The following is a 115343-nucleotide window of genomic DNA, read 5'->3' as shown; positions in this document are numbered from 1 at the left end:
AATGCTAAATTTACTGCCGCTACCATATTGGATGTATCTAAGTATAACTTTTTCTGCTTTCGAGTTATTCTCCTTTTCACAACTCGAAATTTGGATGGCAGTTATTGGTTCGGGAATAGGAACTTATTCTAGTCTTGCCTTATACGTTCAGTTTTTTAGACCTAAGGAACATTCTAAAAAGTTGAGTTTGAATATGAATTATGTAATCGGATTGGTAACTGCAGCCATTTCTATAATTACTTTATTTAAAATTTTAAGAGAAATCTAGAATGTCTGATACAGGCTTTTTTGAAAAAGTTTATCAAGTTACGGCACTTATCCCATACGGACGGGTAACTTCATACGGAGCTATTGCAAATTACTTAGGAGCATCAAGAAGCGCGCGGATGGTAGGATGGGCATTAAACAATAGCAACAAAGCTGAAGTGCCCGCACATAGAGTTGTAAACAGAAAAGGATTGTTAACAGGGAAACACCACTTTAAAGGCACTAACTTAATGCAACAACTTCTAGAAAGTGAAGGCGTTGTAGTGGTTGATAATCAAATTCAAGATTTTGATAAAATTTTCTGGGATCCAGGGAAGGAGTTGTAGTCTCTTCTTGTATAGATTAACAAGGATTTTTGCATAAACACAACAATTGTTCTTGATCCGTTCTTGATCCTTTTTTTTGTTAAAAACGCATCAAAATTGTGCTAAAACAAAAAAAGCCTCTCCACTTCGGCTCTGCTCAGTGCAGGCTTCTGGAAAAGCTTCTCATCGGTCTATTTCTAAACCACATTCCGAAGTAATTTCGGAACAACACAACTTCTTTTACTACTTCGCGGTTACTGAGCGAAGTCGAAGTAGCGGTCTGGACGAGACTCGAACTCGCGACCCCCTGCGTGACAGGCAGGTATTCTAACCAACTGAACTACCAGACCAATTTTTTCAATCTTCCTTTCGGGAGACCCTAACAACAGTTAGGCATTGTGAAAAATTGTTACCAATACATTTTGGAACTTGTTCCTTGCTGTATTAAGCGGTGGCAAATATACTACTCCAATTCGTTTTCACAAACTATTTTTTGAAAAAAATTAAAAAAATATTTCTTTTAATTGCAATTCGCTAGTTTTCAATTAGTATCAAAAGGTTTAAATTTCACAAAAAACCCAGTACTACCGATAGTAGACGATACTTTATCACCCAAACTTCTGCCGTTCTACCAAATAAGTGGTCAAAATCTTATTAAAGCTCTCGTTGGTATCTGCTAAAACGTACTTTATACGGTATTGTGCACAACGCAATTCTAGTTCTTTAAAATAATTTTGAACAGCTTCTTCGTATTGCTCTTTTATGTTTTCGGCGTAAAGGTTTACATATTCGCCAGTCTCAACATCTACAAAACGTTTAGGGCGATTGGAAAAATCGAAATTTACTTCCCGCTTCTTATCGAAAGTATGGAATAAAATTACTTCGTGTTTGTTGTATTTTAAATGTTGAAGTGCTTCAAATAGTTTTTCTTCTTCGGTGCCATTTTGAAACATATCGGTAAATAGAAAGACTAAAGAACGTCTCTTGAGCTTTTCAGCAATTAAATGCAGGTGCTCATAGGTTTTGGTCTGTGCTTTCTCTTTAGGTGAAAGCAAGGCTTCATTTAGCTTTTGAAGCAACATTTGATGATGGCGCTCGCTTCCTTTTTCCGATGCGTAAAATTCGTATTCATCACTATAAATACTTAACCCAACGGCATCACGTTGGCGTTTCATTAAATTCATAATTGCTGCTGAAGCTAAAACAGAAAATGCAATTTTGTTTAATGAGTTGATGTTAAACTGCTTGAGTTTTGGGTAGTGCATCGAGCTGCTATTGTCTACAATTAAGTGACATCGCAAATTTGTTTCCTCCTCGTAGCGTTTGGTATAAAGTTTATCCGTTTTGGCAAATAACTTCCAATCTATATGCTTAGTACTTTCGCCATTATTGTAAATTTTATGCTCTGCGAATTCTGCAGAAAATCCGTGAAACGGACTCTTATGAAGTCCAGAAATAAAGCCTTCTACCACTTGTTTTGCAAGTAGCTCGAGGTTTTTAAAACCTACAATCTCATTTATTTCTTTTTCTATATCCATATTGTCAATCAGAGCAAAGTTGAATAGGTGTTTAATTTACTGAATCTGCACGTAAAAGCAGTTTTATAATATTTGGAAATTTTAAAATTACTTAGCAATGGTTATTAATTAATAATCTTTATGACACAAGGTTTGCTCGTATCATAAAGATTATAAAAAAGGACTTATTTTAAAGCTTGTATTTTATTTTTTCTTCAAAATATAAAAATCAGCTAATTCACCTTCTGTCATCTCTCCGTTAGCGTTGAGCATTGTAATTTGGTTTTCGCCTACTTTATATTGTGAAGTTTCTTCACCATTTTTTAGAATTACTTTTAATCCTGCTTCATCCCAAGAGAAAGTACCGTTATTTTTAAATTCTTCGGTGTTTTCTGGGCCTTTAAGATAGGTTTGAGAGATTGTGTAGGTATTGTCTTCTTTTAGTTCAATAACTGTTTTAATACCCTCGCAGTCTGCACATGGAAGCGTTCCTTCGTAAACACCAGACCAGTCTAGTGAGTTTTGAGAATTGTGCTCGTCTACCACATCCGAAACTACTTCATCCATAGTTTCTGCATTTATTACTTGTTTTTTCTCTTCATTTTTACAACCAACTAATGTTATCATGGCTATACCAAAAACGAATAATGTCTTTTTCATGTTTGTTTTTTTATGTGATTTATATTTCCAATCTATTTTCAAGTTTTATACCGAAAATGTATTTAAAGAATTATTTTAAAATTCCATCTACTATCCCGTACGTTACTGATTCTTCAGCGTCCATCCAATGATCACGGTTGAAGTCTTTCATTACTTTTTCAAAATCTTGTCCGCAATTATCTGCTAGAATTCTAGCGCTTATTTCTTTTGTTTTTAAAATTTCTTGAGCAGTAATTTCAATATCGCTTGCAACTCCACGAGCTCCACCGCTGGGCTGGTGAATCATAACTCTAGCGTGTGGCTGAATAAATCGCTTGCCTTTTTCACCTGCAGATAGTAAAATACTACCCATTGAAGCTGCTAATCCTGTACAAATTGTTGAAACGGGGCTTTTAATTTCCTTCAGCATATCATAGATAGAAAAACCTGAAGTTACATAGCCTCCTGGGCTATTGATATAAAACTTAATTTCGTCGTGGTTTAAGGCGTCTAAGTACAATAACCTATCTACAACGTGTTTGGCACTTTTGTCGTCCACCATTCCCCAAAGGAATACTTTGCGTTCCTCCAATAGTTTGTTTTCAATTTTATCCTGTACTTTATCTGTTTTTTTCATATATATTGCTCTGTCCCCTCGAGCGCAGTCGAGAGGTTTTTGATAGTTGTTATTCTTTAATGAGGTCTCGACTGCGCTCGACCAGACATTCTACTAATATAAAAAAAGGCTTAGCGATATGCCAAGCCTTTTAGTGATTTATTTTTTTGCTTAATGATTACAAAAGTGAATCAATCGCTTCTGCATAAACATTTTTAGGAGCAACGCCTACTTGACGTCCTACTACTTCACCATTTTGGAATACCAAAACGGTTGGAATGTTTCTTACACCGTATTTTGCAGCAAACTCTTGGTTTGCATCTACGTCAACTTTTCCTACAACAGCTTTCCCGTCATATTCTTTGCTTATTTCCTCAATGATTGGTCCTACCATTCGGCAAGGTCCACACCAGGCTGCCCAAAAGTCAACCAATACAGGCTTATCGCTTTTTAAAACTGTTTCTTCGAATGTTGCGTCTGTTATTTCTAATGCCATAATCTTAATTTTTAATGAATTTCAAAAATAGTTATTTTTTTCGCTATAAAACACTTCTTAATATATGTTTAGGAAATGCAAGTATTGTTTATTTCTATTGTTGTTTTGTACTCAGACGTCAGCCTACGAAAAACCTAACAGATTCCTCTTCTAATTGAGCTTATAATGAACTTGCTCTCTGTCAAGTTCGTCTAACAACTCTTTAGAGATGTTGATTTTATGTGTTCTACTTGGCATTTCAAGAAGAATCTTCTCGTCTTTTTCAAAAACCACAAAATACAACTGCTTCTCGCCCTTATGGGTTTTTACTAAATCTTTAAGTTTATCAATGCGGCCATCTTTAACATCGGTTAATGGAAGGGTAAGGGTTAGTTTTTTACCTTGTGTTTCCATTATATCGTGTAACAGTTGAAAACTATTGTACTGAAGACGAGGCTCTCCTTTTTTGCCTGTTTCGCGGTTGGTCCAACCTTCTTTTACAAAAACGCGTCCATAAATAAAGCTATTGGGAACCAAAAAGTGACGCCACTTTAAGTAATCTTCTCCAAAAATCTTGAATTCGTAACTGTCGTCATAATCTTCAACAGTAAAAATAGCCCATCCTTTCCCGGCCTTTGATTCTCTGTGTTGCACATCGCTAACCACACCGCCAAAAGTCATTTCTTTATTTAAGAAATTGTCGAGATTATTGAAATCCGATACTTTGCAATTGGTAAAACTGTTCATTTCTATTTTGAAATCGTCTAATGGATGACCAGAAATATATACACCAACTACTTCGCGTTCTTGTTTTAATTTTTTCATAGTACCCCATTCTTCACAAGGTGGTACTTCGGGCTCTGGAATTTGAACTTCACTTGCATCTCCAAACAAGCTTACTTGCGATGAGTTCTGTGTTTCCTGGTATTTAGCGGCATATCGCAATACTTTCTCAATAAACATTGTTCCGTCACCCGAATCGTGTAAATATTGAGCTCGATGTGTATCAAAACTGTCAAAACCACCCGCTAGGGCTAAGTTTTCAAAAGCTTTTTTATTTGCAGCGCGAAGATCTATGCGCTTCGCCAAGTCGAAAACAGATTTGTATTTACCGTCTTTCCTGTTTTCTACAATTGTAGCTACTGCACTTCCCCCAACACCTTTAATGGCACCCATCCCAAAACGGATAGCGCCTTGATCGTTTACCGTAAATTTGTGAAAAGATTCGTTTACATCTGGCCCCAATACTTTCATACCCATTCGCTTGCATTCGTCCATAAAGAAGGTGACTTGCTTTATGTCGTTCATGTTGTTTGAAAGCACGGCTGCCATATATTCAGCAGGGTAGTGGGCTTTTAAGTATGCCGTTTGGTAAGCAATCCAAGCATAGCAAGTAGAGTGCGATTTGTTAAACGCATAACTCGCAAAGGCCTCCCAGTCTTTCCAGATTTTTTCAAGTTTCTCTGCATCGTGACCTTTTTCAGAAGCTTGTGCAATAAACTGCGGCTTCATTTTGTCTAGTACTGCTTTCTGCTTTTTACCCATCGCTTTACGTAAAACGTCGGCTTCACCTTTTGTAAAGCCAGCAAGTTTTTGGGACAGCAACATCACCTGCTCTTGGTAAACAGTAATTCCGTAAGTTTCCTTTAAATACTCCTCCATTGCAGGTAGATCGTATTCAATTTCCTCTTCCCCGTGTTTTCTTTTAATGAAGCTAGGAATGTAGTCCATAGGTCCTGGACGATACAAAGCGTTCATTGCAATTAAATCTGCAAAAACTGTAGGCTTTAATTCCTTCATATATTTCTGCATCCCTGCAGATTCATACTGGAATATCCCTACGGTTTCACCTCTTTGGAAAAGTTCGTAGGTTTTTTCGTCGTCGAGAGGAAAACTATCAGGGTCTAAATCTATATTGTGCCTATGCTTGACAATCTTTACGGTGTCTTTTATAAGGGTAAGTGTTTTTAATCCTAAGAAGTCCATCTTAAGCAATCCAGCGCTTTCTACTACGGAGTTGTCAAATTGGGTAACGTATAAATCACTGTCTTTTGCCGTGGAAACGGGGACGAAGTTTGTAATATCACTTGGAGTAATAATTACGCCACAAGCGTGAATCCCGGTGTTTCTAACAGATCCTTCAAGAATTTTTGCTTGATTTATTGTTTGAGCTTCCAAATCACTTCCTTCGGAAAGGTTTAAAAGTTCATTCACCTTTGGAAGATCGTCACTTCTAAAGCGAGCTTTTAACTCTACAGGACTTAAGCCGAAAATTTTGTTCAGCTTAGTCATATTAGGGATAAGTTTTGAAATCCTATCAGCATCATTTAATGGTAAATCAAGCACTCGCGCGGTATCGCGGATGGATGATTTTGCCGCCATTGTACCATAGGTGATAATTTGAGCTACTTGGTTACTTCCGTATTTATTAATTACGTAATCCATAACCTTGCTTCGGCCTTCATCATCAAAGTCAATATCGATATCGGGCATACTTACACGATCTGGATTCAAGAAACGCTCAAAAAGTAAATCGTATTCTATTGGGCAGATATTTGTAATTCCTAAGCAATAGGCAACTGCACTACCTGCAGCCGAACCACGGCCTGGACCAACCGAAACCCCCATTTTTCGGGCCTCAGCAATAAAGTCTTGAACAATCAAGAAGTAACCCGGATAGCCTGTATTGGCGATAACTTCAAGTTCGAAATCTAGACGTTGTCTAATTTCTTTTATTCGGTCTGAGGCATCCTCAGGAAGTTCCTTGTCTGTCAGTTCCTCTAGCGTTACCTCAGATAATTCTGGATAACGTCTTTTTGCGCCTAAATAGGTTAAGTGGCGGAGGTATGCATTTTCCCCTCTTTTACCACCATCAGCATCTTCAGGAGATAAAAATTCATCAGGAATTCCGAAATTAGGAAGAAGTACATCTCGGTGTAATGAGAAAGGTTCAATTTTTGAAACTACTTCCTCGATATTTAAAATTGCTTCAGGAAGATCCTTGAAAAGCGCTTTCATTTCTTCAGAATCTTTGAAGTAATATTCTTGATTCGGTAAACCGTAACGATAACCACGACCTCTACCAATTGGAGTAGCTTGTTTTTCACCATCTTTTACACACAATAAAATATCGTGTGCGTTGGCGTCTTCTTTTTTAATATAATAGGTGTTGTTGCAGGCTACAATTTTCACATTGTTTCGTCTTGCCATAGCAATCAAAACATCGTTTACGCGTCTTTCATCTTCTTGGTCGTGACGCATAATTTCAACGTAAAGATCTTCGCCAAACTGTTCTTTCCACCAAAGCAGTGCTTCTTCAGATTGAGCTTCTCCAATATTTAAAATCTTACCAGGGACTTCCCCGTAAAGACTTCCCGTTAAAACAATAATGTCTTCTTTGTATTTTTCAACAATTTTCTTGTCGATTCTCGGTACGTAGTAAAATCCCTCAGTATAGGCTATGGAGGCCATTTTTGCTAAATTGTGATAGCCTGTTTTGTTTTTTGCAAGCATTACAATTTGATAGCCATTGTCTTTATGCGATTTGTTTAAGTGATCTTCACAAACAAAGAATTCGCAGCCCACAATTCCTTTTAATGCCTTGTGTTTATTTTCTTCTGTTAGGTTTTTGTTGTAATTGTTAACCGATTGCACAAAATGAAACGCTCCCATCATATTCCCCGTGTCTGTAAGGGCTACTGCAGGCATGTTATTTTCTACTGCGGCATTCACTAAATCTTGTGTGCTAGAAGTAGATTGAAGAATTGAAAATTGTGAATGGTTATGAAGATGCACAAATGGTACATCTTCTAAAGTGGCAATGTTTTCTTTTATTTCTTCTGAAGAAATTTCTTCAGTTTCTGATAAAGCTTGTATTTGCTCCCGAATTTTTTGTGAAGCTTTTTGAAGATTAATATGTTTTAATCCTATAAGCTCGATTGTTTGAGGGTTTTCTTTTGAAAATTTCTCAAAATAATCTGGTTGAACATCAAGTTCTTCAGCTGTAAAAACTTGTCGACGCACCAATTCGAAAAAGCAACGTGTTGTTGCCTCCACATCGGCAGTTGCGTTGTGCGCTTCAGAAAAAGGTGTGTTAAATAAAAACTCGTGAAGCTCTGTTAATGTAGGTAGTTTAAACTTTCCACCACGTCCACCAGGAATCTGACAAAGTTGAGCTGTAGTTTCGGTACAAGTATCTAAAACTGGGAGGGTGGTCAATGCGGTGTCAATCCCCAAGCGGTAAAATTCCGCTCCCATAATATTTACATCAAACCCAACATTCTGACCAACGACAAATTTTGTTTTTGAAAGTGCAATGTTGAATTTCTCAGCTACTTCCTCTAAAGCTACACCTTCGGCTTCCGCTAATTCGGTAGAAATTCCGTGAATTTTTTCTGCGTCGAATGGAATGTTGAAACCCTCAGGTTTCACCAAAAAATCTTGGTGCTCAATTACATTTCCCATGGCATCGTGCAGCTGCCATGCAATCTGTATACAACGTGGCCAATTATCGGTGTCGCTTATTGGAGCATTAAAGCGTTTAGGTAAGCCAGTGGTTTCTGTATCGAATATTAAATACATTGAAATTGAGTGTTTTAGATTGACGAAATTAAATTTTGAATGTATTGCCTTATGCGAAGTCGAAGGATGGAATTCAAAAAAGTAAAAATAGAAAAATCAACCGCTATAGTGAAATAAAAGTCTAACGAATTGTTCACAAAAGAAAACCGTTCGAGGAAATTTCCTCGAACGGTTTCAATCTTTCTTTTTCAAAAATATTATTAAGCAATAATAGATTCAAAATTCTTAGCATTTTGCCATGCAGTATCGATGGTGTCACGCTGGTTGGTCAAAATTTTCTGCGTTGTAGGTGGTAACGTAGTGTCTTTAATTACTTCGTTGTACTCTTCAATGGCAGCTTTTTCACCTTTTTGAACTTCGCCTAAAATTGTTTTCTCGTTATTTGAAGAAAAGGCAGTTTCAATATCCATCCAGGTTCTGTGTAATGCTCCGGTTGTACTTCCACTTTTTTCAGGAGTTTCACCGTAGTTTTTAATTTCGCTCTTTAATTCGTGACCAAAATTATAACGTTTTTGAGCTTGTTCGTTAAAGAATTGCTTCAGTTTTGTGTTGTCCACTTTTTCTGCAGCTTTTTTATAACCCTTTTCGGCATCATAGTTCTTCTCTAACAATTCATTTAATTTATTCGACATCTTTTCAGTAAACTTCATCATCATTCATTTTAAATTATACAGTCGTTTTATTTCTGAATTCCTAATAAAGACAACTGCTCAACTTCATTGGGATATACCCCAATATACTATGAATAAAGGTGATAAAAGAATTTTTAACCTAAGCTTAGTATCATTTAAGAAGGTTTAACGAAATAAGAGTCTTTCAGGGGTTTATTTGTATGTAATGTTAAATTTTCCCTCTGTAATAAGTGTGTTGTCTGTATTAAAACTAAACGTGCCCTTCATGGTTTTTTCTGAAGTATTATGTTCGCTTAAGCTTACTACCCCTTCTCTGGTAGTCTTAGAGCCATCGGCATTTGTATAAATTGCTTGTACGGTGGCATTAGGTAAGGCGTAATTTCCAGTTGATACGTCTGGTTTAAAGTTTAAAGTGATTTTTGAATTCACGTTGTTTGCTGAAATTGATATTCTATGAGTAGTTTTTCTAGCCGAAACTATAAATGGAAGGAATTCATTATCATTAATCTTAGCGGAAAAGGTTCCTGCGTTAACGGGATCAAGTTCGGTGCTGTTGTTGTAAGGTATATCGAACAATGTGCCGTTAGAAACGTAAATTGTATCTATGCCTGGGAGAATAGCGTTAAAGTGAAATGTACCCGAAATAGTTTTGTTTACTTCATTTACCTCAGATATAGTTACCATTCCCTCACCATCTGGCAAGGTAGTGTAAACACTTCCACCTGGACCTTCATACATAGCAAAGTTGGAAGAACCTTCACCAATTGTATAGCTGTTTTCTGCTAAACTTGATAGTTTAATCGTCATACCTTCATTTTGAGAAGACCCCAAAATGGTTAATGTGCCATCGTCGTTTACTGAAGCGCGAGCATCTGCAGCCATGTAAAAATTATTATCAATATTGGCTTGCAAAGCAGAATCTGTTACCTTAGTATCTTCACAAGAAATTATAAAGAAAGCTGAAAGTAAGACAAGTAGGATTTTTTTCATTGGTGATGTTATTATGAAGTGAATTAGACAAATGTAAAAGAAAAACTTTAATTGATTGAATTTCAAAAAGAAAATATATTATCTTTGCCGTCCTTAATTATAACCGGGGTCGTGAACCCCAAAAAATAATTTTTTAAAATGTCAGTAAAAATAAGACTACAAAGACGCGGAAAGAAAGGGAAACCTTATTTCTGGATTATTGCGGCAGACAGCCGTAGCAAAAGAGATGGTAAATACCTAGAAAAAATAGGTTCTTACAATCCAACAACCAACCCAGCACAGATTGACCTTAATGTGGACCTAGCTGTAAAATGGCTTCAAAACGGAGCTCAACCTACAGATACGGCTCGTGCTATTCTTTCTTACAAAGGGGCTTTAATGAAAAATCACCTTGCTGGTGGTGTTCGTAAAGGTGCTTTAACTGAAGAGCAAGCTGAAGCTAAATTCAACGAGTGGTTGGAATCTAAAAGAGAGTCTATCGACAAGAAAAAAGCAACTCTTACTGAAGCTCAAGAAAAAGCGAAAGCTGAAAAACTTGCTGCTGAAAAGGCTGTTAGTGATAAGCGTGCTGCTGAAGCTGCCGCTGCTGCTGCTCCTGAAGAAGAGGCTACTGAAGAGGCTGAAGCAACTGCTGAAACTGAAACAGAAGACAACAAAGAAGCTTAATTTTTATAACGATGCAAAAGGAGGATTGCTTCTACTTGGGCAAAATCGTTAAGAAATACAGCTTTAAGGGTGAGTTACTCGTAAAATTAGATACGGACGAACCTGAACTCTTTACCGAAATGGAATCGGTTTTTGTGGAACAACGCAAAAACCTGATTCCATTTTTTATTGAAGAAAGTTCACTGCACAAAAGCGAATTATTGCGTGTGCGTTTTGAAGATGTTACTAACGAAGAGGAAGCCAACGCTTTAATTGGTGCTCATCTATACCTGCCTTTGGAATTTTTACCAGAGTTAACAGGAAATAAATTCTACTACCACGAGATTATAGGTTTCACCGCAGAAGATGAGTCTTTTGGGAAAATCGGTGAAATTACTGGAGTAAACGATACAACTTCGCAGGCATTATTTGAAATAGACCGCGAAGGAACAGAGATATTAATTCCTATGATCGATCATTTTATAAAAAATGTAGATCGAGAAAATAAAACTATCCTGCTAGATGTTCCTGAAGGACTAATTGAAATGTATTTATAATTCTGAATTCAGAATTAAAAATTCAGAATTAAATGAACAAGCCTTTTCAATTCAAACAATTTACGATAGAGCAAGATCGATGTGCCATGCAAATAGGTACAGACGGAGTTTTGCTTGGAGCTTGGGTTTCAATTGAAAACAATCCATTTTCAATTTTAGATATTGGTGCAGGTACAGGAGTTATAGCTTTGCAGCTTGCCCAGCGTTCTGATGCCGAAATGATTGATGCTCTAGAAGTAGATGACAACGCCTACGAACAATGCGTTGATAATTTTGAAAATTCACCTTGGGGCGATAGACTATTTTGCTACCACGCTTCCTTAGGAGAGTTTATAGAGGAAATAGAAGATAAATACGATCTTATTGTTTCCAACCCGCCATTTTATTCTGAAGACTATAAAACATCCGACGAATCGCGTGACCTTGCACGATTCAACGATTCACTTCCATTTGATGAACTAATTTTTAGTGCTTCACAATTACTTTCAGAAGAAGGAATTTTTGCTGTTGTTATTCCTCGAAAAGAGGAAGAAGGTTTTTTAAAGCTAGCAGAACAAGAGAATCTTTTCGCAAAGCGAATTTGTCGAGTAAAGGGAAATGAAACTTCTCAAGAAAAAAGGAGTTTGATAGCGTTTTCTTTTGAAAAATCGACACCGAAAATTGAAAATCTTACCATAGAAACTTCACGACACAAGTATACTGAAGAATACATTAGCTTAGTTAATGAATTTTACCTGAAAATGTAGGTCTATATGGTTCTGATTTCTAAATTTGTATTCCTTTAAATTTATAAATACATGAAACCAGATTTATTCGAAGCTCCAGATTATTACAATCTAGACGAATTACTTTCAGATGAACATAAACTAGTGCGTCAAGCTGCTCGCGAGTGGGTTAAGCGTGATGTATCTCCAATTATAGAGGAATACGCTCAAAAAGCAGAGTTTCCTAAACAAATTATCGGTGGACTTGCCGAAATTGGGGCTTTTGGGCCTTATATACCTGAAGAGTACGGTGGTGCCGGCCTAGACCAAATTTCTTATGGATTAATAATGCAAGAAATTGAACGCGGCGATAGTGGTGTTCGTAGTACAGCATCTGTACAATCTTCATTAGTTATGTATCCAATATACAAATATGGTACTGAAGAACAACGTAAAAAATACTTGCCAAAACTTGCATCAGGTGAGTGGATGGGATGTTTTGGTTTAACTGAACCAGATCACGGAAGTAATCCAGGTGGAATGACTACCAACTTTAAAGATATGGGGGACCACTATCTTTTAAATGGTGCAAAAATGTGGATTAGTAACGCTCCATTTGCTCAGGTTGCAGTTGTTTGGGCTAAAAACGAAGAAGGTCGTATTCACGGTTTAATCGTTGAGCGTGGAATGGAAGGTTTTTCAACTCCAGAAACACATAATAAATGGTCGCTTCGTGCTTCAGCAACAGGTGAGCTTATTTTTGATAATGTAAAAGTTCCAAAAGAAAATTTACTTCCAAATAAATCAGGTTTAGGTGCGCCACTTGGCTGTCTTGATTCTGCGCGTTACGGTATTGCTTGGGGTGCAATTGGAGCTGCAATGGATTGCTATGACACTGCCTTACGTTATTCAAAAGAAAGAATGCAATTTGGGAAGCCAATTGGGCAATTCCAACTTCAGCAGAAAAAACTTGCCGAAATGATTACCGAAATTACAAAAGCTCAATTATTAGCTTGGAGAGTAGGGGTAATGCGTGATGCTGGAACAGCAACAAGTGCACAAATTTCTATGGCAAAGCGTAATAATGTGGATATGGCTATCAATATCGCTCGCGAAGCTAGACAGATGCTTGGGGGAATGGGTATTACTGGTGAATACAGTATAATGCGTCACTCAATGAACCTTGAAAGTGTAATTACTTACGAAGGAACCCACGATATTCATTTATTGATTACAGGTCTAGATATTACAGGCTTAAATGCTTTTAAATAGATGAGAAATATTGCCTTTGGAATTTTAATTTTTTTTGGAATTCAAGCATTTGCTCAAAAGAAACCCTTTGAAAATGTAAGTTTAGATGCTTTTTTAACTGAAACTCAATACTTCAGTGATAACCCTAAAATGTTGGAGTTTGTTTGGTGGCTTCCTAGAGAGTTTTGGGGTGTTTCATATGCTCAAGATTCAACGGTTAGTGAAGAAGACTATAAGGAGTTGCTTAAAATGTTTCAAAATTTTGAACTATTCGCCGTTACACAGGGTGAAATAGGACATTTTGGTGGAGTTACATACTATTCTAGGGAAGATGTTATTGATAATCTGACTATTCATTATAGAGGTGAGAATTTAATGGTTGCTTCAGAAGAAGAAATCTCGTCAGATTTTTCAAATTTTATAATGATTATGCAACCAATGATTGCCAACATGTTGGGGCAAATGGGAAGTAATATTCATTTTATACTATTTAAAAGTATACGAGGAAACGAAGTTCTACCTATAAATCCTTTAGATAGTAAAAATTTGGAAATTACACTTTCTGAGTTTAACAAAACAATTGAGTTACCATTAAGTAGCTTATTGTTAGAGAAAAGATGTCCAAATGACGATAAACTCTATTCAGGTAAATGGAATTATTGTCCGATACATGGGGAAAATTTAATTTTAAACTAATGGTAAATTTATTAAAAAGCTTTCCAATTTTTGGGAAGCTTTTTTATTTTTCACACCTTTCACATACTAATTGTATCTTTAAAAAAACATTTACAGTATGTCGTCAAAATCTCGAATGTACCGTGCCTATAACACCGCCCGACGGGTTACATTCAATGATGATTCAAAATTTATAATTTTTAGTGATTGCCATCGCGGCGATAATAGTTTTGCCGATGAGTTTGCAAACAACCGAAATATCTACTTTCACGCACTTCAAAATTATTACAAAAACGGATTTACTTATTGCGAGTTAGGTGATGGGGATGAACTTTGGGAGAATATTTCTTTTAAAGATATTTTCGAAGCACATCAAAACGTGTATGAATTAATGAAGCTTTTCTATAATGAAGGGAGGCTTTATAGGCTGTATGGAAACCACGATATGGTTTATAAAAATGAAAGTTATGTAGAGAAAAACCTCTTTACCTATTTTGATAAAATTACGGGAAAAGACGCTCCATTATTCCCTGGTATTAAATTTACAGAAGGCTTAATTCTAGAACACGAAACTACCAAACAAGAGATTTTTATGGTTCACGGGCATCAAACCGATTGGATGAACTATGTGGGTTGGAAAATCAATAGGTTTATGGTTAGAGTGCTATGGCGGCAACTTCAAGTTTTTGGAATAGGCGATCCTACTAGTCCCGCCAAAAACTATAAAGAATTAATTAAAGTAGAAAGACGCACCAAACGATGGATCGTAGAGAATAAAAACATCTTTACAATTATGGGTCATACCCATAGGCCGCGCTTTCCAGAGCCTGGAGATATAGCACTGTTTAACGATGGAAGTTGTGTTCATCCTCGAAGTATAACAGGCTTAGAGATAGAAAATGGCGAAATTTCACTTATCAAATGGCAAATTTCAACCACAGCCGATGGAACCTTAAAAGTTAAGAAGTTACTGCTAGAAGGACCTCAAAAACTTATTGACTATAAAACAGAATAGCTGGTTAAACTTCAGGAGCTAATTCTATTTCTAAACCGTCGAGCTCTTCATTGATAAATATTTGACATCCAAGACGGCTATTATCTTTCACGTTAAAGGCCTCTGCAAGCATAAGGTCTTCATCATAACTCATTTCTGGTAGTTCGTGATCGCTCATTACGTAGCACTGGCAAGACGCACACATTGCCATTCCTCCACAAACACCAATTGTCCCTTCAGGAGCTAGCTCGTACGAACGAACTACTTCCATAACATTCATATTCATATCGGTAGGAGCATCAACTACGTGAGTTGTTCCTTCGCGGTCTGTTATTTTAATTTTAATGTCTTTCATAAAGATAAATCAGACTTATCTGCTTAGAATAATAGAACTGCACAGATAAAAATTTTGAAGATTAGTCGAATGCTTTAATTACGGCTTTTGGAGCTTCTTTCTTACTGCCATCAAAACCTTGTACTCCACCAACTGTAGTGTACTTCATTACATAGCGCTTATCTGGAAAAATTCTTTGGTAAGCACTTTGACACATTAGTGTTGCTTCGTGAAAACCACAAAGTATTAATTTCAGTTTTCCAGGGTAAGTATTGATGTCGCCAATAGCGTAAACGCCAGGGATATTGGTTTGATAGTCTAAAGAATTATCAACTTTAATTGCGTTCTTTTCAATTTCGAGTCCCCAATCTGAAAGCGGTCCTAATTTAGGTGCTAATCCGAAAAGAGGAATAAAATGGTCGCATTCTCTGTTGAAAACCTCATCACCACGTTTAATTACAACTTCTTCAAGTTTGTCATTTCCAACTAAGCCTACTACTTCAGCTGGGGTGATTAATTCTATTTTTCCGATGTTTTTTAGTTCTTGAACTTTCTCAACACTGTCTAAAGCTCCTCTAAATTCATTTCTTCTATGAATTAAGGTTACGCTTTTTGCAACATTTGTTAGAAAAATACTCCAGTCCAAAGCAGAGTCACCTCCTCCTGAAATAACCACATTTTTATCGCGGTATAATTCAGGGTTACGAATGATGTACTCTACACCTTTATCTTCGAAATCTGCAAGATTAGAAATAGCCGGTTTTCGTGGCTCAAAACTTCCTAACCCTCCTGCAATTGCAACTATAGGAGCGTGGTGTTTTGTGCCTTTATTAGTAGTAACTATAAAAGTGCCATCGTCTAACTTTTCAAGTTTATCAGCTCTTTCTCCAAGAGTAAAGCCGGGTTGAAAAGGTTCAATTTGTTTCATTAGATTATCCACTAAATCTCCTGCTAAGACTTCTGGAAATCCAGGAATGTCGTAGATAGGTTTTTTAGGATATATCTCAGCACACTGCCCACCTGGTTGTGGAAGTGCATCTATAAGGTGACATTTCAGTTTAAGTAATCCTGCTTCAAATACGGTAAAAAGGCCAGTAGGTCCTGCGCCAATTATAAGAATATCAGTTTTTATCATGAAAGAGGTGCTCTTAAATTTTGTTTCAAAATTAGTTCGGAAAAAATGTTTAATAAATGACTATTGTCAATCTTAAGATATGTTTATGACTTTCTCAATTTGAGGCGCATATTTTTTGATTGTCATTTCTACGCCACTTTTTAAGGTCATTTGGTTAACCGAACACCCTACGCAAGCACCCAGTAATTGGACTTTTACCACCTTATCATCTTCAATCGAAATCAGTGATATATCACCACCGTCGTTTTGCAAAAATGGTCGAATCTCGTCCAATGCCTCTTGTACTTTTGTAGTTAATTCTTGCGTTGTCATATTATTTTTTTACGGCGCTGCAACCTGCCATTGTTGTAATCTTTATAGCTACAGTAGGAGGAAGGTTTTCGTTTCTGCGAACTGTTTCTTCTACTACATTACGAGTTATTGCTTCAAATGCTTCTTCTATTGGTGTAGCCGATTGTAGTGCTGCTGGTCTTCCAACATCTCCTGCTTCACGAATACTTTGAACCAATGGAACTTCACCTAAGAAAGGAACATTTAAATCTTCAGCAAGATGTTTAGCACCTTCTTTTCCAAATATATAGTATTTATTGTTTGGAAGTTCGGCAGGTGTAAAATATGCCATGTTTTCAACAATACCCAATACTGGTACGTCGATATTTTCTTGTCTAAACATAGCAACACCTTTACGAGCATCTGCTAATGCTACGTTTTGAGGTGTGCTTACCACAACAGCACCTGTGATAGGTAGCGATTGCATAATACTTAAATGAATATCACCAGTTCCTGGAGGTAGGTCTAATAACATAAAGTCTAATTCACCCCAATCGGCATCAAAAATAAGCTGATTTAATGCTTTTGCAGCCATTGGTCCACGCCAAATTACTGCTTGATCTGGTTGCGTGAAAAAGCCAATAGAAAGAATTTTTATTCCGTAATTTTCAACGGGCTTCATTTTACTTTTACCCTCAACATTTACAGATAGTGGTTTTTCCATTGCCACGTCAAACATAATTGGAATAGAAGGCCCGTAAATATCAGCATCTAGAATACCTACTTTGAATCCCATTTTTGAAAGAGTAACAGCTAGATTTGCAGTTACAGTAGATTTACCTACTCCTCCTTTTCCGGAGGCTACAGCAACAATATTTTGGATTCCCTTAATAGGTTTCCCCTTAATAAGATTAGGGTTTTGAGGTTTCTGAGGTGCTTCAACCTTTATGTTAACTTGTACTTTTGCATTAGCATCCACTTTTTCGTGAATGGTTTTAATTACATCTGCTTCTGCACGTTTCTTTATATGTAAAGCCGGCGTAGTTAGTTTTAAATCTACTACAACTTCGTCGGCAAACGTTAGTACATTCTGAACAGCTCCGCTATCCACCATATTTTTTCCTTCGCCAGAAACTGTTATTGTCTCTAAAGCTTTAAGGATGTTTTGTTTTGAAATGCTCATAATTATTTGGAGATATTTAGATTCATTCTAAAGTGCAAATATACTCTTTATGATTTGTATTTTAAAGAGATACTCTTTCATTTTCGGTTTATTGGCTTTCTACGGTTTCAAGTGAAAAATTTATTTTGAATTATAGAGATATTTGAAGTCAATAGTTTTTTTATTACCCCTTTATATAACTTGTCAAATTAAAGCCGAATATGTAAATTGTAGTTCCCCAAGATTATAGAAATTCACTTACACACATTAACAAAACAAATATTCTAATGTATCGATTGTTACTTGTTTTTCTTTTGGCTTTACTGGTTTCCTGTTCAACTGATACTGATTATAAAAATAGATCGCGTGCCACAGGTTGGAAAATGATAGGTGGTAAAGGAGTCTTTTCAAAGAATTATAAGGGAAAAGTAAATGTGCAAGAAACAGGTCCAGGCCTAGTTTTTATTGAAGGAGGTACTTTTACAATGGGGCGAGTACAAGACGATCCAATGGGCGATTGGAATAATACACCCACTCAACATCACGTGATGTCTTTCTACATGGACGAAACCGAAGTTACCAACTTAATGTATTTAGAATATTTGGATTGGACAAAGCGTGTTTTCCCTCCGAGTATCGAACTTTATAAAAATATCTACCCTAGCGCTGTTCCCGATACTATGGTATGGCGAAATCCACTTGGTTTTATTGAAGATATGGTTTACAACTATTTGCGTCATCCAGCTTATTCTGAATATCCAGTAGTGGGGGTGAATTGGTTGCAAGCAGTTAATTTCTGTAAATGGCGAACCAATAGAGTTAATGAACTATTACTCGAAGAAGCTGGAATGATACCTAAAGATGCGCGTTTGCATATAAAGGGAGATGAAACTTTTGATACGGAAACTTATTTTGCAGCGCCTACCTTAACCTACGGTGGAAATGATTCTATTCTTCACGGAGGTAAAAAATCTAAAGCATTATTAGAGCTTCGTAATGATAGTACCTTAGTGGGTGCAGAGCGTACTCAGTTATTTGTACAACGCAAAGATGGTTTATTGCTTCCAACGTACAGACTTCCTACAGAAGCAGAATGGGAATACGCAGCTTTAGGTTTAGTTGGCATTCGAGAATACAATTCATTTAAAGGTAGAAAAAAATATCCTTGGAATGGTAGTTATACCCGTTCAGGGAAACGAAAGAATAAAGCAGATCAACTGGCAAATTTTAAACAAGGACAAGGTGATTATGGCGGAATTGCAGGTTGGAGTGATGATAATGCAGATATTACTGCTCCCGTAAAAAGTTACCCAGCCAATGATTTTGGACTATACGATATGGCTGGAAATGTTTCGGAGTGGGTTGCTGATGTTTATAGGCCAATTATTGAAAAAGATTACAATGATTTTAATTACTACAGAGGGAATGTTTTTACAAAACCATCTAGAAATGCAGATGGAACTTACAATGTTATTCCATTAGACTCTATTGTATATGATACGCTTCCTAATGGGGTTTTGGTTCCAAAGCATTTTCCAGGGGAATTGGTTGAAGTTCCTGTTGGAATTGAGGAAACTCATCTTCGCCTTAATTTTTCACAGAGTGATTACCGAGATTTTAAAGATGGTGACTCTTTGTCTAGAATTAAGAGAATTCAGGATGAATCCTCACAACGTCCAATGTATAATTCCCCAAGACACTATATTCTAATTGATAGTACTGGAACTGTGTATACAGAATATGATAAAGACAACAACAGGAGAACTTTGATAGATAATCAAACTCGTGTTTACAAGGGTGGTTCATGGAGAGATCGAGAATATTGGTTAGACCCAGCACAACGTAGATACTTACCAGAATATATGTCTAGAGATGATATTGGGTTTAGATGTGCAATGTCTAAAGTAGGATCCAAAATGCAGGGTAAGAAAAAGCGCAAAAATTAGAAACTGAATTTATTAAATTCTAAATTTTTTTATCAACTTGGCATTAGTTATCTTCCTTCACAAAAAATAATAAATGATATCAGAAATAATTAAAAATCGGCGTGCAGTTTTTCCTGCACAGTACAATTCCCAACCTATAACAAAAGAGGAAATTCTTTCAATTTTGGAAGCTGCCAATTGGGCCCCTACGCATAGACGAACTGAACCATGGCGATTTAAAGTTTTTCACGGAGAATCTCAAGCTACTCTCGGTAAATTTATGGCAGAATATTACAAGGAAACCGCAGCCAAATATTCAGAATTCACTTATAATAAGTTTTTAAACAACCCAGTGAAAGCAGGTTGCGTTATCGCTATTTGCATGCAGCGTGACGAAAAAGAGAGTATTCCTGAATGGGAAGAAATTGCTGCAACTGCTATGGCAGTTCAAAATATGTGGCTTACTGCTCATAGCATGAAAATAGGAGCGTATTGGTCTTCTCCAGGTGTGATAAATAGTATGGATCAACATATAGCTATGGAAGAGGGAGAACGTTGCCTAGGCTTGTTCTATTTAGGAAAATTCGACGATGAACTGCCAGAAGGAACTAGGAAAACTACTATCGAAGAAAAAACTACTTGGTTGTAATAACCTAATTAGCAAACCTGACACGTCTCGAAAACCTGTCAGGTTTTTTTATTTTTAAATTTTAACAACTAAAAACTTAGTTTAAACTAATCTTTTAGTTATATTTGATTGATAATAAAAACCTCATATTCTTTACTAATGAAACAGTTAACAAAAGCAGAAGAAGATATAATGCAAATTTTGTGGGATTTAAAAGAGGCAAATGTTGCATCAATTATCGATGAACTTCCAGAACCTAAACCTGCATATAATACTGTTTCTACCATTGTTAGAATATTGGAGAGTAAGGATTTTGTCGATTACCGAAAGGAAGGGCGAGGACATATTTACTTTCCAAAAGTTAAAAAATCGGAATACAGCAATCAGTCTTTGAAAAAGTTGATGGACGGTTATTTTCAAGGCTCTTTTAAAAGCATGGTCTCTTTTTTTATGAAGAAAAATGATTTCAGTATTCAGGAAATGGAAGCTATTATGAAGGAAATAAATTCAAAAAAACCCGAAAAATGATACATACAATTCTACAAATACTCGTTTTTCAACTGCTGTTCCTCGCAGTTTATGATCTCTTTCTAAAAAAGGAAACTTTTTTTAATTTGAATAGAGCGTATCTATTACTCACCCCAACCTTGAGTATTATTTTACCCTTTGTAAGTTTGGATTTTCTTCAGGAGAATATTCCGCAGGAGTACGTTGTTCAATTAACTGCCGTAATTCTTGGAAACACTGCTTCGGAAGCGGGGAGTGACGCAACATTTTGGATGTCAACATTAAGTAGTCTTTATTTTATAGGCGTTTTATTCACCTCCTTTATTTTCAGCGTTAAGCTTTTAAAAATAGCTAAGCTGCGCGTTTCAGGAAAAAAGAAGAACTTTAAAGGAACGAGATTGATACTTCTTCCCAAAACCGATCTTACTTTTTCATTTTTCAGCACAATTTATCTAGGAGAAACTGTTTCCGAAGAAAACAAAGCCAGCATCATTGCACATGAAAAAGTTCACATTCAGCAAAAACATTCTTATGATTTGCTGTATTTTGAACTACTTCGCATCGTTTTTTGGTTTAATCCACTGGTTTATATGTTCCAAAATAGAATCTCTACGCTTCACGAGTACATAGCCGATTCTGAAATAACGCGTAATAAAGACAAAAAACAATACTATCAAAACCTTCTTTCCGAAGTATTTCAAACCGAGCAAATTTCATTTGTCAATACATTTTTCAAGCAGTCATTAATCAAAAAACGAATCATTATGTTGCAAAAATCAAAATCACAAAAAGGAGCGCAGGTAAAGTATTTACTGCTGTTGCCGATAATCTTTAGCATGTTGTTTTACACATCATGTAGCAATGAACCTAAGCCAGAAGAGATACAATCTACTTCTCAATCTGATTCTGAAGTTATGACCAAAATTAATGAACTTGCCGAGGCCATTATGAAAAAAGGTGATATGACTGCCGAAGAAGAAAAAGCTCTAAAACTCCTAACAACGGAAGCGCAGCCAGGTGATAAGGTTTATACTTCGGTGAGAGAATATTTAGACGATACGAAGGGCGAGAATGGTACAGATGTCCCTTATTCCGTTATCGACCAAGTGCCGGCCTATCCGGGTTGTTCTGGTGATAATGAAACCATGAGGAAATGTATGTCCACCAAAATAGCAGAATCGATAAATTCGAATTTCAATACGAGTATTGCCAATGATTTGAATATTTCAGGAAGACAACGGATTGCTGTTCAATTTAAAATTGATAAAACTGGAAATGTAACTGATGTTCGCGCTCGAGCAAAACATCCAGAATTAGAGGCGGAAGCTATGCGTGTAGTAAATTTACTGCCACAAATGAAGCCTGGCGAGCAGAAAGGTGAAAAAGTTGGCGTTTTGTATTCCTTGCCTATTGTTTTTGATGTTGTGGAATAAATTTACAACTTTCACAAACCTAATATATTTTGGAGACCGCTTAAGTTTCACCAAACTTTTTAGCCAATGAAAATTGCACTATTTATTTTACTAGTATCGTTTTCTTTTCTAGCCAAGGCGCAATCTGTTTCGACTTTAACAGTTTCAAAAAAAGGAGACAGTCTTTTTACAATTGGAGAATACAATAAGGCAATTCCATACTTTCTCAAAGCAAATCGATTTTCGGAAGTCGCTAATTGCTATGAAAAGATAGGAAGCTATAGCAGTGCAGAACGCTATTTTAAAAAGGCAATTACGAAAAACAACTCCAACCTCATAACCGAATTTGAATATGCTAAAATGTTAGTAAAGATTTCAAATTTTAAACTAGCCGATAGTATCCTTCAAAACTTAAATTCTCGTTTTCCAAACAACCCAAATTTTATATATGAAAGAGGTCTCGTGAAAGAGTTTCAAAAGGATTCGACAGCAATTGATTTATTTCTTCAAGTTTATTCAATGGATAAAGGGAATATCAATGCTAGCTATAAAATTGCGAGGAATTATGTAGAAAATAGAAAATTTGCAGAGGCAGTTCCTTTTATTGAGAATGGATTGTTAGTAGATCAAAACAGTTCTAGGTTTCTTACGTTACGAGCCTTAAAAGAGTTTCATACCAAAGAGTACCACAAAGCAATTGACACCTATTCAATTTTGACTTCGAATGGAGGTAGTTATATTTCTTTACATGAAAATCTAGCCGAGGCTTATACTAAAACAATGCAGTTTGAAAAGGCTTTAGAACAATATGGTGTTTTATTTGAGAAATATGACGACCAAAACCCAAAGTGGCATCACGAAGTTGCATTTCTTTACAGAGCAATGAAAGAATATGAAAAGGCGAAACGACATTTGAATATTGCTATCGGATTGTTGGAAACTCCTTTATCTAATGAATATTTGGAGTTGGCAACCATTTATAAACGTAAAGGGGATTATAAAAACGAGATGGCGGCACTTAAAAAAGCGTTGGCAAATAATCCGAATAACGAAATGGCTTTATATAATTTAGCTGTAGCTGCAGATAATTATTTTAAGGACAAAAAGACGGTTTTAAAGTATTATGAAAATTACCTAAATCAATTTGGCGAGAAAGGTATAATGCGTAATCTAGGAAAACAGAGAGTAAGTGACTTGAAAAAGAAAATTCATTTTAAAACAGACTGAACTTCTCAACACTAGATGCAAGTAGGCTAGCATAAGGCAACAATCCTTCTTACTATAGTTATTGAAGTTTAGAATAAATTTTACAATCATAATAAACCTGACAGGTCTCGATGACCTGTCAGGTTTTTTTACCAATTTTATACCTATTGATAGGAGCGCGAAGTTAATTTATAGACATTCCATAACTACTTTAAAAATTAATCCTTTATGTTTCAGTAAATTTGTACTTTTCAAGTTGAATTTTCTATGAAATGGAACATCCATTATCTATTTATAAAATATAGCAATATGTCTATTTGGATGTTCTATTTGTCCTTTTAAAAAGAAATAGTAAAGACAAATGAAACACAGCTTTCTTTTAATTTTTCTTCTTCTAACGGTTGCCTCATGCCAGTTTTTTGAGACTGAAAAGGTTTCTTCAGAATCTATATTTAAAGAAGAAATTAAAACAATAGATTGGAAAGATGTCGATCGTTATCCTTCTTTCTCTAACTGTGAAAATGAGTTGGAGAAGCCGGAGCAAAAAGACTGTTTTATAAACACTATAAGCTCGCAGCTTTATAAATCTATAAACCACGAAGGAATTATTGCTTCTCGGGATATTTATGATACGGTGCGTGTTAATTTCCAAGTGAGTAGTGCTGGAGAACTTACCATTGTAAATATTAAAATGGACTCTTTACTTCAACGCGAATTTCCAAAATTAGAAGCTTGGATATTAGAAAGTGTCGATTCATTACGTCCTGTTGCTCCAGCCTTTAAAAGAGGTATTCCCGTACGAACCCAGTTTACGTTACCTGTAATTATTAAGACAAATTAATTACAAACTAAACTTATACCCAACAGTAAAGTCTATTGGAAAGTTTCCGTTATTTTCTACGTTTAGTCCTACTATATCGTTGTAGTTAAATGTAATATAGTTCTTCCCAACTTTGTAGTCTGCACCAATGCCAAAGGTAATAGGAGCGTTAAAATCGCTTCCAGAATTTGTTTCGTTTATAATCATTGGTGGATTAGTTTCTATTACATAAGTTATTTCTTTGGTAGAATAAGTAAATGAAGCTAGTTTACAATTCACAAAGGCGTCAAACTTTGAAGTTTTTACAAATTTAAATCGGTAATTTAATGAAAGTTGAGAAGCTGAGTATTTGTGATCGCTACTTTCAAAAGTTTGCTTGAATCGGAAGACTAATGCGTGTCTTTTTAATTTCACTTCTTCAAATATTTCAAAATCAACACCTACCACAGGATGAAGGGCGTCGTTTATGTTATTTGTAAAAACACTGTTTAAAACTCCGGCAAAACCTCCAAGTCTTAACTGTATATTGGTATTCGTCTTTTCATCTGTAAAATTTGGATCAATTTTTTGATTGTATTCCACAAAATAGTTGTGGAGGCTTGACAAGTTAAACTTTAAACTTTCGGTATCTATTCCACTTCCTTTAGTTTTTTCTGCTAAAACAACTTTGTATTCTTCTTGATAATTACCATCTACTTTAGTGTTTTTCAGTTCAACCACTTCTACATTTTGCTTTAAAAAATACCTGTAATTTCCATCGAAAGTGTTCCAAAGTAAAGTCAAGGGGCCTTCAACCTCAGTTTTTAAAGTGTAGGTTTGGCCGTCAACATTATAATTTTGTTGGGCGATTAGTGATGGGGTAGAAATGAGAAAAAATAAAATGAAAATTGTAGCACACGATTTCATACCTGAAAGTTTTAATAATGCTAAGGTATAGAATATATTGATAATTTAAATTTTGTCTTAAAATTTTCGATAATTAGAGGTTTTAGGTGAACCGCTGTTGTTTTTTCAATACTTCCTGCTTAATTATCCAAATCAAAGACCTTCTTCTGTGTCCTAATCGAGCGCAGTCTAGAGTAATTTATATACTAGTAAACTAATTTTAAAACGCTCGTCCCTTCCAAGAGTAACTTCCTTTTAAACTTTTAATAACTACAATAGTCGTAACTAATGCATAAATAAATACTTGCGGAATTAACTTCCAAAACGAATTCTTAACAGTGAAAAACCGCGCTGCTTGGTGAATGACAAGAAAATCTGTAGCAATTTTTAAGAAAATTAATATCAGATAAACATCAATTTCTTCAGTGTTATAAACCATTAAAAACGGAATGGCTAAAATCAAAGTATTTACACTAACAACCAACAACCCCAAAAATGTTGAGGTCAAGTTTCCTTGTTTAGAAGTCTTTGAAGCCCAGCGCACACGCTGATTTATTATACCTTCCCAAGTTTGTTGAGGTTTTGTAGTTACGATACTAGCTTTCGATTTCAAAAAGAGAATTTGTTCTGGAAATGCTGTTTTCATCTTTTCTAATAAAAATACATCATCTCCACTAGCAACATGGTCGTTTCCTGAAAATCCACTTACTTGGGCAAAAGCAATTTTAGAATACGCAAGGTTAGCTCCGTTGCTCAACAATGGATTTTTAAGTCCGAAACTTCCAATAGTAACAGCTTGTAAACTCAATCCATCTAATTGCTGATAAACTTGGATAAGTTGCCCATCCGATTTGTATTTTACAGGTGCGCATACCATTACTGGCTTGGTTTCTTGTATAAAAGTATCAAGAGACTTTAACCAGTTTTTCGGTAACTCACAATCTGCATCGGTAGTAACAATCCATTCAAATTTAGAAGACGCTATAGCATGCGTAATCGCGTCTTTTTTAGGGGAATTTGAAACGCGTTTATTTTGAATAAGTTTAATATCAATTACACTTTCCTGTATAACTTTTTGAATAATCGCTTCGGAAGAATCTTCTGAAGCATCGTTTACAAATATGATTTCAAAAAGTGCTGAAGGGTAATTGAGCTTTTCTATAGAATTTAGCATGTCAACAAGGCTTTTCGCTTCATTTCTAAATGGAATAATAACACTAAAACCAATTTTTGGAATGCCTTTCTTTGTAGAAAAAGTTTCATTTTTATTAAAACCAATTCTCAAGGCTATCATGCAAATGAAATAGCAAACAAATAAAATTATTAGCCCCCAAATCATCGGGTTGCAGGTTGATAAGTAACTATATAAAAGCTTCCTAATAGTGAAGGCAGCACAAAATTAAAAAACCACATCGCCAGTACTGTTGGAAGAACTACCAATTCTGAAATTCCAGCAAATGAAAACAACCATACTGCTACACCGCCGCGAATAACAACATCGAAAATAAAAAGTGTCGGTAGGATAGAAACTAGTAAATACATAGAAAATATTAGCAATATTGCTTCTATAAACGCAATGTCAGCACCAAAAAAAAGCAGTAAACAATAAAACATCCCACTAAAAATAACATATCGAAAAATTGAAAAAACTATAGTTTTCAGTTTGATACGAAACGGGATTTTTTTGAAAAACCGGATTGCCTTAGAATTAGTTAAGTCCTTATTTTTCTGTTTCTTTTTATTAAAATAATAGGCAATGGATAAAAATGTAATAAGTCCTATTCCAAAATACAGAAATGAGACAATAGAATAGTCGATCTTAAAATTCCGAATGAAATAAAATAAACCAATCACCCCAAAAATCACCGTTGCCAACATTTGTGCGGTTCCTGACAAGAAGTTTAAAAAGAGTATTTTTTTTCTTTTTGACCTTTCAAAAAACAAAGCTTTAGCACCGTATTCCCCAACTCTATTAGGTGTTGCCAATGAAACTGTTAGTGAAGCTAGACTTTGTTTCATTGCTGTTTTAAAATTCATCTCTTCTAGTGTTGAAACTAAAGTTTGCCATTTTAAAATTTCAAAAAACCAGTTTGCAGCTGTCAAACTTAGAAATAAGCTTAAAAAATATATCGAGCTGCTTCCTTTCTGCTGAATTAAAGAAATAAAATCAACGAGATCTACTGTAGGGTTGTTCTTTAGTTTGTAAAAAATATATCCAAAGGTAATAACCAAGATCAAAGCTTTTGCTGAAGCAAGCAGATATTGTTTAGCTTTGTAGGATGCAGTAGTCATTAGGCTAAAATACAAAATGAATTTATTTGTCTCTTTTAAGAAGCGTGTTTATTCAATTTTAAATATAGGTAAATATAGAAGGTCATCCTTATAAAGGTTAGGATTAAGATTTTTGGAATCTAACAAATGCAAACAGAAAAAATAATTTTAGGAATTGATCCAGGAACTACCATTATGGGGTTTGGACTTATAAAGGTTGTGGGTAAAAAAATGGAATTTATTCAACTTAATGAACTCCAATTAAAGAAATACGACGACCACTATGTAAAATTAAGATTGATTTTTGAACGCACTATCGAACTTATAGAAACGCATCACCCAGACGAGATTGCTATTGAAGCACCTTTCTTTGGAAAGAACGTACAGTCTATGTTGAAATTAGGTAGAGCTCAAGGTGTAGCAATGGCTGCAGGACTTTCAAGACAAATTCCCATTACCGAGTATTCCCCTAAAAAGATAAAAATGGCAATTACCGGAAACGGAAATGCTAGTAAAGAGCAAGTAGCTAAAATGCTTCAAAGTCTTTTAGGTTTAAAGGAACTTCCAAAAAATCTAGATAGTACCGACGGACTCGCAGCTGCAGTTTGTCATTTTTACAACTCTGGGAGAGTTGAAGTAGGAAAAAGTTACTCAGATTGGGCTGCTTTTGTGAAACAGAATGAAGACAGAGTAAAGTAGCAGTGAAGTAACTTTTACTATGCTTTTATTAGTGCCTAAGTATTTCAGCTCAATTTAAAACTCCCGTTTTCCTATAAGACTCGAAGGTTACTCTTCAGTAATATCAATTTCTGGAAATCCAATCCTGAACAATATTTTCAATTTCTTTATTCTCTTGAAGTTTGATGATTTCGAGATCTACTTTTCTTTTTAAATCGCTTTCAATAGGGAATATAAAACCATAATATTGAGGTTCGATTTTCTTCATACTTAAGATGTACTCATCCTTATCTTTCAGTTGAAAGATATATTCTAGAGGAATTTGGTCATAAATTAACGCATCAACCTTTTTGTTTAGCAACATTTCATATCCTTCAGAAACGGAATGCACGGCTATAGGAGTACCATCTACATTACTCACTCTGTCCATTATTTTTTTATAATTCGGTACGGCTACCTTTTTGCCTTCTAAATGCTGTATGCTAGTTATGGTTTTATCTTGCTGAACAGTTGTAAGGGATAAGGTAGTTGCAATTCCCGCAACAAATGAAGTAGCTAAAATCAATGAAATAATCATCCAAGCTCCCATTACAAATCGTCCTGCAGGAGTACGAGGTGCATAATCGCCATACCCAACAGTTGTCATAGTTACAATCGCTAACCATACCCCAGAACCAATACCTTTATAAAACTTATCCCCGTAGTCTTCCTTGTACTTTCTGCCTTCTACTATCCAAAATAAAAATCCAACTACGCTAAGCACCAATAATAAACCCAGAACACCGTAAAGAAAAGTTTTGGAAAAAATAGGCCTTACCTTATCCCAAAATGTTTGTTCAATAATGGGTGCTAGAATTGCCATTTCGGTATTGTAATACGGTTGAGAAAATGATACTTCTTCAGCTCGTTCTTTATTAATGGTTGTTGGCCCAATTAGAATATCAACTTCATTGTTTTTAGTCGCTGCAATACCCTCTTCGGTTGAGGGAAACTCCTTAAATGTGTATTTCAGCTGAAGATCATAGGCTATTTCTTTCCAAATATCAAATACAATTCCCTCTTCTTTTTGGTCGTGCATTACAAAAGGAGTGGAACCAGTATAGCCTACTCGAATAATTTTTTCATCTGTTTGTCCAAAAGAAACTATAGAACATAAAAGAAAAATGAATAAAATAATTCGAGACATATTTTAGGTTTTTTAATGAGTTGAGGTTCTGAAATTAAAGTTATGAATGCTTATTGCGGTAAAAATAATAACTAATTTTGAGGACTTATGAAGTTTTGAGCTTTTTAATGTCGCAATCCACTTTAAAATATGGAGAATATTTCAGAAAATGATGTAATAAGTAATAACGGTTTTGGCATATATATACATATTCCATTTTGTAAACAAGCCTGCCATTACTGCGACTTTCACTTTTCAACTTCTTTGAAGAAAAAAGGAGAGCTAATTGCTGCGCTCTGTCAAGAATTAATACTTCGAAAAGATGAAGTGCAGGGGATAGTAGAAACTATTTATTTTGGTGGTGGAACTCCAAGTTTACTTTCTTCGGAAGAATTGCAGCAGATTTTTGAAACGATCTCTAAAAACTACAAAGTTTCTGAAAGCCCAGAAATTACCTTAGAAGCAAACCCTGATGATATGCTGTCTGTTCATGCGCAGTCGAGAACTATTTTTGAGAATTATAAAACTCTCGGGATTAACCGTCTCAGCATAGGTATTCAATCCTTTTTTGAAGAGGACCTTAAACTAATGAACCGCGCCCATAACGCTACCGAAGCGTTAGATTGCATTAAGGAAGCTCAAAAGTATTTTGAGAATATCAGTATCGATTTAATTTATGGAATTCCAGGAATGTCTAATGAGCGTTGGATTGAAAATTTAAATATTGCTCTAAACCTCAATGTGCCACATTTGTCGTGTTATGCTCTTACGGTAGAACCGCGAACTGCCCTAAAAAAGTTTATCGATAAGGGAATAATCCCAGCTGTAGATGAAGAAGTGGCAAAGCAGCATTACGAAATTTTAGTAGATGAAACAGAAAAGGCAGGATTTGATAATTACGAGTTTTCAAATTTTGGAAGAGAAGGATTTCACTCTAAAAACAATACTGCCTACTGGGAAGGAAAGCCCTATTTAGGAATTGGTCCTTCAGCACATAGCTATAACGGAAAATCTCGTAGCTGGAATGTGGCCAACAATACGAAATACATAAAAAGCATAGCCGAAGAAATTCTCCCTTCTGAAATGGAAAATCTTTCAAAAGAAGATAGGTATAATGAATATATAATGACCGGCTTGCGTACCAAAAAAGGAGTTTATTTACCTAAGGTTGAAAGTGAATATGGAAAAGAATTTGCTGAATATCTTTTAAAACAAGCCGAAGATCATTTACACAACCAACTACTTGTTTTAGAGAACCAAAGCTTAAAAGTTTCAAGAAAAGGGAAGTTTTTGAGCGATGGAATTGCAAGTGATTTGTTTTGGATATAAACTCTTAATCCAAACAGATTGTCAATACCAATTAGGTTTTAAAAATTGTATCTTTAGTTGATTAAATTCTGTGAGATTTCTTTTTTTGGCTTTGTGTAATTTCAAAGCTTAAGAAAACCTTGACCGAATTGAGTTTTGCAAACTTGAAATTTAAATAATGAAAACTACTATTGAAATAAATAATCAAACTATAAATGTTGATCTCTCCAAGCCATTGGATATTTCACTGCCTATACAAGCCAATGAAGAAAATCCACTAGCTTGGTACTTAACCGAACCTACTATAGAACCTGTGCAAATGGAAGACTGGGTAGGAAAAGTTTCTGAAGGAGCTTCGGTGAATTTTAATAATATTTATTTCAATCCCCATGGTCATGGAACACATACTGAAAGTTTTGGCCATATTTCAGAAGAATTCTATTCTGTAAACGATGCCTTAAAAACATTCTTTTTTATAGCTGAAGTGATTTCTGTAAATACAACAGAAGTTGGGGAAGATGAAGTTATTTTTGAAGAAACAATTCGGCAGGCCTTAAATAGGAAAACACCTGAGGCTATAGTAATAAGAACCTTACCAAACACTTCAGAAAAAAAAATGAAGCATTGGTCTAATACCAATTGGCCGTTTCTTCACGAGAAGGCAGCGCATTATCTTAGAGAAATCGGGGTAAAGCACCTGTTAATAGATCTTCCTTCTGTAGATCAGGAAATGGACGACGGGAAACTTTTGGCGCATAAAGCATTTTGGAATTATCCAGAAAACCCACGTAAAGATTGTACGATTACAGAATTAATATATGTTCCAAATTCAATTGTAGACGGTGAGTATTTGCTCAATTTACAGATGGCTTCATTTCACAACGATGCCTCCCCAAGCAAGCCCGTTTTGTACAAAATCTATTAATTGAAAAAGTCATGCTATGACGCTAAGCGATTTAAATAATGGGTTATAATTATTGCTAATAATCGCTATTAACTTTAATAACTGTAATTTTGTTTTTAAACTATGTACTAGTTAAAACTTTAGATAAGTAAATAATCTTATGGAATATCTTTTTATAGGTTTGGCGGCTGGTGCCATTTTAGCTTACTTCCTTTTTGCGCGTTTTAGTGGTGTACGAAAACAAGAAAAAGTAAACACACAATCAATAATCTTAATGGAGAAAATTCGAAGTGTTTGTAAATTCATCACAATTGAAGGCGATTTCTCTGAAATATTCTACTATGAGAATGTAAAAGACAAGTGGGTGAACCTTTTATTGGGTAAAAAGAAAGCTTTGGTCCTAATAGAAGCAAAAGCACATATTGGATTCGATCTTACTAAAGTGAAAATGAGAGCCGATACGGATAAAAAGACCATTATCTTAACAAATTTCCCACAGCCTGAACTACTTACTATTGAAACCGATTTTAAATATTACGATAAACGCGAAGGGTGGGCAAATCCTTTTACAGCTAGCGATTTAACCGAAATTAATCAAGAAGCTAAAAAGCATATAGTAGATAAAATCCCTGAAACCGATTTGTTTAACGAAGCTTCTAAACAGGCTTTAGAAACTATTCAACTTATGGAAACACTAGTTGAAACAATTAACTGGAAATTGGATTACTCTGCGCTTTATGCTTTGGAAGATAAGCCTAAGCTTGAAAAATAAATATTTAAAACTCCACACCTGCTAGGTTTAAAATTCCCCCTATGAATATAGAAGAGTTTAGAGAATACTGTCTCTCTAAAAAAGGAGTAACCGAATCTTTTCCTTTCGACGATAAAGCCCTTGTTTTTAAAGTTATGGGGAAGATGTTTGCACTTACAGGTATCGATTCAATTCCCACTACAGCAAATTTAAAATGCGACCCAGAACTTGCTCTTGAATTACGGGAGGAATACGACGGATTAATTGTTCCTGGGTATCATATGAGCAAAAAACATTGGAATACTGTGGAAATAGAAGGAAATTTGCCGCAGGAATTAATTATCGAGTTAATTGATCATTCATATAATTTAGTAGTAAAAGGACTTACCAAAAAACTTCAAGCAGAATTACAAAACCTTAATGGTCATTCAGACTTGTAAGTTTTAAAATACCTATAATGAACAAACCATCAGAATTTTATAAGCAACAGATTAAGATCTACACCGAGGAGTTGCAAAACTTAAAACGCAAACTCGCTATTTCCAGCAGTATTCGATTGCTGGTTTTTTTATTAGCGTGTTTTGGAGTTTATTTTTTCTTCGGAAATGTAAAAGTGATAATTGCTATAATATTTATTGCTATTATCACTTTCATCTATTTAGTTACTAAGCATAGCGCGCTGCAATATGAAAGAGACTTAAGAAAAGCATTGATAGCTCAAAATGAAACGGAATTAGAAGTTTTAAATAGAGCTTTTCATCATTTGCCTTCAGGAGAAAGGTATTTAAATCCTAACCATTTTTACAGTCAGGATATCGATCTTTTTGGACGTGGCTCTTTCTTCCAATATTTAAACAGAACAGCCCTTGAAAGCGGCTCAGACTATCTAGCTGAAATTTTCACCGAAAACAAGGTTGATGCTATTCCTGAAAAGCAAAAAGCTATTCAAGAAATAGCTGAGAAAGCTGAGTGGCGTCAACGTTTCTCAAGTATTGCTTCCCTAGTAAAAACTGAAGCCTCAGTAACCGATGTTACAAGTTGGTTGAAAGATTATAAAGCATTTGCGCCAAAGTGGATTAAACCAGTTTCATTTGTTTTCACTATTGTATCTGTTGGGTTTTTTGTTTTAAATTACCTCGATTTACTTTCAGGTTATGTTACTGCTGGATGGTTTTTATTAGGTTTTGTCCTTACTGGTATTTATGGGAAAAAAATAAATGAACTATCATCTCGTACCTCCAAGCTACAAAGCATTTTCGACCAATTTCATAAACTGATTTTAGAGATAGAAGATGAAGAATTTACTTCAGAAATACTCTCTAAAAAACGTAATTCTGTAATTGAGACCGACACAAAAGCTTCAACCACCTTGAAAAAATTCTCTAGGTATTTGGATGTTTTAGAACAAGGGAATATCATGCTCTTTGGTCCGATAATCAATGGATTTACACTTCGCAACCTTCACCAATGTTATCATATTGAAGAGTGGATTAATGCACATAAAGCGAGTGTTCCACATTGGTTTGAGGTTATAACCTTCTTCGATGCTTATAACAGTTTAGGGAACTTCGCGTTTAATCATCCTCATTATGTTTTCCCTGAAATTAACGATAGGGTTCCCGTTTTAAAAGTAAATGGTGCTGGACATCCATTACTTGATGAATCGGTTATGGTTCGAAATGACATTTTAATAAATTCAGAAGAATTTTTTATTGTGACAGGAGCAAATATGGCAGGGAAAAGTACGTTTCTAAGAACGGTTTCGCTACAAATAGTAATGGGAAATATGGGATTGCCTGTTTCTGCTGAAAAAGCTGAATACAATCCAATAAAACTCATCACAAGTATGCGAACTACTGATAGTTTAACAGATGATGAATCGTATTTCTTTAGTGAGTTAAAGCGTTTAAAATTTATAGTCGACGAAATTAAAACCGACCGTTATTTTATCATTTTAGACGAGATTTTAAAAGGGACAAACAGTACTGATAAAGCTATTGGCTCTCGAAAGTTTGTTGAAAAACTTGTAGCGAGTAATTCTACAGGAATTATAGCAACCCACGATTTAAGTTTGTGTGCTGCAGCAGATGAATTGTCGGAAGTAAAAAATTACTTCTTCGATGCTCGCATAGAAAACGACGAACTCTTTTTCGATTATACTTTTAAACCTGGAATTTGTCAAAATATGAATGCTTCATTTTTGTTGAAGAAAATGGAGATAGTAGATTAGTTTTTTTATAATGGATTCAGTTACACAGATAGTTTTAGGAGCCGCAGTAGGTGAAGCAGTTTTAGGAAAAAAGATTGGAAACAAAGCTATGGCTTTGGGTGCAATTGCAGGTACAATCCCCGATTTAGACGTGCTTTCAAGTCATTTTACCGATACAGTTAATGCTTTAGAAATCCACCGAGGGTTTACACACTCAATTATTTTTTCCATTGCTTTTGGATTGTTTTTCGCCTGGATGTGTACAAAATGGGACAAACGAGCCAGATTAAAAGAATGGTTTTTATTCTGGTTTATGTGTTTTGTTACTCATCCCTTGTTAGATGCACATACTACTTGGGGAACCCAACTTTTTTGGCCATTTGATATCCGATTGGCATTTAAAAACATATTTGTAATAGACCCACTCTATACCTTGCCATTTCTAATATTTTTGATTTTGGCAATGCTTCAGAAAAGAGGAAGTATTAAAAGACAAAAGTTTAATAATCTAGGATTAATTGTGAGTAGTAGTTATATGGTAATTACCATAATCCTAAAAGGAATTACATACCTGAAGTTTGAAAACGCATTACAAGATCAAAACATTGATTACGTAGAATTGCAAACGAAGCCTAGCCCATTTAATACAATTCTATGGACCGCAAATGTGGAAACTGAAGATGCTTTTCTAATTGGCGATTACTCTTTTTTTGATACCAAACCAATTCAATTTTTTTCGCATCCTAAAAACCACGAGGCCCTTGGCGATTTAGCCAATGAAGACAAGGTAAAACAACTTATCAAAATCACCCAGGGTTGGTATACTGTTTCTGAAAAAGAAGGCGGAATTTACCTTAACGATCTTCGTTTTGGGATGATGAGTGTAGATCAGAGTGTTGGAAAATTCGCCTTTAGTTTTCGTTTAGATAAGGTAGGTGATAAGGTTGTTGTTACTGAAGAGCCAAAGGATAGGAGTGAGGCCAAAAGACTTCTTTCAGATCTTTGGGAGCGAATAAAGGGAAGTTAACAACTCATATCGGCTACAATTCTCCACTCGCCATCAATCTTTTTGAAGATAATTAAGAAAACACCATTTGCATTGCCCATTTTTCGAACCAAATGGTATTGCCCCATCACGTGATAGGAGTTTTCTTCAATTTTGGTGATTGCATCGATTGTGAAATTTAAGGTTCCTGTATGTTCTTTCGTAGGATAGGACTTTTTGTAGTTGCTTAATGTTTTTTGCCACCCGTTTGTAAGGCCGCTACTCCCGTAAAACTTCAAAGAATCACTCTTCCAGTAGCCTTGCATATATCCTTCTAAGTCGAATTGATTCCAAGCTTTTTCTTGTGATTTTAATACCGAAAGAATTGCTTCTTTATCAGAAACTTCTGTTTGGGAAACAGCAGTTAGCGTTGTAAATAAGCAGAAAAGTAGAAGTGTTTTTTTCATAATCGAGGGTTTTGACAAAGAGTTCCTTTATTAAAATTTCAATGGTTTCTAAGCGTAGCCGAAGGACATATAATCTTCACCAAAAACAGTATTCAGTCTAAGAATAAGCTCTTCTACATTCTGTTTACTAAAAACGATTGGCGGTTTTATTTTTAAAACATTGTGGTCTGGGCCATCAATACTCATTAAAATCCCAAATTGTTTCATTCTATTTGCCAAATAAGAAGCATGGTCAGGCAATGGGTTTTTATGTGAATCATTTAATTCGAAGCCTAAAAACAGTCCTTCCCCGCGCACATCGCCAATTATTGGAAATTGTTTCTGTAAACTTTTTAATTCAGTTTTTAAAAACCCACCAACTTCCAAAGCATTTTGTTGAAGGTTTTCTTCATCGATAATTTCTAAAACAGTGCGACCAATGGCGCAAGAAACAGGATTACCACCAAAGGTGTTGAAGTATTCCATACCTGTATTAAATTTTTCTGCAACTTCTTTTGTACAAGCCACAACTGCTAATGGATGCCCATTTCCTGCAGGTTTTCCCATGGTAACGATATCTGGTTTAACATCGTAAAGCTCAAATGCCCAAAAGGTTTTTCCCATTCGTCCGAAACCTGTTTGTACTTCATCGGCTATGCAAATACCACCAGCTTCGTGAACGTGTTTGTAAACTTTTTTGAAATAATCTTTAGGTGGAACAATTTGTCCGCCACAACTTATAAGTGTTTCCCCAATAAACCCTGCAATTTCTTTCCCTTCTGCTTTTAAAGTTTCAATAATTTCCTTGGCGTGTTGGGCATAATCTACACCGCAGTTATCTCCAGAATATTTCCCGCGGTATGAATCGGGCAGTGGTAAAATATGCGTCGTCTCAGGTTTTGGGAAACCACCTTTACCTTCAAACTTATAAGAACTCACATCCATCACGGCATTAGTATTTCCGTGGTATCCAACTTCAATAGCTAAAATATCATTATTGCCAGTTACCGTTTTCGCCATTCGCAGAGCAAGTTCATTAGCTTCGCTACCAGAATTTACAATGTGAATCACCGATAGATGTTCTGGAAGCTTTTTCAGCAGTGCTTCAGCATAAGCTATAATTTCTTTGTGTAGATAGCGGGTGTTTGTGTTTAAAACGGCCATTTGTCTTTGCCCTGCCGAAACTACTTTTGGATGCTGATGTCCAACATGGTTTACATTGTTTACGGTGTCTAGATATTTTCTTCCTTTAATATCTATCAAATAAACGCCTTCACCGCGTACAATATGCAAAGGTTTTTCATACGAAAGACTCAAACTTTTCCCAAGGTGATCTTTTCTGAATTCAATCATACTTTCTTCTGAAAGCTCTTGCTCTAAATTCTCAAGTTCTTCTTTAAATATCAGATTCGGATTAGGGCAAATGCTTTTCCAAACATCAACTTTTGCCGGTATCGCAACGCCGTTGAAGTTTTCGTTATTCCCTAAAAGATCCAAAATAATTTGAAAATGTAAGTGTGGCGCCCAGTTTCCATTTTCACTTGGAGATCCGATATAGGCTATAAGATCACCTTGTTTTACAGCTTGTCCAGGTTTTAAAATATCAAGAGAACTCAGCGTTAAATGTCCATAAAGTGTGTAAAATGAATCCCCTTCAAAACTGTGTTCTAAGATTATCATAGGGCCATAATCCTTATCGTAATTATTGTGGTGGATTACTTTTACAATAGCGTCAAAAGGTGCGTGAACTGGTGTTTCTGCCGGCACCCAGAAATCAGTTCCCAAATGTACGGTGCGATACTCAGGGCCGTTATTACCTTCACTTTTAAAAGCGTCGGTTGTGTAGAAAGGTCGAGTTTCTAAATAGCCATTTAAGAGTATGGTTTTTGGGTAGTGTTTCTGAAATTGTTTTAGTTTAAATTCTGAAACTTCAGGATCGTTGTATTCTGAAATATTTCCTAATAAAGTGCTGCCAACACTCATATCTAAGTTCACGATTTTTTCTGAAGTGACAGTGGGAAATATAGTTTTCAAGGAAATTTGATTGCTTTTCGCCCAAATTTCAAACTTTTCTTCCAATGGATGTGCTGAGTATCCACAAGCATTTCGGAAAGAATAATTTGCAAAACTCTCATTTACTTTAAACCATTTCAGCAGTAAATTCTGAGCAGGTTTTTCGCTTATAACATAGTATTCATCGTCAGGAAATTCTTCTTTTTTAATGGAGGCATTGGTAAGTGTTGTAGCCAAACGCATTCCAACCAAAGTGTAAAGACATTTTAATTCGTCTTCAGAAAAGCTATAGTTTTTGTTATAAGCTTTCACTATGTCTAAAGCTGCAGAAAGCGGGTCGGGAATTTCTGTAATCGCATAGGCTAAAGTTATGGCGAGATCATTTACGGTTTGAGTAAAAACTGAATCTCCAAAATCTATTAACCCTGAAATTTTTGGTTCTACTAAATCAGAAGTTACCAAGATGTTGTAATCGTTTATATCATTGTGTATAATGCTCTTCGGGAGATTTTTATAAATAGGCTGAATCTCTAAAAACCTAGTTTGAAAGTGTTGAATCGCAACTTTTTCTTCTCCATTGAAACGATTAATATGGTTGTTTGTCCAATCTGAATTCGCTAAATCCCATTCTAATCTTCTATTAGCTGAAGTGTTTTTGAAGTCCTGTAAAGCGTTGGTTAAACTTCCTGCTGCTTCACCTAAATTAGTTCTTAAGCGTTCAGTTTTAGGATTTACATCCGCCCAAATACGGCCAGGAACCCAAGAGAGTAATCGTGCGGTTTTGCCATTGGAAAGTGTTACAAGGGAATTGCCATTTTCAGATTTAAGAACTCTTGAAGTTTGAAAAGGCAGGTTTTTGGTTGAAAGATGGCTTAATATTTTATTCTGAAAATTCAGTAACGCATTGTTTTTTTCAGAAGAAATTTTTAGAAGATATTTCTCTTCTGTATTTGTTTCTAAAAGAAAATTTTCATCCTCATAACCGTCCAGCTCGATAGCTTCGGCGGTTATTTTAAAATGTTTTTGAGCGATTTTGGAAGCTTCTTGAGCAGTGATTTTAGACATAGCTTTATTGGAGTGTTACAGTAACAAATTTACTTAAAAATGTAGTCTCTTAAAGCTCAACGATTAGGTATAATTTTAGAATTATTTGTAAATCGAATTAATTTATGGTATAATGTCAGCTTTAAATTTTATAAAAGCTTTCTAAGGAAATTGTTTATAGACAGCTTTTCAGAAGTACTTAAAAGATTTAAGTGAAACGAATCTTCATAAATTTAAATCTCTAATTATTTAATAAACCATTTATATATGTCGATTAAAGTTACTCGTAAGGACAGCACTTCAACATTTCTTGGTCTAGTAGTTAATAAAACAGTATTTTTTTCTGCCATTGCGGTTGTGATTTTTAGTGTTGGGTTTACTCTTATTTTTGAAGATGAAGCCGAACACTATTTTGGAATTGCCCAAACTGCAGTATCTGCACATGGTGGGTGGATTTACACTTTAGCGGTAAACTTATTTATAGTTTTTTGCTTGTACATGGCTTTTAGTAAATTCGGGAAAATCCGAATTGGAGGTAAGAAGGCGAAGCCAGAATTTAGTTTATGGGCTTGGTTCGCGATGTTGTTTAGTGCAGGAATAGGAAATGGATTAGTGCTTTTTAGTATTGCCGACCCTGTTCGAGATTATCTTTCTCCGCCGCGTTTAGCGGGAGAAGAGCCATCTCTTATTGCACAAGAGGCGATCAACTTTTCATTTTTACATCACGGAATTCACGGGTGGGCAATTTATTCGGTTGTAGGACTTTCCTTAAATCAATTCGGAAAAGGCTATTGATAAAACTAAGAATCACCTAAAGGATAAAGTGAAGCAATTCAGAAAAAGATATAAACTCTCAGAAAATATTCCTTTTAAATATATTGATAGAGAAGGGTATTCGGTTGTTGAAGCTATTGAACTTCACGCAGAAAAAACGGATGCAGATATCGTTGTGGTTTCTGCAAGAGGTGGAAGTAATATCACGTCATTATTTGTTGGAAGTGTCACAAATGACCTGTTAATTAGAAATAGGAAAATGCCTTTATTGGTTATAAGATAATAGTGTTAACTTCAGCAGAAGTTGTTAAAGAAAAGCCTCTCTAAGGAATTCCTTGAGAGGCTTTTTTTGTTTGTGTTATTTTATGTTTCCTGTCTATTCAGTTATTTGTTTTCCTTTCTTTCTATGAAGACGAATCTTCAGTTGAAGTAGAATAACCATGGCTATAAAAGAAACGGCCATAATGATGAACAACATACCTAATTCTGGTTTTATTGAAGCTAAATCTCCGTCATAAAATGCAATTTTTCTAAAGCCGCTTAAAAACTGTGTCAGCGGAATGAATTGTGCAATATTGGTAATTGCGTCTGGAATAGCCATAGTTGGCCAAGTAAAACCACTTAAAATAAATGCAGGTGTAGAAATAACCATTAAAAGTTCGGTGGCTTTTAACTGACTAGGTATTGCAATTGAAAATAACATTCCAATAAAGATGGATGCAAATGTTAATAGTACAACTAATACAAACATCGGAAAGTTAAATATGTTGATGTCCACATTAAAATATGGGAAAAACAAAGCAACAACCAACCAGATTAAAGGAAGCATTATTAAAAATGGAGTGGTTTTTAGGGCTATAAGGTATAGAGAAGATTTACTTTCTTTTACCAAAGTTCCAAAGTAACCATCTTCAAAATCTCTTGAGAAAACCAAAGCCATTGCTAAGAAAATAATCTGCTGCATAATACCACCCAATAAACCAGGCAACATAAAGGTTACATAGTTACCAGTTGAGTTATACAGTTTGTTAACGTTAATCTTGAAGCTCTCATAAGAGGCTTTGGCTTGTGCAGGGTGCATCCCTTGTTTTTTCAGACCTTCTATTTCCATTCCGGCATTTAGCGTAAGTAAAACTGCTTGAATGTGATTACTAGCAGTGTTGGCGTTTAAAATATTCGCCATATTTAAATCTACGCGTATTTCTGGATGTTTTTTCTGAAATACATCTGCTTCAAAATTACTTGGAAGCGTAATGACCGCTGCATATTGCTGGGTCGGCATTTCATCGATTAGATTTCCTGCGGTATAACGAACATCGCTCACCAATAAACCTTCATTATCGCCAAACGCATCAATAATCTTGTCTGAAGTAGGGCTGCGATCTTGATCTATGATCACTATTGGTAAATCTACAACTTTGGCTTGTTGATATACGTAGCCAAATAAAATACCGTATAGAACAGGGGCTCCAAAAAAGATAGCAAGCAGTACATCATTTGCGAAAATACGCTTGAATTCAATTCGAAGATGTCTTATAAATTTATTCATAATTAAGTTTTTCATTAGACAATGACGATAGGACTTAAAGCTTGCAATTAGTTCGTATTTATCAATCTTCTATTTGATTTACTACCTACCTTTTGGCTCTAAGTCACTCCTTGAAAAGCTTGTTATTTAATAAGCATTGTTGCATTTAAATAAAACGTCTTGTCTTGAATGTTTCCAGTTGGAACTATTTTCAATTCGTAAATAGACTCGTCTAACCCATATAAAGGTGCTGTACTAGTAATGTTTGCATATTGAGCAAGTTGATTGATGGCAGTAATTTCAGCTTGAATAACTTCTTCGGTGTAAGGGTTCTCTATAGTTAGCTTTTGGCCTAGTCTATAATCGTATATTTTAGATTCTGGAATAGTAAATCTGAAATAAACACTGTTTTTTTTATAGCCATTAAACAAAGAATATCCTGGTGTTAACAATTCACCTTCTTCCAGACTAATAGTTTCAACAGACATGTCTACAGGAGCTATTAGATATTTTTCATTGACAGCCGAAGCTACTTCTTCTTTAGCACCTAAAGCTCTATCTAGTTGTCCTTGGGCTTGTTCTATTTGTTCGGCGCGAGCTCCTTTTCGCACCTCAGTACGTTTAGCTTCTAATGCTTCTACTTGTGCCTGTGCCATTGAAAGCTTCATTTTTACTTCATCAAACTGCTGTTGGCTCACTAGTGAATCTTTATACATGTTTTCTAAACGGTTGTACGATTCTTGCGCGAATTTCAATTGTGCTTTCCCAGAGTTTAATTGTTGCTCTATCTGGCTTAATTGTTCTGTGGTAGCTCCGTTATAGGCCATGTTTAATTGTCCTTGAGCTGCTGTAATTGCACCTTCAGCTTGCATCATTTTAGCACCTACTTCTGGAATATCGATAAATGCTAGAGTATCACCTTTTTTTACTTCTTGACCTTCGCTAACATATATTTTTGAAATTCTTCCACCAAGTTTACTGCTTAGGGAGATAGTTTCAAATTTAACTTTTCCTCTTTCTGTGGTTATTTTATCATCGCCACAAGAGCTTAAAGCTAATAAGGAAACAAGTGCGACTAATATGGTTTTAGTTGATTTCATCTTTATAATTTCTTTTAATCTATAATTTTAATGTAGGTTAGTTTTGTCGTCTTAAATCCATCGATTTAATTCTAAAGAAATCCTTTTCTCGACAGCTTTAATAGTTTAAAACTCCCTTGGCGTGAAGCAATTCTGTAACTGCTCGTCGCTGATCAAAAAGTGATTCTTGCAATTTAAAGTTTGCCTTTTCCAAATCGGTTAAGGCATCCAAAACATCATTTATAGAAGCTAAATCGTTTTTGTATTGTTTGTTTACCATTTCATAAGTGTCGGTAGCTAATTCAATTTCTTTTTTTACAATTTTTGAATTCTGTAACGTTGATTGATAAGCTTGGTTCGCTTTTATAATACTCACGTTGATTAACTCTTCAGCTTCTTCAATTCGTTCTCTATAAATTTCACTTTCTATTTTTGATTTCTTAGCCTTTATACTTGATTGAGTTCCGTCAAAAACATTCCATTGTATTCCAACCCCTACATACCATTTAGGGTCTAAAAGCGACAGGTATTCTTCAATAAATTCGTAATGACCTTTTAAAGCAACTTTCGGAATAAAATGGCTTTTTTCCATTTTGGATTTATAAAGCGTTGCTTGCTCAGCTTCTTCTAAGGCTTTAATTTCATTTCGCTTTTCAGTATTAGAAGTTGCATTCAAGCTAAAAGACTCCAGCTTTGGTCTTATTAATTTTAAATTATCTCTGCTTTCGCCTGTAAGTTGGTGTAGGGCTTCAATTAAAAGAGTTTTGTTGTGTTTGAATTCTAGTTTTTTACCTTCTAACTGCTGTTGTGCTAATTCAATTTTCTTTCTACCGATTGGGGTGGCAAGGCCATTTTCAATGGCTTTTCGCACATAATGCTCTTGTTCGTTTAGGTAGTTTTCGGAAGTGTTTAAAACTTTCTCCGAAGCATAAACCAAAGCAAGCTTATCATAGGTTTCAATAATTTTAAGCGCTAGCTTGTCTTTTTCTGCCATTCCCAAATAGTTTAGCGAAGACTCTTTATGTTTACTCGCTTTAATTGCGTTGCTTGCTTCAAACCCACTAAATAGAACCCAATCAACGTCAACAGATGTCTTTAAGATATTCTTATCCTGAAGATTTGGGGTTTCTTTTAAAGGAATTCCATCAGGAAATGGTGCGTTAAAAGGCACTCCCGCTCCTTCTTTTATAAGAAGTTTTTGCGTAGCAACTAAGAGGTTTTGAGTATCCTCGTCGAAAGTGATATCATCATTCAAACGAGTGTAGCTACCATTCAAAGTAACTTTTGGGATGAATACTGATTTCGCTAGCTGCTGATCTAATTTAGCTTGCTGTGCCTCAAGGGATTTAATATTCACCGTCTGGCTTTTATCTAAACCTTTTTTAATGAGGTCTTGCAAAACTGGATCTAATTCCTGTGAAAAACTTAAATTTGAAAACAATCCAAAAATACTGATACATAGGAAATTGAATAAGCCTATTTTGATTCGCATTTATTAAAGTTTTATAATTTTATTACAAATTTACAGTAACTAATGGAGGTTTCCTTTGACCTAAATCAAAAAAGTATATCTAAAATAATTTAAAAATCAGGTGCTTAGGGCAAAATGTTACTCTGAATTCAACGAATTACAAGCTAGAATAAAATATTTAGACTGTTAGGATGTGTTGTCTAGTGGTTAAAAAAAGTAAGATTTTTTATCCTCTACGAATGCGGCTTAGCGTTTCTGAAGTCATTCCAAGATATGAGGCTATATACCCTAAAGGTACGCGGTGGGAAATATCAGGAAATTCTGCCAACATATATTCATAGCGTTCGCGAGCGGATTGGAACTGAATAGCGTTAAGCTTGTTGACTACCTTTGTAAGCATTTCAATTGAAGCTAATCTTCCCAGCTGTTCCATTTTGTGGTATTTTGAAAACAATAGATCCATTTTTTCTTTGGAAATTGAATAAACAACAGAGTCTTCTAGAGTTTCTAAATAATACAAACTTGGGCGTTGTTGGAAAAAACTATCTACGCTACTCATAAACTTACCTACATTAAAAAACCATTGGGTTATTTCCTTGCCATCTTCTTTTAGATAATAACTTCTTACCATCCCTTTTTTTATATAATAAAGTTTTTTACAAACTTGGCCTTGCTCAATCAAACGCATGTTTTTAGGAATAAATTCTTCTTCAAAATGCGATGTAATATCTTTGAGCTCGTCTGTATCGAAAGGAGTAAGTGAAAGTAGAAAGTCTGATAATTCCATTTAGGGAGATAAAAGTTGTTTCCAAATATATCGAAAATTGATGGAGAAATGCAGGGTGAATTATGGAGTTAATAGGGTGTGTAAAAATACCTTGATTATGTTATAAAAATCTAAGTGTTGTGATTTCTGTCTTTACGATTTTTATAGAAAAAGATGAGGATTGCGAATGTTAATAAAATGCCAGTCACCCACCACCAAGTATGATCTGTATTTTCTTGTAATACAATTGGAGTTGTATCTCCAATTAAAACCAATCCAGCCCAATATTGCGGTGCTGCACCTCGGCCTTCTACGCTAGAGAGGTACTGTATTTTTGCCTTTTTTAGTGCTTCATCCTTTGGAAGTCCTTGAACGAGATAGTCATAAAAATATGCTACAATTTGGGTGCTAGATACCTCATCAATATTCCATAAGCTTGTTAAGATACTTTCACTTCCGGCGTAATTAAATGCGTGTGCAAGCGAAATTGCACCTTCACCAGATTGATAGATAGATTTTCCTGTTTCACAAGCTGTTAATATGGCAAGATTCGATGAAAGATTAGTGTTGTAAATCTCATAAGCATAAAGTGAATTCTCATCTAAGGCTAAATTTTTTCCTTTTCGCTTTGCAAACACTAACCGACTGAGTTCAGGGGTGATATTGTCGGATTCAGCGTGTGTTCCAATGTGTATAATTTTATGTTCTTTAGCATTATTGATAAACAAAGCTTTGCTAGCGTTTTCATTCATGAAATAATTTCCTTTAAAAACTTTGGCGTATTGCTTTACTAAGTTTTCACTAAATGGTTGAGGTAGGAGTGTTAAGTATGATTTATCCAGTTTCATCGAATCTTGTAAACCCAGTAGGTATTCTTGTTTCATATCCTTATTGAATCCTGGCGCAAAGCCGACATAATTTTCGTTATAATCCATAACTTTTCTGTTATCCTTATAGAGTAAAAGACTAAAATTGTACGAAATATCATACTTTGCTAACAGACTGTTTGTGGAGAACTCTTTAAAGCTTTTTATAGATTCTGGCGTCAACATTTCGAAGCTAATATTAAACAATTCCCTATCGGGAATCACAACCACTTTTTTAGTTTTAATGCTTTTTTCTAAAGGCTTCCAAAGCATTTTGTATAGATCGTGAAGCAACGCACTTTTTCTCTCCACTGAAAAATCTTCAATTGTCAATTCTTCTACTTTCGTCTCAAGAGTTGAATTGTTTAAAAGGAAAATATGTTTCTTAGATCGTGAAACCACAAATGCATTTAGTTTGTCTTCAATAAAAAGGTAGCGGATTACGGTAGTATTTTCGGAAATCTTTTCTTGTAAATCTTTTATTGGTTCTTCCAGTGTTTCATACCTCATTTTATAATATGTAGGATAATCCTTTTGTAGTTTTTTCATAAAAAGTTCCCACTTTTCAGACGCCGAAATATAGGTCTTTACGTCTGCATTGTTTTTTTCTAATGTCTTTGAAATATCATTTTTAAGAAGTTTTTCCTTTTCAATAATTTCGATCGGGACATTTTGAAAGGCAATGTTGTCGCGAATGTTTAATCGTGAACGAATGCGATTGTAAATTGCGGATTCATGAAGTGAAATAGCTTGATCTAGATAGAAATCATCCTTAGTGTTTTGATAAAGCTCTAGTAAAATCTTCTTTGCGAAGTTGAAGAGTTCGTTATTTTCTTTATTCAGAATAGTTAAATCGTCATAGTTATTAACTACTTTTTTACGTTGCTCTAAAATTGAAATTGCTTTGTTAAGTTCAGTTTTATACTGCTTCAGATCTGCTGTTGTTCTATTTTTTGACAGATGGTATTTAGAGGCTACGTTGGTAAGAATAGCAGTAGGTTTTCGATACTGTATAACAATAGAGTCGGCCGTGCCTATTTCTTCTGCCTTATTGAGAAGGTTAAACGCTATGGCTTTTTCGCTATACTCTAATGATTTTTTATAGTTTTTTAATTTGAAATGTACTATAGCCAAGTTTTGAAGCTGGAAAAACTCTTGCAATGTATTTTTTAAACTATTATTCCGAGAATACTTGTAAGCTTCTTCTGCTGCCGAAATGGCCTTCTCTTTTTCTCCTATTTTCACATAAAACTTAGACAAGTGAATAATTCGATCCAAATTATCCACAGAGTAGCGTCCTTGTGATATTTTCCTATAAATTCTATCCCCTTCTTCGTAATAAAACTTAGCTTTTTCTAAATCTCCCATTTCTTCATATAGCGTGCCGCCAACAGAATAAGCTGAAGCTTTCCAAAAAGAATCAACAACCTCGTTGTTTTTGTAATAATCAACAGCTTTTTTTAAGTGTAGTTCAGCGTCTTTAAAATTTTGATTGGTTGTTTTAGCTTGAGTTAAAATGATATGTGATATAATTAAATTCATATCGTTTTCCTCATATTCTTTTTGTTTAAGCGCATAGGAATACTCTAAGATCTCTTCGGTTCGTTTAAACTCACCTAAGGTGTTGTAATACGAACCTAGGTTGTCTAGTGTGCTAAAAACAAAACCCTTTGCTTGTTTTACAGCATGTTCGTCCTTAGAGGTTTTAATGAACTTTTGAAAGTCTTCAATTGCCTCATAAGAAATAGAAATAGCCTCTCGATTTTTACCCATCGCATTGAATAAAACAGACATATTCATTTTTAGTAAGCTCGGTCTAAACAATGAGTTTTTTAAATCGGTGGAGTCGGTTTTATTTAAAGCATTTAAAGCTTGCTCGAAGTAATATTTCGAACTGTCTAATTTAGATTCCTGCCATAAAATCCCCCCAAGAGCTGTATAAACCTTATTAAAAGATGTGTAGTTTTTTGTGGTGCTCTTATTGTAAAGTGCCAAAGATTTTAAATAATAGTTTTTGGCTAGTACATAATCTCCAATTCTCATTTTGTAGTACCCCAACATATATTGAACTGAAGCTGCATCGGTGTTTTCAGGATCAGTAATACGTGAAGTTGGTGCTTCAGCTTGTTTGAGAATGTTGTATGCTTTTTCTGTTTGCCCTGAATTGTGATAAACAGTTGAAAGTTCGTGCAGCGCTATTTTAATATAATGAGGGTTATTTGATAAGGTTATATAATCTGAAAGTTGTTTCGCTTTATATAATGCTTGTTGTGTTTCCCCATTATTAAGCTTTAAACTACCTTCAAGCTTTATGTATTTAGAAAGACTGTCGTATTGCTTATTGTTTTTATAAAATTGAATGTTATGTTTTACAATGGTTTTAGCTTTTTCTAATGAATCTTGATTGATGAGGTTTTGAATTTCGCTAACCGTCCGAATATTTTTTTGGGAATAAGTTGAAACAGTGCCGAGTAAGCAGAGTAGGGTAAATACACCTATTATTTTGACAATTTGTTTCATTCTTTCTCAAGTTGTCTGAGGAGTTTAGTGTTTTGAATGGATGGGATGTTTTTTAGCAACGTTTTGGCTTCTTCAATTTCACCTTCCTTTATCTTAGCCAGAGCCGCATAATATGCAGCTTCTTCTTTAAACATGCCTTCTTGAAAACGCTCTTGATTTGTCAAGTATTTTAATGATTCGCTAGCATCTCCTAAAGCTAAATTTGCTACACCTAAGAAATAGTTTAAAGTGTCATTTTCTGGGTTGTCTATTAGTAAAACCTCCCATTTCGAAATTGCTTTTTTATAATTTTCTTGCTTGTAGTCTAACATCCCTTCATAAAATTCGTAGCTATCTGCCCTTCCCATTTTTAAGGGTAATCCGATATCAGGTTTAAAGTTTTCTGCAAAAATCTTTTCAGCATTGTTGTTGCTGTTTAACATCCAAAATATACCAAACAACAATATCAATATAGCGGCAGCTGAATACCACATTGTATAAGATTTAGTGTTGGGTTTTGATAGGCTTTTTAATTTCGAATCTTCAGTTTCGTTTAGGTGTTTGTGAAAATCATTCAATTTAGAACGTCTAATGCTTTCCTCTATCTCTTCACGTACTTTTTTTATGTGTTCTATTTTTTGTTCAAAATCGGGTATTTGTTTTAATTCTTCAGAAATAGAATGTTTGTTTAAATCGTTTTGTCGATCTAAATAGGTTTCAATCATATCCCACTCTACTTGGGTGATTTCCATTTGGGTTTTCATTGTGGGGGATTATTTATAATTTAATGCTATTTCTTTTAACTTTTGAATGCATCTGTATTTCTTATTCTTGGCAGAAGCTTCTTCTATACCAAGATTTTCTGCTATAGTTCTTAAGGGAGCCTTGTAAAAATAAAACTGTGTTAAAATGTCTTTACAGGATTGCCCTAAGTTGTTGAATGCATTCAATGTTATAGACATTTGTAATTCGGCTTTTTCCATATCATTAGTTTGTGTATTGTCTTCAATTGAAAATTGATACAGCTTGTCGTTTATAGATGTTGTTTTCTTTTTTGTTGCACTTCTTGTGTAATCTATCCACTTGTTCTTCGCGATGGTAAACAAGTAGGCTTCTATTTGTTGTTTGTTAATAGGTTTAAAATCTCCAGAGCATATTTTTTTCCAACAGATTAAAAAAGCCTCTTGGAATATATCTTTTGCATTATCTATGGCTCCTCCATTTTTTAATATATAATACTTGGTTTTAGGGTATTCGGCTATGTAAAATTTTTGCATAGGCATTTCTTTATTGGTCAAAAAAGCATCCAATAACACGAATTTTTCCTTATTTAGTGTATTATTCATAGAAATCACTATGAAATATACAACATTTTTAAATTAGATTGTGAAAATATCTTGCATTCTATATTGTGCTTTTAGGTTTCTTAATTGTTACTAATGAATTGTTTATAGTTATAATGGGAAAATCTAAAAAGGTCATCACTAAAAAGCATTTATTTTGAAAAAAAAGTTTATTCTCCTGGAAAAGATGTAATTTATATACGAAGGAATAATGGCCTCAAGAAACAAAGGATTTTAAATTGTTGTCGTATTCATCAAAAAGTATTTTACTTTTGTTTTCTTAATTTTTAATTATGGCAATAGATCGTTTTGTTGGTTCAACTTATTCTCAAAAACTTTCCTCAGGAAGTGTCTCGTGGCAATCGCCTAGTAATATCGCATTGGTGAAATATTGGGGAAAGTACGGAGAGCAATTACCAATGAATTCTTCTATTAGCTTTTCACTTAAAAATAGTCATACAAATACTACAATGTTCTTCGAGCCAAAGAGTTCTGGCGAATTCGAATTTAAGGTGTTTCTTGACGGAAAGAGGGAAGCTTCTTTTGAACCGAAGATTTTAAAGTTTTTTAAAAGAATAGAAAAGTACATCTCTTTCTTAAGAGATTATAAATTTCGAATTGAAACCTCAAATAGCTTTCCACACAGTAGTGGCATTGCTTCTTCAGCTAGTGGAATGAGCGCTTTGGCCCTTTGTTTGGTGGATATGGAGCATCGACTGCACTCAGATCCCGGTGGTCAACCGTCATTGAGCGAAGCAGAAATGCAAAAAGCTTCATTCTTAGCTCGTTTAGGGTCGGGTAGTGCTTGCCGTAGTTTACAAGGACCAATTATTGTTTGGGGAGAACATCCCGAAATAGAAGGAAGTAGTAATCTTTACGGAACGCAATACAAGTTTCAGGTACACGAGATTTTTCATAATTATCAAGATACCATTTTATTAGTTGATAAAGGCGAAAAGCAAGTTAGCAGTTCTATAGGTCACGAGCTTATGCACAATCATCCTTTTGCAAAACAACGTTTTGAACAAGCTGGATTCAATTTATCGAAACTCATTCCCGTTCTAAAAAATGGCGATGTTACTGAATTTATAAAAATAATAGAGAGTGAGGCGCTATCATTACATGCGATGATGATGACTTCTATGCCTTATTTTATTTTAATGAAACCAAACACACTCGAAATTTTAAATCGTATTTGGGCATTTAGAGAGGAAACAGGTAGTAAAGTGTGTTTTACCCTCGATGCTGGTGCAAATGTACACGTTCTTTATCCCGAAGCTGAAAAGGGAAGTGTGCTAAATTTTATAAGTACCGAGCTTTCGCAATTCTGTAAAAACAATGAGTTTATTGTGGATGAGGTTGGTTTTGGAGCGGTAAAAAAATGATTTCTAAGTCATATTTTGTTTTAAGACAGATAATTGGACTGATTAGACTTTAGTTTTAGAATAAAAAAATTTACGCTTGTAATTCTTAAAAACTGTATCTTTGCAGCTCATATAGGTCAATTATTACTAAAAATAGTATTTTTAGACCTCACTAAGAATTTATCATATGCACGGCCCCTTATTTTATTCTAAGATTTTACTTTTCGGAGAATACGGAATTATAAAAGATTCTAAAGGACTTTCTATACCATATAATTTTTATAACGGGGCGTTAAAGATTGATAAGCATCATACCATTTCCACGCACAAATCGAATGCTAGTTTAAAGCGATTTGCTGATTATTTAGACAACCTTCAAAGTGAAAGTCCTGAATTGGTTTCTTTCGATATGGAAGCGTTAAAAAATGATATAGACGCTGGATTGTATTTTGATAGTAGTATTCCACAGGGATATGGAGTAGGGAGCAGTGGTGCATTGGTAGCTGCCATATATGATAAATATGCTACCAATAAAATTACTGTACTTGAAAACTTAACACGTGAAAAACTATTAACCCTTAAAAATGTTTTTGCCGAAATGGAATCTTTTTTCCACGGAAAATCATCGGGTCTTGATCCCTTAAACAGTTATTTAAGCCTGCCTATCTTAATCAATTCTAACGATAATATTGAACCTGCAGGCATTCCATCTCAAACCGAAAATGGAAAGGGTGCGGTTTTCTTGTTAGACAGTGGAAGCACAGGTGAAACAGCGCCAATGGTTCAGATTTTCATGGAAAATATGAAGCAGGAAGGTTTTAGAAATATGTTGAAAGACCAATTTGTGAAGCATACAGATGCTTGCGTTGAAGACTTTCTTCAAGGCGATGTAAAATCACTTTTTGGGAATATAAAACAACTTTCTAAAGTTGTTTTGGAAAACTTTAAACCTATGATTCCTGCACAGTTCCACAAACTTTGGAAAAAAGGAATTGACAGTAACGCCTACTACTTAAAATTATGTGGCTCTGGCGGAGGTGGATATATGTTAGGTTTTACCGAGGATATCGATAAAGCTAAAGAAGCACTCAAAGATTACAAGCTAGAAGTTGTTTATAATTTCTAATCTAAGGATTACAACTTATTTACAATCGTGAATCTGTCTGGTCGAGCACATTCGGATCCTCACCATATAAGTATATGTTATTATCGACTTCGTTTAAGTAGTATTGATAACTTTTTAAGCATCCTATTTTCAATCTTATAGTTTATGCTCAATCGAAAACAAAAGCTCCTTTTTCTTAAGTTTTTTAGCCTGTTTTCAGTGGTTCGTGGATACAATATTTTAATAATTGTAATTGCCCAATACCTTAGTAGTATTTACATTTTAGCACCCGAACTCCCCGTTCGAGAGGTTTTATTCGACGTTAATTTATTAATGCTAGTGCTGGCTTCATCTACTGCAATTGCTGGGGGGTACATCATCAATAGTTTTTACGATAGCGAGAAAGACTTTATCAACAGACCTAGAAAGACAATGTTGGATAGACTGGTAAGTCAGCATACAAAGCTATCTACTTATTTTATTTTAAACTTTCTTTCGGTAGTATTTGCTAGCTATGTTTCATTTAAATCGGTTGTCTTTTTCTCGATTTATATATTTATGCTGTGGTTTTATTCACACAAACTCAAAAAATTTCCTTTTATAGGAAATATGGTAGCAGCAATACTTGCAGTAGTTCCCTTCTTTGCAATTTTTGTACACTATGCGAATTTCGATATAGTGATTTTTGTTCACGCAACTTTTCTGTTCCTTCTTATTTCTATGCGTGAATTGGTTAAAGATTTAGAAAACCTAAAAGGAGATATCACACACGGATATAATACAATTCCTGTGGTTTATGGTGAAAGGACTTCTAAACTTATGCTTACGGCTTTAAGCTTGTTAACGCTTGTGCCAATAGTATTGCTAATAACAAAGTTTAAAGATGAAATAGGGTATATGGATTTCTATTTCTACGCAAGTATTGCTGGGTTAGTATTATTTTTAACAGTTCTGTGGAAATCGAAAAATAAGATTCATTATCTTATTTTACACAATATATTAAAATTTGCCATTTTAATTGGGGTGTTTAGTATTGTATTGATTAACCCAGGCTTCTTAGCAAATAAATTGTTTTAAAAGAAAAATCTCACCATTCTCCATTTATCACTAACCTTTACTTCATCTTAACAAATAAATCCCAAACCACTACGCCAGCGCTTACTGAGATATTAAGTGAATGTTTTGTACCAAACTGTGGGATTTCAATAACTGCATCGCTTGCAGAAACAACTTTTTGCTGCACGCCTTTAACTTCATTTCCAAAAATAATAGCGTAAGTTTTGTCTTTTGCTATAGTAAATTCATTGAGGTTTATGGAGTCTTCAGCTTGTTCAATAGATGCTATATATACGCCTTCTTTTTTCAATTTAGCAATAACATCAAGTGTGTTTTCGGCGTATTCCCAATCTACACTGTCTGTTGCACCAAGTGCGGTTTTATGGATGTCTTTGTGCGGAGGTCGTGCGGTGATACCACAGAGATAAATTTTTTTAACTAAAAAAGCATCGGAGGTGCGAAAAACAGAACCGATATTATTCAAGCTTCTTATATTGTCGAGAATAATAATTAATGGAGTTTTTTCTGAAGCTTTGTATTCTTCAGGGTTGATGCGGTCTAATTCGCTGTTTTTTAGTTTGCGGTTTTTCATAGGCCGACAAAGTTAATCCTTATAAATTAAAAGTGGAAGGCTAGTTTCTGCTACTTCACAAAAAGATAGGGTTAAGGGAAAGGTAAATTAAAAAACCAATCGACGTGAATTTTCCATAATTTCACTTTATTGTTGATAAAACAAAATAATTCATATTCACTTCATTTTAAAGAAAACTGCAATTTCGTTACTTTTATCGGTTAAAGAATAATTAGCGTTATGGCGAAGAAGGTTACTCCATTAATGAAGCAGTACAACAATATTAAGGCTAAGTATCCAGATGCTTTGCTGTTGTTTCGTGTAGGGGATTTCTATGAAACCTTTGGTGAAGATGCTATCCGTGCTGCCAAAATATTAAACATTACGCTTACGGCTCGAAATAATGGTGGCGATAAGATGGAGCTTGCAGGATTTCCTCATCATTCATTAAATACGTATTTGCCAAAGTTGGTTATGGCCGGTTGTCGTGTGGCAATTTGTGATCAATTGGAAGATCCAAAAATGACCAAGACAATTGTAAAACGCGGGGTTACCGAATTGGTTACTCCAGGTGTTGCCTTTAACGATGATATTCTTCAATCAAAATCAAATAACTTTTTGGCTGCGGTGCATTTCGGTCCTTCAAAAGGGTCGGCTAAATCACAAAATATTGGAGTTTCCTTTTTAGATGTTTCTACAGGTGAATTTTTAGTTTCCGAAGGCCCGGCAGAATATGTAGATAAATTACTTCAGAACTTTAGCCCTTCTGAAGTGCTCTTTTCAAAACAGAAACGCAAGCATTTTGCTGAAACTTTTGGAAATGAATATCACGTGTTTCATCTTGAGGACTGGATTTTTCAAGGAGACTATTCTTTTGAAACCCTAACAAAGCATTTCAATACCAAAAACTTAAAAGGCTTTGGAGTTGATCATTTAGAAGAAGGGATTGTTGCTGCAGGAGCTGCGCTTCATTATTTAAGTGAAACTAGACACACCAAGCTTCAGCATATTTCAAGGTTGTCTAGGATAGCCGAAGACGAATATGTTTGGATGGATCGATTTACAATTCGCAATTTAGAGTTATATCACTCCACACAACAAAATGCTGTGACCCTTTTGGATGTTATAGACAAAACTATTTCACCAATGGGTGGAAGGCTTTTAAAACGTTGGATGGCGCTGCCACTGAAAAACGTTGAAAAAATAAATAGACGCCACGAAGTTGTTAGTTTTCTACTTGACAATCCTGCAGTTTTAGAGAAAATTCAACAATACACAAAGCGGATTAACGATTTGGAGCGACTGATTTCTAAAGTTGCCACTGCTAAGGTAAATCCGCGAGAGGTTATTCAGTTAAAAAACTCTTTGGAAGCCATTGTGCCTATTAAAGCACTATCCTTAAATTCAAAGAACGAATCGTTAAAAATTATTGGCGAGCAATTACACGATTGTGAACTGCTTCGAAATAAAATTAAAGAAACACTTTTTGAGGAAGCACCTGTTAATGTTGCTAAAGGAAATGTTATTGCAGAAGGATTTTCAGAAACACTTGACGACCTTCGTAATATATCGGTAAATAGTAGGGGATATTTAGATGAAATGCTAGAGCGTGAAACCAATCGCACAGGTATTTCTTCTCTTAAAATAGGTTCAAATAATGTTTTTGGATATTATATTGAAGTTAGAAATACGCATAAAGACAAAGTTCCAGCAGAGTGGATACGCAAGCAAACTCTTGTAAATGCTGAACGTTATATAACCGAAGAACTTAAAGAATACGAGGCTAAAATTCTTGGTGCTGAAGAAAAAATCTTAGCTCTAGAACAAGAGTTTTTTGCAAAGTTAGTAGAGTGGATGCTAGAATATATAGCTTCAGTACAGCAAAACGCCGCCTTGATAGCGCAATTAGACTGTCTGTGCTCTTTCGCAACTCAGGCTAAAGAAGCGAACTATAGTCGTCCGCTGCTTGATAATTCCTTCGATTTAGAAATAAAAGACGGACGTCACCCAGTTATTGAAAGGCAACTACCACCCGATTCCCCTTATATCGCAAACGATGTTTTCTTAGACCGGGAATCTCAACAAATTATTATGATTACCGGTCCTAATATGAGTGGTAAATCTGCAATACTTAGGCAAACAGCTTTAATAGTGTTATTGGCGCAGATGGGGAGTTTTGTTCCTGCATCGGCTGTTAGGATGGGTTGTGTAGATAAAATTTTTACCAGAGTAGGGGCTAGCGATAATATTTCGATGGGCGAATCTACTTTTATGGTTGAAATGAATGAAACGGCAAGTATTTTAAATAACTTATCGGAGCGCAGTTTAATTCTATTAGATGAAATTGGACGTGGTACTAGTACTTATGATGGAATATCGATTGCATGGGCTATTAGTGAATACTTACACGAGCATCCTTCTCGCGGGAAAACACTTTTTGCTACGCATTATCACGAGTTGAATGAAATGACCGAAACTTTTGAGCGAATCAAAAATTTCAATGTCTCGGTGAAGGAATTAAAAGACAATGTGCTTTTTCTGCGAAAATTGATTCCTGGTGGTAGTCATCACAGTTTTGGGATACACGTTGCGAAAATGGCTGGAATGCCACAAACCGTCCTTCAGCGCGCAAATAAAATCTTAAAAAGGCTTGAAAAAAATCACGGATCGGAAGAATTGACTGAAGAAATGAAGTCTATTTCGCAAGATGAAATGCAATTGAGCTTTTTTAAATTAGACGATCCGCTGCTTGAAGAATTGCGTGAAGAAATATTAGATATTGATATTGATACACTTACGCCCGTGGAGGCTTTAATGAAGCTAAATGAAATTAAGCGAATGTTAGAGCGGAATGCGACGTTAAAAATAAAAAAGTAAATTTTAAAAATAATTTCTCAAAAAACACTTTGTGATTGAAGTAAAATTTATAAATTTGCCTCCGCTTTGAATAAGAAGTGAAGTTCATTAAAAATCTTGCGAAAATAACCTTCTCAAGTAAAATTGAGATAGTAGAGTGTCATTCAATTTTATTGGAGGTGCTTGTTTCGGTTTTTAAGAATACGCGAAAATAGCTCAGTTGGTAGAGCGCCACCTTGCCAAGGTGGAGGTCGCGGGTTCGAATCCCGTTTTTCGCTCAACTGAAATACCGTTTTTCGGTGTTTTTGTTAAGTCCAGGTTGTATTAGACAACCTTTTTAAGCTCGAGTGGTGGAATTGGTAGACACGCCGGACTTAAAATCCTGTGACCATTTGGTCGTGCGGGTTCAAGTCCCGCCTCGAGTACAAAATCCCCTTTGTTGTAAAACATTGGGGATTTTTTTTTATCTATTATTTATTAACCTTTTATTTCTCCTCAATTCTCCTCAATTCTCTTCAATTCCGTAAATTTGCCATTCATCAAAATGCTAAAAACTAATGGCTAATTTGATATTGAATATTCTTTCTCTTGGTACAAAACCATTCATCGAAAAACAGCGAAAGTTTCATAACTTAATCGTTGAATTTAGACATAGGTTTTCAAATCCACAGCGAGCTTCCATGGCTTTAGATGATATTAAGGAATTTTATGAAAAGTTAGACAACTTCGATTTCAACAATGTTTTCTTTAAAGATTACTATCAGGACTATATAGAAAACCTAAACAGATTTAGACCGACAGACAACAATCCCGATCTAACTTTTATACGAATAGCACTTACAGAGAATAAATGGAAACCAACCGAGCCATTGCCGGTATTTGTTCACCATTTAAAATATAAGAATAGACTAACTTCTGGGTTGTTTATTTCTCGTGAGAAAAAACTAAATCTCAAAAAAATTAAAGATACCAAGATTGTTACTGAAGAGAGCAGTAAGTCTGAATTGGATAAAAAATGGACTAGGATTCCAATTAGAGAAGAAAGAGAAAAGATGTTAAGATGATCTTTGATTAACCTATAATGCAAAAAAAAGCCTTTTCAATTAAGAAAAGGCTTAAATTTTATAGTAAATTTATTGCTTACTGACCGTCAGTTGCGTCTTCTACAGCATCTTTAGTGTCTTCAGCAGCATCTTCGATAGCATCTCCTGCATCTTCCATTGCATCTCCTGTTGCATCAACAGCGTCATCAATAGCGTCACCAGTGTTATCTAATGCGTTTTCAGTTTCAGTTTCAATAGACTCAGCAGTTTCGTCAACTTTTACTTCGGTAGTTTCTCTACAAGAGTAAACAGAAGCAACTAAAGCAAGAGCTGCAAGTGATAAAAATATTTTTTTCATTTTGGTAATGTATTAGTGATTAATAATGAGCAAAAGTAAGTAAAAAAATGATTCAAAATTTTTTTTCTGTTAAAAATTTCCAATACCGCTTAGGAATATGCTTAATATGTAGCTTTATATTCTTTCTTGAAACTATATTACTACTATTAAAGTAATTGAACCATAGCTTTTGAAACTCTATTTCTTCATAAGTAAAATATATAGAAGCTTTATCTCCTCTATTAATATCTTTAGCTAGCTCTAAGGTAATGGTCTGAACCTCTAATAAGTCGTAAAATATTCCATAATTTCTTTTTAAATCGTAAATCAACCACCTTTGATCTGCATATCTAGTTTTGAAGTGGCGTGCATTTAGAGGTAAAACATCAAAATCTGGTTCTACTGTAGCGAAGTATATTCCGTCCTTAGTAAGTTGAAATCGTACAAATGCATCCATCCTGTGTTTTTCTCGGTCTACCTTTTTTACGGTTTTTTCTATATGTAGAATTTCCGAATCGGTAAAATCATTTTCTATACTTACACTTGCGGATAACGCTTTTCTTATATAATAAAGAATAGTATTTTCAATTTTTAAGGTTTCACTTAAAAATGCTTTGTAAAGCTTAGTCTTCGCTTTAGGTGATAATTTCTTAGACAAGCCTTGCCAGACTCGCTTGGCTTTTTTTGGTTCAGAAAGTATTGCTATGCTATGGTCGAAAAAGTTAGGTTCGTAATGCTTATCTTTTATAATTGAAACCTCTTTTAATTTGTGTTCATAAACATAAAACACAACTGATAATAGACCTTCAAAAGAACCGTCGTATTTTAAAATAGTTTTCACGCAGATAGTGTATTGTGATTGTCGAAAAGGCTTAATTGATTGCTTAAAGTTGCCGAAAACTTAGAATTTGAGTTTGATAGAATTATGCTTTTGAGTTGGGCGGAGGTTCTATCCTTTGTTTCAAAAGTAGTAGAATCGCAAATAATAAAATATTTAGCTCGGTTTAAGGAAGCTCCAATAGATTTTAAGTTTTCCCAATTTAATTTTCGATATCTGCGTGCCTTGATAATTTTATTTACAGATTTTAGCCCTAAGCCTGGCACGCGTAATAACATTCTCTTATCAGCTTTATTGACATCAATAGGAAATTGATCTAGATTTCTTAATGCCCAACTTAGTTTTGGATCTATATCCGACTCTAGATTTGGATGTTCTTTGTTTAACAGTTCACGAACGTCAAATCCATAAAATCGAAGAAGCCAATCGGTTTGATAGAGTCTGTTTTCGCGTAAGATTGGAACAGCAGATCCGATTGTGGGAAGGCGATTGTCATTACTAATTGGAACGTAGCCGGAATAATAAACTCGCTTTAGGTTAAACGATTTGTAAAAATATGCTGAAGTGTACATTATTTCAGCATCGGTTTCGCCACTAGCCCCAACTATCATTTGAGTGCTTTGGCCAGCAGGTGCGTAAATGGGAACTCTTTTTAGAAGTTTCTTTTCATTTTTATACTGAATGATTTCATTTTTCACCTTTTCCATAGGTTTTATGAAATCCTTTCTATCCTTTTCAGGTGCAAGTAGTTTTAAGCCTTTTTCCGTTGGAATCTCAATATTTACCGACAGCCTATCTGCATAAAGTCCGGCTTCCCGCATCAATTCATCACTAGCCCCGGGTATAGATTTTAAATGAATATAACCGTTGAAATTTTCTTCTTGCCTGAGCTTTTTTGCCACTGCAATTAATCGCTCCATGGTGTAATCGGCATTCTTGAAAATTCCACTGCTTAGAAATAGGCCTTCTATATAATTACGTCTGTAAAAATTAATGGTTAGATCAACAACTTCTTGAACCTTAAAAGCAGCTCGTTTTATATCGTTACTTTTTCGAGTTACACAGTAAGCGCAATCAAAAATGCAGTGATTGGTTAAGAGTATTTTTAATAAGGAAACACATCTACCGTCTTCGGTATAGCTATGGCATATTCCCATGCCGTTGCTATTGCCTAAACCTTTATTTGAGTTCTTTCTATTACTACCGCTAGAGGAGCAGGAAACGTCATATTTTGCTGCGTCTGCTAGTATTTCTAACTTTTCGTTTATTCTTTTAAAATCCATACAATATTGGAATATTGCCAAAATTAAGGAAATAATCCTAGAATATAGGGTAAAATCCAAATTTAATTTGGATATATTCCAAAATGAAGTATATTTGTGTATGGAATCTAAACTAACAATTGAGGCACAGCGCTTTAAGAAAATTCGCGAAGAACAAAGACACACGCAGCAATCGTTTGCTGAACTTTTAGATATTGGGTCTACCACCGCTGATATTGAGCGTGGTAAAACAAAAATTACTGGTAAAGTAGTAATGGAGTTAATGGCACAATTTAATATTAATCCGTTGTGGCTTTACGGCAAGAGTTATGAGAAGCACATCGATTCTTCTCGAGGAGATGTTAGTCCAAAGGTTATCACTTTGGATACAGATGGCAATGACAGTATAATTTTGGTAAATCAAAAAGCTGCAGCTGGATATCCTAACAATATTCAGGATACAGGCTGGTATCAAACTTTACCCGCATTTAATATTCCTTTGCCAGAATATAGAAATGCCTCATATAGAGGTTTTCAGGTAGAAGGAGATAGTATGTTGCCAAATATAAAACCTAATGAATGGGTTTTGGGTAGGGCAGTAGCAAGCATTAATGAAGCTACCGATTCAAAAATTTATATTGTTGTTTTAAGAGATTCTGTACTAGTAAAAAAATTACAGAAGATACCAGGAAACCCTCAGTCTATTAGGCTAATTTCACTAAACGAAAGTTATTTACCTATAGAAGTAAAAGTAAGAGATATTCAAGAGCTTTGGATGGTGAATAGTAAGTTGAGCTTCGGTGTAGATGAGCCTTCAGAAAGTAGTTTACTGAGACAATTGCAGCAGTCTATGGACGAATTAAAAGGACAAATAAGTGGGTTGAAATAATAAAGGATGCCCATTTCTAGGCATCCTTAAAATTGTTTAGGTTAGATAAAAATTAGTTTCTATCCTTTACCTTAATTTTGGTATCACCGTCTTCGTCGGTTTTAATTTTCACCTTTTCGTCTTCGGTTTTCATCTTAATCTTGTCTCCGTCGTCTTTTACTTTAATATCTGCATCCTTATCTTGCATGTCCTCAATTAAAGATTCTTCTAAAGTTTCTTCTTTAGTTTCTTGATCTCTACAAGATGTAAGAGAAACTGTTAAGAATCCTGCAAATAAGGCAATCATTGTTAATTTTTTCATCGTTTGATTTAGTTTTAGTTAGTGATTAGTATGTTAAGGTTACAAAGTGATTAGTCGTTTCCGATTTCATCAATTGTTTTGTCTATTTCTTCATTTACTTCTTTATCTACTTTTTTAGCGGCTCTTTCTAAAATCCCCTCGTTGTCTGTTTTTTCAGGAGTTCCAACTTCTACTTCGCGAATTACTTCTTTGGTTTCAGTTTTAGTTTCACGACAAGAACCAAGTGCCACAGCAGATATAGCAAATAATGTAAATAATTTTTTCATATATAGGTTTAATTAGATTGTTGGGACAAATCTAAGGGAATTAGAAATACGCCTATGGTAATTAAATACTAAAAATTGTGAAAGAATTGCTAATTAAATAAGAAGATTCATGTAAAAGTGCAATGAAATTTGTGAAAAAAATGAAGGTTTAGCTTTAATGTTTATTAATATAATCCATTACTTTATTAGTGGCTCCAGTGTTTGCGTTAACAAAGTGCCCACTGATCATTCCTGTTTTTTTTCTATAGTTTGCGTCAGAGACCAACTTGGTTAAAACATCACTAAGTTCTCGGGGATTTGAAATTGAAAACAGGCCAGCTAAATTACGGAGACGTATGGCTTCTGGGAACTCATTGTAATTCTTTCCAATTATAATAGGCAGACCAAAAGTTGCTGGTTCTAAAATGTTATGTAATCCAGTTGTACCCATAGCACCGCCTACATAGGCGATATCTGCATAGCTGTATAATTTTGTAAGAAGGCCAATGCAATCAATTATTAACACGGAGTAGTCAACAAGATTAACATCGTCTTTCTGCGAATGAAGAATAACCTTGTGTTTGTATAGTTTTTCAGTAAACGCTTCAATTTTACTTTGTTCAATTTTATGTGGCGCAATAATAAATTTCACATTTCTTGGTGCGAAATTTATATAATCTACAAGAACAGCTTCATCTTCTGGCCAAGTACTCCCGCAAACAACGCAAAGTGAGTCGCCTTTAAATTCCTTAGCAAACTCTAGCGTATTGTTCATTTCAATTTGATGAGAAACTCGATCAAATCGTGTGTCACCACTTAAGGTTGTGTTTTTAAAACCTATACTTTTTAATAGTTTAACCGAATTTTCTTCTTGTAAGAAAAAGTGGTTGAAACTATTTAGTGCTTTCCGCATGAATCCGCCATAAGGTTTAAAAAAGATTTGATTTTCTCTGAATACTCCAGAAACAAGTAGGGTTGGGATGTTTTTCTTTTTTAATTGAAGAAGATAGTTTGGCCAGAACTCATATTTCACAAAAATTGAAAGCGATGGGTGTATAGCATTTATAAATCGCTTGGCATTTAAGGGTGTGTCCATCGGTAAATAAACAACTACATCTGCTAAAGGTGTGTTTTTCTTAATCTCATAACCTGAAGGTGAAAAGAAACTAATTATAATTTTGTAACCGGGTTTTGCCTTTTTCACCTCCTCCATAATCGGCACTCCCTGTTCAAATTCACCTAAGGATGCGCAGTGAAACCAAATAGTTTTATCGGAAGACGAGATGTTTTTATCAAGAATATCCAAAACATCTTTTCTGCCATCAACAAACAATTTCATTTTTTTGCTGAATAGCGCTACAATCCTCAACGCAAAGGAGGCTAGATAAATAATTAGGTTATATATAGTGTGCATCGCGTGTAAAAATACCAAAATTCGACTTCCAAATTCTAAAATATCCTCTCAATAATGGAAATAGGCAATAACTCGTTAAGTTGAAGTTTACAAACTTCATTTTTCGTAATTTTACAAATTCAATACTATTACAAAACATGAGAAAAATTCAAATGGTAGACCTTAAGGGTCAGTATAAAAATATTAAGGAGCGTGTAGACAGTTCTATTATGAATGTAATTGAAACTACAGCTTTCGTAAATGGTCCAGAAGTTCACCAATTTCAAAAGGAGTTTGAAGATTACCTTGGGGTAAAACACGTTATTCCTTGTGCAAATGGTACCGATGCTCTTCAAATTGCAATGATGGGTCTTGGCTTAATGCCTGGTGATGAGGTTATCACTGCCGATTTCACTTTTGCCGCAACTGTAGAGGTTATTGCACTTTTACAGTTAACTCCGGTTTTAGTTGATGTGGATCCGGTTAACTTCAATATTGACATTGAAGCAATAAAAAAAGCCATAACTCCTAAAACAAAAGCTATTGTTCCTGTACATCTTTTTGGTTTAGCGGCCAATATGGATGAAATTATGGAAGTTGCAAAAGAACACAATCTTTATGTAATCGAAGATAACGCCCAAGGAATTGGCGCAGATTATACTTCAAAAGATGGCACTAAGCAAAAAACTGGTACCATTGGGCATGTTGCTTCTACTTCATTTTTCCCTTCTAAGAACTTAGGATGTTACGGTGATGGGGGTGCAATCTTTACAAATGACGATGATTTGGCGCACATAATTCGCGGCATTGTAAATCATGGGATGTACGAACGTTATCACCATGATGTGGTAGGCGTTAATAGTAGATTAGATTCTATTCAAGCTGCTGTGCTTCGTGCAAAATTACCTCATTTAGATGACTATAATAAAGCTCGAAAAATTGCAGCTCAAAAATATTCTGAAGCTTTTAAAAATCATAAAAATATCATTACACCTACTGGCTGTGGAAATTGTTCGAATGAAGAAATAGACGGATGCAACTGTCATGTCTACCACCAATATACATTGAAAATTGTAGATGCAGATCGCGATGCTTTAGTAAAACATTTGAATGAAAAAGAAATTCCTTGCGGTGTTTATTACCCAATTCCATTACATCTTCAAAAGGCTTACCAAGATGAGCGTTATAAAGAGGAAGATTTTAAGGTTACCAATCAGTTAGTCAAAGAGGTTATTTCTTTACCAATGCATACCGAGCTTGATGATGAGCAGATAGATTATATCACAAAAACTGTGATCGAATTTATGGAAAATAATTAATAATGAAATAGCCTGAGTTACAGGAGTATAATTATGAAAAAAATATTAGTTACAGGAGGATTAGGATACATAGGTAGTCACACAGTAGTGGAGTTACAAAAAACAGGATATCAAGTAGTAATTATAGATAACTTATCCAATTCGTCATTGGACGTTTTGGAAGGTATTACAGATATCACTAAAACTCCACCCACTTTTGAACGTTTGGACCTTCGTGAGAAAGCAGCAGTATCCGATTTCTTTAAGCGCAATAATGATATTGAGGGTATTATTCACTTTGCAGCAAGTAAAGCTGTAGGGGAAAGTGTAGACAGACCGTTATTGTATTACGAAAATAATCTAAACACTCTTATTTATTTGCTTCAAGAGTGTAATACTCATCATATTAATAATTTTATTTTCAGTTCATCTTGCACTGTTTATGGTGAGCCAGATTCGTTACCAATTACTGAAGATGCTCCCGTAAAACCTGCAACTTCACCTTATGGTAATACCAAGCAAATTGCTGAGGAGATATTAAAAGACACTTGTTCTGTATCTTCTTTAAAAACTATTGCCCTTCGTTATTTCAACCCAATTGGAGCACACGAAACTGCGTTAATTGGAGAGCTACCTGCAGGAGTGCCACAAAATTTAGTCCCGTTTATCACTCAGACTGCGGCTGGAGTTCGCGAACAACTTTCAGTATTTGGTGACGATTATCCAACTGAAGATGGGAGCTGTATTCGCGATTATATTCATGTTGTAGATTTAGCAAAAGCACACGTTATTGCTTTAGAACGCCTTCTTTCAGAAAAAAACAAATCGAATTATGAAGTTTTCAATTTGGGTACAGGAAGAGGAAGCTCTGTGCTGGAGGTAGTGAATTCGTTTGAGAAAACTACAGGTGAAAAATTAAATTACAAAATTGTAGATCGTCGTCCAGGTGATGTTATTTCTGTTTATGCTGATACTAAAAAAGCGAATGAAGAATTAGGCTGGAAGGCACAAAAAACAATGGAAGAAGCCTTAGCGTCGGCCTGGAAGTGGGAGTGGAAAGTACGTGAAAATTCATAAAAACTTAAGGGTTTATAATAACGCTTATTTAAACTTAAGATAGGTTTAACGCTCATTTTTTGGAATTAGGAGCTGATTTTTGTTTCTTTGCACCCGAATAGTACTCTTGACTTCTGCTTCAAAATGAATACTTTGCGAGCTGAAGGGGGTCAAAAAATATATGATGAAGTTAGTTTCAGTGAAACGACAAACAAAAACAGAAAAACGATTTACACAAAAAATGGGAATGTTCACAACAAGTGTGATTTACATTAAAAAAACATTTTTAAGCATCCCTTTTAAAACATTACACAAATATCGAGAAACCTATTACGGTGAAATTAAAGATTGCGAAGATTGTGTTATAAGTGCTTAGAAGAATTTTAGATTCAAAAAGAACGCCGAATGATTTTAAATCATTCGGCATTTTTTATTCTAATTCATTTAAAATATGCACTTCAAACCTCCCAAAACCGGTCTGTCCACTCTTTATCCGAAAACTTTAATTGAGATTGCTTTTCCTCGATTTCCTTCCACGCCTCTTGGCTGGTAATATTTTGTATTTCTTGATATAATATCCGCTCTTCAAAGCCTATATAGGTAATTAGTTCCTCTTCAATTTTATGAAAAATTGTATTGAGACTGGAGGTCTCATCAAACAATCGATTTAGTCGTCTGTGATTGGCAATTGCCCTTTTCACACGAACATTATTATTCCCTAGAATTGGAAAAATAAGTTCTTGTTCAATTTCGAAATGTGGATCTAGATAAGTTTCTTTAAACCAATCGATATAACTCTTAATCCGCTTACTATTAATTTTTCTTTGAAGCCCTTCTCTTATTCGTTCACAAAAAAGAATCACCTCATCGTGTTCTTTAATAAGTGGTGTAAGTGATAAATATTTATTTTCGATTCCGTACTGCATACTTTTTTCTAATCATTCTTAAACATTAAGCAAATTTCATAAAACTGATTTTTGATAGTTATGAGGTTAATCATAAGTGGAAAACTTGTTGTTTTAATTTAGGACAATAAGGTAATTTTATTTAATTTTGAATGATTCTAAATAACAAAATTAAAAAATGTATTAATTATGAAACTAGCATCACTTATAGACAATCTAGAATACAATGAAAACAGACCAGCGATTCAGGTTTTAATAGATACCGATTCAGGGAAGGAAATCAGGATTACTTTTAAGGAAGGTCAGGTAATGAAAGAGCACAAAACGCCATACCCAATTGTGGTGGAAATTTTTGAAGGTGCCATAGATTTTGGGGTAAATGGGACAATCCATAATTTAAAGAAAGGTGATTTAGTTGCCCTTGAAGGAGGGGTGCCACACGATTTAAAAGCTCTTAAAACAAGTACTGTTAGGTTGAGCTTAAACAAAGCTGATTCAGCTACTCGAGTAGAAGGTGTAGCCGAAAATTCATAATTGCTATTCTATTTAGATATTAAATTATCACCGGTTTTCTTATAAAAACTAGGAAAAATGTATTCATCAAATAAAATAGATTCATTTGTAGAAAAGTCGCCAATTCTCAAGGAAGTAATCGACTTAAAACCTGTGGTTTGGCTTAACGACAAAAAGAAACGCTGTTCTGAAATGCCTGAATTTCTTATTAAAATGAAGGATATTCAGGCTGCGGAAAGATTGTGGAAACGATTTGCTCCCTTTTTTGTTAAAGCTTTTCCAGAAACTGAAGCTACAAACGGCATCCTTGAATCTCCTTTAAAGGAAATTCATAAGATGAAAGAGCTTTTAAACTATGGGTCTCCAAAAATTGAAGGTCGTCTATTTATGAAATGTGATAATGCCTTACCTATTGCTGGTTCTATTAAGGCTAGAGGAGGTTTTTTTGAAGTTTTACACCATGCAGAAGAATTAGCATTAAAAGCTGGCATCTTAAATAGGGAAGATGGCTATGAGGTTTTCCTTTCTAATAAGTTCAGGCAGTTTTTTAGCAAATATAAAATAGGAGTTGGCTCTACAGGCAACCTCGGGTTGAGTATTGGAATAATTAGTGCGAAGCTAGGGTTTCAAGTAACGGTTTATGTTTCTGCGGATGCTAAACTTTGGAAAAAAGATTTGTTGCGCTCCAAAGGAGTTAAAGTAGTAGCGTTTGCAGGAGATTTTAGTGAAGCAATTTTAGCCGGAAGAGAAAAAACAAAAGCCGATCCATTGGCTTATTTTGTTGATGATGAAAATTCTAAAAAACTGTTTTTAGGCTATACAGTTGGGGCGCTTCGATTGGCGGAACAATTAAAAAAAGCTAATATTAAGGTGAACGATTCACATCCGTTATTTGTATATTCTCCTTGTGGTGTTGGTGGATCTCCCGGAGGAACTGCCTTTGGGTTAAAACAAATTTTCGGCGATAATGTACATTGTTTCTTTGTAGAACCTACGCATTCACCTGCGGTGTTAACAGGCTTGGTTACTGGTGAAATGAGTAATATTCGTGTGCAGGATATTGGGATAGACAATAAAACTGAGGCCGATGGCTTAGCTGTAGGGCGTCCTTCAAAATTTGCAACTTCGGTTAGTGAATATTTAATTAGTGGTATTTATACTCTTGAAGATAATTGTCTCTTTATACTATTAAGTCAATTGATGGACACTGAAAAAATATTTCTAGAGCCTTCCGCTACTGCTGGTTTAAATGGTCCGCAGACGATTGCAAAAACCGGATATGCCGAAAAGAATAATATCAATATGAATAATGTCACCCATATTGTTTGGGCTACAGGTGGTGACTTAGTACCAGATTTTGAAAGAAAAGAGTTTTATAAAAGAGGTAAGAGTATTGCAAAGTAAATCTTAATGTATTTACAAAAAAAAGCGAGAGAAACTTTGTTTCTGCTCGCTTTTTATGTGAAGGCCCCCTCAACCTTCAAATCTGTACTATGGCTAATTCTATAAAGGGTTTATTAATCTATAAGTTCTATTCCAAAGACATAATCGTTGAATACCTGAGTGTTTGAAATTGAATTTGCTACTAAATCAATTTCAAAATAATTGGTTTGTACAGTATTTCCGTTAGCCAAAGAAGTGAGGTAGTAAGTCTTGTTGCATTCACTATAAACTGTAGAATAAAATTCAGTATTTATATTTGTCGGTATTGAAAGTAAATCTGTATACGTTCCATTAGTAGGATCTATTTTTACAATTTTTCTCGAGTTAATATCGGGCATATCCATTAATGCTAACAGTCCTAAGCTTTCAGAATATTCTAATCCGATAAATCTCACAAAATCTGTATTTGAAAATGACGGATATAAATCAACATGAGAGCTAGTATTATTAGATGTATTCACGGTTATCAAGTTCGTTCCTGAAACAAAATACAGTTCGTTAACACCATTTGAAGCTGCACTCATAGATTCTACGTGGAAGAAACTGTTATTGTTAAAAGTGGTGTTCGACGCTGGAATTGTAAGTGCTGCACTCGTAGTTCCATTGTTCATATTAAATGGCTTTATGGAAAAGTGATTGTCGATTCCAGAATTTGCGTAACCAGCGTTTGAAACTTCAATTACATAACTTTCTCCACCAACAATTATAGGTGCAGCTATATTTGATGGGGTAGTAAATTCCTGTCCTGTCCCAGTGTTTGTATTGAAAGTGAAATATTTTCCAGCTCTTGTTACAAGCATACCGTGTAGCTCACTATCATCATTATATAAGGAAGTACTTGTAGGTAATTGGAATGTGAGATTGGTATTGGTGGTTAAGCTTCCCTCATAAATAGGAGTCGTGGTGTTTAGATTGTTTATTAGAAAAGAATTGTAATCTATAACAGCATTTACGTTGTTGTCGAATACTGTATTTAAAACCAGTAATTTTTTATTGTAATTGAAACATGGTGAATTGTTTGAGTCATCGTTTATAGTACAGTCATCATCAGAAGAGCAATTAGTAAATATTAAACAAGTTAGAACTGCAAGGCTGAAAATTGATAAAAAAGTTTTCATAGTATTGATATTTTGATGTTACAGTATTATATCAACACGAGTTATAAATTGTTACCCTTAAAAAATTAAATAAATAGAAAATTAATGGAATTCGATATCGCGTTAAAAATTATAGCCTTTAATATCTAGGCTTAGATTAATAACATTTGATAAGAAAAGGAATAAAAAAACGTCGAAGGAGACAGACCTTCGACGTTTGGGATTATTTTAAATATAAAGTTTTGCTTTACATTTCTGCTTTTTCAGTTTCTGCCGTACGGTCAATTTTCTTCACTAGCCCTTGTAATACATTTCCTGGTCCAACTTCTATAAATTTTGTTGCGCCATCTTTAATCATATTCTGAATGCTTTGAGTCCATTTCACTGGGGCTGTAAGTTGAAATATAAGATTTTTCTTTATTATAGAAGGGTCTGTAACTGCGAATGTTGACACGTTTTGATAGATAGGACAAGCTGGAGCTGTAAATTGAGTAGCTTCAATGGCAGCAGCAAGTTCTTCTCTTGCCGGCTCCATTAATGGGCTGTGGAACGCACCACCTACTGGTAGGATTAATGCTCTACGTGCTCCTGCTTCTTTTAAACTTTCACAAGCTGTACCTACAGCATCAATTTCACCAGATATAACTAATTGTCCTGGACAATTGTAATTTGCAGCAACAACAATTCCTGGAGTATTTGCACAAATTTCTTCAACTAAATGATCTTCTAAGCCTAAAACAGCAGCCATAGTTGAAGGTGTTTGCTCGCAGGCTTTTTGCATGGCTAAAGCACGCTTGTAGACCAATTGCAACCCATCACTAAATGCTATGGTTCTATTTGCCACTAAAGCTGAAATTTCCCCTAATGAATGTCCGGCAACCATATCAGGTTGAAATCTATCGCCCATTACTTCTGCTAATATTGTAGAGTGTAAAAATATAGCTGGTTGTGTAACTTTTGTTTCCTTCAATTCGTCGGCAGAACCCTCAAACATGATTTTGGTAATGTGAAAGCCTAAGATTTCATTGGCTTGATTAAATAATTCTTTTGCTTTTGCAGAATTATCGTAAAGGTCTTTACCCATTCCAGTGAATTGAGCACCTTGTCCAGGGAAGATATATGCTTTCATGTAATTCGTTTTTTATTTGAGTTGCAAAAATAGGAATTAATTCTGCGATTTTACTTGCTATCCAAAAAGGATTGGTTGTGCGATAGGCGACACAGTTATTAAATCAAGAATATTTATTTAAAACTGAGTTCACTTTCGGTAAATAACTCCTTCCAAAAAGATTAAGATGCACGAGTAAGTAGTACAACTGCCAAAGAGAAACCCTATCTTCCCAACCTTTTTCTAAGGGAAAAATAGAATTGTAGTTGATGATTAATTCTTCTGAAAATCCTCCAAACAACTTCATCATTGCAATATCCATTTCACGAGGCGCAAATGCAACCGCGGGGTCTATTAAAACAGCTTGATTTTCTTTGCTAACCATATAATTGCCACTCCACAAATCGCCGTGAATTAAAGATGGTGCTTCATTTGGGATTATTTTGGAAATGTTTTTATAAAAGCTAGCCACCTTTTTAAACTGAAATCCATTTTCTGACGCCATATTAAATTGAGGCTCTAACCGATTACTTATATAAAATTCTGAAGCAGATTTGCTAAAGTTGTTTCTTTGAGGCAGACTACCTATATAGTTATCGTGGTCTAATCCAAAATTTGTTTGTGTTACCTGGTGAAGCTTTACTAAATTATCGGCAAAAGATTCCCAAAAACCAGCATTTGGTTCTCCACTTGAAATATATTCGATTAATAAATATGAGGTGTTTTCAATTTCTCCATTTGCTAAAACCTTAGGGATTTTAAAACTATTTGAACTGCTCAAATAATTTAAACCTTTTGCTTCAGCAGTAAACATTTTAGGGAATTTTGTAGAGTCATTCAATTTAACTACAAAATTCCCTTCTTTACATTTCAGTTGAAATACTTCGTTAATATCTCCACCAAAAAGTTGCTTAACCTCAATTAGAGTTAAGTTGTTTTGGGCCGTAATATTTTGAAATCTACTGATAAAAATAGCCAAGCTATTTAGGTGTCTTGATAATTACAAGAATTAATTTAGAATAAACTTTTTACTCAAGGTTCTACCGTTAGTAAAGTTGAATTTCACAATGTAAAAACCATTGTCTAAGGCTGTAAGGTTAACACTTCCAGATTGAGAACTTGCCTTTTCAGTGAAAACACTTTGTCCGCCTATGTTGTAGATAGAGATATCGCTAACGTTTGTAGTTAGATTGTTTAATCGGTAATTAAGTATGTTTTCATTTACAAATACAGCAATAGCGTTTTCGGAAAAATCATTTACAGACATTGTTTGTGGCTTGGCCGCTTCAATTAAGAATTGCAAGCCTAGTTTTGTAAATTTTGCTGAATGTTCAGGGGTGTCAAAAAAAGAATAAATATCTTCGTCTGTATGTATTTTTGGATTAGACTCGCTGAATTTAGCTTCAAAAGGAAATGCTGCTTCGTAACCATTGTTTGCCCAACTTGCATGATCTGAACAACCGTATCCACATTCGGTAAAGTTATAGGTAAAAGCGTGGTTACCGGTTCCGTTATAATGATCCATTAAATCAACCAAAAAGTTGTTTAAAGCGCTACTGTTGTACCAATCTGTAGAAATCCAAACATCTTCGTTAGAGCCATTATAGCCTGTCATGTCAAACTGAACGTAAGCCCCAACATTTATTCCATTACTTGCGTATTCTGAAGCAATTTCTTCCGATCCTACAAGTCCAATTTCTTCAGCAGCATAAGCCATAACTTCAATAGTGCGATTTGGAACAAACTCCTTTGCGATAAGCACACGAATCATTTCGTTTAAAGAAGAGATTCCTGAAGCATTATCATCGGCACCAGGAGCATCATTAATATCCCAAAATGAAGTTGAGTCTAAATGTCCACCAATAATAACATATTCATCTGGAGTATTGGCTCCATCAATAGTTAGAATTACAGAGGGCATTGGTGTGTTTTGATGATTGTAAATACGAGTGTGAATGTCGGTTCTGCCAGATTGTGCAATCATTGCATCCCATTTAGCTTTTAAGTCGTAAACAGATTGTTCGCCTTGAGATGTTTCATGATGACGTGTTCCGTAAGCTTGCAATTCTAGAATATCATCTTCTATGTTTTGGTTATTAACCAGATCTAGGCATTCATTTACTAAATCGGTTTCAGTAATGGTGTATTCTAAAAATGAATTTCTGTTTTGAACTCTGTTTAAAGCCTGAAGCGCTTTTTCTTTAGAAGGTCTAAAAATATATCCCGGACCGTGAATTTGAACGCTTTCGTGTATTTTGTGAGAAACTTCCTCTGTAAGATAAACAGCAGATTCGTTGCTTTTTGTTGCCAATATTTGAATGTCGTTTGGGTATAGCTGCTTAAATTTTAAAGCAGTCTCTCCACTCATTGTTGCGTAAAATGAATCGTTGTTTTGTGCAATTACGGCAGTTGCTAAAAAAAAGAATAAGATAAAGGTTGTTGTAAAGTTTTTCATTGGGAAGTTTGTACGTTAATTTACGTAAAATTAAAACTTTTAATGAATTTAATCTCCTAATAATGAAGTTTAAATTTTTTGACGTATCTTATGGTGTTAAATAAGAACTTAACTTTAGTCTAAATTAATATCCTCCTCTATTTTGAAAAAGATAAAACTTATATATAGTGGAAGTATTAAATCCGAGTAAGTGGGTAGATAACTACGCCGATTATCTTTACAATTATACAATTGTAAGGGTGAATGATGCTGTGATTGCGCAAGATTTAATTTCAGAAACTTTCCTAGCAGGATTAAGGTCCAAACACAATTTTAAAGGTGAGGCTAGTGAACGCACATGGCTCATTTCGATTTTAAAGCGGAAAATAATTGACTATTACCGGAAAAAAAACTCGAATAAAGGAAGGGCTGAGGTTCTTGTTTCATATAAGAGCGGTGATATAGAAGGTAACTGGCTTGAAGAAAATGCTGCGGATTTATTTGACAGGACTGCCGAAGATAGAATGGAGAATAACGAACTGGGTCTCGCCATTATAAAGTGCTTGAATAAACTACCAGTAAAACAAGGTGAAATCTTTAAAAAGAAAACAATCGAAAATCAAGATACGGACGTTCTTTGTAAAGAATACAATATTACTCCGTCTAATCTGTGGGTTATTATCCACAGAGCACGTAAGAATTTGATGGAGTGTTTGGAAAAAAACTGGTACAATTAATATTCTATGAAGTTATTTTTAAAATGTCGCGAAGCAGCATGTTTGTGTGACAAATATCAATATAAGGAGATTAGTATATCCGATAAGTTAAAGCTTAAACTACACCTTTTACTTTGTAAACTTTGTAACAAATATGCGAAGAAGAATCAAAAACTTACAAATACTTTAAAAGCTGTAGAAATTAAAACTCTTAATCCCGATAGTAAATTACAGTTAAAAGAGAAGCTTCAAAAAGAGCTAGCCGATAAGCTTAACACTTAGATTGTTTTAAAAGTGACATACATTACAAACCAAAGTATCGGTAAACCCTCTACCAAAAATGAAGAGAAATATCGCTTCTGGTCTTTTTTTGAAATAAATACAGCCAAACCTAGAATTATTGAGAATAATAGCAAACTTGTGATATAAGCAACTTCTGATGTTTTCTTAAAAAACTCAATAAATAAACTAAATGCTAACGCAGCTAAACCTGCATTTTTAGTGTTTTTAATGCCAATTTGTTGTGGGATAGTTTTTAAGGCTAACGCATCATATGGAATATCGCGAATTTCAAATGGTAAAATAAGCACAACTACAATTAAAAAACGTTGTATAAAAGTAAGAATCACATCAGTTGTGATTGCTAATTCTGAAGCTATAAATGGAATAATAACAGTTATTCCTGCCCAAACAAATGCAACTACAAATATTTTTAGTCCTGAAAACATTCGAAGACTTCTATGCTGAATAATAGGAACTGCATATAGCACCGTAGTGACGCCAAATAATGCGACAAAGAGTAATGTTGTAAATGAAAGGTGAAAGGCTAGAAAAATCCACAGCAGAAAGCAAATTGCAGAAAAAACTTGAATCGCCCGTAAAGAATTGGTAAGACTTCTATGATGTAATCCTGCTATTGAAGCGTATTTTACAAAATTGTAAGCCGATATTGTTCCAAGAAAAATAAAGGCTGAGGTGGTAATTGGTGGTTTAAAGTTATACTCTAAAGCGGTTATGAAAAAGAAGGCTAAAACAGCTAAAGCAACGTGTATGCTGCTGCTTATATAAAACCTGAAAACATCCCTCAGAAAATTCATGGTTTCAAATTTAGGCAAACTGTTAGTAACCTATTGATTTAGTTGAAAAATTAAATTTTTCAAATCACTAAAAAGGAATTGATTCTCGTTAAAAATCGTAATTTTGCGCCGCATTGCAAACTATTGAGTTTTAATAGTCTGCTTATATTAAAAATCTAAATGTTATTATTATATAAATCCTAAGTTTTTTTGATCGTTTTATTTAACAATCAATAAGACTAAGGATTAAAATTCGGCAATTTTTATGAACACAGATTCTTTTGCATTAAGACATATTGGCCCAAGGGAAAGTGACCTTCCTGAGATGCTTGAAACAGTTGGTGTAAGTTCTATGGACCAACTAATTTATGAAACCGTTCCAGACGATATTCTATTAAAAAATCCCCTCAATCTAGAAACGGCTATGAGTGAGCAGGAGTATTTAGAGCATATCACAGAATTGTCGTCTAAGAATAAATTATTTAAAACATACATTGGGTTAGGATATCACCAATCTATTCTTCCTCCTGTAATTCAACGTAATATATTGGAGAATCCAGGATGGTATACTGCTTACACACCTTATCAAGCAGAGATAGCACAAGGTAGGCTAGAGGCATTATTAAACTTTCAAACAGTAATTAGTGATCTTACAGGAATGAAGCTTGCAAACGCTTCTCTTCTTGACGAGTCGACTGCAGCAGCAGAAGCTATGTCGCTACTTTATAACGTGCGTGAAAGAGGCAAGAAAAAAAATAACGCTTCTAAATTCTTTGTTTCAGAAGATATTCTTCCGCAAACACTTTCGTTATTACGAACTCGTTCAAATCCTTTAGATATTGAATTGGTAGTAGGAAGTCACGAAGATTTTGATTTCGCTGATGAGTTCTTTGGAGCTATCCTTCAGTACCCAAGTAGAACAGGAAAAGTTCATAACTATAAAAACTTTATCGAAAAAGCTAACGCAAACAATATTAAAGTTGCGGTTGCTGCGGATATTTTAAGTCTTGTGATGCTTGAGTCTCCTGGACATTATGGAGTTGATGTAGTTGTTGGTACTACTCAACGCTTTGGAATTCCATTGGGGTATGGTGGTCCACACGCTGCTTATTTTGCTACAAAAGAAGAATACAAACGCAGTATTCCAGGACGTATTATTGGAATTACTAAAGATGCAGACGGAAACCGTGCATTGCGTATGGCGCTTCAAACTAGAGAGCAACATATTAAGCGGGACAAAGCAACTTCAAACATATGTACTGCACAAGTATTATTAGCTGTAATGGCTGGTATGTATGCTGTTTACCATGGACCTGAAGGTTTGAAGTATATTGCAAGAAAAGTACACAACAGTGCAGTAACGCTTGCAAATGCTTTAGAAGAATTAGGTTTTGAGCAAGTAAACGATACTTTTTTTGATACTATAGCTATTAAAACAGATGCTACAAAAATCAAATTCTTAGCTGAAGCAAAAGAAGTGAACTTCTATTATCCAGATAGTGAAACAGTTTCTATTTCAATAAATGAAACTACCACGGTAAAAGACTTAAATAAAATACTTGCTATCTTCGCTGAAGCTGTTAAAAAAGACTTCAAAAAGTTAACTGAACTTGAAACTGGAAATAAAATCCCACAAGAAGTAGCTCGTAAAACTGAATTCCTTCAACAAGAAGTTTTCAATAAATATCACAGTGAAACAGATATGATGCGTTACATCAAAAAATTGGAACGTAAAGATCTTTCATTAAATCATTCAATGATTTCACTGGGTTCTTGTACTATGAAACTTAATGCTGCAGCTGAAATGTTGCCATTAAGTGATCCAATGTGGGGGAATGTGCACCCATTTGTACCAGTAGAACAAGCTGAAGGGTACCAAACAGTTTTAAAGAAACTAGAAAAACAACTTACTGAAATCACAGGATTTGCAGGAACTTCACTACAACCCAATAGTGGTGCGCAAGGTGAATTTGCCGGATTAATGGTAATTCGTGCTTATCACGAATCACGCGGAGAAGGACATAGAAATATTTGCTTGATTCCTTCTTCTGCACACGGAACAAACCCTGCAAGTGCGGTTATGGCAGGAATGAAAGTAGTAGTTACAAAAGCTACAGATGAAGGAAATATAGATGTTAACGACCTTCGTGAAAAAGCATTAAAACACAAAGACAACCTTGCATGTTTAATGGTTACATATCCGTCAACACACGGAGTTTACGAATCTGCAATTCGCGAAATCACTAGTATTATTCACGAAAATGGTGGGCAAGTATATATGGATGGTGCAAATATGAACGCTCAAGTAGGGTTAACCAATCCTGGTGCTATTGGAGCAGATGTTTGTCACTTAAACCTTCATAAAACTTTCGCTATTCCTCACGGAGGTGGAGGTCCTGGAGTTGGTCCTATTTGTGTAGCAGAACAATTAGTTCCGTTCTTACCTACCAACCCAGTAATTCCAACTGGAGGTGATCAGGCAATTTCATCAATTTCATCGGCTCCTTACGGTAGCTCGTTGGTTTGCTTAATTAGCTATGCATACATCTGTATGTTGGGAGTAAATGGTTTGAAAAAAGCTACAGAACACGCAATATTGAATGCCAATTACATCAAAGAAAGATTAAGCGGACATTACGAAGTGCTTTATGCAGGTGAAAGAGGTCGTGCAGCTCACGAAATGATTGTGGACTGTCGACCGTTTAAAGCAAAAGGAATTGAAGTTGTAGATATCGCTAAACGTTTAATGGATTATGGATTTCACGCGCCAACAGTTTCTTTCCCTATTGCTGGTACACTTATGATTGAGCCAACTGAAAGTGAAAGTAAGATGGCGTTAGATCAATTCTGTGAAGCTATGATTTCTATCAGGCAAGAAATTGAAAGTGCTGATAAAGATGAGCCAAACAATGTGTTGAAAAATGCACCTCATACTTTACAGATGCTTACCTCAAATGAATGGGACTTCCCATATACAAGACAGGAAGCAGCTTTCCCATTAGAGTATATTTCAGACAACAAATTCTGGCCTTCAATTAGAAGAGTAGATGATGCTTATGGTGATCGTAACTTAATTTGTACTTGCGACCCAATTGAAGCGTATATGGAAGCTTGATTAATTAAAAAGTAACGGTATTCAGTAAATAAATTTAGGATAAATTCTATACTGAATACCGTTTCACTATTGGGCTATCGGGATTAACTATTTTTTTCCGTATTTTTAAAAAAAACTTTTCAAAATATGAATGTCAAAATAACAGGTATAGGCAGTTATATTCCAAGCGAAATTGCAAAGAATGAACAGTTTGGGAATCATCATTTTTACAATGAAGATGGTACCCGATTTGGTCAAAAAAATGATACAATTATTGAGAAGTTTAAGGCTATTACAGGAATAGACGAACGTCGTTACATTCCTAAGAACTTAAATACTTCTGATATAGCAACTTTTGCTGCCGAAAAGGCTATTAAAGATTCGGGAATTGATAAAGAGGATTTAGATTACATTATTGTAGCGCATAATTATGGTGATGTTAAACACGGCTCTGCCCAAAGTGATACTGTTCCAAGTATTGCCACTCGCGTAAAGCACAATCTTAAAATTCAAAAACCAACTTGTGTAGCATACGATATGCTTTTTGGTTGCCCTGGGTGGATAGAAAGTATGATTCAAGCCAATGCCTTTTTAAAATCTGGTATTGCAAAAAAATGCTTGGTGATTGGTGCTGAAGCGTTATCTAGAGTTGTTGATCCTCACGATCGCGATTCAATGATTTACAGCGATGGCGCAGGTGCTGCGGTTGTTGAAGCTACAGATGAAGAAGGCGGCATATTAAGTCATTTTAGCGCCACCTATGCGTTTGATGAGGCTCATTTTATCTATTTTGGTGAAAGCAATAATTTAGAAATTAAAGATAAGCGCCGATATATAAAAATGTACGGTCGTAAGATTTATGAATTCGCCTTAAATCGAGTGCCAGACGCTATGAAAACTTGTCTAGATAATTCTGGAATTAGAATTGATGAGGTTAAAAAAATTCTTATCCATCAAGCCAATGAAAAGATGGATGAGGCTATTATTAACCGTTTCTATAAACTCTACGATGAGCCTACTCCAGATAAAATTATGCCGATGAGTATAGGTAAGTTAGGAAATAGCAGTGTAGCTACAGTTCCTACGCTTTACGATTTAGTTTTAAATGGTGAACTTGAGGGACATTCTTTAAGCCAAGGAGATGTGGTTATTTTAGCAAGCGTGGGTGCAGGAATGAATATTAATGCGATAGTTTATAGGGTGTAATTAATTCAGAATTCCGAATTCTGAACCCTGAATTAAAAAATATGTACGAAGGTAAATTTCCTACTAAAAGATATAACTACACATTGCGTTTTTTAAATGATGTAATTTCTAAAGAAGAGAAAATTCTTGATTTAGGGGTTGCAAACCCTTTTTCTGAAATTCTTATTAAGGAAGGTTATAATGTAACAAATACTAAGGGGCAGGATTTAGACCTGGAGACCGATGTTGTAAAAACTAATTCCTACGATGTTGTTACAGCATTCGAGATTTTTGAACACTTGGTGTCTCCTTTTAATGTTATAAAAGATATTGAAGCTAAGAAATTAGTAGCATCAATCCCATTAAGGCTATGGTTTGCTTCAGCCTATAGAAGTAAAGTCGATAAATGGGATAGACATTATCACGAATTTGAAGATTGGCAATTTGATTGGCTTCTTGAAAAAGCAGGGTGGCGAATTATTAAGCGCGAAAAGTTTACAAACCCAGTAAAGAAAATAGGAATACGTCCAATACTACGTAGTTTTACACCGAGATATTATTTAGTTTACGCTGTTAGAGATTAATGGATTTCTACATCATCATACCCGCTCATAACGAAGAGGCTTATATAGGTAAGATGCTGCAATCCATCGTTGAACAATCCATTCTTCCAAAAAAAGTTGTTGTTGTAAATGATGCTTCAACTGACGACACTCAAAAGATTGTCGATCAATTTATAAAACAGTATCCTTTTATCCATAGTGTTTTTCACAATTCAAAAGCCCTTCACGAGCCTGGAAGTAAAGTAGTAAATGCATTTTACAAGGGATTTAAAACCTTAGATAGTCACTTTGATATTATTTGCAAGTTTGATGCCGATTTAATATTTCCTAAAGATTATCTTGAAAAAATTGCCTGCATTTTTCAAAAAGACAAATCAATAGGAATGGCTGGCGGGTTTTGTTATATCGAAAAACACGGGAAATGGGTCTTAGAAAATTTAACCAATAAAGATCACATCCGAGGTGCTTTAAAGGCGTATCGGAAGGAGTGTTTTAATCAAATAGGTGGGCTTCGACATACGATGGGATGGGATACTGTAGATGAACTTCTCACACAATACCACGGCTGGAGAATAGAGACAGACCCTTTGCTACATGTAAAACACTTAAAACCAACTGGAAAAGTTTATACCCGTGCCGCCAAGCTTAAACAAGGTGAAGCTTTTTATAAAATGCGTTATGGGTTTTGGTTAACATTTATCGCTTCAGCAAAACTAGCTTCCAAAAAGAATAGCTTCTCATTTTTCATAAATACGATAAAAGGATTTTTCCAAGCGAAAAGAGAAAATCAAGAATATATGGTTTCAGAAAAAGAAGGAAAGTTTATCCGAGATTTGCGTTGGAAGAATATTCTTAAGAAAATAGGAGTGCGTTAAATCTATGTGAGAAAGATAAGATAAGTGTAAAATACCTTATTTAACAACAAACTCTTAACACCTCATAAGCTTATTAATTCCTATTTTTACCGGAAAAATTAAATAACATGAAAATTAAGTTTTCTCTCCTTACAATTTTATTGTCGGTTTCAATTGTTGCAACTTCTTGTGTTTCTGTAAATGTGAAAGATAACACCGTTTCACATGCGCCTCAAGACTCGAAAAAACCTAAAAATATTATCCTGTTAATAGGTGATGGTATGGGCTTGAGTCAGGTGTCAGCGGCTATTTATTATAAAGATGCGAAGCCAAACTTTGAGCGCTTTAACACTATAGGTTTAAGTAAAACTTCTTCTTCAAACGAGTTGATTACCGATTCTGCTGCTGGCGCAACAGTTTTTTCTACGGGGGTTAAAACCTACAACGGAGCTATTGGCGTAGATAAAGACACGATTCCAGTTCCAACTATTGTAGAGCATTTAGTAAAAAGAGGATACGGCACCGGACTAGTTGCAACTTCATCTATACAACACGCGACCCCTGCTTCTTTTTACGCACACGTAAAAAGTAGAAGTATGTATGAGGAAATTACTGAATTTGCTCCAAAAAGTGGAGTTAACTTTTTTGCAGGTGGTGGTCTAAAGTTTTTCAACAAAAGAAAAGATGGAAAAGATTTGTTGGCTTCCATGAGAGCCAATGGATATGAGGTGATAACAGATAAATTACCAAAATCTCCAAGTGAAAAAAATGAACTGATTTTACTTGCTGAAAATGGAATGCCAAAAATGAGTGAAGGTAGGGGAGATTTCCTTCCAAATGCAACAAAATTAGCGATGGAGAAATTGTCTAAAAACGAAAATGGATTTTTCCTAATGGTTGAAGGTAGCCAGATTGATTGGGGCGGACATAATAATGAAGGTGACTACTTAATTGAAGAGCTTTTAGACTTTGATAAAGCTATAGGTGTTGCATTAGATTTTGCTGCTAAGAACGGTGAGACTTTGGTAATCGTTACTGCAGATCATGAAACCGGAGGCTTTACTTTAGCTTCTAAGGATGGAGATTATAATAAAATAAACCCAGTGTTTTCAACTACGGGACACTCTGGGACCATGGTGCCTGTTTTTGCTAAAGGACCGGGAGCAGAATTGTTCAATGGGATTTATGAAAACAATGAGATTTACTTTAAAATGATGGAACTTTTAAAGTAATTAATTTTTATTTTAAAGACTGTTATTCAAGGTCTGGAAGATTAGATACTGTGTTTTAGATTTAATTTAAATTGTAAAAAGCACCTTACCAATGAATTCTTAACGCACTTTTATAAATTACACTAATGTAAATTTAGTACTTTAGCCATAACTATAGATTTTATGAAGTATTTACATGATATTGGTTCTTATTTTTTGATGCTTAAAAAAGTGTTCGCTAGCTTCACTAAAACATCAGTATTGAAACATATGATCTTTAAGGATATAGATGACCTTATTATAAGTTCTTTGGGTATCGTTGCTTTTATATCTTTTTTCGTGGGAGGTGTTGTGTCTATTCAAACAGCATTAAACATGGACAACCCAATTGTTCCAGATACCTTAATTGGATTTGCAACTCGACAATCTGTTATCTTGGAGTTTGCTCCAACTTTTATCTCTATTATCATGGCGGGTAAAGTTGGATCCTTTATTACTTCCAGTATTGGCTCTATGCGAGTTACAGAGCAGATTGATGCTTTGGAAGTTATGGGGATAAACTCCCTTAACTACTTGGTGTTTCCTAAAATTGTCGCTCTAATGTTTTACCCTTTTGTGATAGTTCTTTCAATGTTTTTGGGAGTTTTTGGAGGTTGGGTAGCAGCGGTATATGGTGGTTTTAGTAGTTCTGCCGATTTTATCGCTGGAGTTCAAGAAGATTTTATACCCTATCAACTATTTTACGCTTTTTTTAAAACATTCATATTTGCCTTTATATTAGCTACTGTACCATCTTGGCAAGGTTACTATATGAAAGGTGGCTCACTTGAAGTAGGTAAAGCAAGTACAAATTCCTTTGTGTGGACTAGTGTACTTATAATTGCCGCAAACTATATAATAACCCAACTCCTTTTAAGCGCATGATAAAAATTGAAGATGTACATAAGAGATTTGGTGAAGAAGAAATTCTAAAAGGGATTTCTACTGTTTTCGAAAAAGGGAAAACCAACCTTATTATCGGGCAAAGTGGTAGTGGTAAATCTGTTATGCTTAAATGTCTTATTGGATTATTTAAGCCAGAACAAGGTAAAATATATTACGGAGACGAGGCTATTCAAGATATGGACGACGAAAGGCAACGCATGCTTCGCGAAGAAATGGGGATGCTTTTTCAGGGTGGAGCATTATTTGATTCGATGAATATTGAAGAAAATGTAATGTTTCCGTTGCGAATGTTTACAAAAATGAAGAAGCCAGAAATGCTGGCTCGAGTAAATGAAGTTTTAAAACGAGTAAACCTCGAAGGGGTTAATAAAAAATATACTGCCGAAATTTCTGGTGGAATGCAAAAACGTGTTTCTATTGCTCGTGCCATTGTAAACAAGCCGAAGTATTTATTCTGTGATGAACCTAACTCTGGACTAGACCCAAAAACAGCTACCTTAATCGATACGTTAATTCAGGAGATAACACATGAATACGATATTACAACCATCGTGGTAACTCACGATATGAATTCAGTTATGGAGATTGGTGAGAAGGTAATGTTGCTTAAAAATGGTAAATTAGTTTGGCAGGGTACAAACCAAGAAATATTTAAAACTGATAATAAAGATGTTACCAGTTTTGTTTATTCATCAGATTTATTTAAGAAAATACGCGATGTTCAGTTAAAGGAAAATAAAGCTTAATTAGCCTATTACCCTATCTGTATTCTGATACATCAAGCGTATCTAATTTCATTTTAAACTTAATCCAGGCTTCAATTTTCTTTAATTCTTCTTGGCGTTGTTTAGCGGGAACATTTTTCTTCCAACGGATGTTTATAACAGGGAGTGTATCTGTTTTTTTGAAATTGGTTGTAATTTTGTTTGAATAGCTAAATGTTTCAACGTTTTCGTAGTTTATCTTAAGCTCCTTACTTACTTCTTCAAAAGGAATACTTTTAACTCTTAACATGGTGATTTGATCCTCTAAAAAGCGAATTCTTTCATCCTTGTTTTGAATTATTTGTTCGTTTTTTACGTAAAGATCTTCTAAAATACCTGCTTTAATTTCCCCCGATAGCCTTGCTGCCATTTCACCACTTTGATCTGTTCCTTGATAAATTCGCAGGCGAGCTGTTTCTAGCTTGTCGGTACTCTCCAACTCTTTTAGCCATTCATTTATTTTTGACTGTGGCACTGGGCGACCAATAAAATAAACATCTATATCCTTTGTCTTGTAATCTTGAGTGAATTTAACTACTTCGGCTCCGTCGTATTTTACAGTTTTGTTTACAAACTCTTTAGCTCTGTTTTCAAAAACTTGTTGGTCTAATAGTTTTATAAATAACCATACACTGGGAACCATTACCGCAATAGCAATTAAAGATGCAATTTGAGAAATTCGTTTACGTCTTTTACTGTTTGCATACCTTACTAATGGAAACCTCAAAATTTTTGAAACAATAAATGTAGATAGCGCAATAAATACAGCATTAATACTAAATAAGTATAATGCACCACCGGCATATGAAGCATTTCCTATTGCTAATCCATAACCCACAGTACACAAGGGTGGCATTAAGGCCGTGGCAATTGCAACCCCAAAGATAACGCTAGCTATTGTACCACTTTTTGTTTTAGCAACTATTAGTCCTAATCCACCAAAAATAGCGATTAACACGTCTAAAATTGTAGGATATGTTCTTGCAATAAGCTCAGGTGTTTCTTCGGTAAGAGGAGATAACTTAAAGTAAAGAAATGCTGTAAGTACACTTAAAAATACCATTACCCCTAAGTTTATAAGCGAACGTCTTAGGGTTTCTACATCGTTAATAGCAACCGACAGTCCAATACCTACAATTGGCCCCATAAGTGGAGAAATAAGCATGGCACCAATAACAACAGCAGTACTACTTACATTAAGACCAATAGATGCAACGAATATGGAGAAAATAAGAATCCAAGCTGTATGCCCTTTAAAAGAAATGTCTTTTTTTACTGCATCAATTGTAGCGTCTCGGTCGGTGTCTGCGCGAATGTCGAAAAGTTCTTTTAAGAACTGTTTGATGCTTTGCCAAGTATTGAGTTTCACTTGCTCAAATTCCTCGTCATTAGGAGTAACCTTTATATCATTATTGTTATTTGAATTCTCCATTTATAAATATTTTTTACCAAATTTATTGGAAACGTCTTTTAAAAGATCTTTTATATCTTGTTCCTTATCCTTTGGAAATACAAGTAAAACATCTTCTTTATCCACTACAATATAATCTTCAATTCCGTCTAAAACAACAAGTTTTTTTGACGACGTAAATATCATATTGTTTTTCGAGTTTTCTATAAGAGTGTCAGCATTTACAACAGAGTTGTTAAAATTATCTTTCTCTAACTTGTCGTGAAGCGCTCCCCAAGTACCCAAATCGTTCCAATCGAAAGTAGCTTTTTTTACGTAAACATTATTAGCTTTTTCTAAAATTCCGTAATCAATAGATATGTTTTCTGCCGCTGAATAGTTTTCTTCAATAAAAGTCTTTTCTTTAGCTGTGTTTAAAAATTCATTTCCCTTTGCAAATAAGGTGTACATCTCACCCAAATATTGCTCAAATGAACTCACTATGCTTTTAGCACTCCAAATAAAAATACCTGCATTCCAATTAAAATTTCCTGCCGCTATAAATTTCTTGGCGGTTTCATAATCTGGTTTTTCTCTAAACTGTTTTACTTTAGCAATGTTTTTATTAGCTACTTCTTGATTAGCATGTTTTTCAGCTTTACTTAATGCAGGTTCCCTGTCACTTTCTATATACCCAAATCCAGTGTTAGGAAAAGTAGGTTTAATTCCTAAAGTGAGTAAAATATCGTCTTTTTCAGCAGCTTCAAAACATTCTTGAACGTCGTTTGAGAAAGCGAGTTCATCCTCAATCCAGTGATCGCTTGGAGCAACCAACATTAGAGCATTTGGGTTTTCTTTCTTTATTTTTAAAGCGGAAAGCAAAATACATGGCGCGGTATTGCGCATAGCAGGTTCTAATACTATTTGCTTTTCTGAAATCTTGGGTAGTTGCTCAAGTGTAATCTCCAAATACCTTTCGTTGGTAAGTATATAAATGTTTTCCGAAGGTATAATTTTGTTAAGCCTCGAAAACGTTTTTTGCAGTAAGGTTTCTCCAGTACCCAACATATCGTGGAATTGCTTTGGGAATTCTTGTGTGCTTACAGGCCAAAATCTTGAGCCAATGCCACCCGCCATTATTACTGCATAATAATTTTTATTCATAATTAACATTTTGATTCAAGACGCTAAAGAATTAGAGAACAAAATCTAATTCGTTGTCTGTATGTTTTAATAGGTTAAGTGTAGTTCTTGCTAACCGTTAACCGGAATTTTTTCATATTTATTTCAAAAATTCCACTTCAGCATTTGGATTGAAAAGGTAAACTCTTCCTGTCGCAATTTCTACACATTCATATCGCTTCACTTTCTTTTTTCCGCGTTTGAATATCCTCCCATTATATAGTCTAAAACTTCCACCTAATGGGATTTCAAAGATATAGTTTTTATCATTCTCGGGATCGAACTGCTTCAACGCTAAAGATAATGTTGCGTCGGTGTCACTAGATGCTGTCGGATTTTTAAAATGTCGCGCTAATAATGGTAATAGTTGATTCGGAAATACCTCGGGACGTAAAAAGGGAAGCATTAGTATCTGAAATGTGCGTTTCCATTCAATACCGTGTGGTTTAATAAGCCTGCCGTACTTTTCGAAAGCTTCTAAATGTGCTATTTCGTGAATAAGGGTTATGAGAAAACGATATTTATTTAAAGAAGTGTTTACCGTAATTTGATGTTGCCCATTAGGCATTCTTCTGTAGTCCCCGTGCCGGGTAACACGTTGGTTAACAATTTTTAGGTGCACATTGTGAGTCTGTATTAGCTCAAAAACTGGAACAACAGACGCCTGTGGAATATATTTCTCAAGAATCTCTATCATAGAAGGTCAAGATATGAATTTTTACACCTAAAAACAGCTTCAAAAATACCGAGATTTAGCCTTAAAAATCTCATTTAGATGTCAAAATATAAAATTATAATCAAAATGAAAAGCGAAAGAATCTATCATTCGTTTTAGTATCAAATAGTTAAATATTTTTATTTAAATTAATTCTAAATAGTCTTGGATAATTAAGTTTTGCACAATAATTTTGCGCTCTATTTAAAATCAATCTAAATTAATATAACATAAAATGAAATACATTACTTCGTTACTTTTTATGATTTGCGCACAGTTTGTGATTGCGCAGGAAGTAGCATCAATTCAAGGAAAGGTTATCGATATCGACAACAATCCTATCCCCTTTGCCAGTGTTTATATCTCCGAAATAAAAAAAGGAGGAACCGCAAATGAAGATGGTGAATTTATCTTAAACAATATTCCTTATGGGGAATGGCATTTAACCTCAAGTGGAGTAGGGTATCAGGCAGTTTCTATATCAATTCATCCTAATCAACCGGTTTTAAGCGGAATTGTTTTTCAGCTTCCTTTCGATAATGAATTAGAACAAGTGGAAGTTTTTGGTAACCGAAACGACCATCCCGATAAAATTGAATCTATTACGCGACTACCATTAAAACCTTATGAGCAGATTCAGAGTATTTCTGTTATTTCTAAAAAGGTAATTGAGAATCAAGGGGCTTTATCTATTTCTGAAGCTACTAAAAACGTACCTGGGGTTTATACTTTCGCCACTTATGGTAATAAACGAGAAAGTATGTCGTCTCGTGGGTTTAGAGGAATCCCAATTCTTAAAAATGGCGTGCGAGTACACTCCGATTTTAGAGGTGTGGGTGTGCTAACCGATATGCAGGGAGTAGATAATATTCAAATTCTTAAGGGTACAGCCTCAATTACACAAGGGGTGGCTACCGATTTAGGAAGTCCGGGTGGAATTATAAACATAGTAACCAAAACCCCTAAATACAACACAGGGGGAAGTGTGAGTTTAAGAGGAAATAGTTTTGGACAGATTAGGCCAACCTTCGATTTGTACGGACCACTTAATAAAGAAAAAAACATTGCATTTCTTTTAAATGGAGCTTTAGAAAGAGCTGATAGCTACCGCGATATGGTAGATAAAGAAAGTTTTTATTTCAACCCCTCTTTTCAATGGAAAGTGAATAAGAAAACTACTGTAACACTAGAATTAGATCATTACTACGATAGTCGTACGCCAGATTTAGGTACCGTAAACCTTGCAGATAATGATGTAAACGCAATCTACAATCTTCCAGATTCACAGTTTTTAGGGTTTGAAAATGATCGTTCCATTACCCAAAATACGACCTATGCAATTCGAATGGATCACGAATTAAACGATAAGCTTACCTTAAAAGGTGCGTTTTATAGCTCATCTTTAAGTTTAGACGATAAGGGTGCTAGTTTAGGAAAAACAATTGAAGAAAATGATATTCCTTTGTATAATGTTCGTCAGCGTAGCTATACTACATCAACCCGAGATGATAACAACAGCGTTCTGCAATTCGATTTAATTGGTGACGAAGTATATACGGGGTCTATTAAACACACTTTTCAAGTTGGGTTTGATTATCGGTCTTCTCGAGTGAGTACTAGTAGCCAATCTGCAGGAGTAGTCGATACTATTAATGTCTTTCAAAACATAACACACCGCTTACCAAATGTTTCACTAAACGATCCCAAAATTAGCGGTGGAAAAACAAATTCACTAGGTTTTGTGGTACAAGATGTAATTTCATGGAATTCATGGTTAAAAACATTTTTAGGAGCGCGCTATAGTTCTACGGAAACAATTTCTGGAACTGAGAATACGCGTAGCGACGCTTTTAATCCATTAGGTGGTTTTATTATTTCACCAATTAAAAACATCAATATTTTTGCTTCATACACCAACAGTTCGTATCCAAGAACAGCTTCACGCTTAGGTGAAAACGGTGAGGAATTGGGTAATGAGCGTTACGATCAGATTGAAACAGGTTTAAAAACTACTTGGTTAAACGACAGATTGCGTTTTAATGTGACGCTTTTCAAAATCAATAATAAAAATATTAACCTCCCTGTTTATGACGAAACTTGGACTAACATCTTGTATTACACCCAAGGGGGTAATGATCAACGACAAGGAATAGAAGTTGAATTAACAGGTCGTCCGTTTCAAAACTTGGAGTTAATTGGTGGGTATTCGTATATAGACGCTCAGTACAAGGAGCACACTTCTTATGTTTACGGGTCTGCACCGCTTAATACACCAAAGCATACGTTTAATGCTTATGCTAATTATTCGTTTGCAAATACAGCTTTAGATGGTTTAACTATTGGAGCAGGAGCTTACTTCACCGGTGAACGCCCAATAAACGATTGGTCTTCAGGTCCTGTAACGCACGAAGGGATTGTTCCTGGGCAAAAACCTTTCGATGTAGAAGCATATACGCTAGTAAACTTCCAAGCTGAATATAAATTCGACCAAAACTGGAGTGTTCAATTTCTTTTAAATAACGTCTTTAATGAAATAGGCTATAACGCCTATAGAACTCGCTATATCAATCAAACTGACCCAAGAAGTGTTGCTGGGGTAGTTCGTTATAGCTTTTAGTTGTTTGAGTTGTTAATTAATAAAGGCACGACCAAGGTTGTGCCTTTATCATTAATTGAATTATTTATAGATGAAAACCAAAAAATATACACTCCGAAGGTTTATAAATGATGTTCACTTGTGGTTGGGAGTAGGGAGTGGAATCATTTTACTTATTATTTGCTTAACGGGAACCATACTTACTTTTGAAGAAGAAATTAAAAGTGTTTTCGCTGAAGAAATTACTGTTTCACCAACCGAAACAAAGCTACCTATTGAGCAATTAGCGCAAAAACTAATTTCTGAAGGTGAAGTTATGCGCGTGAGTATTAGACCAGAGCCTACAAAACCCTATGAGTTTTCTGTAAAGACAAATAAAAATGACCGTCGTGGGACTACGTTTTTTGTTGACCAATACAAGGGGGAGTATGCCAAAAAACCTGAAAATCCATTGGATGGGTTTTTTATGGCTAACTTTAAATTGCATCGGTGGTTGTTGCTAGACATATCTATCGGAAGACCTATTGTTGGAATTTCAACTATTATATTTTTAATTCTTTCTATTTCTGGAATCGTACTTTGGTTTCCGAAGAAAAAATTGTCAAAACTGAAGTGGAAACATTTAAAACCTGGTTTAAAAATTGGTTGGCGAGGCAAATGGAAACGTATTAACCATGACCTACATGTAACTTTGGGATTTTACACTGCTATCTTTTTAGTTATAATGTCAATAACAGGTTTGTTTTGGTCTTTTCAATGGTATAGGGATGCCGGGAGTGCAGTACTCGGGACTAAGGTTTTTGGAGGTCGCGGTGGCGGTCCTAAAATAGAATCTACACTTAATTTAGATAAGTCAAGTGTAGAATTTACTGATATATTAAGCATCACCGAAAGAGAATTACCTTTTGAAGGTACTACGGTTTTACAAATTCCTACAGTTGAAAAAGAAATATTTAATATTCGAAAATACCACGATCAAGATTTTTTTAAAACAGCTGTAGACGAATTGAAAATTGATCGTGATGGTTCAATAATAGCTAAAGAAATTTTTTCAGAAAAACCCCTAAACGAGCAAATTGCGAGTTCCATAAAATCACTTCACATGGGAACAATCTTTGGCTGGTTTTCAAAAACTATTTACTTTATTTCCTGTTTGATTGCCACAAGTCTTCCAATTACAGGGGTAATTATTTGGCTTAAAAAACTAAAAGATAAAAAGAAAAAACTTGCTAAAAAGAAAGCTTAGATAATTGTAAAAAGTTAAGGCGTAGTACTCGAAACCTGTAAAATTTTTCCATTGTAAAACTTGTTTCCCTTAAGCGAAAAATCCATGATGTATTGCGCCATTTCGGTGGCTGAAAGTGGGGCTTTTAATCCTGGGAAAGCTTCTTCAAGCATTTCCGTTTGTACAGAGCCTAATGCTAACGCATTAAAAGAAGGACCCGTTTCTTTATACTCCTCAGCAAGCAATTCTGTTAGGGTAAGTATGGCGCCTTTACTACTGCTATATGCACTTAGTCCTGGGAACTTTACACTGCCTTGAACACCACCCATGCTACTAATATTCACCACGTGTCCATCCTTGTTTATATAAGGTAGCAAGGTTCTTATTAAAATAGAAGGCCCTAACACATTTACATCGTAACAAGCTTTAAACTCTTCAGCAGTAATTTCTTCGAAAGGTTTATTAACCAAGTGTCCAGCGTTGTTTATTAAAACATCTACTCTTTCCATTCTGGCTTGTAAAAAGCTCGATAGTTTTACAATTGCAGCTGCATCGGCTATATCAAATTCTAAAGCAGTAACATTTTTCAAGTTTAACGATGAAACAGGCTTAACGTTTCTAGAAAGCGCCAATACGTTATGTCCAGCTTCTGAAAATAACTTTACCATTTCAAAGCCAATACCTCTTGATGTTCCTGTAATTATTATGTTTTTCATAGCTTTCTGTTTTGCCCTACATAAAATACCATTTAAAATTAAGGTACACCTTGTAGAATGCGTTATTAATAAAAAAACCTCACTGTTTGCGAGGTCAAATTATAAAAAGCCTAGCAGATTTTAAAAACCTGCTAGGTTTAGATTATTTACACAAACATAGTAACAGGATTCTCAATATACTGTCGTACTGTTTGTAGGAATTTAGCTCCTGTTGCACCATCAACTGTTCTATGGTCGCAAGCAAGTGTTACCTTCATAGTGTTACCCACAGCTATTTGCCCGTTTTTCACAACTGGTTTTTGAACAATTGCTCCAACTGATAATATTGCTGAATTCGGTTGATTGATAATAGAAGTAAATTCATCTATTCCAAACATTCCAAGGTTAGAAACAGTAAACGTACTACCTTCCATTTCTTGTGGCGTTATTTTCTTATTTCTTGCTTTTCCAGCCAACTCTTTTACTTGTGCTCCAATTTGAGAGAACGTCATTTGGTCTGCAAATTTCAATACAGGGACAAGCAATCCTTCATCTACCGCTACGGCAACCCCGATGTGGATGTGCTTTGCGATTTTTGTAGCTTCTGGCGACCATTGGCTGTTAACTTGTGGGTGCTTACGCAACGCCATTGCACACGCTTTAATGATCATATCGTTAAACGATATTTTTACGTCAGGATCAGAATTAATTGCTTGGCGAGAGGATATTGCGTTATCCATATCCAACTCAACAGTTAGATAGTATTCTGGAGCTGTAAATTTAGATTCAGACAAACGCTTGGCGATTGTTTTACGCATCTGAGAGTTTTTCACCTCTTCAAAACTTTCTGTTCCAACTGGAGTGTAAGCTTGTGCTCCACCTGCTGCCGCTGGCTGATAGTTTTCAATATCGCTTTTTACAATACGTCCATTTTCACCACTTCCGCGAACATGACGCAGGTTAATTCCCTTTTCTTCAGCTAAAACTCTTGCTAATGGAGAAACAAATAGTCTTCCTTCATTAACAGTTTCTGATCTTGAGTTTTCTTTTGAAGCTTGAACCGGAGTCGCTTTTTCCGCTTCTTTTGGTTTAGAAGCTTCTTTTTTCTCCTCCTTAGGTGCCTCAGAAGTATTTGATTTTGTTTGATAGCTCTCAACAATTCCAGATACGTCGGTTCCTTCTGGGCCAATAATAGCAAGTACAGCATCTACAGGTGACGACTCGCCTGCGCCAATGGCAATTTTTAAAAGCGTTCCAGAGTAAAACGACTCAAACTCCATGGTAGCCTTATCGGTTTCAATTTCAGCTAAAATATCACCTTCTTCTACCTTATCGCCTTCGTTTTTAAGCCAGGTAGCAACAGTTCCTTCCGTCATCGTATCACTTAGGCGTGGCATTGTAATTACTTCAACACCATCAGGTAAATCTGCTTTTTCTGATGTCGATGACTCCTCAGTTTCTTTTGGAGAATCTTCAGCTTTTTTCTGATCTTTCGATTTGTTATCGGTATCAGTTTCTTTTTCTTCAGAACTTTTACCTTTTAGTAAATCAGAAATATCTTCACCTTCCTCACCAATTATCGCCAACAGAGTATCTACAGGTGCGGTTTCACCTTCTTCGATACCTATGTGAAGTAAAGTTCCTTCGTAAAAAGATTCAAACTCCATTGTAGCTTTATCGGTTTCAATTTCGGCTAAAATATCGCCTTCGTTTACGGTATCCCCAACTTTTTTAAGCCAAGTTGCTACCGTTCCTTCCTCCATGGTGTCGCTTAAACGCGGCATGTTTATTACTTCTGCCATCTCTTATAATTTATCTGATAAAAAAGGGTAATCTTGTTGTTCATAAACAGAATCGAACATCACATTTTTCTCTGGATATGGAGATTCATCAGCGAATTTTTCACATTCTTCAACCAAATCTTTCACCCTTTGGTTTATCTTTTTAATCTCGTCTTGAGTTGCCCAATCGTTTTCATAGATTTGATGAAGAACATAACTAATTGGATCTTCTTCTTGTTTCTTGGCAACCTCTTCTTTTGTTCTATAGTGTTGTGCATCACTCATTGAGTGCCCACGGTAGCGATAGGTACGCAACTCTAAGAAAGTTGGTCCATCTCCGCGACGCGCACGTTTAATAGCCTCGTCCATTTCTTTTGCTACTACTTCTGGCTTCATAGCATCAACTGGTTTACACGGCATTTCGTAACCAAGACCAAGTTTGTAAATATCGGTGTGGTTTGCGGTACGTTCAACCGAAGTTCCCATAGCGTAGCCATTGTTTTCAACACAGAATACCACTGGAAGTTTCCAAAGCATTGCAAGGTTAAAAGTTTCGTGAAGCGAACCTTGACGCGTAGCACCATCTCCCATATAGGTTAAGGTTACAGCATCTCTTTCAAAATACTTATCGGCAAAAGCCAAGCCAGCACCTAGTGGAATTTGTCCTCCTACAATACCGTGCCCTCCGTAAAAACGGTGTTCTTTAGCAAAAATATGCATAGAACCACCTAAGCCTTGAGAAGTACCAGTTGCCTTACCGTAAAGCTCTGCCATTACTTTTTTTGGGTCTACACCCATGCCAATAGGTTGTACGTGGTTTCTGTATGCGGTAATCATTCGGTCTTTAGAAAGATCCATAGCGTGCAGCGCACCTGCTAGAACAGCTTCTTGACCATTGTAAAGGTGTAGAAAACCTCTTACTTTTTGATTGATATAAACTTGCGCAAGTTTGTCTTCGAATTTGCGCCAAAAGAGCATGTTTTCGTACCAATCTAGGTACGTTTTCTTAGTGATTTTCTTCATCTATCTGCTATAAGGTTTTCCCAGGGGAAAATTTATTAAACGGATAACAAAAATAGTACTTTAAAAGGAGAAAATACAAATAACAATTCCTAAAATACAAATGCTTGAAAAAATGCAAAAAGCAACTTTTCAACAATGCTTAATTGTAAGATCGTTATTTATTAAATGATGCTTCTATTAGAGGTATTTGGCATTGAAACCTAAGGGGAGTAAATCTAGTACTGAATTAGTTTTTACAATTTTTCCAGTTTCACCCATAAAGTAAACGGCGATTGGAGATTTTTGCTTTTGCTCGTATTCTGCCAAAGACTGTCGGCAGGCGCCACAAGGTCCTATGGGTTCGGTAAGAACTTGTTTAGAAGAACTAGCGCAAATGGCAATTGCCTTAATTCCTTCGTTTGGATAAAGCGCTCCTGTATGGAAAATAGCCACACGCTCTGCGCATAAGCCTGAAGGATAGGCTGCATTCTCTTGATTACTGCCAATAGTAATTTCGTTTGAAGCAAGCCGAATAGCTGCCCCAACTTGAAAAAGTGAATAAGGCGCATAAGCATTCTTACGTGCTTCTTGCGCCTTATTCATTAATTCTTGAATATCTTTTGGAAGCTCTGAAACCGATTCAAAAACTTCAATTGAGATTTCTATTTTTTGTTTTTTCAAATGTCAAGTATTAAACAAGTTAATTGCTCAACTTTTCTTTTTAATACTCGTCGTAAGTATCACCAAAGTTGAACGTCAATCCAAAACGAAGTGTTCCGTCTAGTGGCGTAACAACTTTACCAGTTCCAAATAAGTAAGAAATATCAATGTTGATAGCAGTATAACGGAAACCTGCACCTACAGAAGCAAATTTTCTTCCTCCTTTCATATCGCTTTCGTTGAAGTAACCAGCACGGAATGCAAATACATCTTGATACCAGTATTCAGCACCTAGTGCCCAAGTAAATTCTTTTAATTCTTCAGACATTCCACCTGGAGCATCTCCAAACGACTTAAACATACCAGAGATAAAGCTTATGTTTCTATAGTCTCTGTTGTTTTGAGCAATTTCTTCTGAAGTAACTTCACCATCACCGTTAAGATCTGGGTCTTGTGGCGTTGGCACTAAAAGTTTATTAACTTCTAACGAAACCCCTACTTTGTTGTACTCATCAAGAATAAAGTCGAAACCTCCACCTAAAGCTAGGTTTGTTGGAAGGTTGCTCTCAGAGTTGTCTGAGTTGTCATATTTAATTTTAGGTCCAATGTTTGAAATATTGAAACCCATTCTCCAACGACCATCAAAATCGCTGTAAGGAATTTCTTCACTTTGGTAATATCCTGAAACATCTACTGCAAATGAGCTTGCTGCAGAAGCATCGGCATCACTTGTTTGAAGTTTTAAATCTGAACGAAGGTATCTACCAGAAACTGCCATAGAAAAACGCTCACTTAATCGAAGTGCGTATGACACATCAAAAGTAAATTCGTTAGGACTTAAGATTAAAGGGTCTTGCTCTAATGTTTGACGTGCTTCAATGTCACCAAGTTTAAAATATCGTAAACTAGCACCTACAGCACTACGCTCACTTAGACGGTTGTAATAGGTTACATCGGCTAAGAAGATGTCGTTTACCAATTTACTTAAATATGGAGTATATGAAATACCAACTCCTTGTTTAGATAACGCAAATACGTTTTGAGCTGGGTTCCAGTGCTGTGAAAAAGCATCGTGAGAAGTCACAACACCTATGTCTCCTAATGCGCCAGCACGAGGGTCAGCGGCAATAAGTAAGAAAGGAACACCTGTTGTAATTGGATTAAATTTTTCAATATCATTTTGTGCTTTCACCGATTTAAAAGCAACTAAACCTATTAGTACGGTAACAAGAATTTTCTTCATTATTGTGAATTTTGGGCAAATATAATTTTAATTTTTAAAGGATAACGAGTTTCTCAAATTTTTCAACTCGCTGATTGGTTAACGCAGATTTAACTGTAATCTTATATACATATACACCTTTTCCTATTTTATCTCCAAAATCGTCGCGACCATCCCAAGTAATTTCTCGAGATAGATAGCTTCCAGATGGCGGAATAGCTGCATTCTTGGTCCAAACTACTTTCCCAGTAACTGTAAAAACTTGCACTTGCACATCTAGTGTTTCATCAGGTCTGTTGTGGTTAAACCAGAATTCTGTGTAGTTTACAAAGGGATTTGGATAGTTTAAAACGCGAGTTATTTCTAATTTTTCATTACCAGCAACTACAAATTGAATCTCTGCAGTGGAAGAATTGTTATAAACATCCCAAGCTTTTAGCTTTAAAGTGTGCAATCCATCTTCTAAATCACGAAACTTAAAGGTTGCTGTGCCTTTAGTGTAATCGTCCACTTCGGCTTGGTAAAATTCGTTTAGTACAAATGGATTAGATTCATCTCCGTCTAGTGTAGCTACAATATCGTGACCAATTCCGCTGGCAGTATTTATTCCATTTGGATCTTCTAGTTTTGCTAATAAGATAGGGGAGTCGTCTGTTATGCCACCCGAAACGAAACTTTCGTCGTTCATAAATAACTTAATAAGTGGGCCTTGGTTGTCTTCAGGAGCATTTTCATTTAATCCTCCTACGTTAATATCTAGGTTTACACCTGCTTGATCTTCTAAAGCGTTTTCTCGTTCGGCATAAAGACTAACTCTACCTTTGCCTACCGGAATTTGGATATCTCGAGGAACAACAAATTCAAAGTCGAATTGCCCATTTTGTATAGATGCTTGCCCGTTAAATAATACTTCACCTAATACTTCAAAATCCATTATTTCACCAATATTGTCGTTGTCTAAGGTTTGGCGTTGTACTTTTTTATCGAACACTTTCGCGCCAAGAGTACCATTGTAATCTGTAATGGGAGTACCATTCGGACTTAAAATTTGACCGCTAAATTTAACCTTGCTCAAGGCTTTAAGTGTGTCGGTAGCTTGGCCAATTGGAACATCGTTTAAATGAGTGATTTGAATATCTTTTTTTGGAAAAGCAAGATTCATCGCTGGGTCTCCAATATAAAAAACTACACGACGAAGTGGAGTTCCTATTCCTAAGTCGGCTTTTGATAGGCGAAGTCCTTCAGAGGGAGCAACCGGTACATCTCTACCATAGCCAAAAAGGTGTTCGGCTAGATATTCATTAAAAGTCACCCCCGTTCTAATAAAAATTGCACGGGTAGTAGTAACCATGGAAATTGCACCGCCTTCTTTGTTTTGATAAGTTAATTCACCAGCGGTAATGCGAAGCGGGTTATCAAACTTTGTGAATTCGCAAGTTACGGTTATAACACAAGGCAGTTTGTTTTTGTTTTTAAGTCCTTCCGCTATTCCTTTTGTGTATATAAATTCGTGTGCTAGTCCGTCTTCACCCCCGTGGCCAAAGTAATCGAGGATAATTGCTCCAGCTTCAAATGCAGTTTTTATGGCTTCATTTACGTCAGGGTATCTATTTCCACCAGCGGATGCTTGTTGCTGGTATGAGTCGGAGTGAATTTTCTTTACATTTATAAAAGGTTTTTCGTCTGAAATTTGATCCCCGAGGGCATCGAGATTACGCTGTAAGGTTGCGTCTGTACTATTGTCGGCATCATCAGAAACTAAAACAAAATTTGTTCTCCAGTTGCCATAAGTGCTTTCAGAGGTGTAGTTGATTACCTTGTCGACCATTGCATTGGCTAAGGAAACATTGTCTGCAACAATTCTTCCCATTGCGATATCTAACAAATCAATATCGCCAGACCTTTGCCCGATAGTACCTTCATTTTCATCCATATTTCCAAAGAAATCATCAGACATAAATGAAAAACTTATACTAGTACTCGATAAGGTATGAAAAGTTGGTACTATATTGTTATTGTTTGAAATCCTGTTTTTATAATCTATAGAGGTGTCTCCTAATATACCAACAAATTTAACGCGATTAGCTTCAGAAGAAGCGTTGAAATATACATATCGAATAAAGTTACGAATTGCCGATATATCTTGACTGCCAGAGCTAAACTCTTCGTAAATCTTATCTGTAGTAACCACTTTTACATTAAGGCCGTTTAAGTTTTTATGGTGATTTGCAAGGCGTAATGCAGGTTGAATTAAAAAAGGAGCCGTTATAATAATGTAGTCGATATCTTTAAATTGTCCCGATTCATCTTTAAATATACTTCCTTTTAAATTTTGGTTTGCTACTGCAGATTGAGAAATCTTAATAGGGGTGAAGTAGTCGTTTGGATTAATAGCTACATATTTTCTGAGCCTGCCTAAATTTTGTTTGAAACTTATTGAAGATGCGTTTTCTTCATTTTTTTTTGAAGTGATAAACTGTGGGTCCGTAACATCCCAAATCTGACTTATCTGACTTGCATTTGCCAGTTGATAATCTGCCACTCCACTTAGATTTACAGCATCGTTATATTGAAAAACCATTTGTTTAGCTGTCCCAGTAAGTTTTCTTTTAACCCATATACTAATATAGTCTAAGTATCCTATACTAGACGGATTTCCATTGTTGTTATAAGCTAGGTCAATTGTTACCGACTCTCCACTAGCAGGAACTTCGGTGTCAAGTTCAGATAAGTTTAAAAGTCCAGAAGAGCCTAAAGCAGAAAATGTAATAGGATTAAGGCTGGTGCTATTTACTGTTACATTCATAGAAGTAGCACTTTCGGATGCTGCGGCAGCCTTAATTAATATTTTCATGGGAGCACCCGATACAATATTAGGGAAGTCGAAAGTAAAGCTTTGTTCACTTTGAATGTCGAATCTGTTTCCAAACCATCTTCTCCCCAATTTCGTTGGACTTTCCTCGTCTTTTTCGTGAAATTGATAATCGTCAAATTCATCGATACTCATAGTAGCCGAAGCGGTTGGTTCAACCATTGGAGTTATCCGCTTTCCGCTTTCGCCACCTGCTGTAATATAATAATAGGACTCATCGGTATAAGGGTTGATGTTGGAGTCGTTTTCTTCAACATAACCTTTAGTGTCTGTTCCGTAAAATAGTATGTAATCGCCAGAATCAAAGCTTCCGTCTGCTTCTCCAATTACTTGTATTGGCGTTTCAGGTAAGTCGAAAAACCTGTTTTCAGCATTTAATAAGGGTAGCGATTGTCCGCCGTGCCCATAGATTTTTATGGTTTGCGGGTTAATTCCGTCGGTATTCATGCCTAAGCTATTTAAAAAAGCTTTGTCAATTTTATGAACACCGGTTTTTTCAACTTTAAATTTAAACCATTGTCCTTGTGATAGAACAGAATTTGTAATGCCTGGAGGCATATTACGACTCTGCGGCCCGTAATTATAATCAACTTTTAATGCTGTAACGCGTCTATAACTCCCATTTGAACCTACAATTGGAGAAACAATAAATGTTGTAAAAAGCTTTTCTCTAGATTTTGTACTAACGAGCTTATAGGTCAGCTCATTTGGAATTAAATCTGTATTTAGTTTGCTAACAGCGCTTGATGACAGTGGAGCATAGGTAACGTTGGTAACTCTTACTGAATTTTTATCGGCGAAGCCTTGATCCTCCCATTGTGTACCATAGCTAATGGATTGTTCATTAATTTGAAGTTTTAATTCTTCAAGTTTTTCTTGCTTTGTAGCATTATCTGAAAAATTATTTCCTGTGGATTCAACAAATTCAGGTTTGTTGTTCCAGCTAATTGAAATGTTTCGAGACTGTGCTATACCTATAGATGGGATGCAAAAAAGTAGTAATAAAAATAATTGTTTTTTCATCAATATTATTAACGCTTTAAATAAACAGTTAGTATAGCTAATCCTTTTTAATAACTTTGTGCAATATTTTAATTAGGATAATATTATCAAAACTAATACGTTTGCTATCGTGAAAAGGATTTTTGACAAAGCCTTTACTAGAACGCAATAATAATAAAATATTATTGTGATTTTGTCGTTAATTACTATATTGCGAACCCAATTCTCACATATTTTTGAATTTATGATGTTAAGAAAAAACCTTGCATTAAAGCTATTTGTTGCTGCCCTTGCAGCCACAGTATTTGTTAGTTGCAATAAATCTAGAGATTACAAAGACAGTTCTCGTGCTACCGGATGGAAGCTAAACTCTAAAGAAGGCGGCTTTCAGTACGACCCTCAGTTTAATGAACAAGAAACTGGTCCTGGACTAGTATTTATTGAAGGAGGTACATTTACCATGGGCCGTGTTCAGGATGATCCTATGCACGACTGGAATAATACCCCAAACCAACAGCACGTTCAATCTTTTTATATGGACGAAACCGAAGTAACGAACCTAATGTACTTAGAGTATTTAGATTGGTTAAAGAAAGTTTTCCCACCTTCTAACGAAAATTATCGCAGAATTTACGAAGGAGCTGTTCCTGATACATTAGTTTGGAGAAATCGTTTAGGTTTCAACGAAGTGATGACTAATAACTACTTGCGTCACCCTGCCTATGCAGAGTATCCAGTGGTAGGAGTTAGCTGGGTTCAAGCAGTAGAATTTAGTAAATGGCGTACCGATAGAGTTAATGAAATGATTCTAGAAAACGAAGGCGTTACTTCTAGAAATGCTCGTTATGAAGTGGAGCCAGGTGAAACCTTTAGCACTGAAACGTATCTTAATGCACCAACTAAAACATATGGTGGAAACGATTCGATTACAAGAGGAGGAAAAAAATCTGAAGCTATTGCTAAGAGAAGTAAGGATAGTACAAACCTATTTATTCAACGTCAGGATGGAATGTTGCTACCGGCATACCGTTTACCAACGGAAGCTGAATGGGAGTATGCTGCTTTAGGTTTAGTAGGACTTCGTGAGTACAATGCATACAGAGGTAGAAAAAAATATCCCTGGGAAGGACAATACACTCGCTCTGGTAAGAGAAGATCATTAGGTGATCAGATGGCTAACTTTAAGCAAGGATCTGGTGATTACGGTGGAATTTCTGGATGGAGTGATGATGGTGCCGATATTACTGCTCAAGTAAAATCTTATGCGCCTAACGATTACGGTTTATACGATATGGCTGGAAACGTTGCAGAATGGGTAGCAGATATTTACAGACCTATTATCGATGACGACTTTAACGACTTTAACTACTATCGTGGAAATGTTTACACAAAAAACGCAATTGACGAGAATGGTCAAGTAAAAGTTGTTACTATGGATTCAATAGTTTACGACACCTTAAGCAACGGTAGAATTATAGCACGTAACTTACCTGGTGAAATTCTTCAAGTACCAGTTGATGAAAAGGATACTTACTTAAGAACAAACTTCTCTAAAGCTGATAACCGCGATTTTAGAGATGGTGATAAAGAATCAACTAGATATTACCAATCATTCCAAAACGATTTTGGAGAAACTGGTGATGATACTAAAAGGATGTACAATGCGCCAGTTCACAATGTATACGCTGATACCACAGGGCAGTTAGATCGCGTTTATGACAAATCTAATAACCGTACTACTTTAATTAGTAACGAAGTTAGAGTGTACAAAGGTGGATCTTGGAGAGATAGAGAGTATTGGTTAGACCCGGCTCAAAGAAGATATTTCCCGCAAGATATGGCTTCAGATTTCATTGGCTTTAGATGTGCTATGAGTCGTGTTGGTTCTAAATCTAAAAAAGGAAAGAAAGCGAGAAACTAAAGTTCAAACTTTTTTTAAAAATTATACCCTTCGAAGTGATAAACTTTGGAGGGTTTTTTTATATATTCACACTAAGTTTATGGATATAAAAACAATACATCAAAACTTTTTAGAAAGCTCTGGAGTAAGCACTGACTCTAGGAATATTCCTGTAAAATCAATCTTCTTTGCATTAAAAGGTGATAATTTTAACGGCAATATGTTTGCACAAGAAGCTTTAGATAAAGGAGCTTTTAAAGTGGTGATCGATGAAAAGAAATTTCATAAAGATACTGGAGAAACAATTCTAGTAGAAAACGTTCTTGTAACGCTACAGCAATTGGCGTACTTCCATAGAAATTATTTAGGGCTTCACATTATATCGCTTACTGGAAGTAACGGTAAAACCACTTCAAAAGAACTTATAAATACAGTTTTATCTAAAAAGTTTATAACGGTTGCTACTAAAGGTAATTTAAACAACCATATAGGAGTGCCACTTACGTTGCTTTCGATGGATTCGGAAACGGAGATAGGGATTGTTGAAATGGGCGCAAATCATCTAGGTGAAATTAGAATGCTAAGTGAAATAGCAAAACCTGATTTCGGATATATTACGAATTTTGGAAAAGCGCATTTGGAAGGATTTGGTAGCCTAGAAGGTGTAATACAGGGGAAGACTGAACTTTATCAGTTTTTAAAAGATCACAATAAAAAAATATTTGTTAACGCTAACGATGCAAAACAACTGGAAAATTCTAAAGGGATATCTAGAATTACCTTTGGAGACTCAAATGCTGATTTTATTATAAAGCTTTTAGATGGTTCTAACCACCTTCTAGTGGAGTACGATGGTATTGAATTACAAAGTAATTTGGTAGGTTTATACAACTTCGCAAACATTTCTGCAGCTATCGCAATAGGCGCTTATTTAAACGTTTCAGTTAACGACATTAAACAAGGGATAGAAGAGTATGTTCCATCAAACAACCGTTCACAATTGATGCAGCGGGGTTCAAATACTATATTGTTGGATGCTTATAATGCAAACCCAACAAGCATGATGGCGGCCTTGGAAAATTTCAAACAAACTAAAGGAGATACCAAAATTGTATTTCTAGGTGACATGTTCGAGCTAGGAACAGAATCTGAAGCTGAACATCAAAATATTGTAAACTTCTTAAAAGAAAACAATTTTACAAAAGTGTTTTTAACGGGAGGTAATTTTTATAAAGCAAAAAATAATGCTTCACATATAAAGCAGTTTAAAACATTTGATGACTTAAAAAAAGTGATAAAAACTCAGGAGCTAGAAAATGCTACTGTTTTGATAAAAGCATCAAGAGGAATGGCTTTAGAGCGAATTTTGGATCTTATATAATTGAGGTGAAATTACTTCATCGTTACTGATGCATTGCAGCTGACTTCCAGAGATGATTAGTGTTTTTGGCATTCAACTTTACTTGAGAAGAATCAGCTTTTAGTGGTTAGCCGAAATTATATAAATATAAATCTATTTGTCGAATTTTTTAATTGGCTTCTTTTTAATCATTCCGCCTTTGGCGTCTTTAATGGAAGTCATAATTATAAAGGCATTGCTGTCAATTTTTTCTACTTCAGTTTTTAGTTTTGTCATCTCTAATCTAGTTATAACTGTGTATACTACATCTACAGGTTTGCGCACTTCTCCGTTTTGTGAGTAACCTTTTTCGGCTTTAAATAAGGTACAACCTCGTCCCATTTTTTGAATAATAGCAAGTCGAATTTCATCACTATAATCTGAAATAATGGTTATTCCCATAAACTCTTCAATACCGTCTATCACAAAATCTACAGTTTTTGAAGCTGCGAAATAGGTGAGAATAGCATAAAGAGCAATTTCGGTAGAAAGGAAATAGGCAGCATTTATAAAAATGATTACGTTAAATAGTAGTATAACGTTACCAACAGTTAAGTTCGTTTGGCGGCTTATATAAATAGCAAGAACCTCTGTGCCGTCTATAATCGCCCCACCACGGATGGCCAAACCGATTCCGAGTCCTAAAAAGAGACCTCCGAATGAGGCAATTAAAATCTTATCATCTGTTATTTGTGGAAATGGAATTAGAGCAACAGCTATTGCTAAAAAGGTAATTCCCATTACACTCTTTACAGCAAAGCTTTTTCCTACAGTAAAATAGGCCATTATTAAAAAAGGGAGGTTAAAACAAACGAGTAATAAGGGTAGTGAAATGTTTGTAAGCTCATTTACCATAAGCGAAATCCCTGTAATACCTCCGTCTATAAAACTATTTGGCATTAAAAATCCTCTAAGTCCAAATGAAGCAGCTAAAACTCCAAGTAGAAGGTAGAAAAATTCATAAATTTCGTGTTTAACTTCTACTTCAAGGTTTCTTACACTTTTGTCAAAAGACGATTCGTTTTTTGCATTTTTTGGTCGTTGGTTTTGTCTTTTTACAACCGATATGATAATTTTTTTGATGAATGGAATCAAAAAGTAGTTTTTTTATGGTTAATCGATTTCAAAGATAAACCATAAAAACCCTCTCACAAGATTTAATTTTTATAGAATTTGAATTTTTTTTTAAAAAATGTTTGTTGGTATTAAAAAGTAACCTATATTTGCAACCGCTAAGTGAAAGGGCGATTAGCTCAGCTGGTTCAGAGCACCTCGTTTACACCGAGGGGGTCGGGGGTTCGAACCCCTCATCGCCCACTAACTTTCAAAAGCCGAAGTGTATACTTCGGCTTTTTTTATGGAATATTTTGTCTATATATTATACTCGCAAACGGATCAAGTCAAAAAGTTGTGGGATTCTAAGATTATGCAAAAATCGTTGCTAATCTGAATAGAAAGAAATCTACGTTCCTTACTCCCGTTGCTGCGTAGGTCTAGGACAATAATATAATTTAGTTGTAATCAAATCACATTTCATTATCTTCGCTAGTTGACTTATAAAAATTGAATAATATGAAGTATTTCAATAGCAGTTTATGGATTATGCTGCTTTTTTCCGTTGTGCATTTTACCCTATATGCACAAGATGTAAACCCAAACAATCAAAATCTTTTCGATAATTTCACTTATAGACAGGGAAATGAATATCGCACAGCTTCGGGAAAACCAGGTCCGAAATATTGGCAAAACTCAGCCGATTATCAGCTTGATGTAACTTTAGACGAGAAAAATCACATGGTTAAAGGGAATGTTGCTATTCAATACACCAACAATAGTCCTGAAGAGCTAGATTTTATTTGGTTATACCTAGAGCAAAATCGTTTCACAGAAACTTCGCGTGGTACTTTAACTTCCCCTCTTGAAGGAGGGCGTTATAGTGGAGACGTTGAAGGTGGCTATAAACTTTCAAATTTTTCAGCTAAAACGAAAACAGGAACTTCTTCTAAATACCTAATTTCAGATACGAGAATGCAAGTTTTCTTAGATGAGCCTCTTGCAGCTAATGGAGGACAGGTTGAGATAAAAATGAATTTTGAATACAAGATTCCTGTTGAAGGAATGGACCGTATGGGCAGGTTTGAAGCTAAAGACGGAACTGTATATGCCATTGCACAATGGTATCCGCGTGTAGCAGTTTTTGACGATGTGGTAGGTTGGAATACAGATCCGTATTTGGGAGCAGGAGAATTCTATTGCGAATATGGAGATTTTGATGTAAAGATTACCGCTGCTGCAGATCAAACAGTTGTATGTTCAGGAATACTACAAAATCCAAATGAAGTACTTACACAAATTCAACAAGAGCGTTTAGCAAAAGCTGAGAAAAGTGATAAAACAGTTTACATTATTAAACCAGATGAAGTTGGGAAATCGGTAGCTCAAGCTAAAAAGAAAGGCACGCTAACTTGGCATTTTAAAATGGAAAATACACGCGATGTAGCATGGGCTTCCTCTAGAGCTTTTATTTGGGATGCAGCAAAAATGAATCTAGGAAATGGAAAAGTTGGGTTGGCTCAATCTGTTTATCCTAAAGAAAGCGATGGCGAACACGCTTGGGGCCGCTCTACCGAATATACTAAGGCTTCTGTAGAGTTTCACTCTAATACTTATTATCCTTATCCATATCACAATGCGATTAATGTAGCAACTAGTGTAGGTGGAATGGAGTATCCAGGAGTTAGTTTTTGTGGGTACCAAAGAGGAGGAGCATCACTTTGGGGTGTAACTGATCACGAATTTGGACACAACTGGTTCCCAATGATTGTTGGTAATAACGAACGTCGTTATCCGTGGATGGACGAAGGCTTAAATATTTTTATCAATCACTACAGTACAGCTGCCTTTAATAATGGGGAATATCCAACAAGAACAGACAAACCGCGTGATTTGGTTCAATACCTAACCTATGGAAATCGCGAAGGAATTGACACTTATCCAGATATTGCTAATGCACGAAACTTAGCCTATACAGCGTATTATAAGCCAGCTGCTGGACTTTACATGCTTAGAGAATACATTTTGGGTGAAGAGCGATTCGACTATGCTTTTAAGAGTTATATTCGTCATTGGGCATATAAGCATCCGCAGCCTAACGACTTCTTTAATCATATTGAAAATGCTGTAGGTGAGGATTTATCTTGGTTTTGGAAAGGGTGGTTCTTTGGAAATGGAAATATAGATTTGGGAATATTGTCGGTAGAGCCTTACCAAGGAAACTATTTAATTACTGTTGAAAACAACGGTGATATGCCAATGCCAGTGGAATTGCTAGTAACTTATAATGATGATACTAAAGAAACCATCAAGCTTCCTGTTGAAATTTGGCATCGAGGTAATGTTTGGAGTCACCTACTTAAAACAGATAAGCAGGTAAAACGCGTTGTTCAAGACCCAAACAAAATGATACCTGATATCAATATATTAAATGATACTTGGAATAAGTTGTAATCCGTTTAACCATAAAAAAGCCTCTAAAATTTAGAGGCTTTTTTTATGTCTGTTCGAGCGCAGTCGAGAACTATGGGGTTTCGACTTTAGTTTATCTTGAGCGTAGCCGAAAGACTCGACCAGACAGTTAATTTAGCATCCACCTAAAATAACTTTTGGATAATTACTTACATCTATAGTTGCTTCGTTGTTTTTTGTAACTAATTCAATGGCTTCATCGGCGCTGTACTTATGTGGGCCTATATAGAAAGTAGCACCTTTTTTAGCGAGCTCTTTTATGTATTCTGCAGTATTCGAATTTGGTGGTGGCGGAGCTTGAACTGCTGTATATAAATTTCCATTTTCTATTGAAGGTGCTTTAGGGGTGGGAGGCGGTGGCGGAATATCGCTTTTCTCACCTTTCTTTACTTTTGGAGCTGGCGGTGGCGGAGGTGGTGGCGGAATACATTCGGGAAAAGGTTGCGCCTTGGCCTTTTGTGCATCGCTCATTTTGCGGTAGATAGTTTCCAAACGTTCTAAATCCTTCTTTGTAATGATGCGTTTTTCAATAGTTACTGCGTTGCATTTTATTGCGAGTTTGTTGTATTCGGCGAGTTCTGCTTCGGTGGCTTTTTGTTGAATAATTTTGCCAGTGTTTACGTCTCTTTCAAAAGGTTCTCTAACTTGAATTGACCACGGATTGTTTTTATCATTTTTCACATTAGCTCTTACAGCTTTACTTTTTTTAAGATCTTTTAAATATACTTTGTGTAAAACTTCGGCTTCTTCAATCGTTTTTCCTGCGTAGGAATTAACTATAAAATTCGTGTCTAAATTAGCATCTTCCATATTTTTTAAGTGAGACATGCTTAGTTTTCTAATATTACTAGCATAGAAGATTTCTATTATTTTTTCAGCTAAATTTTTATCCTTATCGGTATAAAATCCCACATTGCCAGAAATATATTTTTGCTTTTGCTCAGCTGTTAAATGTGTATTTCGTTTGTTGATTTCAGTCTTGAGGTTTTCAAGTTTAACTGGAATTCCGTTTAAAGTTAATTTTGAGTTTTGATCAATTACAACCCTAATATCTTCAATGGTGTCGCTTGCAAAAACACCGGTGTTATCAACTTGTTCTATTAATACTTCTTTTGTGCTAAACCCATAAATTAGTATAGATAGCAACGGTAGCAATAAAATACTTCGCCACGCAACAGCTCTTTTTGAGGTATGTGTTTTCATAATTGTAAATCGTTTTTTGATTAATAAATATTTGATTGAATGTGCTAATGAGGGCGTTAAATCATCTCGATAGCTACCAGGAGATGAAAACGCCAATAATATTTTTTGATAATTTGAAGTTTCTACACCTGCGTTTAAAACGGCACGGTCTGCTAAAAATTCGTGGTTTAGTTTAATACTTTTTTTTATGAAATAAAACAGCGGATTAAACCAGAATACAATTTGTAAAAGTTCAATAAAAATTACGTCCAAACTGTGTTTTTGACGTGCGTGCGTTTCCTCGTGAAGCATTACTTCCGCAGGAATTTGGTGATTCTCAAATTGTCTTTTATTCAGAAAAATATAGTTGAAAAATGTATGTGGAATTACTTTTTCATTTAAAAGAATATTGATGAAACGGTTGTTTTTGTACTTCGTATTCTTCCTAATTTTTTGAATTAAACAGAAAAAATTTCTGAAAAATTTCACACTGAAAAACAAAACCCCCAACATATAAATCACCCAAAGAACAAACGGCCAATTATGGATAGGTTGTTCGGCTGGAGTGAAATTTATTTGTGACGCCGCTTCCGAAGACACTGGAATAATCGGTGAAGCTTCAACGTAAGTTGTAAAAGTGATAAGTGGAATTAAAAGCGAAGCCAATAAACTTCCCCATAAATAAAAGCGCTTAAAATTATGAATGGAAGTGTTTTCTAAAAACAGTTTGTAAAAAGCGAAAAGTACGGCGAGAATTGTGGCGGATTTTAATAAAAATAGTTCCATAATTACTTCTTTTTAATTTCAGAATCGATTAAAGTTTTTAATTCTTCCAGCTCTTTTTTGGAGAGATTGGTTTCTTCCGTAAAAAATGAAGCAAATTGCGTGGGACTATTATTAAAGAAATTCTTAATCAACCCATTTACGTGTTTTGAAAAATAATCCTTCTTTTTCACCAAAGGAAAGTACTCGCGCGACCGCCCCAGCTGAATATAGTCTACAAATTTCTTGTCTTGCATGCGTTTTAAAAGCGTGGCAACTGTAGTTGTGGCGGGTTTTGGCTCAGGATAGGCTTCAACTAAATCTTTCATAAAAGCACGCTCCTTTTTCCAGAGGAGTTGCATTAATTGTTCTTCAGCGTTTGAGAGAGTCATTATTGAGATTTTAAAATTAACTCTACAAATGTAGAACAATTATTTTAATTCTACAAGTGTAGAGCAGTTAATTTTGTCTTTTTGACTAATATGGGGATTCATTGGGTCATACGTATTCAACTAGTGGTAGGTAAATCTCACGAAAAATATATCTTTGCCTCATCAATCTCCAAAGCCTTGGCAACGGACTTAATTATTTTACATTATGAGCCTAGAAAAAGAATTACAACAAAGAAGCGAAAACAAATGTGAATTATGTGGAAACGTAGAAAACCTCGGTGTTTTTGAGGTGCCTAATTCTCCAATGAGTGGAGCCGATGCCTCAGTTTACATCTGTAGTACGTGTAAGAATCAAATTGAAGATCCAGAAAAAGTAGATGCAAATCACTGGAGATGCTTAAACGATAGTATGTGGAGCACAGTGCCAGCAGTTCAAGTAATGGCGTGGCGTATGCTTAACAGATTAAGAGCTGAAGGTTGGCCCCAAGATTTGTTGGATATGATGTATATGGAAGATGATGTAAAGGAATGGGCAAAAGCTGGTGTTGCAGAAGCAAAAGCAGATGCCGTTATTCACCGTGATAGTAATGGAGTTGTATTAGAAGCAGGAGATTCAGTAGTCTTAATTAAGGATTTAAAAGTTAAGGGAAGTAGCATGGTTGCCAAACAGGGTACTGCAGTACGAAGAATTTCCCTAGATCGTGAAAACGAAAAATATATTGAAGGTAGGGTGGATGGACAGCAGATTGTGATTATCACAGACTATGTAAAGAAAGTATAAACAATTAGAGCTGTCAGGTGTTTTTTTATTATCCTGCAAGGTGTTGCCGCAGGCCTCATTGTAGGTATAAAAAAGAGGTCATTGTCCCCCATTTTCCCCAAAATAAAATAGCATTAGACTAACCTCGTAAACTCATAGATTACTCTAATAGTTTATATCTACCCATTTTGTGAGTTTAGACCTGACAGGTTTCTAAAACCTATCAGGTCTTTTGATATGCTGCAGGCCATCTTGCCAGCACTAAATAGCTCCTAATACTTATACCCAAGTTTTTTAATAAAATCTTTAAATCGAGCTTGGTTTCTATAAGCTTCAAACATAGGTTCGTTTGGTAATTCAATTAGCCCAAGATCTTTATTAGCATGTGCTTTTTCCAACCAATAGTACATTTTATCTTCTTTTTCAAGCACTGCATAGGTAGCAGCAATTTGATAGCTCCAGGACTTTTCATGATCAGCAATCAATTTCATTATGGCTGTCTCAGTTTTTTCGTGATCACCTAAAAAATGATAAATTATAGCCTCAGTATGTAACCTAAAACCGACTAAAGGTTCTTTTTTTATCACCTCTAAGGCCTGGTTATACTTCTCCTGGTTTATTAATATTAATGCATACAACGAATAGGCAACATCTTGATTTGGATTTAGTCTAATGGATTCCTCAATATGTTTTTCAGCCTCTTTAAAGTTATTAGCCATATAATAAGTATTGGCCAAACTGTAATAGTTAGAAGCGTTTACAGGATCTATTTTTATTACTCTTTTGTGAATCGCTATGGCTTCTTCTGTATTCCCTCGTAAAAGTGCGACTTCAGAAGCTCGGTGCAAGGCGGTTTCGTTATTGGGATCTAATTGTAAGGCCTTTTGTGCAAGTTTTCCTGCTTTTCCAATATCATTTTCATACTCTAAGGAAAGTAAAGACATGAATGCATAGATTTCAGCATAGGTACTGTCTGCTTTTATGGCTTTTTCGGCTACATCGTAGGTTAACTTTTTTCCTGTTTCATAATCAATAATTCCGTAGTTGTTTTGTGAATGATAAATATTACCTAATGTTATCAATGCTGCTGCGTAGGTAGAATCTATAGCTAAGGATTGTTTTAATAGCCTTTCAGATTTTAGCAAAGACTCGACATTGTAATTATTTTGATAGATATAACGTCCTTCCAAAAACAAAGCATACGCATCAGTATTTGATTCTGTTACACTTGGGATTATATTGTCTAAAATTCGCAATTGAAGATTTTCTGCAACTGCTTCGGCTATTTCATTTTGAATTTGAAAAATGTTTGTAAGTTCTTTTTCCCAAGTCTGCGACCAAATATTATTATCGCCATCGGTTTCAACAAGATTTACATTCACTCTAATTATACTGTCTTGAGTGCGTACGCTGCCTTCTAGAATATAAGAAACATTTAAGGTTCTTGCTATTTCCTGCAGGTCTATATTTTTGTTTTTAAATGAAAAGGCCGAGGTGCGTGACGTAACTTGAAGTTCGTTTATTTTGGCGAGTGAGTTTAACACTTCTTCAGCCAATCCATCCGCAAAATACTCTTGTTGTTGGTTTGGCGACATATCAGAAAATGGTAATACAGCAATCGATTTATCTGCTTTCGTCTCGAGTGCAATTGCGTTTTCTTTATTTTCAGAACGCAGCCTAAATCTATCTACAAATAATAAGATTATTGCTATGGCTAAAAATGCGATAATAAAAGTGTTGAGTTTTTGCCCTGTTTTTTGTGTGATGGACTTTTCCTTCGGGACATTTTTAGTTTTTTTAATACCGTCTGTAGTGATTTCAAAAAACCAGGAGATACAGATCCAAACAGGAAGTAAAACGATTAGGATAATCAAAATCATTTTCCCAAACCAAATAGGAGCGTTAATTATAGGGCCAAGAATCGAGATGACCTGAAGTAAAACCCATGAAAAAATTAAATAAGAAACTGTGCCTTTAAAGACATTCCTACGTTTTAATTCGTTAAAAAAATCGTTGAGATTCATTTGGTTTATTTTTCAATTTTCGGAAACCCCATTTTTTCAATAAACTTGTGCCATCTCTTATCGGAATGTAAGCTTCTGAAACGGGGCTCAGACAACACTTCATTTAAGCCCACGTCGTGAACTTTATATGCTTTGGTTAGCCATTTAAATGCATTTTCCTTATCGTTTCTAAAAGCGTAGCTTTCGGCAATTTGATAAGCCATGTCATTAGTATATTTAGAAATAAGCTCTTGCATGTAGGCGTCAGACTTTTCTATATCGCCAAGTTTAAAGTAGATATCGGAATGTATCTGTAGACTCCAACCTTCATCATCTTCTTTTTTAATAGCCTCCAATGCTGCAGCTAATTTATTTTGTTGTAACAGAATTCGTGCGTAATAATAATGTAAAGCATAGCGATTTGGTTGTAATTCAATACAAGTTTTAGCGGTCTCCACTGCCTTATCAAGTAGGTCTGCACAGTAGTATGCATTCATTAATTGATAATGTGTATCTGGATTAAGTGGGTCTAAACTTGCTGAGTATTCTTGAAGTCGAACAGCGCTTTCTACATTGCCTAAAGACAAAGCAAGCGTGGCGGTAAGACTAATAATTTCAGGGTTTGAACCATCTAATTTTAAGGCAATTTCATTTAGGTGTTTCGCCTTTGCAAAATTCCAATCATAACTCAATTCATCATCTGCCAAATAAGCATAAGCGAGTGCATTTTTCGGGTCTATTTCCAAAACTTTCTTGGTTGCTTCTTTGGCTAACGTATAGCCTTGCTCAAACCCCAGTGTTCCATTATTTCCTTGAGTTTCATAAACTCTTGAAAGCAGTAACCAAGCTGGTATATAATTGTTGTCTATACTTAGAGCTTGTTTCGCTAAATCTACTGCTTCAATTAGTTTTTGTTTATCGCTAGAAAAATGGGAAGCTTGTACCGCTTGTAAATATAATTTGTAGGCTTCGGGATTGGTCTTAATCGACTTTGGAAGCGGTTTTGATTTTAATAAATTAAGTTCTAGTGCATTAACTACTGCTGCAGATACTTCATCTTGGATTGCAAAAATATTATCTAATTTTCTATCGTAAGTTTCCGACCATAAATGCTTGTCGTTTTTTGCATCGATAAGCTGTGCTGTAATGCGAAGAAGATTCCCCGATTTGCGAACACTGCCTTCTAAAATGTAAGTTACATTTAGTTTTTGAGCAATCTCTGGAAGTTGTAAATCTGAGTTTTTAAATGAAAATGTTGAAGTACGAGAAGTGACTTTTAATGGTTCTACTTGTGTTAAAAGATTAAGAAGTGCTTCAGTAAGACCATCTGCGAAATACGAATTGTCATTTTTTTCAGAAAAGTCCTGAAATGGAAGTACAGCAATTGTTTTTGAATGAGAAGCAAGGGATGGAATATCAAAATTGTTTTCAGAAACCTTATCGGTTATTACAAATCTGTCGATAACCAAGACAACTAAACAAATTACTAGAAAAGCGATGATGATTTTGTTAAGTCGCTTCCCAGTTTTTCTGCGAATGGAAGCCGATTCTGAAACTTGGCTAGTGCGTTTTAAACCCGATGGAGTAAATTCATATATCCAAGAACCAATAAGATATAGAGGAAAACATACCAAAAGTAAATAAAATAGACTTTTTGAAATCCATAAGGGCATTTCCATAATATCACCCAATAGTACAGCTATACGTAAAAGTAACCAAGCCACTACTATATAGGAAATAGCACCTTTTATTACATTACGTCGCTTTAACTCATTCCAAAAACTGTTTTTACGTTTCACAATTTAGTGGATCTCTTTAGAAATCTATTCCTAAAGATAAGGAAATAATATTTTTTATCTTAAAATATGTAGGTTGGAAATATCAATTTATTGAAAGTAGTGTGTTGATTTTTACGGATTTATGCGTAAAGCTAAGATGGATTTACTAGGTGTTGTATTCGTTTTTCGAGAAGTGTAAATAAATAATTAGACCTGACAGGTTTCTGAAACTCGTCAGGTCTAGAATATATTTTTAATATTTAATTATTTACTCATTTCAGTAAAATAATGGTAAAACTGAGGAATAGTTTCAATTCCTTTTAAATAATTCCAAACGCCAAAGTGCTCATTTGGAGAGTGGATTGCATCGCTATCTAAGCCAAAGCCCATTAAAATTGTTTTACTCTTCAACTCTTTTTCAAACAAAGCTACAATTGGAATACTTCCACCACTGCGTTGAGGAATTGGTGTTTTTCCAAATGTTTCTTCGTAAGCTTTTTCTGCAGCTCTATAGCCTAAACTATCTATAGGTGTAACATAAGCTGTTCCTCCGTGATGAGGTTTAACTTTTACGCGTACACCTTTTGGAGCGATACTTTCAAAATGGTTTTTGAAAAGTTCGGTGATTTTCTCCCAGTTTTGATCAGGTACTAAACGCATGCTTATTTTAGCAAAGGCTTGACTTGCAATTACAGTTTTTGCTCCTTCGCCTATATATCCACCCCAAATTCCATTTACATCTAAGGTTGGACGTATAGAATTTCTTTCATTAGTTGAGTAGCCTTTTTCACCATAAACAGAATCGATGTCTAAAGCTTTTTCATAATCTTTTAGGTCGAAAGGTGCCTCTGCCATTTTCTCGCGTTCATCCTTTGAGAGTTCTTCCACATCATCATAAAATCCTGGAATAGTAATGTGGTTGTTCTCGTCGTGAAGGGATGCAATCATCTTAGCTAAGATGTTTATAGGATTTGCCACAGCTCCTCCGTAAAGACCGCTATGAAGATCACGATTAGGACCTGTAACTTCTACTTCAACATAACTCAAGCCTCGAAGTCCGGTAGTAATAGAAGGTGTATCTTTAGATATCATCCCAGTGTCGCTAATTAAGATTACGTCGTTGGCAAGTTTTTCGCGGTTTCGGCTAATAAACCATCCTAAACTTTCACTTCCAACTTCTTCTTCACCTTCAATCATAAACTTAACATTGCACGGCAATTGGTTGGTTTCTGTCATATATTCCAACGCTTTTACATGCATATACATCTGTCCTTTATCGTCACAACTTCCTCGAGCAAATATTGCACCTTCAGGATGAAGCTCAGTTTCTTTAATAACTGGTTCAAATGGCGGACTTGTCCATAGCTCCAACGGGTCTGGTGGTTGCACATCATAATGACCATATACTAAAACAGTTGGTAAGTTTTTATCGATAATTTTTTCGCCATAAACAATCGGATATCCTGGAGTTTCGCAGATTTCAACTGAGTCACAGCCAGCTTTTTCAAGTTGCACTTTAACGGCTTCAGCTGTTTTTAGCACATCATTTTTGTAGGCAGGGTCTGCACTAATTGATGGTATTTTTAAAAGCTCGATTAATTCGTCTAAAAATCGATCTTTATTTTGTTCAATGTAGGATTTTGCGCTTTTCATTATTTTATTTTTGAAGAATTGCTAAAGTACAAAACACCACTGAAACAGCGTACTAAATAGGGGAATTGCTGTTTAGGTTTAACTAAGTTTTAGCAGAATTTAAAATTTTTAAAAATTTTTATTTCAAAAACCAAAATCTTGTTTATATTTGCACTCCTTTTACAAAGAGTCCTAAGTTTTGTAAAAGATTAAAATGCGGGCGTGGTGGAATTGGTAGACACGCCAGACTTAGGATCTGGTGCCGCGAGGTGTGGGAGTTCGAGTCTCCCCGCCCGCACGTAATGAAAAGCTGACTGTAAAAAGTCAGCTTTTTCTATTTATATAGTTAAGTGTTTTAGTTTAATTGTGCGGACTCGAAGAGTCAGTAACTACAGCTTCTCTACGAAAGTAGGGAAGCTTTTTGTTTTAATCTACTTTATACTAAAATGTTATGCTAATAATTATAAAAGTAGAAGCGAGAGTTGTTATAGCATTTTATGGTTAAAGGCAACATAGTCTCAACAGCATATATTTTTGTAATTTGTACTGACTAAAAGTAAAATCCATGCGAATTTTAGGAATATCTGCTTCTGCAAGCATATTTAGCAGTAACTATCATCTTTTAAAAGCAGTTCAGCGATTGCGGCAGGATAAGGACGAAATGCAGGTTTTTGAGGGTCTACAAGATTTTGATTTGTTTAGTCCTTCCAGATTAACAGCGGGCATTCCTAAAAATATCCTTGAATTGAAACAAAAAATTGATGCTGCTGAATTGATAATTATTGCTACTCCTGAATACACACATAACATCCCTGCAGTATTAAAAAACTTAATTGAATGGTGTACAGCTTCTGGGGAATTTGCACAAAAGAATGTTCTTCCCATAACATTTACACCTTATGAACCTAGAGGGG

At 35.2% G+C, this 115343-nt stretch carries 102 protein-coding genes and 5 tRNA genes (2 of these 107 cut by a window edge); 54 read left to right on the top strand and 53 right to left on the bottom strand.

Translation table 11 applies throughout. The features are described from left to right. Both K8344_RS00780 and K8344_RS00775 read left to right on the top strand, forming a co-directional pair. A protein-coding gene (locus K8344_RS00780) for a LysE family translocator (RefSeq protein WP_237606358.1) crosses the window boundary here: on the top strand, window positions 1–268 show its 3' end. The gene continues 359 nt to the left of window position 1, outside the view; the window shows 268 of its 627 coding nt (coding positions 360–627); the start codon falls outside the window, past its left edge; the stop codon is at window positions 266–268. A 1-nt stretch (window position 269) separates the two neighbouring features. Continuing rightward, a complete protein-coding gene (locus K8344_RS00775; protein WP_237606357.1) occupies window positions 270–593 on the top strand; it encodes an MGMT family protein in 324 nt (107 codons plus the stop codon). 255 nt (window positions 594–848) lie between these two features. Here K8344_RS00775 and K8344_RS00770 read toward each other — a convergent pair. The 8 genes from K8344_RS00770 to K8344_RS00735 form a co-directional block, all read right to left on the bottom strand. Beyond that, window positions 849–922, bottom strand: a tRNA-Asp gene (locus K8344_RS00770). Between the two features lie 258 nt (window positions 923–1180). Next, a complete protein-coding gene (locus K8344_RS00765; protein ID WP_237606356.1) occupies window positions 1181–2110 on the bottom strand; it encodes a DUF58 domain-containing protein in 930 nt (309 codons plus the stop codon). 183 nt (window positions 2111–2293) lie between these two features. Next, window positions 2294–2749 (bottom strand): copper resistance protein NlpE, encoded by a 456-nt coding sequence (locus K8344_RS00760; protein ID WP_237606354.1) that lies wholly within the window; start codon window positions 2747–2749, stop codon window positions 2294–2296. A gap of 70 nt (window positions 2750–2819) precedes the next feature. Continuing rightward, the gene (locus tag K8344_RS00755; RefSeq protein WP_237606353.1) at window positions 2820–3365 is read right to left on the bottom strand and encodes a ClpP family protease; all 546 of its coding nucleotides are present in this window, start codon (window positions 3363–3365) and stop codon (window positions 2820–2822) included. A 157-nt stretch (window positions 3366–3522) separates the two neighbouring features. Continuing rightward, window positions 3523–3840: a thioredoxin gene (gene trxA, locus K8344_RS00750; RefSeq protein WP_068761863.1), complete on the bottom strand. Its 318-nt coding sequence runs from the start codon at window positions 3838–3840 to the stop codon at window positions 3523–3525. A gap of 150 nt (window positions 3841–3990) precedes the next feature. After that, window positions 3991–8400 carry a DNA polymerase III subunit alpha gene (gene dnaE / locus K8344_RS00745; protein ID WP_237606352.1) on the bottom strand — a complete coding sequence of 1470 codons (4410 nt, stop codon included), beginning with the start codon at window positions 8398–8400 and terminating at the stop codon, window positions 3991–3993. A 200-nt stretch (window positions 8401–8600) separates the two neighbouring features. After that, window positions 8601–9050, bottom strand: a complete 450-nt coding sequence (locus K8344_RS00740) for a ferritin-like domain-containing protein (RefSeq protein ID WP_139854404.1) — start codon at window positions 9048–9050, stop codon at window positions 8601–8603. A gap of 174 nt (window positions 9051–9224) precedes the next feature. After that, on the bottom strand, window positions 9225–10022 hold the full coding sequence (locus tag K8344_RS00735) for a DUF6252 domain-containing protein (protein ID WP_237606351.1): 798 nt from the start codon (window positions 10020–10022) through the stop codon (window positions 9225–9227). A gap of 138 nt (window positions 10023–10160) precedes the next feature. Here K8344_RS00735 and K8344_RS00730 point away from each other — a divergent pair, with 138 nt between their 5' ends. From K8344_RS00730 to K8344_RS00705, 6 genes are all read left to right on the top strand, one after another. Continuing rightward, a complete protein-coding gene (locus K8344_RS00730; RefSeq protein ID WP_165149004.1) occupies window positions 10161–10688 on the top strand; it encodes a 30S ribosomal protein S16 in 528 nt (175 codons plus the stop codon). A gap of 11 nt (window positions 10689–10699) precedes the next feature. Next, window positions 10700–11224, top strand: a complete 525-nt coding sequence (gene rimM, locus K8344_RS00725; RefSeq protein ID WP_165149007.1) for a ribosome maturation factor RimM — start codon at window positions 10700–10702, stop codon at window positions 11222–11224. Window positions 11225–11256: 32 nt separating this feature from the next. Beyond that, window positions 11257–11970: a tRNA1(Val) (adenine(37)-N6)-methyltransferase gene (locus K8344_RS00720; RefSeq protein WP_139853865.1), complete on the top strand. Its 714-nt coding sequence runs from the start codon at window positions 11257–11259 to the stop codon at window positions 11968–11970. 51 nt (window positions 11971–12021) lie between these two features. Then, a complete protein-coding gene (locus K8344_RS00715) occupies window positions 12022–13200 on the top strand; it encodes an acyl-CoA dehydrogenase family protein (protein WP_237606350.1) in 1179 nt (392 codons plus the stop codon). Continuing rightward, a complete protein-coding gene (locus K8344_RS00710) occupies window positions 13201–13875 on the top strand; it encodes a hypothetical protein (RefSeq protein ID WP_139853863.1) in 675 nt (224 codons plus the stop codon). Window positions 13876–13972: 97 nt separating this feature from the next. Further along, complete coding sequence (locus K8344_RS00705) at window positions 13973–14869, top strand: metallophosphoesterase (RefSeq protein ID WP_237606349.1); 897 nt, start codon at window positions 13973–13975, stop codon at window positions 14867–14869. A gap of 4 nt (window positions 14870–14873) precedes the next feature. Here the strand turns inward: K8344_RS00705 and K8344_RS00700 are convergent, their stop codons facing one another. The 4 genes from K8344_RS00700 to K8344_RS00685 form a co-directional block, all read right to left on the bottom strand. Next, window positions 14874–15203: a 2Fe-2S iron-sulfur cluster-binding family protein gene (locus tag K8344_RS00700; protein ID WP_237606348.1), complete on the bottom strand. Its 330-nt coding sequence runs from the start codon at window positions 15201–15203 to the stop codon at window positions 14874–14876. Between the two features lie 61 nt (window positions 15204–15264). Further along, complete coding sequence (locus K8344_RS00695; protein ID WP_185099080.1) at window positions 15265–16317, bottom strand: NAD(P)/FAD-dependent oxidoreductase; 1053 nt, start codon at window positions 16315–16317, stop codon at window positions 15265–15267. Window positions 16318–16389: 72 nt separating this feature from the next. Continuing rightward, window positions 16390–16629: a NifU family protein gene (locus tag K8344_RS00690; RefSeq protein WP_139853859.1), complete on the bottom strand. Its 240-nt coding sequence runs from the start codon at window positions 16627–16629 to the stop codon at window positions 16390–16392. Between the two features lies 1 nt (window position 16630). Beyond that, complete coding sequence (locus tag K8344_RS00685; RefSeq protein WP_237606347.1) at window positions 16631–17770, bottom strand: Mrp/NBP35 family ATP-binding protein; 1140 nt, start codon at window positions 17768–17770, stop codon at window positions 16631–16633. A 245-nt stretch (window positions 17771–18015) separates the two neighbouring features. On the opposite strand from K8344_RS00685, the gene gldJ (K8344_RS00680) reads away from it, so the two are divergent. The 6 genes from gldJ (K8344_RS00680) to K8344_RS00655 all read left to right on the top strand — a co-directional run bounded on the left by gldJ (K8344_RS00680) (window position 18016) and on the right by K8344_RS00655 (window position 24268). Continuing rightward, entirely contained in the window at window positions 18016–19695 is a 1680-nt protein-coding gene (gene gldJ, locus K8344_RS00680) for a gliding motility lipoprotein GldJ (protein WP_338144581.1), read from the top strand. Between the two features lie 73 nt (window positions 19696–19768). After that, window positions 19769–20323: a nitroreductase family protein gene (locus K8344_RS00675; protein ID WP_237606343.1), complete on the top strand. Its 555-nt coding sequence runs from the start codon at window positions 19769–19771 to the stop codon at window positions 20321–20323. A gap of 138 nt (window positions 20324–20461) precedes the next feature. Beyond that, window positions 20462–20830: a BlaI/MecI/CopY family transcriptional regulator gene (locus tag K8344_RS00670; RefSeq protein ID WP_237606341.1), complete on the top strand. Its 369-nt coding sequence runs from the start codon at window positions 20462–20464 to the stop codon at window positions 20828–20830. Continuing rightward, window positions 20827–22242 carry a M56 family metallopeptidase gene (locus K8344_RS00665; protein WP_237606340.1) on the top strand — a complete coding sequence of 472 codons (1416 nt, stop codon included), beginning with the start codon at window positions 20827–20829 and terminating at the stop codon, window positions 22240–22242. Before K8344_RS00670 ends, K8344_RS00665 begins: the two co-directional genes overlap by 4 nt. Before the next feature lie 66 nt (window positions 22243–22308). Further along, complete coding sequence (locus K8344_RS00660) at window positions 22309–23448, top strand: tetratricopeptide repeat protein (RefSeq protein ID WP_237606339.1); 1140 nt, start codon at window positions 22309–22311, stop codon at window positions 23446–23448. A gap of 340 nt (window positions 23449–23788) precedes the next feature. Beyond that, the gene (locus K8344_RS00655) at window positions 23789–24268 is read left to right on the top strand and encodes a hypothetical protein (protein WP_237606338.1); all 480 of its coding nucleotides are present in this window, start codon (window positions 23789–23791) and stop codon (window positions 24266–24268) included. On the opposite strand, the gene K8344_RS00650 is transcribed toward K8344_RS00655, so the two are convergent. From K8344_RS00650 to K8344_RS00640, 3 genes are all read right to left on the bottom strand, one after another. Then, entirely contained in the window at window positions 24269–25153 is an 885-nt protein-coding gene (locus tag K8344_RS00650) for a hypothetical protein (protein WP_237606337.1), read from the bottom strand. A 199-nt stretch (window positions 25154–25352) separates the two neighbouring features. Next, window positions 25353–26426 (bottom strand): glycosyltransferase family 2 protein, encoded by a 1074-nt coding sequence (locus tag K8344_RS00645; RefSeq protein ID WP_237606336.1) that lies wholly within the window; start codon window positions 26424–26426, stop codon window positions 25353–25355. A 41-nt stretch (window positions 26427–26467) separates the two neighbouring features. Continuing rightward, a complete protein-coding gene (locus K8344_RS00640; protein WP_237606335.1) occupies window positions 26468–27424 on the bottom strand; it encodes a lysylphosphatidylglycerol synthase domain-containing protein in 957 nt (318 codons plus the stop codon). Between the two features lie 126 nt (window positions 27425–27550). Between K8344_RS00640 and ruvC the strand changes: the two genes are divergently transcribed. Next, the gene (gene ruvC / locus K8344_RS00635; RefSeq protein WP_237606334.1) at window positions 27551–28102 is read left to right on the top strand and encodes a crossover junction endodeoxyribonuclease RuvC; all 552 of its coding nucleotides are present in this window, start codon (window positions 27551–27553) and stop codon (window positions 28100–28102) included. A 103-nt stretch (window positions 28103–28205) separates the two neighbouring features. Here ruvC and K8344_RS00630 read toward each other — a convergent pair whose 3' ends face one another. Then, window positions 28206–29267, bottom strand: a complete 1062-nt coding sequence (locus K8344_RS00630; protein WP_237606333.1) for a transporter substrate-binding domain-containing protein — start codon at window positions 29265–29267, stop codon at window positions 28206–28208. A 129-nt stretch (window positions 29268–29396) separates the two neighbouring features. Here K8344_RS00630 and hemW point away from each other — a divergent pair, with 129 nt between their 5' ends. The 6 genes from hemW (at window position 29397) to K8344_RS00600 (ending at window position 35445) form a co-directional block, all read left to right on the top strand. Further along, on the top strand, window positions 29397–30575 hold the full coding sequence (hemW, locus tag K8344_RS00625; protein WP_237606332.1) for a radical SAM family heme chaperone HemW: 1179 nt from the start codon (window positions 29397–29399) through the stop codon (window positions 30573–30575). A gap of 157 nt (window positions 30576–30732) precedes the next feature. Further along, window positions 30733–31479 (top strand): cyclase family protein, encoded by a 747-nt coding sequence (locus K8344_RS00620; RefSeq protein WP_237606330.1) that lies wholly within the window; start codon window positions 30733–30735, stop codon window positions 31477–31479. Between the two features lie 139 nt (window positions 31480–31618). Next, complete coding sequence (locus K8344_RS00615; protein WP_165149048.1) at window positions 31619–32230, top strand: DUF4230 domain-containing protein; 612 nt, start codon at window positions 31619–31621, stop codon at window positions 32228–32230. Between the two features lie 41 nt (window positions 32231–32271). Next, window positions 32272–32649 (top strand): MmcQ/YjbR family DNA-binding protein, encoded by a 378-nt coding sequence (locus tag K8344_RS00610; RefSeq protein ID WP_237606329.1) that lies wholly within the window; start codon window positions 32272–32274, stop codon window positions 32647–32649. A 17-nt stretch (window positions 32650–32666) separates the two neighbouring features. Continuing rightward, a complete protein-coding gene (locus K8344_RS00605) occupies window positions 32667–34439 on the top strand; it encodes a MutS-related protein (protein ID WP_237606328.1) in 1773 nt (590 codons plus the stop codon). Between the two features lie 10 nt (window positions 34440–34449). Beyond that, the gene (locus K8344_RS00600; RefSeq protein WP_185099068.1) at window positions 34450–35445 is read left to right on the top strand and encodes a metal-dependent hydrolase; all 996 of its coding nucleotides are present in this window, start codon (window positions 34450–34452) and stop codon (window positions 35443–35445) included. Here the strand turns inward: K8344_RS00600 and K8344_RS00595 are convergent. Together K8344_RS00595 and K8344_RS00590 are read right to left on the bottom strand one after the other, a co-directional pair. Then, entirely contained in the window at window positions 35442–35870 is a 429-nt protein-coding gene (locus tag K8344_RS00595) for a YybH family protein (protein WP_237606327.1), read from the bottom strand. The genes K8344_RS00600 and K8344_RS00595 overlap by 4 nt on opposite strands. A gap of 48 nt (window positions 35871–35918) precedes the next feature. Continuing rightward, complete coding sequence (locus tag K8344_RS00590) at window positions 35919–38927, bottom strand: aminotransferase class III-fold pyridoxal phosphate-dependent enzyme (RefSeq protein WP_237606326.1); 3009 nt, start codon at window positions 38925–38927, stop codon at window positions 35919–35921. Window positions 38928–39173: 246 nt separating this feature from the next. On the opposite strand from K8344_RS00590, the gene K8344_RS00585 reads away from it, so the two are divergent. Together K8344_RS00585 and K8344_RS00580 are read left to right on the top strand one after the other, a co-directional pair. Next, the gene (locus K8344_RS00585) at window positions 39174–39701 is read left to right on the top strand and encodes a BCCT family transporter (RefSeq protein ID WP_237606325.1); all 528 of its coding nucleotides are present in this window, start codon (window positions 39174–39176) and stop codon (window positions 39699–39701) included. Window positions 39702–39729: 28 nt separating this feature from the next. Continuing rightward, window positions 39730–39963 carry a universal stress protein gene (locus K8344_RS00580; RefSeq protein WP_237606324.1) on the top strand — a complete coding sequence of 78 codons (234 nt, stop codon included), beginning with the start codon at window positions 39730–39732 and terminating at the stop codon, window positions 39961–39963. 93 nt (window positions 39964–40056) lie between these two features. Here the strand turns inward: K8344_RS00580 and K8344_RS00575 are convergent, their stop codons facing one another. The 7 genes from K8344_RS00575 to K8344_RS00545 form a co-directional block, all read right to left on the bottom strand. Continuing rightward, window positions 40057–41229 carry an ABC transporter permease gene (locus K8344_RS00575; protein ID WP_237606323.1) on the bottom strand — a complete coding sequence of 391 codons (1173 nt, stop codon included), beginning with the start codon at window positions 41227–41229 and terminating at the stop codon, window positions 40057–40059. Between the two features lie 122 nt (window positions 41230–41351). Beyond that, window positions 41352–42308 carry an HlyD family secretion protein gene (locus tag K8344_RS00570; RefSeq protein ID WP_237606322.1) on the bottom strand — a complete coding sequence of 319 codons (957 nt, stop codon included), beginning with the start codon at window positions 42306–42308 and terminating at the stop codon, window positions 41352–41354. A 97-nt stretch (window positions 42309–42405) separates the two neighbouring features. Beyond that, entirely contained in the window at window positions 42406–43779 is a 1374-nt protein-coding gene (locus K8344_RS00565; protein ID WP_237606320.1) for a TolC family protein, read from the bottom strand. A 205-nt stretch (window positions 43780–43984) separates the two neighbouring features. Further along, complete coding sequence (locus K8344_RS00560) at window positions 43985–44545, bottom strand: Crp/Fnr family transcriptional regulator (RefSeq protein ID WP_237606319.1); 561 nt, start codon at window positions 44543–44545, stop codon at window positions 43985–43987. A gap of 110 nt (window positions 44546–44655) precedes the next feature. Next, entirely contained in the window at window positions 44656–47910 is a 3255-nt protein-coding gene (locus K8344_RS00555; protein ID WP_237606318.1) for a CHAT domain-containing protein, read from the bottom strand. Further along, complete coding sequence (locus K8344_RS00550) at window positions 47907–48653, bottom strand: hypothetical protein (protein ID WP_237606317.1); 747 nt, start codon at window positions 48651–48653, stop codon at window positions 47907–47909. The genes K8344_RS00555 and K8344_RS00550 overlap by 4 nt, the downstream gene beginning before the upstream one ends. A 9-nt stretch (window positions 48654–48662) precedes the next feature. Continuing rightward, on the bottom strand, window positions 48663–49235 hold the full coding sequence (locus K8344_RS00545; protein ID WP_237606316.1) for an RNA polymerase sigma factor: 573 nt from the start codon (window positions 49233–49235) through the stop codon (window positions 48663–48665). Window positions 49236–49525: 290 nt separating this feature from the next. Between K8344_RS00545 and K8344_RS00540 the strand changes: the two genes are divergently transcribed. The 3 genes from K8344_RS00540 (at window position 49526) to K8344_RS00530 (ending at window position 52778) form a co-directional block, all read left to right on the top strand. Beyond that, the gene (locus K8344_RS00540; RefSeq protein WP_237606315.1) at window positions 49526–50617 is read left to right on the top strand and encodes a diphosphomevalonate decarboxylase; all 1092 of its coding nucleotides are present in this window, start codon (window positions 49526–49528) and stop codon (window positions 50615–50617) included. Between the two features lie 166 nt (window positions 50618–50783). Further along, a complete protein-coding gene (locus K8344_RS00535; RefSeq protein WP_237606314.1) occupies window positions 50784–51722 on the top strand; it encodes a mevalonate kinase family protein in 939 nt (312 codons plus the stop codon). A 144-nt stretch (window positions 51723–51866) separates the two neighbouring features. Next, on the top strand, window positions 51867–52778 hold the full coding sequence (locus K8344_RS00530; protein ID WP_237606313.1) for a geranylgeranylglycerol-phosphate geranylgeranyltransferase: 912 nt from the start codon (window positions 51867–51869) through the stop codon (window positions 52776–52778). Between the two features lie 37 nt (window positions 52779–52815). Here K8344_RS00530 and K8344_RS00525 read toward each other — a convergent pair whose 3' ends face one another. After that, window positions 52816–53349, bottom strand: a complete 534-nt coding sequence (locus K8344_RS00525; RefSeq protein ID WP_237606312.1) for an RNA methyltransferase — start codon at window positions 53347–53349, stop codon at window positions 52816–52818. A 219-nt stretch (window positions 53350–53568) separates the two neighbouring features. Here K8344_RS00525 and mutS point away from each other — a divergent pair, with 219 nt between their 5' ends. From mutS to K8344_RS00505, 4 genes are all read left to right on the top strand, one after another. Then, window positions 53569–56205 (top strand): DNA mismatch repair protein MutS, encoded by a 2637-nt coding sequence (gene mutS, locus K8344_RS00520; RefSeq protein ID WP_237606311.1) that lies wholly within the window; start codon window positions 53569–53571, stop codon window positions 56203–56205. A gap of 184 nt (window positions 56206–56389) precedes the next feature. After that, window positions 56390–56462: transfer RNA gene (locus tag K8344_RS00515), tRNA-Gly, on the top strand. 63 nt (window positions 56463–56525) lie between these two features. Beyond that, a tRNA-Leu gene (locus K8344_RS00510) sits at window positions 56526–56609 on the top strand. A 132-nt stretch (window positions 56610–56741) separates the two neighbouring features. After that, window positions 56742–57248 carry a hypothetical protein gene (locus K8344_RS00505; RefSeq protein WP_237606310.1) on the top strand — a complete coding sequence of 169 codons (507 nt, stop codon included), beginning with the start codon at window positions 56742–56744 and terminating at the stop codon, window positions 57246–57248. A 76-nt stretch (window positions 57249–57324) separates the two neighbouring features. Here the strand turns inward: K8344_RS00505 and K8344_RS00500 are convergent, their stop codons facing one another. Genes K8344_RS00500 through K8344_RS00490 form a run of 3 tightly spaced genes read right to left on the bottom strand, consistent with a single transcriptional unit; the run spans window position 57325 to window position 59685 of the window. Next, window positions 57325–57585 carry a hypothetical protein gene (locus K8344_RS00500; RefSeq protein WP_237606309.1) on the bottom strand — a complete coding sequence of 87 codons (261 nt, stop codon included), beginning with the start codon at window positions 57583–57585 and terminating at the stop codon, window positions 57325–57327. Between the two features lie 52 nt (window positions 57586–57637). Next, the gene (locus K8344_RS00495; RefSeq protein WP_237606308.1) at window positions 57638–58405 is read right to left on the bottom strand and encodes a TIGR03915 family putative DNA repair protein; all 768 of its coding nucleotides are present in this window, start codon (window positions 58403–58405) and stop codon (window positions 57638–57640) included. After that, the gene (locus K8344_RS00490; RefSeq protein WP_237606307.1) at window positions 58402–59685 is read right to left on the bottom strand and encodes a putative DNA modification/repair radical SAM protein; all 1284 of its coding nucleotides are present in this window, start codon (window positions 59683–59685) and stop codon (window positions 58402–58404) included. The genes K8344_RS00495 and K8344_RS00490 overlap by 4 nt, the downstream gene beginning before the upstream one ends. Window positions 59686–59785: 100 nt before the next feature. Between K8344_RS00490 and K8344_RS00485 the strand changes: the two genes are divergently transcribed. Further along, window positions 59786–60553, top strand: coding sequence for a LexA family transcriptional regulator (locus K8344_RS00485; RefSeq protein ID WP_237606306.1), 768 nt, complete (start codon window positions 59786–59788; stop codon window positions 60551–60553). A gap of 52 nt (window positions 60554–60605) precedes the next feature. On the opposite strand, the gene K8344_RS00480 is transcribed toward K8344_RS00485, so the two are convergent. The 3 genes from K8344_RS00480 to K8344_RS00470 all read right to left on the bottom strand — a co-directional run bounded on the left by K8344_RS00480 (window position 60606) and on the right by K8344_RS00470 (window position 62438). Beyond that, entirely contained in the window at window positions 60606–60854 is a 249-nt protein-coding gene (locus K8344_RS00480; RefSeq protein ID WP_237606305.1) for a hypothetical protein, read from the bottom strand. Between the two features lie 50 nt (window positions 60855–60904). Next, window positions 60905–61120, bottom strand: a complete 216-nt coding sequence (locus K8344_RS00475; protein ID WP_237606304.1) for a hypothetical protein — start codon at window positions 61118–61120, stop codon at window positions 60905–60907. Between the two features lie 154 nt (window positions 61121–61274). Continuing rightward, complete coding sequence (locus K8344_RS00470; protein ID WP_338144576.1) at window positions 61275–62438, bottom strand: 3-deoxy-D-manno-octulosonic acid transferase; 1164 nt, start codon at window positions 62436–62438, stop codon at window positions 61275–61277. A gap of 212 nt (window positions 62439–62650) precedes the next feature. On the opposite strand from K8344_RS00470, the gene K8344_RS00465 reads away from it, so the two are divergent. The 3 genes from K8344_RS00465 (at window position 62651) to K8344_RS00455 (ending at window position 65222) form a co-directional block, all read left to right on the top strand. Next, the gene (locus tag K8344_RS00465; protein WP_237606302.1) at window positions 62651–63811 is read left to right on the top strand and encodes a DegT/DnrJ/EryC1/StrS family aminotransferase; all 1161 of its coding nucleotides are present in this window, start codon (window positions 62651–62653) and stop codon (window positions 63809–63811) included. Between the two features lie 33 nt (window positions 63812–63844). Next, complete coding sequence (galE, locus tag K8344_RS00460) at window positions 63845–64867, top strand: UDP-glucose 4-epimerase GalE (RefSeq protein WP_237606301.1); 1023 nt, start codon at window positions 63845–63847, stop codon at window positions 64865–64867. Between the two features lie 163 nt (window positions 64868–65030). Next, window positions 65031–65222, top strand: coding sequence for a hypothetical protein (locus tag K8344_RS00455; protein ID WP_237606300.1), 192 nt, complete (start codon window positions 65031–65033; stop codon window positions 65220–65222). A gap of 82 nt (window positions 65223–65304) precedes the next feature. On the opposite strand, the gene K8344_RS00450 is transcribed toward K8344_RS00455, so the two are convergent. Further along, window positions 65305–65772, bottom strand: a complete 468-nt coding sequence (locus tag K8344_RS00450) for a hemerythrin domain-containing protein (protein WP_237606299.1) — start codon at window positions 65770–65772, stop codon at window positions 65305–65307. Between the two features lie 168 nt (window positions 65773–65940). Here K8344_RS00450 and K8344_RS00445 point away from each other — a divergent pair, with 168 nt between their 5' ends. Next, window positions 65941–66285: a cupin domain-containing protein gene (locus tag K8344_RS00445; protein ID WP_237606298.1), complete on the top strand. Its 345-nt coding sequence runs from the start codon at window positions 65941–65943 to the stop codon at window positions 66283–66285. 57 nt (window positions 66286–66342) lie between these two features. Beyond that, window positions 66343–67668, top strand: a complete 1326-nt coding sequence (locus K8344_RS00440; RefSeq protein ID WP_237606297.1) for a D-serine ammonia-lyase — start codon at window positions 66343–66345, stop codon at window positions 67666–67668. Window positions 67669–67781: 113 nt separating this feature from the next. Here the strand turns inward: K8344_RS00440 and K8344_RS00435 are convergent, their stop codons facing one another. The 4 genes from K8344_RS00435 to K8344_RS00420 form a co-directional block, all read right to left on the bottom strand. Then, window positions 67782–68825 (bottom strand): hypothetical protein, encoded by a 1044-nt coding sequence (locus tag K8344_RS00435; RefSeq protein ID WP_237606296.1) that lies wholly within the window; start codon window positions 68823–68825, stop codon window positions 67782–67784. A 226-nt stretch (window positions 68826–69051) separates the two neighbouring features. Next, window positions 69052–69933: an ACP S-malonyltransferase gene (gene fabD, locus K8344_RS00430; RefSeq protein WP_237606295.1), complete on the bottom strand. Its 882-nt coding sequence runs from the start codon at window positions 69931–69933 to the stop codon at window positions 69052–69054. Window positions 69934–70036: 103 nt separating this feature from the next. Next, the gene (locus K8344_RS00425; protein WP_237606294.1) at window positions 70037–70891 is read right to left on the bottom strand and encodes a fructosamine kinase family protein; all 855 of its coding nucleotides are present in this window, start codon (window positions 70889–70891) and stop codon (window positions 70037–70039) included. Between the two features lie 30 nt (window positions 70892–70921). Beyond that, window positions 70922–72367 (bottom strand): M28 family peptidase, encoded by a 1446-nt coding sequence (locus K8344_RS00420; RefSeq protein ID WP_237606293.1) that lies wholly within the window; start codon window positions 72365–72367, stop codon window positions 70922–70924. A 167-nt stretch (window positions 72368–72534) separates the two neighbouring features. Between K8344_RS00420 and K8344_RS00415 the strand changes: the two genes are divergently transcribed. Together K8344_RS00415 and K8344_RS00410 are read left to right on the top strand one after the other, a co-directional pair. After that, window positions 72535–73083, top strand: a complete 549-nt coding sequence (locus K8344_RS00415; RefSeq protein WP_237606291.1) for a sigma-70 family RNA polymerase sigma factor — start codon at window positions 72535–72537, stop codon at window positions 73081–73083. Between the two features lie 6 nt (window positions 73084–73089). Beyond that, window positions 73090–73344 (top strand): hypothetical protein, encoded by a 255-nt coding sequence (locus K8344_RS00410; RefSeq protein WP_237606289.1) that lies wholly within the window; start codon window positions 73090–73092, stop codon window positions 73342–73344. Here K8344_RS00410 and K8344_RS00405 read toward each other — a convergent pair. Next, a complete protein-coding gene (locus tag K8344_RS00405) occupies window positions 73341–74159 on the bottom strand; it encodes a UbiA prenyltransferase family protein (protein WP_237606287.1) in 819 nt (272 codons plus the stop codon). The genes K8344_RS00410 and K8344_RS00405 overlap by 4 nt on opposite strands. A 244-nt stretch (window positions 74160–74403) precedes the next feature. On the opposite strand from K8344_RS00405, the gene gcvP reads away from it, so the two are divergent. From gcvP to K8344_RS00370, 7 genes are all read left to right on the top strand, one after another. Next, window positions 74404–77253, top strand: coding sequence for an aminomethyl-transferring glycine dehydrogenase (gcvP, locus tag K8344_RS00400; RefSeq protein ID WP_237606285.1), 2850 nt, complete (start codon window positions 74404–74406; stop codon window positions 77251–77253). 126 nt (window positions 77254–77379) lie between these two features. After that, window positions 77380–78438 (top strand): 3-oxoacyl-ACP synthase III family protein, encoded by a 1059-nt coding sequence (locus tag K8344_RS00395; RefSeq protein ID WP_237606284.1) that lies wholly within the window; start codon window positions 77380–77382, stop codon window positions 78436–78438. Between the two features lie 41 nt (window positions 78439–78479). After that, entirely contained in the window at window positions 78480–79001 is a 522-nt protein-coding gene (locus K8344_RS00390; RefSeq protein ID WP_237606283.1) for a class I SAM-dependent methyltransferase, read from the top strand. Next, the gene (locus tag K8344_RS00385; protein ID WP_237606282.1) at window positions 79001–79855 is read left to right on the top strand and encodes a glycosyltransferase family 2 protein; all 855 of its coding nucleotides are present in this window, start codon (window positions 79001–79003) and stop codon (window positions 79853–79855) included. Before K8344_RS00390 ends, K8344_RS00385 begins: the two co-directional genes overlap by 1 nt. Before the next feature lie 107 nt (window positions 79856–79962). After that, entirely contained in the window at window positions 79963–81066 is a 1104-nt protein-coding gene (locus K8344_RS00380) for an alkaline phosphatase (protein ID WP_237606281.1), read from the top strand. 162 nt (window positions 81067–81228) lie between these two features. Next, a complete protein-coding gene (locus K8344_RS00375) occupies window positions 81229–81969 on the top strand; it encodes an MlaE family ABC transporter permease (RefSeq protein ID WP_237606280.1) in 741 nt (246 codons plus the stop codon). Further along, complete coding sequence (locus K8344_RS00370) at window positions 81966–82736, top strand: ABC transporter ATP-binding protein (RefSeq protein WP_237606279.1); 771 nt, start codon at window positions 81966–81968, stop codon at window positions 82734–82736. The genes K8344_RS00375 and K8344_RS00370 overlap by 4 nt, the downstream gene beginning before the upstream one ends. A gap of 13 nt (window positions 82737–82749) precedes the next feature. Here the strand turns inward: K8344_RS00370 and K8344_RS00365 are convergent, their stop codons facing one another. The 3 genes from K8344_RS00365 to K8344_RS00355 form a co-directional block, all read right to left on the bottom strand. Then, window positions 82750–84186, bottom strand: coding sequence for a DUF389 domain-containing protein (locus K8344_RS00365; RefSeq protein WP_237606278.1), 1437 nt, complete (start codon window positions 84184–84186; stop codon window positions 82750–82752). Then, complete coding sequence (locus K8344_RS00360; RefSeq protein ID WP_237606277.1) at window positions 84187–85308, bottom strand: mannose-1-phosphate guanylyltransferase; 1122 nt, start codon at window positions 85306–85308, stop codon at window positions 84187–84189. A gap of 118 nt (window positions 85309–85426) precedes the next feature. Next, window positions 85427–86023 (bottom strand): SprT-like domain-containing protein, encoded by a 597-nt coding sequence (locus tag K8344_RS00355; protein ID WP_237606276.1) that lies wholly within the window; start codon window positions 86021–86023, stop codon window positions 85427–85429. Window positions 86024–86276: 253 nt separating this feature from the next. On the opposite strand from K8344_RS00355, the gene K8344_RS00350 reads away from it, so the two are divergent. Continuing rightward, window positions 86277–88658 (top strand): TonB-dependent receptor, encoded by a 2382-nt coding sequence (locus K8344_RS00350; RefSeq protein WP_237606275.1) that lies wholly within the window; start codon window positions 86277–86279, stop codon window positions 88656–88658. A gap of 70 nt (window positions 88659–88728) precedes the next feature. After that, window positions 88729–89883: a PepSY-associated TM helix domain-containing protein gene (locus K8344_RS00345; protein WP_237606274.1), complete on the top strand. Its 1155-nt coding sequence runs from the start codon at window positions 88729–88731 to the stop codon at window positions 89881–89883. A 14-nt stretch (window positions 89884–89897) separates the two neighbouring features. On the opposite strand, the gene K8344_RS00340 is transcribed toward K8344_RS00345, so the two are convergent. The 6 genes from K8344_RS00340 to porU all read right to left on the bottom strand — a co-directional run bounded on the left by K8344_RS00340 (window position 89898) and on the right by porU (window position 99117). Then, a complete protein-coding gene (locus K8344_RS00340) occupies window positions 89898–90578 on the bottom strand; it encodes an SDR family NAD(P)-dependent oxidoreductase (RefSeq protein WP_237606273.1) in 681 nt (226 codons plus the stop codon). 146 nt (window positions 90579–90724) lie between these two features. After that, on the bottom strand, window positions 90725–92359 hold the full coding sequence (locus K8344_RS00335; protein ID WP_237606272.1) for a pyruvate dehydrogenase complex dihydrolipoamide acetyltransferase: 1635 nt from the start codon (window positions 92357–92359) through the stop codon (window positions 90725–90727). Between the two features lie 3 nt (window positions 92360–92362). Continuing rightward, the gene (pdhA, locus tag K8344_RS00330; protein ID WP_237606271.1) at window positions 92363–93361 is read right to left on the bottom strand and encodes a pyruvate dehydrogenase (acetyl-transferring) E1 component subunit alpha; all 999 of its coding nucleotides are present in this window, start codon (window positions 93359–93361) and stop codon (window positions 92363–92365) included. Window positions 93362–93538: 177 nt separating this feature from the next. After that, on the bottom strand, window positions 93539–94021 hold the full coding sequence (gene cdd / locus K8344_RS00325; protein ID WP_237606270.1) for a cytidine deaminase: 483 nt from the start codon (window positions 94019–94021) through the stop codon (window positions 93539–93541). A gap of 40 nt (window positions 94022–94061) precedes the next feature. Further along, the gene (gene porV, locus K8344_RS00320; protein ID WP_237606269.1) at window positions 94062–95243 is read right to left on the bottom strand and encodes a type IX secretion system outer membrane channel protein PorV; all 1182 of its coding nucleotides are present in this window, start codon (window positions 95241–95243) and stop codon (window positions 94062–94064) included. A gap of 34 nt (window positions 95244–95277) precedes the next feature. Further along, on the bottom strand, window positions 95278–99117 hold the full coding sequence (gene porU, locus K8344_RS00315; RefSeq protein WP_237606267.1) for a type IX secretion system sortase PorU: 3840 nt from the start codon (window positions 99115–99117) through the stop codon (window positions 95278–95280). Between the two features lie 226 nt (window positions 99118–99343). On the opposite strand from porU, the gene gldJ (K8344_RS00310) reads away from it, so the two are divergent. Beyond that, window positions 99344–101017, top strand: coding sequence for a gliding motility lipoprotein GldJ (gene gldJ, locus K8344_RS00310; RefSeq protein ID WP_237606853.1), 1674 nt, complete (start codon window positions 99344–99346; stop codon window positions 101015–101017). Window positions 101018–101096: 79 nt separating this feature from the next. Continuing rightward, a complete protein-coding gene (locus K8344_RS00305; RefSeq protein WP_237606265.1) occupies window positions 101097–102377 on the top strand; it encodes a UDP-N-acetylmuramoyl-tripeptide--D-alanyl-D-alanine ligase in 1281 nt (426 codons plus the stop codon). 132 nt (window positions 102378–102509) lie between these two features. On the opposite strand, the gene K8344_RS00300 is transcribed toward K8344_RS00305, so the two are convergent. Then, complete coding sequence (locus K8344_RS00300) at window positions 102510–103490, bottom strand: YitT family protein (RefSeq protein WP_237606263.1); 981 nt, start codon at window positions 103488–103490, stop codon at window positions 102510–102512. Window positions 103491–103637: 147 nt separating this feature from the next. Here K8344_RS00300 and K8344_RS00295 point away from each other — a divergent pair. Both K8344_RS00295 and K8344_RS00290 read left to right on the top strand, forming a co-directional pair. After that, window positions 103638–103712 (top strand) — tRNA-Val (locus K8344_RS00295). 255 nt (window positions 103713–103967) lie between these two features. Continuing rightward, a complete protein-coding gene (locus K8344_RS00290; protein WP_237606261.1) occupies window positions 103968–105902 on the top strand; it encodes a M1 family metallopeptidase in 1935 nt (644 codons plus the stop codon). 132 nt (window positions 105903–106034) lie between these two features. Here the strand turns inward: K8344_RS00290 and K8344_RS00285 are convergent, their stop codons facing one another. Together K8344_RS00285 and K8344_RS00280 are read right to left on the bottom strand one after the other, a co-directional pair. After that, window positions 106035–107888 (bottom strand): M56 family metallopeptidase, encoded by a 1854-nt coding sequence (locus tag K8344_RS00285; RefSeq protein WP_237606259.1) that lies wholly within the window; start codon window positions 107886–107888, stop codon window positions 106035–106037. A 2-nt stretch (window positions 107889–107890) separates the two neighbouring features. Next, window positions 107891–108256: a BlaI/MecI/CopY family transcriptional regulator gene (locus K8344_RS00280; protein WP_237606258.1), complete on the bottom strand. Its 366-nt coding sequence runs from the start codon at window positions 108254–108256 to the stop codon at window positions 107891–107893. 205 nt (window positions 108257–108461) lie between these two features. On the opposite strand from K8344_RS00280, the gene K8344_RS00275 reads away from it, so the two are divergent. Beyond that, complete coding sequence (locus K8344_RS00275; protein ID WP_237606257.1) at window positions 108462–109037, top strand: PhnA domain-containing protein; 576 nt, start codon at window positions 108462–108464, stop codon at window positions 109035–109037. Between the two features lie 251 nt (window positions 109038–109288). Here K8344_RS00275 and K8344_RS00270 read toward each other — a convergent pair whose 3' ends face one another. From K8344_RS00270 to K8344_RS00260, 3 genes are all read right to left on the bottom strand, one after another. After that, entirely contained in the window at window positions 109289–111040 is a 1752-nt protein-coding gene (locus tag K8344_RS00270) for a tetratricopeptide repeat protein (protein ID WP_237606256.1), read from the bottom strand. Between the two features lie 5 nt (window positions 111041–111045). Continuing rightward, complete coding sequence (locus tag K8344_RS00265) at window positions 111046–112818, bottom strand: TPR end-of-group domain-containing protein (RefSeq protein ID WP_237606255.1); 1773 nt, start codon at window positions 112816–112818, stop codon at window positions 111046–111048. 243 nt (window positions 112819–113061) lie between these two features. Next, a complete protein-coding gene (locus K8344_RS00260) occupies window positions 113062–114450 on the bottom strand; it encodes a dipeptidase (protein ID WP_237606254.1) in 1389 nt (462 codons plus the stop codon). A 195-nt stretch (window positions 114451–114645) separates the two neighbouring features. Between K8344_RS00260 and K8344_RS00255 the strand changes: the two genes are divergently transcribed. Together K8344_RS00255 and K8344_RS00250 are read left to right on the top strand one after the other, a co-directional pair. Next, window positions 114646–114727 (top strand) — tRNA-Leu (locus tag K8344_RS00255). A 267-nt stretch (window positions 114728–114994) separates the two neighbouring features. Then, window positions 114995–115343, top strand: the 5' portion of a protein-coding gene (locus tag K8344_RS00250) for an NADPH-dependent FMN reductase (RefSeq protein ID WP_237606253.1). The gene runs 164 nt beyond the window's last position; 349 of the gene's 513 nt are visible here — the first part of the coding sequence; it begins with the start codon at window positions 114995–114997; its stop codon lies beyond the right edge, outside the window.

The organism is Aequorivita xiaoshiensis, assembly GCF_022008395.1.
GTDB classification, from domain to species: domain Bacteria; phylum Bacteroidota; class Bacteroidia; order Flavobacteriales; family Flavobacteriaceae; genus Aequorivita; species Aequorivita xiaoshiensis.
This window is presented reverse-complemented; position numbering and strand designations above follow the sequence as displayed.

Bases quoted from the DNA above. Each gene is read 5' to 3' on its own strand.
- K8344_RS00775 (WP_237606357.1), top strand. From the start codon at position 270: ATGTCTGATACAGGCTTTTTTGAAAAAGTTTATCAAGTTACGGCACTT.
- K8344_RS00765 (WP_237606356.1), bottom strand. From the start codon at position 2,110: ATGGATATAGAAAAAGAAATAAATGAGATTGTAGGTTTTAAAAACCTC.
- K8344_RS00760 (WP_237606354.1), bottom strand. From the start codon at position 2,749: ATGAAAAAGACATTATTCGTTTTTGGTATAGCCATGATAACATTAGTT.
- K8344_RS00755 (WP_237606353.1), bottom strand. From the start codon at position 3,365: ATGAAAAAAACAGATAAAGTACAGGATAAAATTGAAAACAAACTATTG.
- trxA (WP_068761863.1), bottom strand. From the start codon at position 3,840: ATGGCATTAGAAATAACAGACGCAACATTCGAAGAAACAGTTTTAAAA.
- dnaE (WP_237606352.1), bottom strand. From the start codon at position 8,400: ATGTATTTAATATTCGATACAGAAACCACTGGCTTACCTAAACGCTTT.
- K8344_RS00740 (WP_139854404.1), bottom strand. From the start codon at position 9,050: ATGAAGTTTACTGAAAAGATGTCGAATAAATTAAATGAATTGTTAGAG.
- K8344_RS00735 (WP_237606351.1), bottom strand. From the start codon at position 10,022: ATGAAAAAAATCCTACTTGTCTTACTTTCAGCTTTCTTTATAATTTCT.
- K8344_RS00730 (WP_165149004.1), top strand. From the start codon at position 10,161: ATGTCAGTAAAAATAAGACTACAAAGACGCGGAAAGAAAGGGAAACCT.
- rimM (WP_165149007.1), top strand. From the start codon at position 10,700: ATGCAAAAGGAGGATTGCTTCTACTTGGGCAAAATCGTTAAGAAATAC.
- K8344_RS00720 (WP_139853865.1), top strand. From the start codon at position 11,257: ATGAACAAGCCTTTTCAATTCAAACAATTTACGATAGAGCAAGATCGA.
- K8344_RS00715 (WP_237606350.1), top strand. From the start codon at position 12,022: ATGAAACCAGATTTATTCGAAGCTCCAGATTATTACAATCTAGACGAA.
- K8344_RS00710 (WP_139853863.1), top strand. From the start codon at position 13,201: ATGAGAAATATTGCCTTTGGAATTTTAATTTTTTTTGGAATTCAAGCA.
- K8344_RS00705 (WP_237606349.1), top strand. From the start codon at position 13,973: ATGTCGTCAAAATCTCGAATGTACCGTGCCTATAACACCGCCCGACGG.
- K8344_RS00700 (WP_237606348.1), bottom strand. From the start codon at position 15,203: ATGAAAGACATTAAAATTAAAATAACAGACCGCGAAGGAACAACTCAC.
- K8344_RS00695 (WP_185099080.1), bottom strand. From the start codon at position 16,317: ATGATAAAAACTGATATTCTTATAATTGGCGCAGGACCTACTGGCCTT.
- K8344_RS00690 (WP_139853859.1), bottom strand. From the start codon at position 16,629: ATGACAACGCAAGAATTAACTACAAAAGTACAAGAGGCATTGGACGAG.
- K8344_RS00685 (WP_237606347.1), bottom strand. From the start codon at position 17,770: ATGAGCATTTCAAAACAAAACATCCTTAAAGCTTTAGAGACAATAACA.
- K8344_RS00675 (WP_237606343.1), top strand. From the start codon at position 19,769: ATGATATCAGAAATAATTAAAAATCGGCGTGCAGTTTTTCCTGCACAG.
- K8344_RS00670 (WP_237606341.1), top strand. From the start codon at position 20,462: ATGAAACAGTTAACAAAAGCAGAAGAAGATATAATGCAAATTTTGTGG.
- K8344_RS00665 (WP_237606340.1), top strand. From the start codon at position 20,827: ATGATACATACAATTCTACAAATACTCGTTTTTCAACTGCTGTTCCTC.
- K8344_RS00660 (WP_237606339.1), top strand. From the start codon at position 22,309: ATGAAAATTGCACTATTTATTTTACTAGTATCGTTTTCTTTTCTAGCC.
- K8344_RS00655 (WP_237606338.1), top strand. From the start codon at position 23,789: ATGAAACACAGCTTTCTTTTAATTTTTCTTCTTCTAACGGTTGCCTCA.
- K8344_RS00650 (WP_237606337.1), bottom strand. From the start codon at position 25,153: ATGAAATCGTGTGCTACAATTTTCATTTTATTTTTTCTCATTTCTACC.
- K8344_RS00645 (WP_237606336.1), bottom strand. From the start codon at position 26,426: ATGATAGCCTTGAGAATTGGTTTTAATAAAAATGAAACTTTTTCTACA.
- K8344_RS00640 (WP_237606335.1), bottom strand. From the start codon at position 27,424: ATGACTACTGCATCCTACAAAGCTAAACAATATCTGCTTGCTTCAGCA.
- ruvC (WP_237606334.1), top strand. From the start codon at position 27,551: ATGCAAACAGAAAAAATAATTTTAGGAATTGATCCAGGAACTACCATT.
- K8344_RS00630 (WP_237606333.1), bottom strand. From the start codon at position 29,267: ATGTCTCGAATTATTTTATTCATTTTTCTTTTATGTTCTATAGTTTCT.
- hemW (WP_237606332.1), top strand. From the start codon at position 29,397: ATGGAGAATATTTCAGAAAATGATGTAATAAGTAATAACGGTTTTGGC.
- K8344_RS00620 (WP_237606330.1), top strand. From the start codon at position 30,733: ATGAAAACTACTATTGAAATAAATAATCAAACTATAAATGTTGATCTC.
- K8344_RS00615 (WP_165149048.1), top strand. From the start codon at position 31,619: ATGGAATATCTTTTTATAGGTTTGGCGGCTGGTGCCATTTTAGCTTAC.
- K8344_RS00610 (WP_237606329.1), top strand. From the start codon at position 32,272: ATGAATATAGAAGAGTTTAGAGAATACTGTCTCTCTAAAAAAGGAGTA.
- K8344_RS00605 (WP_237606328.1), top strand. From the start codon at position 32,667: ATGAACAAACCATCAGAATTTTATAAGCAACAGATTAAGATCTACACC.
- K8344_RS00600 (WP_185099068.1), top strand. From the start codon at position 34,450: ATGGATTCAGTTACACAGATAGTTTTAGGAGCCGCAGTAGGTGAAGCA.
- K8344_RS00595 (WP_237606327.1), bottom strand. From the start codon at position 35,870: ATGAAAAAAACACTTCTACTTTTCTGCTTATTTACAACGCTAACTGCT.
- K8344_RS00590 (WP_237606326.1), bottom strand. From the start codon at position 38,927: ATGTCTAAAATCACTGCTCAAGAAGCTTCCAAAATCGCTCAAAAACAT.
- K8344_RS00585 (WP_237606325.1), top strand. From the start codon at position 39,174: ATGTCGATTAAAGTTACTCGTAAGGACAGCACTTCAACATTTCTTGGT.
- K8344_RS00575 (WP_237606323.1), bottom strand. From the start codon at position 41,229: ATGAATAAATTTATAAGACATCTTCGAATTGAATTCAAGCGTATTTTC.
- K8344_RS00570 (WP_237606322.1), bottom strand. From the start codon at position 42,308: ATGAAATCAACTAAAACCATATTAGTCGCACTTGTTTCCTTATTAGCT.
- K8344_RS00565 (WP_237606320.1), bottom strand. From the start codon at position 43,779: ATGCGAATCAAAATAGGCTTATTCAATTTCCTATGTATCAGTATTTTT.
- K8344_RS00560 (WP_237606319.1), bottom strand. From the start codon at position 44,545: ATGGAATTATCAGACTTTCTACTTTCACTTACTCCTTTCGATACAGAC.
- K8344_RS00555 (WP_237606318.1), bottom strand. From the start codon at position 47,910: ATGAAACAAATTGTCAAAATAATAGGTGTATTTACCCTACTCTGCTTA.
- K8344_RS00550 (WP_237606317.1), bottom strand. From the start codon at position 48,653: ATGAAAACCCAAATGGAAATCACCCAAGTAGAGTGGGATATGATTGAA.
- K8344_RS00545 (WP_237606316.1), bottom strand. From the start codon at position 49,235: ATGAATAATACACTAAATAAGGAAAAATTCGTGTTATTGGATGCTTTT.
- K8344_RS00540 (WP_237606315.1), top strand. From the start codon at position 49,526: ATGGCAATAGATCGTTTTGTTGGTTCAACTTATTCTCAAAAACTTTCC.
- K8344_RS00535 (WP_237606314.1), top strand. From the start codon at position 50,784: ATGCACGGCCCCTTATTTTATTCTAAGATTTTACTTTTCGGAGAATAC.
- K8344_RS00530 (WP_237606313.1), top strand. From the start codon at position 51,867: ATGCTCAATCGAAAACAAAAGCTCCTTTTTCTTAAGTTTTTTAGCCTG.
- K8344_RS00525 (WP_237606312.1), bottom strand. From the start codon at position 53,349: ATGAAAAACCGCAAACTAAAAAACAGCGAATTAGACCGCATCAACCCT.
- mutS (WP_237606311.1), top strand. From the start codon at position 53,569: ATGGCGAAGAAGGTTACTCCATTAATGAAGCAGTACAACAATATTAAG.
- K8344_RS00505 (WP_237606310.1), top strand. From the start codon at position 56,742: ATGGCTAATTTGATATTGAATATTCTTTCTCTTGGTACAAAACCATTC.
- K8344_RS00500 (WP_237606309.1), bottom strand. From the start codon at position 57,585: ATGAAAAAAATATTTTTATCACTTGCAGCTCTTGCTTTAGTTGCTTCT.
- K8344_RS00490 (WP_237606307.1), bottom strand. From the start codon at position 59,685: ATGGATTTTAAAAGAATAAACGAAAAGTTAGAAATACTAGCAGACGCA.
- K8344_RS00485 (WP_237606306.1), top strand. From the start codon at position 59,786: ATGGAATCTAAACTAACAATTGAGGCACAGCGCTTTAAGAAAATTCGC.
- K8344_RS00480 (WP_237606305.1), bottom strand. From the start codon at position 60,854: ATGAAAAAATTAACAATGATTGCCTTATTTGCAGGATTCTTAACAGTT.
- K8344_RS00475 (WP_237606304.1), bottom strand. From the start codon at position 61,120: ATGAAAAAATTATTTACATTATTTGCTATATCTGCTGTGGCACTTGGT.
- K8344_RS00470 (WP_338144576.1), bottom strand. From the start codon at position 62,438: ATGAAATTGTTTGTTGATGGCAGAAAAGATGTTTTGGATATTCTTGAT.
- K8344_RS00465 (WP_237606302.1), top strand. From the start codon at position 62,651: ATGAGAAAAATTCAAATGGTAGACCTTAAGGGTCAGTATAAAAATATT.
- galE (WP_237606301.1), top strand. From the start codon at position 63,845: ATGAAAAAAATATTAGTTACAGGAGGATTAGGATACATAGGTAGTCAC.
- K8344_RS00455 (WP_237606300.1), top strand. From the start codon at position 65,031: ATGAAGTTAGTTTCAGTGAAACGACAAACAAAAACAGAAAAACGATTT.
- K8344_RS00450 (WP_237606299.1), bottom strand. From the start codon at position 65,772: ATGCAGTACGGAATCGAAAATAAATATTTATCACTTACACCACTTATT.
- K8344_RS00445 (WP_237606298.1), top strand. From the start codon at position 65,941: ATGAAACTAGCATCACTTATAGACAATCTAGAATACAATGAAAACAGA.
- K8344_RS00440 (WP_237606297.1), top strand. From the start codon at position 66,343: ATGTATTCATCAAATAAAATAGATTCATTTGTAGAAAAGTCGCCAATT.
- K8344_RS00435 (WP_237606296.1), bottom strand. From the start codon at position 68,825: ATGAAAACTTTTTTATCAATTTTCAGCCTTGCAGTTCTAACTTGTTTA.
- fabD (WP_237606295.1), bottom strand. From the start codon at position 69,933: ATGAAAGCATATATCTTCCCTGGACAAGGTGCTCAATTCACTGGAATG.
- K8344_RS00420 (WP_237606293.1), bottom strand. From the start codon at position 72,367: ATGAAAAACTTTACAACAACCTTTATCTTATTCTTTTTTTTAGCAACT.
- K8344_RS00410 (WP_237606289.1), top strand. From the start codon at position 73,090: ATGAAGTTATTTTTAAAATGTCGCGAAGCAGCATGTTTGTGTGACAAA.
- K8344_RS00405 (WP_237606287.1), bottom strand. From the start codon at position 74,159: ATGAATTTTCTGAGGGATGTTTTCAGGTTTTATATAAGCAGCAGCATA.
- gcvP (WP_237606285.1), top strand. From the start codon at position 74,404: ATGAACACAGATTCTTTTGCATTAAGACATATTGGCCCAAGGGAAAGT.
- K8344_RS00395 (WP_237606284.1), top strand. From the start codon at position 77,380: ATGAATGTCAAAATAACAGGTATAGGCAGTTATATTCCAAGCGAAATT.
- K8344_RS00390 (WP_237606283.1), top strand. From the start codon at position 78,480: ATGTACGAAGGTAAATTTCCTACTAAAAGATATAACTACACATTGCGT.
- K8344_RS00385 (WP_237606282.1), top strand. From the start codon at position 79,001: ATGGATTTCTACATCATCATACCCGCTCATAACGAAGAGGCTTATATA.
- K8344_RS00380 (WP_237606281.1), top strand. From the start codon at position 79,963: ATGAAAATTAAGTTTTCTCTCCTTACAATTTTATTGTCGGTTTCAATT.
- K8344_RS00375 (WP_237606280.1), top strand. From the start codon at position 81,229: ATGAAGTATTTACATGATATTGGTTCTTATTTTTTGATGCTTAAAAAA.
- K8344_RS00370 (WP_237606279.1), top strand. From the start codon at position 81,966: ATGATAAAAATTGAAGATGTACATAAGAGATTTGGTGAAGAAGAAATT.
- K8344_RS00365 (WP_237606278.1), bottom strand. From the start codon at position 84,186: ATGGAGAATTCAAATAACAATAATGATATAAAGGTTACTCCTAATGAC.
- K8344_RS00360 (WP_237606277.1), bottom strand. From the start codon at position 85,308: ATGAATAAAAATTATTATGCAGTAATAATGGCGGGTGGCATTGGCTCA.
- K8344_RS00355 (WP_237606276.1), bottom strand. From the start codon at position 86,023: ATGATAGAGATTCTTGAGAAATATATTCCACAGGCGTCTGTTGTTCCA.
- K8344_RS00350 (WP_237606275.1), top strand. From the start codon at position 86,277: ATGAAATACATTACTTCGTTACTTTTTATGATTTGCGCACAGTTTGTG.
- K8344_RS00345 (WP_237606274.1), top strand. From the start codon at position 88,729: ATGAAAACCAAAAAATATACACTCCGAAGGTTTATAAATGATGTTCAC.
- K8344_RS00340 (WP_237606273.1), bottom strand. From the start codon at position 90,578: ATGAAAAACATAATAATTACAGGAACATCAAGAGGTATTGGCTTTGAA.
- K8344_RS00335 (WP_237606272.1), bottom strand. From the start codon at position 92,359: ATGGCAGAAGTAATAAACATGCCGCGTTTAAGCGACACCATGGAGGAA.
- pdhA (WP_237606271.1), bottom strand. From the start codon at position 93,361: ATGAAGAAAATCACTAAGAAAACGTACCTAGATTGGTACGAAAACATG.
- porV (WP_237606269.1), bottom strand. From the start codon at position 95,243: ATGAAGAAAATTCTTGTTACCGTACTAATAGGTTTAGTTGCTTTTAAA.
- porU (WP_237606267.1), bottom strand. From the start codon at position 99,117: ATGAAAAAACAATTATTTTTATTACTACTTTTTTGCATCCCATCTATA.
- gldJ (WP_237606853.1), top strand. From the start codon at position 99,344: ATGTTAAGAAAAAACCTTGCATTAAAGCTATTTGTTGCTGCCCTTGCA.
- K8344_RS00305 (WP_237606265.1), top strand. From the start codon at position 101,097: ATGGATATAAAAACAATACATCAAAACTTTTTAGAAAGCTCTGGAGTA.
- K8344_RS00290 (WP_237606261.1), top strand. From the start codon at position 103,968: ATGAAGTATTTCAATAGCAGTTTATGGATTATGCTGCTTTTTTCCGTT.
- K8344_RS00285 (WP_237606259.1), bottom strand. From the start codon at position 107,888: ATGGAACTATTTTTATTAAAATCCGCCACAATTCTCGCCGTACTTTTC.
- K8344_RS00280 (WP_237606258.1), bottom strand. From the start codon at position 108,256: ATGACTCTCTCAAACGCTGAAGAACAATTAATGCAACTCCTCTGGAAA.
- K8344_RS00275 (WP_237606257.1), top strand. From the start codon at position 108,462: ATGAGCCTAGAAAAAGAATTACAACAAAGAAGCGAAAACAAATGTGAA.
- K8344_RS00270 (WP_237606256.1), bottom strand. From the start codon at position 111,040: ATGAATCTCAACGATTTTTTTAACGAATTAAAACGTAGGAATGTCTTT.
- K8344_RS00260 (WP_237606254.1), bottom strand. From the start codon at position 114,450: ATGAAAAGCGCAAAATCCTACATTGAACAAAATAAAGATCGATTTTTA.